The sequence below is a fragment of the Halobacillus litoralis genome, assembly GCF_020524025.1.
Lineage (GTDB): Bacteria > Bacillota > Bacilli > Bacillales > Halobacillaceae > Halobacillus > Halobacillus litoralis_D.
On the sequence record NZ_JAIVKN010000003.1, the window covers coordinates 1 to 115,343 of the forward strand.

Annotated in this window: 104 protein-coding genes and 2 riboswitches; of the genes, 21 read left to right on the forward strand and 83 right to left on the reverse strand. The window is 40.0% G+C overall.

The genetic code is table 11. The features are described from left to right. The first annotated feature begins 77 nt into the window (after positions 1 to 77). Positions 78 to 515 carry a DUF6997 domain-containing protein gene (locus LC036_RS11620; protein ID WP_226582562.1) on the forward strand — a complete coding sequence of 146 codons (438 nt, stop codon included), beginning with the start codon at positions 78 to 80 and terminating at the stop codon, positions 513 to 515. 181 nt (positions 516 to 696) lie between these two features. Here LC036_RS11620 and LC036_RS11625 read toward each other — a convergent pair whose 3' ends face one another. The 3 genes from LC036_RS11625 to LC036_RS11635 form a co-directional block, all read right to left on the reverse strand. Continuing rightward, a complete protein-coding gene (locus LC036_RS11625; RefSeq protein WP_226582565.1) occupies positions 697 to 1,143 on the reverse strand; it encodes a JAB domain-containing protein in 447 nt (148 codons plus the stop codon). Further along, on the reverse strand, positions 1,107 to 1,340 hold the full coding sequence (locus tag LC036_RS11630; protein WP_226582568.1) for a hypothetical protein: 234 nt from the start codon (positions 1,338 to 1,340) through the stop codon (positions 1,107 to 1,109). Before LC036_RS11630 ends, LC036_RS11625 begins: the two co-directional genes overlap by 37 nt. Positions 1,341 to 1,597: 257 nt before the next feature. Further along, the gene (locus LC036_RS11635; RefSeq protein ID WP_226582570.1) at positions 1,598 to 2,266 is read right to left on the reverse strand and encodes a DUF1643 domain-containing protein; all 669 of its coding nucleotides are present in this window, start codon (positions 2,264 to 2,266) and stop codon (positions 1,598 to 1,600) included. A 433-nt stretch (positions 2,267 to 2,699) separates the two neighbouring features. On the opposite strand from LC036_RS11635, the gene LC036_RS11640 reads away from it, so the two are divergent. After that, positions 2,700 to 2,888 (forward strand): hypothetical protein, encoded by a 189-nt coding sequence (locus tag LC036_RS11640; RefSeq protein ID WP_226582572.1) that lies wholly within the window; start codon positions 2,700 to 2,702, stop codon positions 2,886 to 2,888. Between the two features lie 34 nt (positions 2,889 to 2,922). Here LC036_RS11640 and LC036_RS11645 read toward each other — a convergent pair whose 3' ends face one another. The 10 genes from LC036_RS11645 to LC036_RS11690 form a co-directional block, all read right to left on the reverse strand. Next, positions 2,923 to 8,289: an FtsK/SpoIIIE domain-containing protein gene (locus LC036_RS11645; protein WP_226582574.1), complete on the reverse strand. Its 5,367-nt coding sequence runs from the start codon at positions 8,287 to 8,289 to the stop codon at positions 2,923 to 2,925. Beyond that, complete coding sequence (locus tag LC036_RS11650) at positions 8,289 to 9,836, reverse strand: hypothetical protein (RefSeq protein ID WP_226582576.1); 1,548 nt, start codon at positions 9,834 to 9,836, stop codon at positions 8,289 to 8,291. Before LC036_RS11650 ends, LC036_RS11645 begins: the two co-directional genes overlap by 1 nt. Next, positions 9,836 to 11,647 carry a hypothetical protein gene (locus tag LC036_RS11655; RefSeq protein WP_226582578.1) on the reverse strand — a complete coding sequence of 604 codons (1,812 nt, stop codon included), beginning with the start codon at positions 11,645 to 11,647 and terminating at the stop codon, positions 9,836 to 9,838. Before LC036_RS11655 ends, LC036_RS11650 begins: the two co-directional genes overlap by 1 nt. A gap of 149 nt (positions 11,648 to 11,796) precedes the next feature. Then, complete coding sequence (locus LC036_RS11660; RefSeq protein ID WP_226582581.1) at positions 11,797 to 12,612, reverse strand: phosphoadenosine phosphosulfate reductase family protein; 816 nt, start codon at positions 12,610 to 12,612, stop codon at positions 11,797 to 11,799. A 12-nt stretch (positions 12,613 to 12,624) separates the two neighbouring features. After that, entirely contained in the window at positions 12,625 to 16,023 is a 3,399-nt protein-coding gene (locus LC036_RS11665) for a hypothetical protein (protein ID WP_226582584.1), read from the reverse strand. Then, positions 16,020 to 16,889 carry a DUF4007 family protein gene (locus LC036_RS11670; protein ID WP_226582586.1) on the reverse strand — a complete coding sequence of 290 codons (870 nt, stop codon included), beginning with the start codon at positions 16,887 to 16,889 and terminating at the stop codon, positions 16,020 to 16,022. Before LC036_RS11670 ends, LC036_RS11665 begins: the two co-directional genes overlap by 4 nt. Before the next feature lie 394 nt (positions 16,890 to 17,283). Beyond that, entirely contained in the window at positions 17,284 to 17,838 is a 555-nt protein-coding gene (locus LC036_RS11675) for a recombinase family protein (protein ID WP_226582589.1), read from the reverse strand. A gap of 52 nt (positions 17,839 to 17,890) precedes the next feature. Continuing rightward, positions 17,891 to 18,373 carry a replication initiator protein A gene (locus tag LC036_RS11680; RefSeq protein ID WP_226582592.1) on the reverse strand — a complete coding sequence of 161 codons (483 nt, stop codon included), beginning with the start codon at positions 18,371 to 18,373 and terminating at the stop codon, positions 17,891 to 17,893. 157 nt (positions 18,374 to 18,530) lie between these two features. After that, positions 18,531 to 19,457 carry a tyrosine-type recombinase/integrase gene (locus LC036_RS11685; RefSeq protein WP_226582595.1) on the reverse strand — a complete coding sequence of 309 codons (927 nt, stop codon included), beginning with the start codon at positions 19,455 to 19,457 and terminating at the stop codon, positions 18,531 to 18,533. Positions 19,458 to 19,705: 248 nt separating this feature from the next. Then, positions 19,706 to 20,926 (reverse strand): hemolysin family protein, encoded by a 1,221-nt coding sequence (locus LC036_RS11690; protein WP_226582598.1) that lies wholly within the window; start codon positions 20,924 to 20,926, stop codon positions 19,706 to 19,708. A 399-nt stretch (positions 20,927 to 21,325) separates the two neighbouring features. Between LC036_RS11690 and LC036_RS11695 the strand changes: the two genes are divergently transcribed. Further along, complete coding sequence (locus LC036_RS11695) at positions 21,326 to 24,358, forward strand: efflux RND transporter permease subunit (RefSeq protein ID WP_226582601.1); 3,033 nt, start codon at positions 21,326 to 21,328, stop codon at positions 24,356 to 24,358. A 66-nt stretch (positions 24,359 to 24,424) separates the two neighbouring features. Here LC036_RS11695 and LC036_RS11700 read toward each other — a convergent pair whose 3' ends face one another. The 8 genes from LC036_RS11700 to LC036_RS11735 all read right to left on the reverse strand — a co-directional run bounded on the left by LC036_RS11700 (position 24,425) and on the right by LC036_RS11735 (position 30,763). Continuing rightward, complete coding sequence (locus LC036_RS11700) at positions 24,425 to 24,700, reverse strand: hypothetical protein (protein WP_226582604.1); 276 nt, start codon at positions 24,698 to 24,700, stop codon at positions 24,425 to 24,427. A gap of 16 nt (positions 24,701 to 24,716) precedes the next feature. Then, the gene (locus LC036_RS11705) at positions 24,717 to 25,925 is read right to left on the reverse strand and encodes a Bcr/CflA family efflux MFS transporter (RefSeq protein ID WP_226582607.1); all 1,209 of its coding nucleotides are present in this window, start codon (positions 25,923 to 25,925) and stop codon (positions 24,717 to 24,719) included. A gap of 199 nt (positions 25,926 to 26,124) precedes the next feature. Beyond that, on the reverse strand, positions 26,125 to 26,583 hold the full coding sequence (locus LC036_RS11710) for a recombinase family protein (protein WP_226582611.1): 459 nt from the start codon (positions 26,581 to 26,583) through the stop codon (positions 26,125 to 26,127). A gap of 277 nt (positions 26,584 to 26,860) precedes the next feature. After that, positions 26,861 to 27,337 carry a GNAT family N-acetyltransferase gene (locus tag LC036_RS11715; protein ID WP_226582614.1) on the reverse strand — a complete coding sequence of 159 codons (477 nt, stop codon included), beginning with the start codon at positions 27,335 to 27,337 and terminating at the stop codon, positions 26,861 to 26,863. Positions 27,338 to 27,570: 233 nt separating this feature from the next. Continuing rightward, positions 27,571 to 28,038 carry a thioesterase family protein gene (locus tag LC036_RS11720; RefSeq protein ID WP_226582616.1) on the reverse strand — a complete coding sequence of 156 codons (468 nt, stop codon included), beginning with the start codon at positions 28,036 to 28,038 and terminating at the stop codon, positions 27,571 to 27,573. A gap of 14 nt (positions 28,039 to 28,052) precedes the next feature. Continuing rightward, positions 28,053 to 29,006 carry a 3-hydroxyacyl-CoA dehydrogenase NAD-binding domain-containing protein gene (locus tag LC036_RS11725; protein WP_226582619.1) on the reverse strand — a complete coding sequence of 318 codons (954 nt, stop codon included), beginning with the start codon at positions 29,004 to 29,006 and terminating at the stop codon, positions 28,053 to 28,055. Beyond that, positions 29,003 to 29,899, reverse strand: coding sequence for a 3-keto-5-aminohexanoate cleavage protein (locus LC036_RS11730; RefSeq protein WP_226582622.1), 897 nt, complete (start codon positions 29,897 to 29,899; stop codon positions 29,003 to 29,005). Before LC036_RS11730 ends, LC036_RS11725 begins: the two co-directional genes overlap by 4 nt. Positions 29,900 to 30,223: 324 nt before the next feature. After that, positions 30,224 to 30,763, reverse strand: coding sequence for a TetR/AcrR family transcriptional regulator (locus LC036_RS11735; RefSeq protein ID WP_226582625.1), 540 nt, complete (start codon positions 30,761 to 30,763; stop codon positions 30,224 to 30,226). Between the two features lie 246 nt (positions 30,764 to 31,009). Here LC036_RS11735 and LC036_RS11740 point away from each other — a divergent pair, with 246 nt between their 5' ends. Together LC036_RS11740 and LC036_RS11745 are read left to right on the forward strand one after the other, a co-directional pair. Next, entirely contained in the window at positions 31,010 to 31,666 is a 657-nt protein-coding gene (locus tag LC036_RS11740; RefSeq protein ID WP_226582627.1) for an MtnX-like HAD-IB family phosphatase, read from the forward strand. Further along, a complete protein-coding gene (locus tag LC036_RS11745; RefSeq protein ID WP_226582630.1) occupies positions 31,659 to 32,711 on the forward strand; it encodes an iron-containing alcohol dehydrogenase family protein in 1,053 nt (350 codons plus the stop codon). The genes LC036_RS11740 and LC036_RS11745 overlap by 8 nt, the downstream gene beginning before the upstream one ends. An 88-nt stretch (positions 32,712 to 32,799) precedes the next feature. On the opposite strand, the gene LC036_RS11750 is transcribed toward LC036_RS11745, so the two are convergent. The 4 genes from LC036_RS11750 to LC036_RS11765 all read right to left on the reverse strand — a co-directional run bounded on the left by LC036_RS11750 (position 32,800) and on the right by LC036_RS11765 (position 36,439). Then, positions 32,800 to 33,828, reverse strand: a complete 1,029-nt coding sequence (locus LC036_RS11750; RefSeq protein WP_226582633.1) for a phosphotriesterase — start codon at positions 33,826 to 33,828, stop codon at positions 32,800 to 32,802. A gap of 117 nt (positions 33,829 to 33,945) precedes the next feature. Next, on the reverse strand, positions 33,946 to 34,575 hold the full coding sequence (locus tag LC036_RS11755; RefSeq protein ID WP_226582636.1) for an HAD-IA family hydrolase: 630 nt from the start codon (positions 34,573 to 34,575) through the stop codon (positions 33,946 to 33,948). Between the two features lie 60 nt (positions 34,576 to 34,635). Next, positions 34,636 to 35,580, reverse strand: coding sequence for a nucleoside hydrolase (locus tag LC036_RS11760; RefSeq protein ID WP_226582639.1), 945 nt, complete (start codon positions 35,578 to 35,580; stop codon positions 34,636 to 34,638). Between the two features lie 88 nt (positions 35,581 to 35,668). Continuing rightward, a complete protein-coding gene (locus LC036_RS11765) occupies positions 35,669 to 36,439 on the reverse strand; it encodes a putative hydro-lyase (RefSeq protein WP_226582642.1) in 771 nt (256 codons plus the stop codon). Positions 36,440 to 36,710: 271 nt separating this feature from the next. Between LC036_RS11765 and LC036_RS11770 the strand changes: the two genes are divergently transcribed. Beyond that, entirely contained in the window at positions 36,711 to 37,370 is a 660-nt protein-coding gene (locus LC036_RS11770; RefSeq protein WP_226582645.1) for a hypothetical protein, read from the forward strand. Between the two features lie 86 nt (positions 37,371 to 37,456). Here LC036_RS11770 and LC036_RS11775 read toward each other — a convergent pair whose 3' ends face one another. The 8 genes from LC036_RS11775 to LC036_RS11810 all read right to left on the reverse strand — a co-directional run bounded on the left by LC036_RS11775 (position 37,457) and on the right by LC036_RS11810 (position 45,374). Beyond that, the gene (locus LC036_RS11775) at positions 37,457 to 37,783 is read right to left on the reverse strand and encodes a four-helix bundle copper-binding protein (RefSeq protein WP_226582648.1); all 327 of its coding nucleotides are present in this window, start codon (positions 37,781 to 37,783) and stop codon (positions 37,457 to 37,459) included. Positions 37,784 to 38,060: 277 nt separating this feature from the next. Continuing rightward, positions 38,061 to 38,252, reverse strand: coding sequence for a cation transporter (locus LC036_RS11780; RefSeq protein ID WP_226582651.1), 192 nt, complete (start codon positions 38,250 to 38,252; stop codon positions 38,061 to 38,063). Then, entirely contained in the window at positions 38,253 to 39,305 is a 1,053-nt protein-coding gene (locus LC036_RS11785; RefSeq protein WP_226582653.1) for a M14 family zinc carboxypeptidase, read from the reverse strand. A gap of 454 nt (positions 39,306 to 39,759) precedes the next feature. Then, positions 39,760 to 40,977, reverse strand: a complete 1,218-nt coding sequence (locus LC036_RS11790; RefSeq protein WP_226582656.1) for a NupC/NupG family nucleoside CNT transporter — start codon at positions 40,975 to 40,977, stop codon at positions 39,760 to 39,762. A gap of 167 nt (positions 40,978 to 41,144) precedes the next feature. Beyond that, complete coding sequence (locus LC036_RS11795; RefSeq protein WP_226582658.1) at positions 41,145 to 42,086, reverse strand: nucleoside hydrolase; 942 nt, start codon at positions 42,084 to 42,086, stop codon at positions 41,145 to 41,147. 104 nt (positions 42,087 to 42,190) lie between these two features. After that, a riboswitch (purine riboswitch) is annotated at positions 42,191 to 42,292 on the reverse strand. A 264-nt stretch (positions 42,293 to 42,556) separates the two neighbouring features. Then, the gene (locus LC036_RS11800; RefSeq protein ID WP_226582661.1) at positions 42,557 to 43,339 is read right to left on the reverse strand and encodes a TerC family protein; all 783 of its coding nucleotides are present in this window, start codon (positions 43,337 to 43,339) and stop codon (positions 42,557 to 42,559) included. 215 nt (positions 43,340 to 43,554) lie between these two features. After that, complete coding sequence (locus tag LC036_RS11805) at positions 43,555 to 44,505, reverse strand: hydroxyacid dehydrogenase (protein WP_226582663.1); 951 nt, start codon at positions 44,503 to 44,505, stop codon at positions 43,555 to 43,557. A 209-nt stretch (positions 44,506 to 44,714) separates the two neighbouring features. Then, positions 44,715 to 45,374 (reverse strand): DUF429 domain-containing protein, encoded by a 660-nt coding sequence (locus LC036_RS11810; protein WP_226582666.1) that lies wholly within the window; start codon positions 45,372 to 45,374, stop codon positions 44,715 to 44,717. Between the two features lie 162 nt (positions 45,375 to 45,536). Between LC036_RS11810 and LC036_RS11815 the strand changes: the two genes are divergently transcribed. After that, on the forward strand, positions 45,537 to 46,106 hold the full coding sequence (locus LC036_RS11815; RefSeq protein WP_226582669.1) for a DJ-1/PfpI family protein: 570 nt from the start codon (positions 45,537 to 45,539) through the stop codon (positions 46,104 to 46,106). 127 nt (positions 46,107 to 46,233) lie between these two features. Here LC036_RS11815 and LC036_RS11820 read toward each other — a convergent pair whose 3' ends face one another. From LC036_RS11820 to LC036_RS11830, 3 genes are all read right to left on the reverse strand, one after another. After that, positions 46,234 to 47,166 carry an oxidoreductase gene (locus tag LC036_RS11820; protein WP_226582672.1) on the reverse strand — a complete coding sequence of 311 codons (933 nt, stop codon included), beginning with the start codon at positions 47,164 to 47,166 and terminating at the stop codon, positions 46,234 to 46,236. 159 nt (positions 47,167 to 47,325) lie between these two features. Further along, a complete protein-coding gene (locus tag LC036_RS11825) occupies positions 47,326 to 47,973 on the reverse strand; it encodes a class F sortase (RefSeq protein WP_226582675.1) in 648 nt (215 codons plus the stop codon). A 69-nt stretch (positions 47,974 to 48,042) separates the two neighbouring features. Further along, positions 48,043 to 49,404: a copper amine oxidase gene (locus LC036_RS11830; RefSeq protein WP_226582677.1), complete on the reverse strand. Its 1,362-nt coding sequence runs from the start codon at positions 49,402 to 49,404 to the stop codon at positions 48,043 to 48,045. Between the two features lie 335 nt (positions 49,405 to 49,739). On the opposite strand from LC036_RS11830, the gene LC036_RS11835 reads away from it, so the two are divergent. After that, entirely contained in the window at positions 49,740 to 50,915 is a 1,176-nt protein-coding gene (locus tag LC036_RS11835; RefSeq protein WP_226582679.1) for a glycoside hydrolase family 113, read from the forward strand. 170 nt (positions 50,916 to 51,085) lie between these two features. Here the strand turns inward: LC036_RS11835 and LC036_RS11840 are convergent, their stop codons facing one another. The 5 genes from LC036_RS11840 to LC036_RS11860 form a co-directional block, all read right to left on the reverse strand. Next, positions 51,086 to 51,880, reverse strand: coding sequence for an anti-sigma factor (locus LC036_RS11840; RefSeq protein ID WP_226582681.1), 795 nt, complete (start codon positions 51,878 to 51,880; stop codon positions 51,086 to 51,088). Continuing rightward, entirely contained in the window at positions 51,870 to 52,439 is a 570-nt protein-coding gene (locus LC036_RS11845; protein ID WP_226582683.1) for an RNA polymerase sigma factor, read from the reverse strand. The genes LC036_RS11840 and LC036_RS11845 overlap by 11 nt, the downstream gene beginning before the upstream one ends. A 267-nt stretch (positions 52,440 to 52,706) precedes the next feature. Continuing rightward, positions 52,707 to 52,970: a hypothetical protein gene (locus LC036_RS11850; RefSeq protein WP_226582685.1), complete on the reverse strand. Its 264-nt coding sequence runs from the start codon at positions 52,968 to 52,970 to the stop codon at positions 52,707 to 52,709. A gap of 230 nt (positions 52,971 to 53,200) precedes the next feature. Then, on the reverse strand, positions 53,201 to 53,692 hold the full coding sequence (locus tag LC036_RS11855; protein ID WP_226582687.1) for a glycosyl-4,4'-diaponeurosporenoate acyltransferase: 492 nt from the start codon (positions 53,690 to 53,692) through the stop codon (positions 53,201 to 53,203). After that, positions 53,689 to 54,771, reverse strand: a complete 1,083-nt coding sequence (locus LC036_RS11860; RefSeq protein ID WP_226582690.1) for a glycosyltransferase — start codon at positions 54,769 to 54,771, stop codon at positions 53,689 to 53,691. Before LC036_RS11860 ends, LC036_RS11855 begins: the two co-directional genes overlap by 4 nt. Positions 54,772 to 54,910: 139 nt before the next feature. Between LC036_RS11860 and LC036_RS11865 the strand changes: the two genes are divergently transcribed. Then, the gene (locus tag LC036_RS11865; protein WP_226582693.1) at positions 54,911 to 55,807 is read left to right on the forward strand and encodes an alpha/beta hydrolase; all 897 of its coding nucleotides are present in this window, start codon (positions 54,911 to 54,913) and stop codon (positions 55,805 to 55,807) included. A 100-nt stretch (positions 55,808 to 55,907) separates the two neighbouring features. Here LC036_RS11865 and LC036_RS11870 read toward each other — a convergent pair whose 3' ends face one another. The 10 genes from LC036_RS11870 to LC036_RS11915 form a co-directional block, all read right to left on the reverse strand. Then, a complete protein-coding gene (locus tag LC036_RS11870) occupies positions 55,908 to 56,531 on the reverse strand; it encodes a LysE family translocator (protein ID WP_226582696.1) in 624 nt (207 codons plus the stop codon). 155 nt (positions 56,532 to 56,686) lie between these two features. Then, complete coding sequence (locus LC036_RS11875) at positions 56,687 to 57,208, reverse strand: GrpB family protein (protein ID WP_226582699.1); 522 nt, start codon at positions 57,206 to 57,208, stop codon at positions 56,687 to 56,689. 336 nt (positions 57,209 to 57,544) lie between these two features. Continuing rightward, entirely contained in the window at positions 57,545 to 60,481 is a 2,937-nt protein-coding gene (locus LC036_RS11880) for a carbohydrate binding domain-containing protein (RefSeq protein ID WP_226582703.1), read from the reverse strand. A 255-nt stretch (positions 60,482 to 60,736) separates the two neighbouring features. Beyond that, positions 60,737 to 62,080 (reverse strand): GH1 family beta-glucosidase, encoded by a 1,344-nt coding sequence (locus tag LC036_RS11885; protein WP_226582706.1) that lies wholly within the window; start codon positions 62,078 to 62,080, stop codon positions 60,737 to 60,739. A 24-nt stretch (positions 62,081 to 62,104) separates the two neighbouring features. Next, positions 62,105 to 63,118 (reverse strand): LacI family DNA-binding transcriptional regulator, encoded by a 1,014-nt coding sequence (locus tag LC036_RS11890; RefSeq protein WP_226582709.1) that lies wholly within the window; start codon positions 63,116 to 63,118, stop codon positions 62,105 to 62,107. Between the two features lie 76 nt (positions 63,119 to 63,194). Continuing rightward, on the reverse strand, positions 63,195 to 64,028 hold the full coding sequence (locus LC036_RS11895; RefSeq protein WP_226582712.1) for a carbohydrate ABC transporter permease: 834 nt from the start codon (positions 64,026 to 64,028) through the stop codon (positions 63,195 to 63,197). Next, the gene (locus LC036_RS11900; protein WP_226583893.1) at positions 64,025 to 64,933 is read right to left on the reverse strand and encodes a carbohydrate ABC transporter permease; all 909 of its coding nucleotides are present in this window, start codon (positions 64,931 to 64,933) and stop codon (positions 64,025 to 64,027) included. Before LC036_RS11900 ends, LC036_RS11895 begins: the two co-directional genes overlap by 4 nt. A 114-nt stretch (positions 64,934 to 65,047) precedes the next feature. Beyond that, a complete protein-coding gene (locus tag LC036_RS11905; RefSeq protein ID WP_226582715.1) occupies positions 65,048 to 66,325 on the reverse strand; it encodes an ABC transporter substrate-binding protein in 1,278 nt (425 codons plus the stop codon). A gap of 315 nt (positions 66,326 to 66,640) precedes the next feature. Continuing rightward, positions 66,641 to 67,027, reverse strand: coding sequence for a VOC family protein (locus LC036_RS11910; protein WP_226582718.1), 387 nt, complete (start codon positions 67,025 to 67,027; stop codon positions 66,641 to 66,643). A 352-nt stretch (positions 67,028 to 67,379) separates the two neighbouring features. Continuing rightward, complete coding sequence (locus LC036_RS11915) at positions 67,380 to 68,585, reverse strand: MFS transporter (RefSeq protein ID WP_226582721.1); 1,206 nt, start codon at positions 68,583 to 68,585, stop codon at positions 67,380 to 67,382. A gap of 491 nt (positions 68,586 to 69,076) precedes the next feature. On the opposite strand from LC036_RS11915, the gene LC036_RS11920 reads away from it, so the two are divergent. After that, positions 69,077 to 69,439 (forward strand): winged helix-turn-helix transcriptional regulator, encoded by a 363-nt coding sequence (locus LC036_RS11920; RefSeq protein ID WP_226582724.1) that lies wholly within the window; start codon positions 69,077 to 69,079, stop codon positions 69,437 to 69,439. A gap of 76 nt (positions 69,440 to 69,515) precedes the next feature. On the opposite strand, the gene LC036_RS11925 is transcribed toward LC036_RS11920, so the two are convergent. The 3 genes from LC036_RS11925 to LC036_RS11935 all read right to left on the reverse strand — a co-directional run bounded on the left by LC036_RS11925 (position 69,516) and on the right by LC036_RS11935 (position 71,794). Continuing rightward, the gene (locus tag LC036_RS11925) at positions 69,516 to 70,493 is read right to left on the reverse strand and encodes a Gfo/Idh/MocA family protein (RefSeq protein ID WP_226582727.1); all 978 of its coding nucleotides are present in this window, start codon (positions 70,491 to 70,493) and stop codon (positions 69,516 to 69,518) included. A 24-nt stretch (positions 70,494 to 70,517) separates the two neighbouring features. Further along, positions 70,518 to 71,009 (reverse strand): GyrI-like domain-containing protein, encoded by a 492-nt coding sequence (locus LC036_RS11930; RefSeq protein WP_226582730.1) that lies wholly within the window; start codon positions 71,007 to 71,009, stop codon positions 70,518 to 70,520. A gap of 548 nt (positions 71,010 to 71,557) precedes the next feature. Continuing rightward, positions 71,558 to 71,794 carry a F0F1 ATP synthase subunit C gene (locus LC036_RS11935; RefSeq protein ID WP_226582733.1) on the reverse strand — a complete coding sequence of 79 codons (237 nt, stop codon included), beginning with the start codon at positions 71,792 to 71,794 and terminating at the stop codon, positions 71,558 to 71,560. 397 nt (positions 71,795 to 72,191) lie between these two features. Continuing rightward, positions 72,192 to 72,293, forward strand: a riboswitch (purine riboswitch). Positions 72,294 to 72,422: 129 nt separating this feature from the next. Between LC036_RS11935 and LC036_RS11940 the strand changes: the two genes are divergently transcribed. Together LC036_RS11940 and LC036_RS11945 are read left to right on the forward strand one after the other, a co-directional pair. Beyond that, entirely contained in the window at positions 72,423 to 73,010 is a 588-nt protein-coding gene (locus tag LC036_RS11940; protein WP_226582736.1) for a xanthine phosphoribosyltransferase, read from the forward strand. After that, on the forward strand, positions 73,007 to 74,299 hold the full coding sequence (locus LC036_RS11945; protein ID WP_226582739.1) for a nucleobase:cation symporter-2 family protein: 1,293 nt from the start codon (positions 73,007 to 73,009) through the stop codon (positions 74,297 to 74,299). Before LC036_RS11940 ends, LC036_RS11945 begins: the two co-directional genes overlap by 4 nt. Positions 74,300 to 74,570: 271 nt before the next feature. Here LC036_RS11945 and LC036_RS11950 read toward each other — a convergent pair whose 3' ends face one another. The 4 genes from LC036_RS11950 to LC036_RS11965 form a co-directional block, all read right to left on the reverse strand. Continuing rightward, positions 74,571 to 75,302 (reverse strand): P-II family nitrogen regulator, encoded by a 732-nt coding sequence (locus tag LC036_RS11950; RefSeq protein WP_226582742.1) that lies wholly within the window; start codon positions 75,300 to 75,302, stop codon positions 74,571 to 74,573. After that, positions 75,256 to 76,026, reverse strand: coding sequence for a DUF1538 domain-containing protein (locus LC036_RS11955; protein ID WP_226582745.1), 771 nt, complete (start codon positions 76,024 to 76,026; stop codon positions 75,256 to 75,258). Before LC036_RS11955 ends, LC036_RS11950 begins: the two co-directional genes overlap by 47 nt. Then, on the reverse strand, positions 76,023 to 76,715 hold the full coding sequence (locus tag LC036_RS11960) for a DUF1538 domain-containing protein (protein WP_226582746.1): 693 nt from the start codon (positions 76,713 to 76,715) through the stop codon (positions 76,023 to 76,025). The genes LC036_RS11955 and LC036_RS11960 overlap by 4 nt, the downstream gene beginning before the upstream one ends. 159 nt (positions 76,716 to 76,874) lie before the next feature. Then, positions 76,875 to 77,846: a metallophosphoesterase gene (locus LC036_RS11965; RefSeq protein WP_226582748.1), complete on the reverse strand. Its 972-nt coding sequence runs from the start codon at positions 77,844 to 77,846 to the stop codon at positions 76,875 to 76,877. 735 nt (positions 77,847 to 78,581) lie between these two features. On the opposite strand from LC036_RS11965, the gene LC036_RS11970 reads away from it, so the two are divergent. Next, entirely contained in the window at positions 78,582 to 79,553 is a 972-nt protein-coding gene (locus tag LC036_RS11970; protein WP_226583896.1) for an LLM class flavin-dependent oxidoreductase, read from the forward strand. A 541-nt stretch (positions 79,554 to 80,094) separates the two neighbouring features. Beyond that, positions 80,095 to 80,217, forward strand: coding sequence for a hypothetical protein (locus LC036_RS18505; protein WP_264188309.1), 123 nt, complete (start codon positions 80,095 to 80,097; stop codon positions 80,215 to 80,217). Positions 80,218 to 80,288: 71 nt separating this feature from the next. Here LC036_RS18505 and LC036_RS11975 read toward each other — a convergent pair whose 3' ends face one another. The 12 genes from LC036_RS11975 to LC036_RS12030 form a co-directional block, all read right to left on the reverse strand. Further along, positions 80,289 to 81,032 (reverse strand): SDR family oxidoreductase, encoded by a 744-nt coding sequence (locus LC036_RS11975; protein ID WP_226582750.1) that lies wholly within the window; start codon positions 81,030 to 81,032, stop codon positions 80,289 to 80,291. Positions 81,033 to 81,225: 193 nt separating this feature from the next. Further along, positions 81,226 to 82,218, reverse strand: coding sequence for a bile acid:sodium symporter family protein (locus LC036_RS11980; protein WP_226582752.1), 993 nt, complete (start codon positions 82,216 to 82,218; stop codon positions 81,226 to 81,228). Further along, a complete protein-coding gene (locus LC036_RS11985; RefSeq protein WP_226582754.1) occupies positions 82,205 to 83,608 on the reverse strand; it encodes an FAD-binding oxidoreductase in 1,404 nt (467 codons plus the stop codon). The genes LC036_RS11980 and LC036_RS11985 overlap by 14 nt, the downstream gene beginning before the upstream one ends. Before the next feature lie 196 nt (positions 83,609 to 83,804). Next, positions 83,805 to 84,527 carry an exonuclease domain-containing protein gene (locus LC036_RS11990; protein ID WP_226582756.1) on the reverse strand — a complete coding sequence of 241 codons (723 nt, stop codon included), beginning with the start codon at positions 84,525 to 84,527 and terminating at the stop codon, positions 83,805 to 83,807. Continuing rightward, positions 84,524 to 85,492 (reverse strand): DUF294 nucleotidyltransferase-like domain-containing protein, encoded by a 969-nt coding sequence (locus LC036_RS11995; RefSeq protein ID WP_226582758.1) that lies wholly within the window; start codon positions 85,490 to 85,492, stop codon positions 84,524 to 84,526. The genes LC036_RS11990 and LC036_RS11995 overlap by 4 nt, the downstream gene beginning before the upstream one ends. Positions 85,493 to 85,506: 14 nt before the next feature. Next, positions 85,507 to 86,778, reverse strand: coding sequence for an ammonium transporter (locus LC036_RS12000; RefSeq protein WP_226582760.1), 1,272 nt, complete (start codon positions 86,776 to 86,778; stop codon positions 85,507 to 85,509). A 167-nt stretch (positions 86,779 to 86,945) separates the two neighbouring features. After that, positions 86,946 to 87,695 carry a polysaccharide deacetylase family protein gene (locus LC036_RS12005; RefSeq protein ID WP_226582763.1) on the reverse strand — a complete coding sequence of 250 codons (750 nt, stop codon included), beginning with the start codon at positions 87,693 to 87,695 and terminating at the stop codon, positions 86,946 to 86,948. A 231-nt stretch (positions 87,696 to 87,926) separates the two neighbouring features. Further along, on the reverse strand, positions 87,927 to 88,223 hold the full coding sequence (locus LC036_RS12010; RefSeq protein ID WP_226582766.1) for a hypothetical protein: 297 nt from the start codon (positions 88,221 to 88,223) through the stop codon (positions 87,927 to 87,929). Between the two features lie 104 nt (positions 88,224 to 88,327). Continuing rightward, positions 88,328 to 88,702: a rhodanese-like domain-containing protein gene (locus LC036_RS12015; RefSeq protein WP_226582769.1), complete on the reverse strand. Its 375-nt coding sequence runs from the start codon at positions 88,700 to 88,702 to the stop codon at positions 88,328 to 88,330. A 94-nt stretch (positions 88,703 to 88,796) separates the two neighbouring features. Beyond that, positions 88,797 to 90,371, reverse strand: coding sequence for a long-chain-fatty-acid--CoA ligase (locus tag LC036_RS12020; RefSeq protein WP_226582772.1), 1,575 nt, complete (start codon positions 90,369 to 90,371; stop codon positions 88,797 to 88,799). 90 nt (positions 90,372 to 90,461) lie between these two features. Further along, a complete protein-coding gene (locus LC036_RS12025) occupies positions 90,462 to 91,097 on the reverse strand; it encodes a putative glycolipid-binding domain-containing protein (RefSeq protein WP_226582775.1) in 636 nt (211 codons plus the stop codon). Continuing rightward, positions 91,097 to 91,585, reverse strand: coding sequence for a GNAT family N-acetyltransferase (locus LC036_RS12030; RefSeq protein ID WP_226582778.1), 489 nt, complete (start codon positions 91,583 to 91,585; stop codon positions 91,097 to 91,099). Before LC036_RS12030 ends, LC036_RS12025 begins: the two co-directional genes overlap by 1 nt. Positions 91,586 to 92,290: 705 nt before the next feature. Here LC036_RS12030 and LC036_RS12035 point away from each other — a divergent pair. Further along, the gene (locus LC036_RS12035) at positions 92,291 to 93,403 is read left to right on the forward strand and encodes a DUF2515 family protein (protein ID WP_226582781.1); all 1,113 of its coding nucleotides are present in this window, start codon (positions 92,291 to 92,293) and stop codon (positions 93,401 to 93,403) included. Between the two features lie 258 nt (positions 93,404 to 93,661). On the opposite strand, the gene LC036_RS12040 is transcribed toward LC036_RS12035, so the two are convergent. The 9 genes from LC036_RS12040 to LC036_RS12080 form a co-directional block, all read right to left on the reverse strand. Beyond that, positions 93,662 to 94,423 (reverse strand): class I SAM-dependent methyltransferase, encoded by a 762-nt coding sequence (locus LC036_RS12040; RefSeq protein WP_226582784.1) that lies wholly within the window; start codon positions 94,421 to 94,423, stop codon positions 93,662 to 93,664. Between the two features lie 114 nt (positions 94,424 to 94,537). Next, entirely contained in the window at positions 94,538 to 94,987 is a 450-nt protein-coding gene (locus LC036_RS12045) for a hypothetical protein (protein WP_226582787.1), read from the reverse strand. Between the two features lie 503 nt (positions 94,988 to 95,490). Beyond that, positions 95,491 to 95,763 (reverse strand): TIGR04104 family putative zinc finger protein, encoded by a 273-nt coding sequence (locus LC036_RS12050; protein WP_264188310.1) that lies wholly within the window; start codon positions 95,761 to 95,763, stop codon positions 95,491 to 95,493. 16 nt (positions 95,764 to 95,779) lie between these two features. Further along, the gene (locus LC036_RS12055) at positions 95,780 to 95,959 is read right to left on the reverse strand and encodes a hypothetical protein (protein ID WP_226582794.1); all 180 of its coding nucleotides are present in this window, start codon (positions 95,957 to 95,959) and stop codon (positions 95,780 to 95,782) included. A gap of 208 nt (positions 95,960 to 96,167) precedes the next feature. Then, positions 96,168 to 96,392 (reverse strand): YqkE family protein, encoded by a 225-nt coding sequence (locus LC036_RS12060; RefSeq protein ID WP_226582797.1) that lies wholly within the window; start codon positions 96,390 to 96,392, stop codon positions 96,168 to 96,170. Further along, positions 96,389 to 96,721, reverse strand: a complete 333-nt coding sequence (locus LC036_RS12065) for an iron-sulfur cluster biosynthesis family protein (protein WP_226582800.1) — start codon at positions 96,719 to 96,721, stop codon at positions 96,389 to 96,391. The genes LC036_RS12060 and LC036_RS12065 overlap by 4 nt, the downstream gene beginning before the upstream one ends. Before the next feature lie 66 nt (positions 96,722 to 96,787). Beyond that, positions 96,788 to 98,047, reverse strand: coding sequence for a DNA polymerase thumb domain-containing protein (locus LC036_RS12070; RefSeq protein WP_226583899.1), 1,260 nt, complete (start codon positions 98,045 to 98,047; stop codon positions 96,788 to 96,790). Between the two features lie 246 nt (positions 98,048 to 98,293). Further along, positions 98,294 to 99,088, reverse strand: a complete 795-nt coding sequence (locus LC036_RS12075; RefSeq protein ID WP_226582803.1) for an SDR family NAD(P)-dependent oxidoreductase — start codon at positions 99,086 to 99,088, stop codon at positions 98,294 to 98,296. A gap of 4 nt (positions 99,089 to 99,092) precedes the next feature. Further along, positions 99,093 to 100,058, reverse strand: a complete 966-nt coding sequence (locus tag LC036_RS12080) for an MBL fold metallo-hydrolase (RefSeq protein ID WP_226582805.1) — start codon at positions 100,056 to 100,058, stop codon at positions 99,093 to 99,095. A 219-nt stretch (positions 100,059 to 100,277) separates the two neighbouring features. Between LC036_RS12080 and LC036_RS12085 the strand changes: the two genes are divergently transcribed. Beyond that, a complete protein-coding gene (locus LC036_RS12085; protein WP_226582808.1) occupies positions 100,278 to 101,801 on the forward strand; it encodes an AbgT family transporter in 1,524 nt (507 codons plus the stop codon). A 274-nt stretch (positions 101,802 to 102,075) separates the two neighbouring features. On the opposite strand, the gene LC036_RS12090 is transcribed toward LC036_RS12085, so the two are convergent. Together LC036_RS12090 and LC036_RS12095 are read right to left on the reverse strand one after the other, a co-directional pair. Then, positions 102,076 to 104,709, reverse strand: a complete 2,634-nt coding sequence (locus LC036_RS12090; protein ID WP_226583902.1) for a phosphoenolpyruvate synthase — start codon at positions 104,707 to 104,709, stop codon at positions 102,076 to 102,078. 273 nt (positions 104,710 to 104,982) lie between these two features. Beyond that, complete coding sequence (locus LC036_RS12095; protein ID WP_226582811.1) at positions 104,983 to 106,611, reverse strand: M20/M25/M40 family metallo-hydrolase; 1,629 nt, start codon at positions 106,609 to 106,611, stop codon at positions 104,983 to 104,985. Positions 106,612 to 106,697: 86 nt separating this feature from the next. Here LC036_RS12095 and LC036_RS12100 point away from each other — a divergent pair, with 86 nt between their 5' ends. From LC036_RS12100 to LC036_RS12120, 5 genes are all read left to right on the forward strand, one after another. Then, a complete protein-coding gene (locus LC036_RS12100) occupies positions 106,698 to 107,441 on the forward strand; it encodes a glycerophosphodiester phosphodiesterase (RefSeq protein ID WP_226583905.1) in 744 nt (247 codons plus the stop codon). A gap of 1 nt (position 107,442) precedes the next feature. Continuing rightward, positions 107,443 to 108,606, forward strand: a complete 1,164-nt coding sequence (locus LC036_RS12105; protein ID WP_226582813.1) for a glycosyltransferase — start codon at positions 107,443 to 107,445, stop codon at positions 108,604 to 108,606. Beyond that, positions 108,603 to 109,619 (forward strand): NADPH dehydrogenase NamA, encoded by a 1,017-nt coding sequence (gene namA / locus LC036_RS12110; RefSeq protein ID WP_226582816.1) that lies wholly within the window; start codon positions 108,603 to 108,605, stop codon positions 109,617 to 109,619. The genes LC036_RS12105 and namA overlap by 4 nt, the downstream gene beginning before the upstream one ends. A gap of 326 nt (positions 109,620 to 109,945) precedes the next feature. Next, positions 109,946 to 110,872, forward strand: coding sequence for a ribonuclease Z (rnz, locus tag LC036_RS12115; protein WP_226582819.1), 927 nt, complete (start codon positions 109,946 to 109,948; stop codon positions 110,870 to 110,872). A gap of 13 nt (positions 110,873 to 110,885) precedes the next feature. Next, the gene (locus LC036_RS12120) at positions 110,886 to 112,247 is read left to right on the forward strand and encodes an aldehyde dehydrogenase (RefSeq protein WP_226582822.1); all 1,362 of its coding nucleotides are present in this window, start codon (positions 110,886 to 110,888) and stop codon (positions 112,245 to 112,247) included. Between the two features lie 81 nt (positions 112,248 to 112,328). Here the strand turns inward: LC036_RS12120 and LC036_RS12125 are convergent, their stop codons facing one another. Both LC036_RS12125 and LC036_RS12130 read right to left on the reverse strand, forming a co-directional pair. Next, complete coding sequence (locus tag LC036_RS12125; protein WP_226582824.1) at positions 112,329 to 114,569, reverse strand: ABC transporter permease; 2,241 nt, start codon at positions 114,567 to 114,569, stop codon at positions 112,329 to 112,331. Then, positions 114,566 to 115,264, reverse strand: coding sequence for an ABC transporter ATP-binding protein (locus LC036_RS12130; RefSeq protein ID WP_226582826.1), 699 nt, complete (start codon positions 115,262 to 115,264; stop codon positions 114,566 to 114,568). Before LC036_RS12130 ends, LC036_RS12125 begins: the two co-directional genes overlap by 4 nt. Positions 115,265 to 115,343 lie beyond the last annotated feature (79 nt).

Sequence of the window (115,343 nt, forward strand, 5' to 3'; positions counted from 1 at the left end):
CCCCAATCTTGATCATCACTTCTACACTCCAAATCTTTATCTAGTATAGAAATGATTATCTGTTATTATTGGGGAATTTGAAACCGTTGTTATTAGGGATTTTAGCACCGTTGCTTACAGTAGGGACAGGAACACAATTCGCATTAATTAAAGCCCAAAATAACTTAGAAGATTTTTTTCTTATAGATGAGAATATATTTGAAAATGAAGGACAAGTTTTTGTACCAATTGTCGATAAAACACAGCTCCTTTCATATAAACTACTACCTCAACTTACAGAAACATCATTAGTAAACTTAGGTTTTCTTAGTGGTTTAATTAGTCATGCTCTTAATTTAGACGAAATAAAGCATTTATTCCCACCCGCAACATGTAAAGCAAATTTCACTTTTAGAATAAGACCTCATTCTAGTGATAATGAATACTTTGTACATAATCAAGGACAAGTTGAAATAGATGCAATGTTTGTTGCAAAAAGAAAAGGAGTAGATACATTATTTGTGATGGAGGCTTAAAGTGCATCTCAACATAAATCTTTAGCAAAACACAAATTAATCTATCTAATTCTATCAATATCAGAACAAGTTCCACCTAGTATTCCTATTGTCCCTGTTTATCTAAAGGTTGATGTTACCGAAAACAATTATTACTTTAATATTGTCGAGTGTGATATTCCTGATCCTCGTACTGAATAATTTATACAAAACCTTTTTCTTTCATAGAAACAAAACTCCCTCCGGATCCTATAATCACGTGATCAAGTAATTCAATTCCGACAGTTTTGCCAACTTCAGAAAGCCTCTTAGTCACTTCGATATCCTCTCTACTTGGATTAGCGTTTCCTGAAGGATGGTTATGTGCTACTACAATTGATGCAGCACTTAATCTTATGGCATCTTTAAAAGTTTCTCTAGGATGAACAATACTTGCATTTAGAGAGCCTTTAAAGATGTTCTTTCTGCTAATCACAACATTTTTTGTATTTAAAAAGATTGCATCAAAATATTCTTGTTGTAATCCTTCTAAATCATTAAAGAATTTTGCTGCATCCTCTGGACTTCTAACAATATACCCCTCATCTTTCTTATATCGTCTAATGTGACTTGCTAAACCAAATGCCGATAAAATTCTTTTAGCTGACATTTCTCCAACACCATTATTTTTTTTAATTCTTCAATACTCAAATCACTTAGTTGGTTAATACCTAAGCTAGCTAGTTGACCAGTAATAGAAGCATCAGCTTTTGGGCCAATCAATATAGCTAAGATATTTTGAAGACTTGTTTCCTCCCAGCCATAAATACCTAATTCTTCATTTGCAATATCATAGTGTCTTTTCATTTTTTTTCCTAACATAGTATCTTTATTAAAAATATAGTGAAATCAGTTTTTAAATCTCACATATTTAATTTTATACAGAACATTAGTTCGCGTACACAAAATGTAATAAAACAGTTAAAAATTTAATTAAGTAATATACGAAAAGTATTCTTTATAGTAAAAGACACAAAAAAATTAGCAACAATTATACCCAACACATTGGATACTAATTGCTACTAATTTAATTTTTGTAAACTCATTGGTAAAGTTTATGTATTTTATAAACCCTCAAGTAAATCAATCATCCTTGAATACCAAGAAATTCTTCTAGTTAGAGGGTGATGAAAATAATATTCAGACTGAGATGACGGAACTCCAAAAGTTCTTCTAGAATTAACGAGTGACAAACAAAACTCTGCATGATTTTCTATACATTCTTCTGTACCCCATGCTAGTAATATTGGAATACGATTATTAGACAGTGCATGTATCATTTCATCATATCGGCTATTTGAAAAAATACTATGTAGATTAGATTGGGTTCTTAACTCAAAATCTCTAATCAAGCCACCTAATTTTTTACTGTCTTCTTCACGTATATCCGATAAGTTTAAAACTCTTACATGATTCCACCTTTTGTTATTCATGATTTTCATAATTCTTGTTTGTGTATCATCTGGATTTGTTAAAACTAAGGACTTTGATAAGAAATCAATGTTAAATTCTTCAATGTTAATACGTTCAGGTTGGCTATTCTCTGGATAAGATTTTCCTGGATTCATCATAATAGCTATTGCATTCGGTTGAGCTAAAGATAATTCATTCGCGCTTAAACTTGAGTTCTTTCTAATTATCTCTAAAACACTTCTACACTTTGCTATTTTGCTATCTTCTTTATACATATCATAAAAATGACCATAACAATAAAAGCCATCCTTGATAGGCACTAAACCACTTCCTTTTTTTAATTAGGTATAATCATTAAATTAATAATCATGTGGTAATAATGGATTAGTATATTATATCAATTAGGATCACTATTTATTGTAAATAAAGGAAATTAATTTCTGTTTTAAAAATACGGTTATTTAGTCCATATTTTGTTGTTAAAATTAAGGTAACCTCTTATAGTAGATTATAAATGGAGGTGCAATACATGGTTTGTTCTTGTGGTGGTTTATATATAGTTAAAAAGATAGAAGAAATACCCTCCAACCTTTCCAAAGAAGAAAAACTTATATATATTCGCTTGTGTGTGATGTTGAATGTATTAAATGTGGGAAAGTGCTTTATTCTCAACCTTATGACTATGGAAGTAACTTTAACATAGCAAGGAATCTAGATAATTAAGATTATTCACGAGGAGACGGATAAAATTAAATGGAATTGGAAGAAGTCAAACAAAACTTAGAATCATTATATATCGACTATTTTGATGGCTTATACTCAGAGCATCAATTAAAAATGATGTTATTAAAACTATATAAACAAAGTAAAATGACTGGTACCGAAGATTATAATGTGAAAATTAAGCAATTAGCTGAACCGAATAAAGAAGATGGTAATTAGGAAGCTAACTTCACTACATACCATCTTCTTTTCATTAGTTGTTTTTCTTAATAATTTGACTAACTTTATATATCTCACTACTTGAAATAAAAGGTACTTGTGCAAATATTAAACTTGGTTCCCCAGATAGCCTAGCAACAAGATGTCCTCTACCTAGTAAGTTTTCAGCACCTTTTTCCCCTAATGCGATTTCAGATGTACCTGTACTTCCAACTTTTAAAATAAGTCTGTTTCCTAAGTTATCTCTTAACTGCATCGGTAATGCCTCTTTATCGGGTCTTTGTGCTGCAAAAATTAGGTGTATTCCAGCTGCTCTTGCCTTTACTCCTAGACGTTGAACAGTTGAAGATACTGTACTTTTATATTCATCAATTAGCATCCAGTCAGCAAATTCATCATGAATAAGGTAAATGAATGGCATTTTCTTATCTTCTGGAACCTTTTCATTATATTCTTTCAGATTTGGAACTTTATACTCCCTAAATCTCAAATATCTTGATTCCATCTCTTCAACTAGTTCTTCAAGAATTTCAGCTGCCCTTGACCGATCAATTACTATACCCTCAGCTAAGTGCGGAAGTTCTTCTAAGTTTTGATAATCTACTCCATACTTTGGATCGATTAAATAAATCTTTGCTGTATCTGTTGAGTTTGTTGCACAAATATCAAGTATTAAAGTCTGGATTAATACAGATTTTCCGCTTCCCGTCTCTCCTGCAATTAATGTATGGGGAGCGTGCTGTTCAAGCCCTGCAAATGGTCCACCTAGATTTAAATACAGTAACTCACCATCTACTTCTTTAACTCCAATAACAAAATTTAAATTTGTGTCTTTAATATCATTCTTTAATTTCCTTGCATTCCATACATTCGCTAGTGAAATAGTCTCTCTTTCAGGCCTTTCAACGAATACCACAATTTCTCCTGGTTGTGGAAGTACATTTATTATATTTAAAGCATGTGTCGTTAATAGCTGTGATTTTTTCTTTTCAATATCTTCTACTCTTAAACGATCGGAGCCTTTTAATCTTATGATAGCTGCATTCGGGGTAAGCCTTGTTTCTAGAACTTTACCTTGCAAATTATATGTAGCTAAAGCAGCTTTTAAAGAGTTAACGACTTTGGCTAACCATTCTTTATCGCTCTCATTCTGATTTTCTTCATTAATATTATTAATAATCCAATCACTGAGTTTATGATTATCATACTCAACTTGTACTTCTCCATTACTGAGAATACTATTTTGTTCATCTCGCCTTCCATCATCTACTGGCTCTTCTTTTGCTGTACTGCGATCAGTTTTATCTGCAAATGATAATTGTTCTGACTCTTCGTTGAAGTCGTTTTTATTATTAGAATTATTTTGATTCCCCTTATCTAATACCTCACCTGGTTTTTGATCTTGGTTTCCCTGATTAATTTCTGTTTTTTCATTAGGTAAAGAAGGAGTGAATTTCTTCCACGTGACTACAGTTGCAAATTTTGACCTAACAGTATATAAAGGTTCCTCACCTAATGTTGCCAAAATAAGTTCTCTTACAGAGTCTCTTGAATAAATTTCTTGGTAGCTATTACCTACTGCATTAATTTTAACTTGTTCACTCTCTAAAGTATCTGAACTATCAATAGCTGTTGGTACAAAAACATGTGAGTAGCCCTTTATTTCTATTTCCACTTGTCCAGTTCTTATTAGATCCCTCCACTCCTCTATGGAAGCAGAAGAGTTTTGCATATAAAGTGTTCCCTCAACTAGCAAATCGCTAATCTTTGAAAGCCACAGGCTTTGGTCTAACCTCTTTGGTTCACCAAATAATGCATTGTTTATTCTTGATACTGTATCAATTAACTGTTTCTTTGATGTCTTTTTTGAATTAGATACATTTTTTATATCCACAAATTTAGCTTCTGAAACAATTATTTTCAAGTAATACTTTCCATCCTCTTCAAAGGGGCTTAAAGCTAAAATATCAGCTATTTGTTCTTCTTTTTTCCCTAGCCAACTTGCATAATCATCAAGGAAATACCAACCTATACTAGCATCTTTGTCAACTTCTTCTTTAATAATTAACTTACTTAAAACCACTCCTATTAATTCACTGGCATATCTACCAATTTTGGCAGCTCTTAACACAATATCTCCTGATAATTGATTTGCCTCTTCAATGAAATAATCAGTTAATTTATCAATATCGTCGTCAGAAATACTTAAATTTAATGCCTTAAACTTTCGCTTTAAAATAATTTTTAAAAGTTTAAGAGAAGTAGTAGTTGAAACCACAAGGTTAGCACCATTAGTTTTATTGTGTTGGTATTTGATAATATTTACCCCTTGGCTTTTTAATAATCTCCTATCAAGAAGTTCATCGTAATTTGCCACCCATTCTCCAAGTTTATGGGATTCCTCAAAAATATTTTTGGTTTCATTACTTTGAAAATTAATTTGCCTTGAAGGTAAAAAATATACTCCTTCTTCTTCGTCAGCACTACGATGTATGCTTTTAACAAACTTTAAGTATTCCCATCCCTCAGCAGTCTGACTAGGGCAAACTAAATATGTCGTTGATTTTAATTCGTCTTTTGCCGATGGACGCCGACGTGACCACCTCGCAGGGTACAAATCCATATTATCTGGTGTATGAGTTGTACGGACCTTAATCCAATCAAAGTTTGACTGTCTCGAAATAACATCTTGTAAATATACTAAATCAAATGGTTTTCCCTCTTCTCTTTCAGAAACAGAAGATTGATGTGCCATTACACCGATTCGTAACTTTGCCATAAAATCATTAGTAACTTCGCTTGGTACAAACATATCAGGGTCTGAGTCAGCACCTTCAACCATTTTAGAATATATTTGATTAAGCTTATTAGTATCTCTATGTCTTAAAACCACTTGACACCTAATGTTGTCGTCTTTGCTATTAAGCTTTGAAACTGAGTCAACTATAGCTTGAGGTAGTCTAGTGGAGTCAGAATTGTAAAGCACTACACCAAGATTAGCCCCTTCATGAGGTTGTAATTCAAGATAACGTCCTAATAAGTCAGTGAGTTTGTCGCTTGCTTCCTTTGGATCTTCATTGGTCTCTTGATCTCCCATTTTTGCTATTGGCATTTCCATAAGACTATAGTCATATAGAGTATCGGTAATACTAAGAACCTCCGGAACATCATCTCCATTAAAACCTAAGCAAACTTCTGGATAATAAGGATGCTCTATATCTTGAACTAGTTCGTTAAAGTAAAGTTTCGCGTCACCAAAATCAAAGTCTTCTGTTAGTAATAGGTATTTTATAATTTCATTAGTTTGCTGCATTTTAACTGCCAATGCAGCCATTCTAAACGGATTCCACGGTGGGATAACCGCTAGGGGTTTAGTATCATTTATTTCAATAACACCTATCTTTATAATTGGATACCACAGCTTTATCCTGTTAACATCACCTTTAGCATATTTAGACAAATTATTTAGTAGTTCCCCAAATAATTTAGATTGATTTACATGTGTGGCCGATATTAGACCTTCATCAACCCAAAGCTTCAATGCTTTTTTATATTCTTGTGAAAATGAATTCCAAGAATTTAATATTTGTGTGTAACCATTTTCGTCAATTCTATTTTCAGCTCTAGCATTTTTGAGTTCTTGTATAAACTGTAAATTAATATCTTTTTCTTTTTCGTAAACCCCAACTAGAGACCCTCTATTTTGTCTGTATACTGCTTGAAAAGTATACACGTCATTTAATGATATCCCCTGAAGTTTCCCTTTTTTACTTATAGGATTTTTAGAAACATTTGACTTTTGGAATGGATTTTCGCTTAATCTGTTTAAGTCATTAAATAACTCAGAACCAATAGCATTAGTAGTTCCTTCCCATAACAATTGAACTTTACAGTCTTGTTCAATTCCATGTTCATCCTCATAAAATAATTCAATATAGAATTTAATTTGTCTTGAGGTTTTGGCAACTGACGTGTTCTTTTTATATGACTTTTTCCCTTTCCCCTGATGTCTTTTTCTTTCATCTTCTATAAGTTCGTCATATTTGAAAAGCCAACTTGTATCCCATTCTATTAAGGGACTAGTTATCATTTCCAATCCTTTATATCTAGTACAAAAGTATAATCCAAGATCAGTATTTAAACTCAACCATGAACTTCTTCTATCGCTTTTCTGAGTTTTAACTTTAATAATTTTTTTACCTCTTGTAGACTCTGATTGAGCAAATAATCTTTCTATTGCTTGTAAAAAGCCAACCAAGAAATCTGTACACTCAATAGGCTTACCGTATATAAATTTATCCCATTTTGCCTTTAACTTTTTATTATTTTCAATTTGATATCTATGTTTCTCATAAAAAGAAATGTCATCATCATTGGGCTCTTTAGCCTTCCTTTTTTCTAACAGTTCAAGGTAGTCTTCATCTTCTTCAGTTAAAAGATCAGAGAATTCATCTTCTAAAAATTCCCTTGTTTCTTCCGATAAACTACTTTTTTTAGATACCTTAATGCCTGAAAAAAAGGAACCAATATGATCACTTTCCCATTCATAATTAGCTAGAATATCTGATTCACTTGTCCATCCTGGCTTGGAGTTAATAAAACTTTGAATATCTGAATGGATATGCTCAGGGATATATTCCTTTACTTCATCGAATGAGTTGTTTAATTGCTCATTTTCAATAACTTCTCGAGTAGGAGTTAATTTAAATAAGTAATAACTTCTTTTTATCTTTAATTCTTTAAATGACTTTGCCCAGTTATTTTTATATGTTTGTCTATTTTCGGGAATTGCATAAAAATACCCTGAATCTCTCGGGATTTTTAGTGCAGGTAACGCCCACCCTAAAGCATCAATTAGTGTAGCACCATCATTTATTATTTTATCTCTTGTTAATACAATATATCTACTAAACATTTCTAAACTACAATCAGTAACACTTAATAGCCCAATTAATGCCTTTTCCCATATATTCATTAACCTTTCACTTCCGTTAATATATGTAAGGTCACTTGTAATAACTTTAATCCATAAATTTGTATTAGCTTTTAGATCATTGGCTCCTATTGTAAAAATATTTCTTAATGAGGGACCCTGGTCATCATTGTTATTAGCTAAAAGTAAGACAGGCTTTTCAGTTACACTATGACGTAACCTTGTCGTTCGCTCATTTGTTATTATATTTTCAGGCAAATCATTCCCAACTGCTAATTCAACAGGTATCTTTATATCAACTATCTCTTTTAAATACTCGTCTGCAAGGATTTCTTTACATATAACAGATACTTGTGAACCAGAAAGTCTATCAAGCAAAAATCTTGCTACACCCTCAGAATTATCGGAACCAATATTTCTTTTCAAAAATTCTACTGCTACTTTTCCTATTAAATTTAATTGATTCATTATACACCATCCTTAGCAAAAGGATTTTCAACATACGCGCAGGCATCTGATAATCTTCTTAATAACCCCATGCTTGCTAATCTCTGCTCTAATCGAAGAGCGTTTTCTGAAAAAGCTTCTTGATCAGCTTGACCTAAATTTATTAATTCTACTGCTTGTTTTTCCCCAATAATAAATCCATATTTTTGATAAAGTGTATCTAAGAAGTCTCTAAATTCCATTCTATCAGGCACATTTGTTAGAACAAGCGTCTTTAAAAGATTATCAGTAGGAGCGTACCTGATTCTTTGACTATTTCTACTAGACGATAACCCAATCTCTTTTCCCCAAACTCTATGAAAATTATTTACATGTTGTTTGTGCCTTGAGATTGCCCTATCTACTAATTCTTCTACAAGGGCATCTGGATTTTCTGAACTAATATCCTCATCAGTAGATGACCATAAGAAATAATCATTTAATAATTTTTGTGCTTCATAAAAAGGGTCAGGCTTATCATAAAGCTCTTTCCATCTATCTTCGTTTAATATACTTCTTACATACTTCTCTAACGCTTGTCTCGAAAGATTATTATTATCTATATATGAGTCTGATGCTAAATCCCTAATGATTGTTTTTTTAGGTGCTAGAATTTCTAAAACAAATTCTGTTTTAGGCTCGAGAGCCAATACATCCCTCGATCTGTTTAAAAAATATAAAATCATATGCAATCCAGTTATGCTAACAATATGTGGGATCGCATCATATGCAGGTATTTTACATCGGAAAATATTGACCCAATCGTTGGCCATATCAGTATATTCAGAGAGATATTCATATGGTAAATAAGAACCTTTTGAATCTTTTGTTGACTCTTCATGACCATAATTAGGCTGTAGTAACTGAGCCAATCTATTGTAAATTGAATTAGAATTCAAAATACTAGATTCTAAATATTCGAGAATTTCATTTCCCTTTTTTGAACGCGACAGCATTAAATATAATATCTCACCAGTTCTTCCAAAAAACCTTCTATCGTTTTGTACCCTATTTCCGTTAATTCTCAAATCCTCATATAAGCACTCTTTTCCATAAGGGAAGATAAATTGTGAGCTCCATCTCTTATTGTTCTCTCCTTCAATTGTATTGGTTTGAAGGAATTTAATCGTTTCATAAAAGTCACCAAAACTATTAAAATTGTCTTGTAAGTAACTTAAATTCGGATAATCTACACCAGCAAAATTTTGTTCAGCTAATTTCATCCATTCATCCCAAGCTTTTTGACCATCATTATGTGCTTCATAATCTCTATTTACTACTTCAATATACGGATTATTAAATAGTAGGTTTCTTAAATATATTCTTGAATAGGGATTATAATTTAATGTATTGAATTGCTCTTCTATAAAAGGCCGACCTTTTTCATATTGCGAATTTAATACACCTATAAACTCCATAAAACATAACCACGGTGTCTGCTCATCATATAACCTATGGCCCCAGATTGCTTCATCAATCCAAAAGTCTGATTTAATATTATTAGATGTTCTAGGAAGAGTTTTTAGCATCAGAACACCTCCAAAGTTTTAGGTTCAACTATTCCTTTATCATTTACTTTTAAAAGTTTTAAAGAGACATGAGAGTCATCCACTGGGTTCTCTGCCTTTCTTCTATCTTCAAGTTTCTTTAACAACTTACTTTTAAATGCAAGTATATCTTCATAACATTCTCTTGAAAAACTTCCTGGTAGCGCTCCCTCTGCCACTCTCGAAAGGAATTCATACCTAACTAATTGCAAGTTAAGTTTGACAGGGGACAAATTATTAGAAAAACTCACGGATAAAAATATCTTATGATTATCTTCTCCTAATTCAAGTTTTATATATTCCCCTCGATCTGGTGTTACCGAAACAAATCCTTCTAAAACTCTACTAATTTTAGCTTGAGAATGGTTACCAGAAGTTGATAATATAAGTTGGTCATTATTTTGAACTAATAAGCCAGTAGTAATCCTATTTAATCCTTTTACTACCCTTGTAACATAATGTGGCTTTACTCTTTTATTCTCCTTTAACACCCTATAAACATTATTAAGAAACTCGCCGGCGTTTTGAAAAGTAGTCAGATTCCATAACTTCAACCTATCTTCAAGAGCTTCTGGAATCACAAAAAATAACCTCTGCCTTTGGGATTTTAACATCTCTAGGAACTTTTCAGTATCTCCTATATCTCCTTCCAAATAAGCCTTTCTTTCAGAAAGGAATACCTTATCAGCACCGTAGTATTTATCAGCTAGAATTAACTCTTCATATAAATCATTGTATTCATTATCGTCTTCGCCAAAAATTAAGATATTATCAACTAAGGTATTAGTCTCTGATCCAATACCAAATTTATTTAAAGTGACAAAAATGTCTATTGTACTTCTTTTCCTTTCAGAAAGGTTTTCCCCAAATATATTTCTATAAATACTCCCTAAATACGTTGTATTATTATTTAGTTTAGCAATGTCACTACACTTTAATAATTTATCCTTCACATCAGGGTGTCCTAATAACATATTAGCTACTAATAGTAATAATTGTCTTATTGGCATATGAATCTCATTTATTTCACATAATGTTAATAAATCAACTAACCTATTAGTAATTAAACTATCATTATCTTCTAGCCTTCGCTTATTCTCCAGTATTGGACATGCATTTTCATCCGAAGTATTATGGACACATGTTTGACACTGATCCCAGCCTGGATTACTTAACACTTCCTGTATTATCTTAGGAAGAAGGTCTGCTGAATTTGTTTTACTTAGGTTATATAGTTTTAATTTATAACCATATTGTATTTTTTTACCTTCTACTAGTAAATCTTCAATACATTTCTTTGCACTTATTACATTATCTGTTTGATTAACCAACTTCCAAGTCTCTAGTAGCTGTCCATCATTTGCAGCAACTAAAAAAACTATTTTAGTGTTTATTCCCATTATTGAATCTGCCATTATCGATAATAACTGTCTTTCTTCTTCCAATAATTCACTTAAATCTTTTATAAACATAACTTTATAATCATTCACATATAATTCTTTTATCTTATTATTTTCATCCCATTCTAACTCGGAACCTCCGAGCTTTTTCCAAACTTCTCTACAATAGTATGTCTTTCCATCACCAGCTGTCCCCGTTAAAATAATAGAATCTGGACCTTCTGAAAGAAAATTTGCTACTAATTCCTCTAAGTATTCCATATCCACCTTTATTGGTTTTATTTTCTTCTTTTTAATAACCCTTTGGATGGTTTCATCATACATATTGTCGTTCCTTGGAATAGGACCATACTGTCTAAGAAAATTAATCCAATCGGATCTAACTGAACTCATCGTTATCCAACTCCCATTAAATTCAATTTCCGTTACATTTTTTTCCTAATGCTAATTATACAGAAAAATCTTAATCTATTAAACATGACAAATAAAAAAACGAGTATTATTCATTTTTTTGAATAATACTCGTTTTCAATACATTTTATTTAAGCATAATGACAAATACAAGGAACATCAGTTTCTTCATTAAGCTTCTTTGCAACTTCAGAATCAAGATCTAATTCTCTTCTATAATCAGTTAATGTAAATGGCTTACCGTTCCTTTTAAGTATACTTACATCACCTAACTGCTCTCTTAAACGATTTTCCATTTCCTCTTGCTCAATATATACTTGTGGCCATGTTTCATATAAATGCTGATAATGGTTAAATCCACCACGTACACAACGTCCACCACAATTTGCATGAGAGAATCCTAGGTGGTACATTTCCGGAAGCTCTATTCCCCAATCTTGAGTAATAATCCTTTTTATCTCTTTATCCGGTATATTACTTTCATAAAGAGGAAATACAGTTTTCACTTGCTGTTCTTCTCCATCTCGAGGTAATAAATTATGATTATATAGATTTTCTATACCTTCTCTTCTTCGCTTCTCATGTTTACCAATCCCAAAGTATAATATAGGTTCATAACCACTATCTCTTAACTCTTCAAGGTATATCACTGTTTGACGAACTTTTAGTTGAGAAGAACACTTTGCTAACCTAGAGTTCCCGAGAAATTTAGTATCTTCAAAAACTTCATCAGGAGTTCTACCATCTATTAAAGTTTTGCGTTCAATTCCAATTTCTTCTGCTACCTCTATCATAAACCTCTTGTTATCCTTATGTTCCCATAAAGTATCTGTAAAAAGTAATACTGAGTTTTCTTTTCCGTGTTTTTGAACCATTAAGTATGCAACATAAGCACTTGCTGCACCTCCACTAAACATGGCTATATATTTAGGCTTTCTTCCGTACATCAAATCACCCTTTTATTTGTTTTCATCATAATAGTCCACCAACAATTTATATAATAATGCCTTAATTTCTTCTTTTGGTAACTTCCTAGCCATTAATTCTAAATCTGTTTTAACATTTGAATAAATGACCATACCCTTTGAGGAAAGTTCAGTTTTAGGTATTGCCATCGTCCTATCTTCAGCTTTAATTTGATAGTACTCTTCTTCTAAATGTGAAGATTCTACAAGCTCAACTGAAGACTTTATAGTTTTTGAAAAAACTTCATCTGTAGCATCCGACCAGTCTAATCTGTAAACGCCAACTAATTCTCTTGCTAGATTATCTATCCAGTTATCCTTATTAGATTGAGAAACTACTTTAAAAAACTTGTTATCAACTTTAATAATTTCATTTTGTTTTTGAACATATGATAATAATTCTTCATATGAACTAGTATTTGTTAAATCAAATATAGTGTTTTCTATTAATTCCATATGTCTGTCAGAATATTGTTCACATTCCTCTTTTATATTCTGAATAAGCTCTATATCTGGGTTTAATTCAAAAATTCCTTTCAAGGCCACATCTGGTTCAAACTCACCTTTCTTAATTAATTGTTTGAACATAACTGCCTCATTGGATAATTTGTTTGTTTTTTGAGTAATTTTAGGTAACCCTCTAAACCATTTTAATAACATTCTATTTATACGAACCGAGGGATGATAAGAAGAATCATATTCATCTTTAAATATTCCAAAACAGATGTCGATAATGTCGATAATCTCTTTATATTTATTCTCAACAACCTGATAAGAAAAAGTATAATTTTCAGGCATGTCCAACATTCTGTCATATAAAATATCGCCATCTAAATCATTAATGTATGACCCATCTTTATGATAGAACATAATGTATTTCCAATCATTTTTTAGAATAGCTGTCAGCAAAACAGGGATATTTGGTTCTCTTATTCCAAATGGTTTTTCCTTGAATATATTAATAAGGTCTAAGAAATCCCCTTGACCTGTCTTGATAATTTTTTTCAAAGCTTTCCTTAACTCTTTAATTTCTACACTTTCTTCCTGTTCATTAATCTTATTATTCTTAACAATTGAAGCATATATTAATTTAGCTGCTCCTTTAAAATTCATATCTTTTTTATTAATTATAGAATCTACAACTTCTTTAGCCGCATTTAATTGTTGTTTCGAAATTTTCCTACGATTAAAGGACTCATTATTAATAACTGGTGTTTGGTTGTATATTCCACCCATAATAACCGATAAGTTTTCACTTAAAGAGATTTTACTTTTAATCTTCAAATCTTCACCATCATGTATCCAATAGGAATTTTTGAACTCAACTATTGGTTCTAGGAGTTCTCTTGTTACAAATGTGAGGTTTTCTTTAATCTTCAACAATTCTTCTTCTACAATGGAATCCTCATTTAAGAAATACTTATCTTCTAACAACTGCTCAATAGCAGCAAGCTTTGATAAATTACCATCTATATCTCCGAGACTTTTCTTAGGTAATGCATATATAAGCCTTTGATTTTCTTTACTCATATTTAGTATCTTTTCTTTAACCACTTTCACTTCTTCATCTAGGAGTATATATAAGATTGCCATATCACCATCTAAATGTTTAGAGGCATATTCTAATGATAGATTACTAGCATAAACAGGATGAATTGTTGCAAATCTTATCATGTTTCTTTCATCATTATATCTCTTAGGGTAGGCAAATTTATTTTCTAATATATCATTTAATAATTCTAACCTTCTTAACTTTTTGAAACCTACTTTAAGTTTTTCATCAATTTTTTTATTTACATCAACGCTACTACCTTCAAATATCTCCCAGTTACTATCAAACAATCTATATCTTATTAGTTTTTTACTCTCTAGGATATTTATTATTTCATTAACTGTTTGTATACTCCATCCTAAAGAAAAGGCAATAAAATCCTTCGAAAGTTTTTGTCTACTATTCAAGTTTGCGATATCCCAAAGTGTTAGTAATCTTAATAGTTGTAGTTCAAGCTTTGATGTCTCTGATCGATTAACTTTCTTGTGAACTTTTAAATATCTAAGATAAGATTTACCAATAAGCGAATCATTCGAAAACTCTCTTATAGCTGGTTCAAAATATTTAAAGAGACTGTCAATGTAGTACCATGTATTATGGTCTTCAAAATATTTCTTCAATCCACCTTCTTCATTACTTTCAAGGAAGGTAAATAATGTTCTTTCATTTTGTGCTACTGCATTAGCTAACCGTGGTAGTGCAAACAGTGTTGCAGGATGTATAGGAAAGGACTTCTCTACAAGAATAGATTTTTTCTCTCTACCATTTAGCTCTGGAAATAAATCATACTTTATTATTTCACTTTCAAATTTATATTCCTCAGTATTATTAGCTCTATACTCAGACGTAACTTCGCTAGCAAGACGAATAAATGTCGCTGGATCACTGTGAGTATTGTACATTCTAAAACGACCTTGTATTCTATTGAATTCGTTTTGTAATTCCTCTCCATAACTAAGAAAGTATTGCTTTAGATTTCTATGCGTAATTAATAATACATTAAAGTTTTCACTTTCATGATGATCAGCTATTTCAGCAATATCCTGAATATCCTGCATAGCTTCAACAGTTTCATATTTATCAATACTTTGCAAGAATCTACCAAATTCATCATATACTAAGAAAATACCGAACCCTTTTTTGTCAAGTTCACTTAAGATATAAGACAGATCATCTGTAATATCATGGTCATATGATAGTGATAATTCTGCACCCGCAGTTAACATAGGATAACTCTTTTGGAACCATTCAATAGCATTAACATCATATGCTTCTATATCTTTAATAAATCTTTTAATATTCCAATTCTCTTTTTCTAGCATGTCATTAAATTGCTTATACGTTTCAAAAAAGTTATCTTCCCATAGTTTAATTATTGAATTAATCTCCCCCACAAAAGAAGGAATAGTAAAATCAAGATTGAACTTTTTTAATGTATTGTGTATAGATGAGATAACTACTTCTCGTAATCTCCCCTGTTTACCATTAATAACTACAGGTAAATAAACCTTATTCGTTTCTTTCATTTTATTAAGAAGTTCAATTATTGTACTTTCATCTGTATTTACCTTGTCAAACTTTTCTATAAGTTGATCTAAAATATCTGTATTCACATTTTTAGAAGCAATATTAGCGATTAAAGCTCCTATCATTGATTTTCCCGAACCATAAGAACCTACTAAAATATGGGATTTATGCCCCCCTGTAAAAAAACCTTGTAAAACACCCGACAAACTCTCTAGATGTGTTGGGGTAGGGATATATCTCTCTTGTATCCATTCACTGCCTAAATCAAGTTTAATATTTACACTTGATTTGAATTTACTTTTTGAAGTGATCATCGTAGTACCCTTTCTTTTCTAATATATTCTTCTTCTAAAAACTCAATAGGCTCTACTAAAGTTATTCTCACTATATCCAATCTATTTGTTCTGTCAAAATCAAGGGGATATTTAGATACAGAGGAAAGTTCTTCAATCGCTTTTACGATTTCACTTCTTTGAAGGTTAAACACCCTCCCCCATAACCCCTTGTTATTTTCTATTTCATCTATAGAAATTTCAGACTGACCGTATTGCATTAAAACATACATAAGCGCAATCAACCCTACTTCTTCGTATTTTGGTGAGGTTTTAAAAACTCTACCTTCCTTTTCTTCTAGTAACTTTAATAAGGCAAGTGGACTCTGAATAACTTCTTCAGGATCTTCTGATTTGTTTTTGGATACATATTGTTTAGTTAAACATTCAATATCTCGCTCCAAAGTATTAGTAGAGTTCTTAGATTCATAGTTTTTGTTAATCCATGTTATAAGATCATTTAAAGCCTCTTCTTTTTCAAAGGATTTCTTATCATACTCATTGAAGAGCCAATACCATGTTGTACAAGGTTCCTCTTTGCATACTAAGTTATAATGAATAATGCTAGCTGTATCATTTAACTCAATATAAGGGTCATACTTATCAAAAATCTCTCCAAATGCTGAAATCTTATGCACTACCTTGTTATCTTCATTCCGTTTATCTGTTTCACAAATACCGGTTGCAACTACCCAATGTTTAAGTGAATTTACCATATTTGTCCCTAAGCCGATTAACTCAGAAGCATCTTTATTATAAAAAAACCTGTTATCTTTTTTGATTTGTTGTAATGCTTTTCTTAACCAATATATCCTTAAATAAAAACTTTGATGTTGTCCAAAACCCACTAATTATCTCCCCTTAATTTCTGGAGAAGCGTCTCCAGAAAAATATCTTCTGTTATTTTACCACACTAGAAACATTATTTCAGGAGAAATTCTTGAAATTTTATCCATTTACACTCGCGAAATTATTAATAATTTTAGATGAAAAGTACCCATATTAGGTATCGCCTATCTTTTTAGAAAAAAAACTTTCTATAACATTAATAAACGAGGGAGGTTCATTCACACACCATGTCCCATCAGTTGAACTACAATTAACAATTTTGTTAAATAAAGTAAAAATGACACCGTTAAGGTGCCATGGTAACTTTATTAAAAATATGAGTTTATAAAATACTATAACAATAGTAAATTCTTTCACTTTTAAATACAAAATCAAATTTAGATTTTTCTTATACTACTTAACATTTGCATATATGGTACTTCGAGGTACACCGGTCATCTTTACAATATCATTAACACTAATTCTATTTTCTTCTCGATTAGCAAAAAGTTCCAATGCTCGTTCAATATTTTTTTTCGGCTGACCCGGTCTTCCCATATGCTTACCTTGCTTTTTTGCCCTCTCTCTTCCTTCAGCTGTTCTTTCATTAATTAAGTCTCTTTCAAACTCGCCAATTGCTCCAAGCATAGTGAACATTAATTTTCCTGATGGAGTGGAGAAATCTATTTGTTCCTTTAAGAAAACAAGACCAATGCCTTTCTCCTCTACCTGACTAGCAATGTTATGCAAGTCTTTTACTGACCGAGCAAGTCGATCTATTTTGGTAACAATTAGTTTGTCACCTTCTCGTAAATAATCTAACACTTCATGAAGAGCTTTTCGATTGCCTTTTGCACCCGACACTTTTTCCTCAAATACTTTTGTACAACCATATTCCTTTAGTAATTCAATCTGGGTTTCAAGTGACTGTCCAACTGTTGAAACTCTAGCATATCCTATTAAAGCCAATTAAAGCACCTCTGTCTAAAAGTCTAATATGTTTTATACATTTAATTATATACTAACTTTTATACATCTTACACAGCCGATTTTCTAATCTTTTATTTTGAATTTTCATTTGTACAAAAGTTAAATTTTTTAACTTCCGTTCTCCCTCAAGCATTTCAGCGTCTACTTTTTTAATTTTGTATAAATCTTCATCACTGTAATCAACTTTCAAAACATAAATTAAGTTCGCTTTATTAAGCCCAACTCGTTTTTCTTCTATCAACCCTAACTTATGTAATTCTTTTTTGGAAGTTATGAAAGTTGGCTCGGATATATTTAGTAAATCACTACCATGTTCTTTACTCATCCTGACATAATATCCATTTTCGTCGATCCAATGATTTTGCATTGAGAGCTGCAACCGATCAAGCAATACGATATAAAGCTTTAAAGCATTAGGTTTCATCTTCTTATAGCGTTCTGAAAGAATAAGCACTTTAGGAACCCTATAGAAAATGATGTTTGGTGTGTCCGATTCTGTGTAATACCTGCTCATTAACCTTTCCCCTTCTTGACACAGAAGAAAAAGACTTGCTATTATGCTTATATATAGAAGTTAAGTCTTCTGTGATTTGAATTTAGAGATGGTGAGCCGCCAAACTCATATGCCATCTCTTTTATTTATTTTATTACACGAACACACATTCGTAAAATTAAAGTTTTAGTCCCTTTAGAGCACCATATTGCTTATGTTTTTGTTCAATGTCTGGTCCCCATAGATTTACATATCTCTTTGTGATTGTCATATCACTATGGCCTAAAATGGTCATCAAAGTAAAAGCATCAACACCAGCCATTATCATTCTTTTTGCCATTGTATATCTAAATGTATGTGGACTTACTCTCTTGGTGATGTTTGCTTCATTGCCATACTTATAAAACCTTGTTTGGATACTATGCGGCTTAAGTTCATTTTCATCATGATTGATAAACAGCTTATCCGTTGCCACATTGCCTCTGATTGTTATATATCTTTTTAGCTGCTCTTTTGTCGTATCTGATAAATAAACAACTCTCTCAAAAAGATTCTTTGTCCTTCTTATAATAATTTTGTTATCTCTCACATCGTCAACTTCAATTCCTACTAGTTCAGACAATCGAACACCAGTATCAAGAAAAACCAATAATATTGTTTCATCTCTAAAACCAATAAAAGTTTTCTGTTTACGAATTGTCTTTACTAACAATTCAATTTCTTTATTATCTAATGTCTCAATGGTCTTTTGTCTATCTCTAAGCAATTTAATATTCTTCATTGGATTGCTATCAATTAGATTATCTTTGTATAAATAGTTATAAAACGCACGAAGAGCACGCAGCCGAGTATTTATAGTAGTTACCTTCATTAACTTTTTACTTTGAAGGATTAGCTCTTCAATATCCTTTTGACAGCATTTAACTAGTTCCTTTGAAATAAGTTTCTTTGCACCGTGAAATTCATTTTTATAATACTCAATTGTTGCTGGCCTTAAGTTTTTCAAATAGCAGTTCCTAAAGAATTTTTCAAAAGCTTCTTCATCACTAATAGCCTTTTTAATAATTTTTAATTCTTCTTCGGTTAATTCTTTACGTCTTCCCACAATAACAACCTCCTAAGCGCGGCACACGATTCGAGGCACACGATTTTTGATTATTTTGATCGTGAAAAACGCAAATAAAAAAACCTCAACATAATCGTTGAAGTCTTGGTATTACTGAGTTTATGATACCGGTGGCCGTAGTCGAACAGGCAATCAGTGAGGAACACGATTTTGAGTCGTGTTCCTTCATTATTATGGGTCTGTAAACCTATCAAACACCTCATAAAATACATTTCCAAACAAAATGCTTATTTAACAATCTGTATCTTCCTCAACATCCGACCCTCGATCTCCAGCACCTTAAAAGTAAGATTGTTCCTTTTCAGAATATCCCCTTCTTTCGGAAAATCGTTGAATTCCTTCAACAGATACCCGGCAAGCACATCTTCCTCTTCAGGGATTTCCGTGTCAAAAATGGAGTTCAGGCGACGAAGGGTGATTTTACCATCACAGATGATTTCGGTCTCTGTAATCTTATCGATGATTGAATCTCTCTCTACATCCATTTCATCTTCGATCTCAAGCCCGATCATGGCTTCAATGATATCTTCATGCGTCAGCACCCCTTCTGTGCCTCCATATTCATCAAGGACTATGGCCATGTGGTTCTTTTCTTTTGTCATTTTGCGGAACACCCATTCAATGCTGTGAAACTCATAAACTACAAGAGGATCCTTATAAGTAAAGTCCTCAAAAGGGCGTTCAGGTTCCATCGCCCATGAAATCAGATATTTGGAATGGAACACAGCAATAATATCATCAAGATCCTCACGGTATATGGGATATCTTGTGAATGGGTGCTGAATGACCATATCCCTCACTTCTTCAAAAGTTGCTTCTTCGGATATAGCGATCATATCTACACGCGGGGTTTTTAACACGTCTTTGACATTTAAATTATAAAAATCAAGCACGCCTTTAATCCGGTGCGATTCAGCTTCATTAAAGGTGCCTTCTGAATCAGCAATGTCGACCATAGTACGGAGCTCTTCCTTTGATATGGAAACATCCTTCGTTTCCCCTTTGGACAGAGCTTTTGTAATGGAGCGGGTCATCCAGTTTAAAACGATCGTAACCGGTTTGAATAAAACAACAAAGAAACGGATCACCGGTGAAACGGTCATTGAAATTTTGTCAGGGAATGTGGCAGCCACGGATTTAGGAATGACTTCCGAAAAAATAATAACCGTCACTGTAAGGATAACTGAAGCCCACCCAACGCTGAAGCCGTATTGAATCGCGAGCGTTGTGACAAGCGTGGGCAGAAGAATATTGGCGATATTATTTCCAATCAGGATGGTTGTAATAAACTCGCTTGGACGGGAAACCAGGTTCAGCAGCTTTTCCGCTTTTTTATCATTTTTGTTTACTTTTGCCTGCAGTTTCATTTTGTTGGCAGCTGTTAAAGCTGTTTCGCTTCCTGAGAAGAAAAAGGAAACAAATAGTAAGATGATGATCGCAATGATCACTTGAAAACTCCTCCTTGATTGTGGACATGTCGTTGGTTCATAGTCAGTTGCATGTGTTATAGATACGATTCGTTCGCTACACCTGTACCCTTTAACGTTGTTTCTATAACCCTCACGGCATTCCTTCATGAACAGATCTGTTCGAACACTCTGATGAATAGATAAAGGCTCTTATTCAAAAGTACGTATAAAATCAGCGCGACTAAAAATAAGCCTCAAGACTTAGGTGAATTTCAGTCCCGCGATTAATAAAATAATTAGAGCGAATTCGTATAATGAAAGAGAACAAAGAATCACCTATATGTTAAATTCATCAAATTTCACAGTAAAAAAACCTCACTTTTTGGTGAGTTACAGATATAGTTCGTGTACTAATTTTACAAAGGAGGTATTTTACCCATGAGAGGACTACAGTTCATTTTAAAAAGAAAAATATTGATTGGACTTTTGTCTACGCTTATTGTTATTGTCGGGGTTTGTGGCATCCTTCATTTAGATGAGGAATTACTTCCGGCAGTTTCAATGGACGGTGGCTATATACAAGTCGATGCTGGAGAAATGCAGGCCTCAGAGGTGGAAAGATCCATTACAACACCCCTGGAAAGACAGCTTGAAGGTGTGGAAGGGATTAAGGAAATCAGCTCCACTTCCTATACTGGTCAAAGTTCGATTCAAATGACGTTTGACCGTGGCAAAGGTGAAGAAGCGATGAAAGAGGCAGAATCGGCCGCCAACCAAGTAACATCAACGATTAACAGCATTGAAAGAGTCGACTCCGGACAGTACGGCACAACCCAGAGTTATCAATTCTTCTTCGATATTTCCGGTGATGATAAAGAAGAAATGACCAAATTTGCAGAAGACATCCTGGAACCACGCTTAGAAGAGCTGCCTGAAGTCCGTGATGTGGACTTATCCGGTGTTTTAAAAGAAGAAATCCTTATTCAATTCGATCAAAAAGAATTGGAGAAGCAGAACCTCAACGTTAATAACATCCTTCCTATTATACAGCAATCCAGTAAGGAACAAACCCTCGGCACACTCTCAGGAGAAAAAGGCAGTCCATCCATTCGATGGACGTCTGATTCTGAAAGTATACAAGATATAGAAAACATCAACATCCCTACACAGCAAGGTGCAGTTCAATTAAAAGACCTGGCTTCTATTGAAATTCAGCCTAAGGAACAGTCTTCCCTTGTATGGAAAGGTGGAGACAATGACTTTATTTTTGCACAAGTGGGCAGTGCCGAAGACTCAACAGACATTGAAACAGCCGCAGCCGTTCGATCTGAAATTAAGGCAATGAAAAAGGAAGGTTTGGCAGAAGGGATAAATCTAAAAGAAATTGTCGCACAGGCGGATTATGTAGAAGACTCCATCAGTGGAGTAACCAGCAATATTCTCATTGGTGGCGTTATAGCTGTGGCCGTCTTACTCCTCTTCTTACGAAATATCAGGGCGACATTAATCGTTAGTATCTCTATTCCCACATCCATTTTGTTAACGATTGCGGCAATATGGATGTTTGATTACAGTTTAAATATACTCACCTTGATTGGTTTAGGACTTGGTATTGGTATGATGGTGGATTCATCTATTGTTATCCTGGAATCCATTTATCAAAAGAAAGAACAGGGACTCAAGGGCATGGATGCGGTTATGCAGGGAGTTCAGGAAGTAGCCAGCGCCGTGATCGCTTCCATGCTTACGACGATTGTCGTCTTTCTGCCAATTGGATTGCTGGGTGGTGAGATGGGACGCTTCATGATTGTCTTATCCATTGTTGTGGCGATTACTCTCATAAGCTCAGTCATCATCTCCTTTACACTCATTCCGTCTCTTTCTGAAAAGTTCCTGAAAGTAAAAGAAAGGTCTAAAATAAAAGGGGACGGTCCAATCATCCGATTCTATGAAAAGATGGTGAGCTGGACGGTACAGAAGAAGCGTCACAGCCTGGTTGTATTAAGCTTCTTTCTAATTCTGTTTATCGGTTCTCTCTTCTTAGTTACAAAAATACCAATGACCATCATGCCTGATATGTTTAACCGTTATTCAGAAGTGATGGTTGATGTGGAAGAAGGTATCTCTTCCTCTGATAAGAAGCAAATCATTGAGAAGATTCATACAAAACTTGAAAATGTTCAGGATATTGAATCAAGCTACATTCTGGATAATGGTGACTTCCTTTATACGCTCATTAATATGACAAAAGGAGAAGAGATTACGAAAGAACAGAGCGAAGTAAACGAAGACATTCTGAAATCACTTCGTTCTTTAGAAGAAACACAGCCAATAAATAATGTTGCTTCCGTTATGGAAGGTGGCGGTGGCTCTCCCGTTCAAGTGCAAATAAAAGGGGAATCCTTTGAGGAATTACAGCAACTATCTTCGGAGTTTAAGGAAAAACTTGAAGAGATCGATGGGATTGTGGCTGCACACACTTCTATGGATCATGCTTCCAAAGAACAAGTGGTTGAATTAAATCACATGGAAATCGAAAAGTTCGGACTGAACGATTCTACTATACGTCAACAGATGGAACAGGCGTTTCTTGACCAGCCGTTAGGTGAATGGAATTTAAACCAGGAATCCGTTCCCTTAAGAGCTGCCTGGCAGGAACCTACCGTATCTAAATCTGCGCTTTTTGATTGGTCGATTCCAACAGCGGATGGCAAGAAAGATCTGGCAGCGTTTATAAATTTGAAGACTGTTGATACGCCAAACGAAATCAACCATATAGATGGCGTACGCTATGCGACCGTATCGGCTGACATTGAAGGCCGTGATTTAGGTGCGGTCAATCGGGATGTCCAAAAAGCGATCGAATCCTTTGACTCACCATCCGGATATACTCTCTCATTAGCGGGTGACTTAGAACAGCAGCAGGAGTTAATCCAGGAAATGATTGTGATATTCGCCATTGCCATTTTCCTTGTTTACCTTGTGATGGCTGTCCAATTTAACCATTTATTCCACCCTTTGATTGTCATGGCCGTCATTCCAATGACCATTGTTGGTGTCATTTTAGGATTGTTTATCACCCAGCAGGAACTAAGCGTCATGTCTGCGATGGGTATCGTAATGCTGATCGGGATTGTACTGAATAACGCGATCCTTTTCATTACAAGAACCAATCAACTGCGCAATAGAGGATCAGATGTAGAGACTTCCCTGATTCAGGCAGGGAAAGACCGGATCCGTCCCATCTTTATGACCAGTCTTACAACAGCTGGAGGAATGCTTCCGCTTGCTCTTGCTACAGGATCAGCCGGTAATTATCAAGCCCCGATGGCAACTGTGATTATCTCTGGTCTGCTATTTGCAACATTCATTACGCTGCTATTAATCCCGGCTGCCTACCGGATTTTTTCTAAGAGAAAGAGAAAAGTGAACAAAGGTATGGATTCCCTCCCTGAAGAACCAGCGATATAAACAAAGGCGCAGCCTATAGGCTGCGCCTTTGTTTTATTATCCGTTTACTCTTGACCCCGGCAACCATCACCTGGAAAATACAAGACACTGCCAAGCCAGAATACCAATACCGGCAGTCATTAGAAGTAAATCGAAAACAGCCAGCTTCTTGTTCCCTTCTCTACGATTAGAAATAAAGTCAAACAAAATCTTAACAACCCAGAAGATCAACAATAACCAGGCACCAATATAATCATTGTATTGATCTTCATCAACATACGTAAATATCGTTAGGAAAAGGATAGAAGCAAGACTAACCGTGTAAATTCTTTTCAATCCTTTTTTGGAAGCTTCATTTTTCAATGGAACCCTCCTCGTTCTACGCAGCTGCATGCATACTCTTCTTCGTTAAGGTAAAGAAGAACGTGGCACCAATCGAAGAAGTGGTAAACAGGATTGCCCCCATCGGAACAGCTGTCGTTTCATCAATTCCGACTAACGGGGATACCATCGCCCCGAAAACCAATGGCAGCATCCCGAGTACGGCACTGGCACTTCCCGCACGGTGTCCCTGATGTTCCATCGCAAGGGTAAAGGTACTTGTCAAAACCATTCCCATCGCTGTCATATAAATAAAGATTGGAATGACGATTGAGAAGAGTGGTCCTTCAATAATCGTCATGACTAAAAGAAAAGCTGTAGCACTGACAGCGACAAGTACAGCTGACCGAAGCAGGCTTCGCTCATGAATGATCCCTCCCAGCCTTCCAATCAAGAAGCTTCCGGTGATAATGGCCAGGCCGTTAATTCCAAACAATACGCTGAACACCTGCGGAGATACATCATAAATTCCCTGGTAAACAAACGGTGTTCCTGATACATATGCAAAACTTCCACCGTGCACAAAACCGATTGTCAACGCGTAACCAATAAATGAGCGGTCCTTCATTACACGGCCGATGGTCAAGATCGATTCTTTAACCGAACTCGGTATTCTCTTTTCAGCCGGAAGTGTTTCAGGCAATTTTCCCGAGACGGTCAAAACGATGAGAACACCTACGATACTAAGAAAGAAGAAAATGGTTTCCCAAGTAGCAAAAGGCAGCAGCAGAATCGCTCCCCCTGTCATCGGAGCAATCATGGGCGCTGTCGCATTAATCACCATTAACAGGGCGAAAAACTTCGTCAGCTCCCTGCCTGAAAATACATCGCGGACAACTGCACGGGAAAGCACAACCCCGGCAGAAGCTGTAAAACCTTGAAGAAAGCGTGCCATTACTAAAACGATAATGTTGGGAGCGAGTGCACAAAGAAATGACGCTGCTGCAAAGAGGGAAAGGAAAATGATTAAAGGCTTCTTCCTTCCCTGGGAGTCACTGATTGGACCGACGACCATCTGCCCGACGGCAAGCCCAATTAAACAAGTGGTTAAACTAAGCTGCACGAGAGATGCATTCGTTTCCAGATCGGAGGCGATCCCCGGAAAACTAGGCAGATACATATCAATATTCAGCGGACCTAATATACCAAGCATTCCGAGTAGAAAGGCAAGGCCGATCCTTTCTTTTCCTTTTGGATTATGTAACATGTTGCAAAACACCTTTCTGTTCCTGTCTAGACTTTATATCCATGTTTTTTCTTAACCTATTTTTTAAAACTTCCAACCTATGATTCTATCTTGAATTCCTCTGGAAGTCTATTTTTACGCATAAAAAAAACCTCCCCCATTTATGGAAGGAGTGGATAGTTTATTTTAGATCAAAATGTTCGTATATAAAATGGTAGTTCTAAGCTTCCTCCTGCCTGTCAAAGGAATGTGCGGGCACTTCATCCAACGTTTCTTGCTTTATGTGCATAGGTATAGGACCTTTTACTAAGGAATGAAATCGTTCGTAATCGAGCGTCATATCCTGCTTGTAGAAATAGACTCTGCCAATGACCTTCACGATTTCAAGAAGCATCTTTTCATTCACTTTATTCTCATTTTTCACAGCCATCATACTATAGAAAATCAGGGTGCTGACCTGGCAGTCACGCTTTTCTAATGTTTTTTTCATCTCTATTAGTTCTGGACGTTGAAAATGTGACCCCAGGTATCCTAAGTCACTGAACCTTTTCACAACATGAAGGTTGTTATCTTCACAATACTTGAACAGAATTTTATCCTGATTAATAATTCTTTCAACAGGAGATGACAAGTGATCCATATTCAAGTCTTTTTTGTAATAACAAAACACGCGTTCCATAACAGCTCTCCTCTCCAATCAAAAAAAGCATAGGAATCCAAAAATTGGATTCCTATGCTAGTATTGGAGTTCAACTTAAACTCTATACAAAATGAGAATAAAAATGTGCTTATCTTTTCCACATTCTAACTCTTACATGACTACACCATTTAATTTCAGTTCTCTATAACAAAGAGTCTATTAAAGTTTTCACTATTAAAATTCAGAGAAAAAATAGGACTTCCAATGATATAGAAGTCCTATGCTGCGCGATTGTCTTATTAAATGAACTCATTATTCAGTTGAAACTGATTTCCATTTTTCTACTCTTTGTCGACATCCCCATTTTTCTATAAAATTCAATAGCAGAGGTATTCTTTTCGGCGACTCCCAATTCAACACTGTCAACTTTGAGGTGCCTTCCGATGTCAAAAGCTTTTTTCGTTAGTTTTTCTCCAATTCCCATCTTTCTATGGGTTTCAGCAACACATAAACTGTTTACAAATAATACTTTCCGCGCATGAACAAAAGAATTTTCAGCAGTCTCTTCTTCCTTCATTACTATAACCCCGACGATATCATGGCTGATAGCAGCCACCAGTATATGCTGTCTGCTATCCATCAACTGGCTTTCAAAGAACTCTCTATGGACTGGAGTTAAATTCTCTTTGTACAAATCCGGTCTTACAGAAACATGGAATTCATGAACCTGTCTAAAGAGTGGCAGCAATGACTCATAATCATTCTGCTCGGCGTGTCGAATAGATATATCCATATTTTTTCTACCCCTCAATAAATATTTTACCGGTTCTGACTCCTGCCCGGAGGTCATTTCTTACACTACTAAGACCTATAAGTTATCTATGAAATCCTATGTACACTGTAAACTTTAACAGGCTAAGCGTATCATATTTTTGGTGCTTGGAACTAAATTCTACTGTCGTATCTACCATTATCTTTACTAAAGCCAAAAAAAGGACAGGTACGAAGACCTGTCCTTTTTTCCTTTTATTTTCTTCGGATGCCGATGGTTCTTCCTGCTTGCTTCGGCAGATCCTCGGAGGCTTTTTCCTGATAAATAACTTTAATCGTCCCAGCCACTTCCTCTGGGAAAGGTGCTCCCCTTCCCTCATTCTGGTCAATGCCCATCAGCATTTCTTCCAGTGTAGCTGCAAGTTCTCCGTTATGGTACATCGAAAGAAACAGATGAACGCGTTTAGCATCATAGTCAAGAATGCGGCATTTAATTTCAAACTCTGCTCCCTCATGAATCTCCTTTAAATAACAGAGATGCGTCTCCAGTGTATAAATCGTGTACTGGTAACGACTGCGGGCGTCCTCATGAAGTCCAATGGAATCAATAAAGGCATCTGTAGCAAGGCTGAAAGCCCGGCTGTATTCCGCGTCATTCATATGTCCGTTATAGTCGACCCATTCAGATGGAACCGCCTGTTTTAATAAGATGTCCTGGTTCATCTTAAGACTCTCCTTTATACCTTTGTTTTCTTTTGCTCCTGCGGCCAGTATTCCTGGACTAGATCATACAATTTAATTAAAAACTCGTTTCGGTTTTGATCCAGTTCAGACATGGACATCCCGTTTGACTGCGCCTCACATCCTGAAACAACTTTGTCGTAGAGTTCATCTGTCAGTTCAGGAGCTTCAAGCTTGGTCCATGGTTTCTTTAACGCGGGACCAAACTGCTTCAGCATATGACGCATACCGCCTTCTCCTCCTGCAAGGTGGAAGGTAAGGAATGGTCCGTACTGGGCATAACGCATGCCCGCTCCATGGGTGAAGGCTTTGTCCACTTCTTCCGTTGTCGCAATCCCTTCATTCACAATGTGAAGAGATTCTCTCCATATAGCTTCTATAAGACGGTCGGCAATGTGTCCTTCGATTTCGTGACGAACAAGAAGCACACTCATGTTCATTCCCTCATAAAATTTCCGGGCTCTTTCTACATTCTCTGTCGACGTCTGTTTTCCTGGTACAACTTCTACAAGTGGCAGAATATAAACCGGGTGGAACGGGTGAGCTACAACAAATCGTTCTGGATGATTCATGTTTGCTTGAAGTTCTGAAGGCATAATCCCAGAAGTACTAGAGCCAATCAAAGCGTCCGGCTTCGCATGACGATCGATGTTTTGAAGTACCATCTGCTTCAGTTCTTCTACTTCCGGTACATTCTCCTGGATGAAGTCTGCTTCCTGTACAGCTTCAGCGAGATCTTTTGTAAACGTCAACCGGTCTTTTGAAGCCCCTTCAGCAAGACCAAGTGCTTCTACAAAAGGCCATGATTGATCGACGGCTTTACGCATACGTCCCTCTGCACCTTCAGCAGGATCTGTCGCTACAACGTCATACCCTTGTGCAAGCATGCGGGCAATCCAGCCGTTACCGATCACTCCTGTTCCGACGACAGCTACTTTTTCTATCTTCATCTTGATGTCCCTCCTAATGGATTTCTAAGGTTGTAGTATTCGCGCGCTTCTTGTGGAGTCATCGGCTCGAGGTCAAGACCTGACAACATCGTTACTGCTTTATCGACAAGCTGTTCATTCTTCGCGACAACACCTTTAGATAAATAAATGTTATCTTCAAGACCAACACGGATATTTCCACCAAGCAGGGCTGTCTGGGCGGCTATCGGCATCTGCATACGACCGATACCAAAAGCAGACCAGTGCGCATTTTCTGGAATACGATTCTTCATATACTGCATGGTTTCTGCATCAGCAGCAGCTCCCCAAGGAATACCAAGACAAAATTGATACATCGGGTCTCCATCAATTAATCCTTCTTGAACCAATTGGTTAGCAAAGCGAATATGTCCCGTATCAAAACATTCAAGCTCCGGTTTTACACCGCTTTCCTGTATCAATTTGGCCTGTTCTCTAAGCCAGTCTGTAGGGCTCATATAAATCATGTTTCCGAAATTCGTACTTCCGCAATCCAATGTACACATCTCCGGCAGAAGCTGTCCGACAGGTTCATGACGCTCGGCCGGTGTTTGAATATCCGTACCATCTCCTCCGGCTGCAGGTGTATTCAGGCTAGGGATAAAGTCACCGCCACCCCCGGAAGTAATATTAATAATTACATCTGTTTCAGATTCACGGATGCGATCGACAATCTCCCTGTAATGTTCAATATCGTGACTGATGCCTCCCGTTTTCGGGTCGCGGGCATGTACATGGGCAACAGTCGCCCCCGCTTTTGCTGATTCAATCGCTGAATCGGCAATTTCTTTTGGTGTTACGGGTACATTTGGGTTTTTCTTTATCGTATCTCCCGCTCCTGTTACGGCTGCAGTCAGTAATACTTTATTTTTCATTCAAAAGATCCTCCTTTGAATACACTATTGTTTTCTTTTAAGAACTACTTGTTACTATACCATCTGGACTGTATAGTTTCAAACCATTTTTCAACTAAATTTGATATATGGAGAAGAAGAAAAAAGCGATGGCGGACCTTATACCGCCCTCAAAAAAGTTCGACTGATTCTATAAAAAGCTGTAGATAGGATCGCTTCAGACTGTGAACACTCCCAGATTACTTTCATCTTCCTATTCTTTCTTAACCAAAGGGAAAAATTCGCTCAAGGGAGGATGGAAAGAATGAAAAACACCAGCCCCTTTGAATGGAGCTGGTGTTTTCCTTATCCCTTATATGTTTGTTCATTCAATCGTTCAAGGACCTTTTCCCTAAGTTCTCTTGATAATGTACCGAGACCAAAGATCTCGGATAACCACAAGCCATCGACCGCGAGTCGTAAAATAGTTGCATCGACCTCATCAAGACCATCCTGCTGTATATGAGCCTGCCAATCTGCGTATGTATTCTGAAGGGGCTGGAGCAGTTCAGGATTGATTCCCTGAGCAGCTAACATACCAGCACTAATCGTTTGGTTCTCTACACTTTTGTCATGCATTACATTTATAAATGACCGGGACCATTTTCCTTTTTCCTCTTCATCTTTCCCTACAAGTTCCTCTACGTTGCTGCGGTAAATGTCATTCATATGCTGAACGAGCCCTTCTACTAGAGCTTCCTTGGTTGAAAAGTGATACAAAAGGCCGCCTTTGCTCACTTCAGCCCTTTTTGCTGTTGCATCTAATGTTAGTGCATCGCTTCCCTGCTCTTTAACAATCAGGGCTGCGGCTTCTAAAATTTTATGCCGCTTCGATTCTCTTGGCATGCTGTGTCCCTCATTTATCGTCTATTTTCACCTAATATTATCAGTAGTCCTGCAGTTTTTCAATTTTCTGTCTGGAATGGACTGTATACCTGATGATAATAGAATCACATAGAGAAAACGTGGAATACCCACCGCTCCTTCTCCAATTATATTCATGAATCTGCCATAATGTTGATGTTCAGGTAGTAGTTAGAAATGGATTCGTTCGTTACAATAAAAGAAAATGCTTTATTTGGAGGGGATTGGATGAAGAAATGGGCCTTTGTTTCTGATTTTGACGGAACAATTTCAAAGAAAGATTTCTATTGGGTGGTCATTGAAAAGTATTACCCTGAAGGAAAAGAATTATTTAAAACGTGGAAAGCCGGTGATATCAAAGATATCGATTTTCTGAGTCATATCTTCACTCATATCGAACAACCGGAAGAACAAATCATTGAAGATATTAAAAATATTCCGATTGATGAATCCGCACCTATCTTCCTCAAGAAAATTCAGGAGAAAGGTGCCGAAGTGTACATATTAAGCGCCGGAACAGATTATTATATCCATCACATACTCAACCAATATGAAATTAATAATGTGACCGTACTCTCAAACAACGGGTACTTCGAGAATAAAAACATTCACTTGAACATGAACCCTGAGCACCGTCATTACTCTAATCGCTACGGCATTGACAAAGCAAAGGTTATCCAGGAGCTGAAGGGCAAGTATGAAACCGTCCACTTTGCAGGTGACAGCGAACCTGATTCTCACCCGGCAGTCTATGCAGATCTGACGTTTGCAAAAGATTCCCTGCAGGACCTTCTTAATGAAAGAAACATCCCTTACATCCCTGTCGATACCTTTAAAGACATTCAGAAATACTTAGAATCTAAAGGATGGATGGCTCATGACTAACCCGGTTACGACGATTCCAATCCCAGCCATTCTAGAAATTAAAAACGGTGCTGTCCTGGAACTGGAACCTACCTTGGAGAAGCATGGATTCAAAAAAGTTCTCCTATTATTTGATGATTTTACCTTTCATCAGTATAAGACAGATATAATTCATTCTTTTTCCCACATTGAACCTGACACCGCTTTTTTAAACGATCACCCCAATGTCCAGGGTTTGATCACCTATGCTTTTTCCCTGCCTATGTATGACGTGATCATAGGTGTCGGGGGCGGCGCTCTCATCGATTACGGGAAATATATCAGTTTCTCACGCAGGATCCCCTACATCAGCGCTCCGACTTCCGCCTCGAATGATGGTTTTGCCAGCAGCAACTGTTCTTTAATCATCGATGGAAAAAAGACGACCGTCCCTGCTAAGGTCCCTTATGGAATTGTTGCTGACCTTGATATTATCCAACAGGCTCCTGACAAATTTATTTTGGCTGGCATCGGAGACTTGATGTCGAATATCACGGCCCTTTATGATTGGGAATTTGAAGAAGAGCGTGGCTTTGGGGATGTAAATGCTTTTGCATCCATGCTGAGTAAAAAAGCCGTAAACAGTTTTATTCGAACGCCGATGAATGATATTAAGCATCCGACTTTTTTAAAAGAACTCATCAGCTCTTTAACCATGGGAGGTGCAGCTACCGTAATCAGTGGCAGCAGTGCTCCAATCAGTGGGTCTGAACATCTGATTTCCCATGCTCTCGATCACTATGCGGAGCACCCGCAGATGCACGGAATTCAGGTTGGTATGGCTGCCTACATTATGGCTCACGTACAGAATCACCGGGCAGAACGTATGCAAAAAGTATTCACCCGGACGGGTTTTTTCGAGTATGTAAAGACCTTGGATATAAAGAAGAGCAATGTACAGTATGCGATTGAAAAAAGTCCTCTTATGAAGCCGAACCGTCATACCTTTCTTCATGAGGATTGGTACCGTAAGAAAGCACTACTCCTGTTAGACAATGATGAAATACTTAATGATGTCTTTATTTAGTTAAAAATTCAGGTCTGCCACGGCAATACACCTTACATTTGTACAGGAAAAAGAACCAGCCTCTGAGAGGCTGGTTATTTTCACTACTTTACTTCTCTTCTGCCCCCAGTCTTTCTTCCATTTCAGCAGGGGTGGACTTTCTTCCAAACAACTGAGCTGCGTTGCTTTGAAAAATTTGATTCATCTGGGTATCCGTCATAATTCCCCGCTCCATTAAGTCTGGAAGAATGTGACGGAACAAATGGTCGGGACGCCAATGTTGAAGGAGCTCCAAAAGCGGCTCCGGCATCACAGGATCTCTCCCCCACCAAACATTTACGGTGTCATGGGAAAGAAATAATTGATCTTCATATCCAGAGCTAAGCAGAGCCGAAAGCACAGTCAGGCGCTCTTCATCTGTCGGAGCTCCTACAATCCCCTGCAATCCCCACCGGTCCATTGCAAGATAAGCCCCTTGTTTTAACACGTGTAGATGTTGAGTCAAATCCGTGGTTCCGCACATATGGCCAATCACCATTTTTTTCGGATCTGCACCTTCTTCAATCAGCATCTTCGCCTGTTCCGGCCCCATGGTTCCTTCCTGAGTATGAGTTAAGAGTACAATTCCCGTTTCCTTTTGTGCCTTCACAGCTGCACGAAAGAACATTTGTTCATAGTCTGTAATCACGCCTTTACTGGAAGCAAGCTTGATAATACCCGGTTTAATCCCACTTCCTTCAATCCCATTAGTGATTTCTTCCATGAACAGTTGATAGATTTCCTCCTCTGCTGTACCCAGCTGCTGCCGGAACTTAAAGTATGGTGTTGCCCCCTCCCCTTCATAGTAGTACCCCGTCGCACAAATAATCGTTAATCCCGTTGCTTCCGAAACAGCCTTCAGCAGTTCAACATGACGACCGCATTCGTTAGGGGTCGGGTCGACAACCGTATCAACCCCCTGTTCCTGAATCAGCTTAGCAACTTCAATTCCCCGCTGTTTCTTTTCCTCAAAATCAAACCCGCCTAGAGTCAAGTCGCCTTGAAACCCTGGGTAGCCAAAGAAGAAATGTTCATGGATCAACGTTTTTCCAAGCGAATCTGCACGCACCGGTCCCTGCACGGTTTCAACATACTCCATACATAGATCCTCCTTTTTATTTAGATACCAACCAGTCAGTATGTTTGAGTTAAAAAATAACCCATCTCTAGGATAAGGTTATTTGTCAGAATATTCAAATCATTTTTTGGTTTGGTTTTATTCAAATTTAACGCCAATAATTGAAAAAAGCTGCTTAACATCATGAACAGTAAAGTCTGCATAGCGGCTTTCTTTGTCTCTCTCTGCAAAATAACAGGAATGGATACCGGCATTCTTAGCAGATAAAAGATCCAATTCCCTGTCTCCAATCATGATGGTTTCATCCTTTTCCATATTGTGTTTTTTAACTAAATGTTGGATTGCATCAGGACTAGGTTTCCTCTCAAACCCATCCTCTTTTGTAATATAATCTGAGAAATAGCGGGACAAACCATATTTCTTCAACAAAGCAATTGCTGATTCACCTCTATGTGTATAGAGATAATTGCTCCCTCCAGAATCAGAGATCGACCGGCATATCCTTTCCATACCCTCGAAAGGTTCTGACAGTTCAATTTCTCTTGCTGTTCTCTTGTTATGATAATCTTCAATAAAAATCTCATCAATTGGATACTTTTCTTTATAATGATTTACAGCTGTGGACATTGATATTTTCATCTGCTTCAGGATTTCTTCCAACGGTTCATCTATCCCCTTTTCTTTAAGCAGGTCTTGAAAGATCTGACCCATTATGGGATAGGTATTAAAAAGCGTGCCGTCAAAATCCCACATGACATGTTTAAACATATAAATTCCTCCTCTATATAACGCGGTCGATCTATTTTCCACCACTGCGACTCAAACTTATTATGTAAAAGAGTAGGATCTAAGAGCACGGTCGAATAGCTTCCAGAATCTTCCCTCGTTCAATTGAGTAGCAAACCTGACGTTAGGCTTACCATTTGTTACACCAAGCAGATCTACACTCGTCATTCCATATGTAAATTCTCCTTTAGTCTCTACATCAACTCGTACATGCTTAAAGTCAAAGATCTCCGGCTCAATCAAGTAAGCCGCTGTACAGGCATCGTGTATAGGTCCCGCTTCAAAGCCGAATACGTCTTTATATGTTTTTGAAAAGAACTCCAGCAGTTCCACAACAAATTCAGAAACAGGGTTCCCGATTTCAGAAAGGTTGTCCATCACTTCCCTTGTCGCTAACGCTTGATGGGTTACATCCAGTCCGAACATAGTAATAGGTACGCCGCTCTCCAATACAAGTTTAGCTGCTTCTGCATCCACCCAGATGTTAAACTCCGCTACTGGTGTCCAATTTCCGAACGTGCCTCCTCCCATGAGTACAATTTCCTCAATGCTATCAAGAATGCCAGGTTCCCGAATCATGGCCATTGCAATGTTGGTGAGAGGACCGGTTGGGACCAGCGTTAGTTTCTCCTCCGCATACAGAAGCTTATCAATGATAAGGTCCACAGCGTGTTGATCTACGGCTTGTCTAGAAGGCACTTCAGGTAAGTCCGGTCCATCCAATCCTGTATCCCCATGAATTTCTCCTGCTATCGCCTGTTTTTTTAAAAGTGGCTTTGTCGCTCCCATCGCAACCGGCACATTTGTAAGGCCGATCATATCGCACACTTTGAGTGCGTTCAGGGTATTTTTTTCAACTTCCACGTTTCCAGCAACCGTTGTGATGGCTTCAATAGAAAGCCCGCTTCCTTTAGATGCTGCCAAAATAAGCGAAATAGCATCATCATGGCCCGGGTCACAATCCAAAATTACCTTCTTCTTATTCATACTTCCACCCCTTTGATTACTATGCTTAACAGTTAGAGATTTTAAATTTAAAGAATGGTTTTTTCGATAAAATAATGAAACTGCATGCTCAGCTATTGCTATAGTTGCTATCAAGCTCGTCGGTAATAAGCATGTGACCAGGGGCGTGCGTAATCATGATGGACGGTTTAGCTTGGAGAGCAGCATTCTGGGGTGTCACCCCACAAGCCCAGAAAACGGGTGTCGTTTCGGACGAATTAAAAGTTACCGGCTCTCCATAGTCAGGATTCTGCACATTAGTGATTCCGATATCTTCAGGTGACCCTATATGGACAGGGCTTCCGTGGGATAGTTCAAACCGGTGGGATATATCAAGAGCTTGTTCCACTAAATGGTTCGGTACAGGTCTCATACTTACGACCATATTCCCGCTGAACACCCCGGCTGTTTCTAAGGGTATTGTAGTATTAAACATGGGTACTACTTTTTCCTGTTGTTGATGAAGCAGCGGAATTCCTCCATCTAATAATGCCTTTTCAAACGTAAAGCTGCACCCTATAAGAAAGGTAACAAAATCATCCTGCCAGACTTCCGTTAGATTAAACACTTCTTCTGTAAATTCACCGTTACGATAAATTCGATAACGGGGCAGGTCTGTTCGAATATCAGCGTCAGCCACTTTAGGTGTCGTCTGCCCGGGTTCCATGACTTCTACTATTGGACATGGTTTTGGGTTTCTCATACAAAACAACAAAAAATCAAATGCATACGCTTTAGGCAGCGTGACAAGATTTGTTTGGATATATTTATCGCACAATCCCGACGTTGTCCCCTTTTTTTCTTCCTTACGAAAATACATTCTCTCTTTCTTTGGATTCATCCCACACACGACTCCTTTACAATGATAAGGGGAATAACTGCCCCTCCGATAGTTGATCTTACTCTTCCTTATCAAGCTTATCATAAAGGGTGTCCTGGATTATTTCTAATTTAAAAATGGGTTCTTTCTATCATCTCTCTTTTTTATTTCCTTATAAAAATTTATTGAATGGCTTCCAGCGATTATACAGTCATACTTCCAGCGCATGCCCGATATAAATCAATGAGATTTTCTAAATAAAGGGAGGAAAGGTGCTGTGAAGGGTTTCTTTATGTCCAAAAAAACGTGGAGTATTACTGGAATCATCTTCGGGGTGGTTATCGTTTCTTTAATCAGTTATTCCATTGGGATTACAAGTGCACAAACAGAAATCGATGAGGAAACCTATGATTATGAAGGTGTCGTTCTTAAAATTTCAGAGGCAGAAACCACTCTAGAGGATATTAAAAAAGAAATCTCTGATAAAGAAAGCGAGCGGACGAAAAAGGACCAAATCTTAAAAGACAAAGAAAAAGAAGTATCCAAAGCCTTTTCTATTCTTAAAAAAAGAGATGCCTTGAAGAAAGATTTAGACAAACTAAGTGGTAAAATGGATGAAGCAAAAAAAGAAAAAAGCTCACTGGATACACAGATTAAAGATAAGAAGGCGGAACTTGCTTCTTTAGAAAATGTGATTAAGGAAAAAGAAGCGGTCCCTATTACTCTTACGGCAGGTCAGTTCCTGGCAGGCCATGACTTTAAAGCAGGAAGGTATAAAGCTGTACCTGAAGGCGGTGGAGGAAATTTTGTTGTCTATACGGATCAGGGAGATTTGAGCGTCAACATTATTCTAACCACCCGTGATTACGGTGTGCCTGAATACGTTATGACACTTGGTGATGGATATATCATAGAGGCCGACACACCAGCAAAATTAATCCCGGTAGAATGAACTTTCTTACATGAGAACAAAATAAAGTATCCAAAAAAACAGACCGGGATGATCCCGGTCTGTTTTTTTCTGGGTATCTAAAAAGATCAAGCTATGTTCCTGCATGCATCGGCACATTTAAAGCAAGCATCTGCGCATGCTTGACAGTGATCATGATTATGCTGCTTACAATAGTTTCCACAAGCTTCGCAAATTTTGGCACATACATCCGCTAATTCCTTAGCAAAAGGAGTCCCTCGAACCAGAGCCTGCTCAAGATAAGCACACATATCCGCACACTCTCTGTCCAGACGGATACATTCAGCCATTGCATTGACGTCTTCCTCTTGAAGACATGCATCATAACAATGATTACAAGCTTCCATACACTCATGTAACGTTTTAATAACGGTCTGATATTTTTCATGCGACATTCTTATTCATCCTCCTTATTAAATATGAATCGGCAATCAACAATACACTTCAACAGAGTCAAGATGTTTACAACCCTCATAGAGTAACCCTGGACAGGAACCCTTAAACCAATTATGTACAAATCCACTTCCATAATGAGAACTTTAGTTTAGACATTAGAGAAAGCTGTCTGTTCATGGAGTTATCTTTTAATAGATCGCTAAAGCTTACAAAAAAAGCCTTAAGATGCGTTCGCAGCTGCATCTTAAGGCTTTCAAAAAATTCCTTGTCTAGTTGTTAAGAAACAACATCATATCCCTGCTCTTCAATCGCTTCTGCCATCGTTTCTTTTTGTACGTTTTCATCAGAAGAAACGGTTACGTTCCCTGTATCCAAGTCAACCTGTACTTCTTGAACAATATCGCTTTCATTTAAAGCGCCTTTGACAGCTTTTTCGCAATGACCACATGTCATACCTACTTCTTTCATTTACTCTCCTTCATAATTGCTTTCTGGCAACGTCTCCCAAAATGATGTATCTGCTGACTCAATAGAACCGTCTGCAAGCGCATTAAGAGTCGCTTTCATAGCTGTAACGGCTTGTTGAATTAAGTAACTATTGCTCTTCTGTCCTAGTACATAATCGTCTTTATAATGATCTGCCATTCCCCTCATTTCCAAAAGAAGTGTTGATATTCCATATTCTGCAGCCAGTCCATTCCGGCTGATCGTTTGTGCTGATCCGCCTGGATATTTCGATAGTAATCCATATCCTTTGGCTTCCACCGCATCATACACGACACTTCCCAGTTTTTTGGACTGCTCTCGTACTTCCGGATCTACTTTGTCATTGGTCGGATAAAGAATTGAACCCGAAACCTGCTCCCCGGTGTCACCAAGTGTCACCTGTGTTCCCTGATGATGGAGGTCAATCATGTAATCCGGCTTATATTTTTGTAAAACGTTCTCATGCAGAGCCTTCGTTTCCGGCTGTTTTCGATCTACATGATCCCGGTTTAAGTCGACACCGTTGGCATTATAACGGGTGTGTGTCCCCGATACGTAATCTTCCAGCGAGAAATTGACATCCCCTTCCGCTCCGTCTACATTCAGTCTCGGAGCTATTAAAACGTTGACGTTTTCAAGGATTTCTTTGACATTATGTCCATTCGAAGTTAAGTACTTGATGACTTGAAGAGCACCTTCAGTCGTTAACGTCTCATTCCCATGCTGCTGGGTCAGAAACAAAATCGTCGGATTGTCTTTATTCATCGTTCCAAACTTCGCTAAGTAAAGATCCCTTCCCTTAACGGACTCGCCATAGACCTCCAGTTCAAGAGCCTCGGATCGTTGATCCAGTTTTTGCAGAAAGTCGGTCATTTCTTCGTAACTATGAAGCCGCTCATTTTTTATTGTTTCATGCCCATTAAAATCAGGTCCGTTTGGTCCACTTTCTCCTGCCAGGGTCGTAGTGGTCGGAATAAAGGCACCAGAAGTTAACAAAACACCAGAAAATGCTACCGTCAATAATTTCTTTTTCACAAAATCCCTCCTATTAAATACTTCTTCTACAAAGTACGTTTAATAAAAGCTAAAAGCCTGCCTTTAATAGACAAAATCATCCAAACAGACTAACACTATTTTCCAAATTAAGACAAACGATCCAGCATGATTATTAATCTTCTCCTATCTAGGACCTACGTAAAAAAACTTACATATGTATGACCAAAAAACCGAGAGTAAAATTCCCTCGGCTTGCTCTCATAACTATTAACAATGTGAAAAATTTTCGATTGACCACAGCCCTTAACCAATAAGCATAGCGAGGTAGTTAAAAAAAAGTTAGCAATTCTCATTTTATTCTATATCAGCATCCTGCGAAATAAACAAGTAAGTATGCCTGCCTATCGTTCATCTATATCCAACTAACACAAGTCATTTACTGGACCTAAAAAAAAAACGGACTCCAAGTTGAAGTCCGTTTATAATCTCTTCATTATAATAAAAACATCCCTGCAATACTTGCAGAAAGTAAGTTGGCCAATGTTGCAGCCAATACCGCTTTCAGCCCTAAATTTGCGACGTCCCTGCGCCGGTCAGGTGCCAGGCCGCCGAGTGCACCAATCTGCACACCTATTCCAGACAGGCTTCCAAACCCGGTTAGTGCAAAGGTTGTTACAATTTCTGCTTTAGCACTCAACTCGCCTTTTACTGCGCCAAGGTTTGAAAAAGCGACAAATTCATTGGTGACAATCTTCTGTCCAATGAAACTCGCTGATTTCACAGCCTCTTCCCAAGGCACACCGATGACAAAAGCTAAGGGCGCAAATGCATACCCCAGCAGTTTTTGAATGGTAATGGTGACTCCAAAGGCCCCGCCGATCGCAGCTATAATCCCGTTTAAAAGAGCTAACAAGGCGATAAAGGATAGAAGAATAGCACCAATATTTAAAGCTAGTTTCAAACCCGTAATGGCTCCATTTGCAACAGCATCAAAAACATTTGCCGTATCATCCTCATCAGGACGAACATCTTCAATATATTCACTGTTGGGTTCTGTTTCAGGTACAATGATTTTAGCTAAGACAAGAGCTGCCGGGGCAGCCATAAAGGAAGCAGCTAATAGATATTCGACCTTTATTCCAAGCAGGGAATAGCCAACTAAAGTAGATCCGGCAATGGAGGTAAACCCTCCAGTCATTACTGCAAATAATTCGGATTTTGATATACGGGAAATAAATGGGCGGATCAACAGCGGAGCTTCTGTCTGACCGACAAAAATATTCCCAGCGGCATTAATGCTTTCGACTTTCGTCGTTCCTAATACTTTAGATAAGAAACCGCCGATCATCATAATTACTTTTTGCATAATTCCTAAATGATAGAGGACCGCAATGAGTGAACTGAAGAAAATAATCGTAGGAAGGACTTGAAACGCAAACATCATTCCGATGCCCTCATGATTAATCAGAGGCCCGTAAAGAAATTCAACCCCTTCTGTCGTGTAGCCGATTAATTGACTTACACCAGATGACATAGCATCTAGCAAATGTTCTCCCCAACTTGTTACAAAGACTAAGAATGCAAAACCAATTTGTATAGAAAGACCGCCAATGACGGTTCTCCAGTTGATGGCTTTTCGATTTGTTGAAAATAAAACAGCTAAAGAAAAGATGGTAAACATACCACCCAATCCCCAAAGAATGTTACTCATGATGTTCCTCTCTTCCTCTTAGATGTAAAAGATTTTTATAAGTCATTTTTATTTTAAAAAAGGAATCATACCACCCTAAGAAGTACATTTCAATGGGAATTTTCTATGTAAACCTTATCATAATAAAAAGATCCGCCCCCTTTTCACAGGTGACGGATCTTTTTGTGTTATTTATTTTGTCGGGCCAGATTTGTCATGTATTCAAAAAATGCGTCACGTTCAACTTCATAGACAAGATTGATTTCTCTTCCGTTATCATCTAGCTCTGTTCTTCCCTGACTTGCGCCGGAATCATGTACAATGCTGTTTACTTTTTTCTTCTTGACTAACCCATCATTTCCAACCGTAGTCGTCGTCAACACATCCCACAGGAAATAAGTAGAATTGGTTTGATTGTGAACAAGAGGCGGGACCATAGCGTAACATTGTCCTAAGAAGTCAATGCCCAGGTCCTCTCTTTGTGACGCCCACATCTGTCTTACATCAGGTGTTAGGGGAACCATATTGGTACTTTCTAAAGCAACTAGATCGATAGTGATGCCGCTTTCCCATACTTTCTTTGCAGCTTCAGGGTCCCAGAATGCATTCCATTCTGCGGTTCCATCGTGCTCGGGTTCTTCAACATTCCCTACTTCAAGGAACGTCCCGCCCATCCAAACTAGTTTTTCAATCTTTTCTTCTATGTCCGGAGCCTCTTCTAAGGCACGAGCGAGGTCCGTTAACGGTCCAATGAAAACTAATGTCGTTCTCTCGTTACTATTTCTTAGTACATCAATTAAATGTTTATGAGCTGGAAGCGCTGCTAGCTCTGTTTTAATTGTCGGTTCCTCATTTAGTAAAGGCAGAGCATCTACATAAAAAGCATGCATGCGCCATTCTTTTGGAAAAGGATTTTTCCCACGGGAATTTGAAGCAGCTACTTCCACTTGACTTCCGTTTCCAAAACGATCAATAATTTTCCGGCTGGCGTATTGAGCCGGCTCTAAATAACAATCAGCTGGAATGACCCCTACTCCGGTCAATTCAACATCTTCCATTTGTAACAACAAAAATAAAGAGATGAGATCGTCGACTCCCCCATCATGATTTAAATAGACTTTTTTACTCATAAACTTATCTCCCCTTTACAGATCTCCTGACAAATAATATAAGTAGACAAAAAACCTCTTCCCTAAAAAAGGAAAGAGGTTGTATGGGACTTATATAAAGCCGCCACGATCTTATCTTTCCTTATAGTCCGGCTTTTCATGGCAGCCGGGTAGAGACTTGTGGACCCTATTTCCACATTTATATAAGGATTACATATAAAATTTGATTGATTCGTATTCTAGCAGAAGGAATGGACAAGAACAAGGAAATCCCTATTGTCTAAGTATTTTAAATACTCCGCTTATTTTGGAAGGGATGAATTAGTTCTCTTTGTTTTTTACAACCTGCTTTACTCAGCTTAATTCTTTTAGAAGGGGCTTAGGCAGAAGGATGGATCGATGAAAAATAAAGTTTGAGGTCGATGCCACTTTTTCAGGATGCATCTGCAATACAAAAAGACTCAAAACAAACGTTTTGAGTCTTTCTCCCCTTATGATTCCCTGTAGGATGCCTTTTTATTGTAACTGTCTTTGGTTGAATTTCTTCCTGATAGAAACCAGCCGCCAACAGCGATAGAGAGCAGGACTGTCCAAAAAATAATCGTCCAGGCTAAGCCATGAGCGAAGTGCTCATCCAACACGCCGACTTCTTTATGGGAAAGTGTGATCACAGCCAGCTTCACTCCAACCCATGCCACAATTAAGTAGGCAGTGGTTTCTAAGCTTGGTCGTGTTTCCAATAGTTTTACAAACCATGTAGCTGCAAACTTGATTAAAATCAAACCGGCTATACCTGCTATAATAACAACGATAAATTTACCGCCGTCCATCCCGCCAAACTCCGGCAGTGGTGAGTTTGGTAACGCCAGGGCTAAGGCAACAGCAGCGAGTATGGAATCAATTGCAAAAACTAGATCTGCCGCTCCAATTTTTAGTACAGTCGGCCAGAAACCTTTTCCGGAAGTCTTTTCTCCCTGTTCATCGGATTCATCTTCTGATTTACCAAGAATATTTTTAAAGCCTAAATAAATCAGGTAAGCAGCTCCAATCGCCTGCACCTGCCATACATTGGCAATAAATGAAATGGCAAAAAGAGCTCCAAATCTAAAAATAAAGGCACCGATAATTCCATAATTAATGGCTCTTTTCTTCTCATCCTCGGGTAGATGTTTAGCAATAACCGCCAGCACTAACGCATTATCAGCAGACAGCAGTCCCTCAAGACCAATGAGGATTAATAACGTCCACCCATATTCAATCCAAATAGAATCCACAATTTTTCCCCTTCCTGAAACTAAGTAATACGCCCAATCCAAACCATAGAAAAAAGCGCAAAAAAAGACCTTCACCCCGTGGCAAAGGTCTTGCTAGCAACATCAAAGTCGCCAGTAGCACCGAGAGGTATCCCCTCTGTAATGACGACACTACTGTTAAAGCTACTCCCCTTATTAACTATATGAACTATACCAAAGTTTCTTATCGTTGACAATTAGACGACACACAAAGAAGGCTTCCCAGCTAAAACCTTCGATACTTCTTTTGCCACAAGCACCGATGTGCGGACCTGGGACTCTTCTGTAAGGCCGGCTATATGGGGAGTAAGAACAGCATTCGATAACGAAAGGAGCGGATGGTATGGATCAATAGGTTCAGATTCCAGTACATCTATAAAAGCACCTCTAATCCCCTCGTTTCTTAAAGCTTCTGCTAAAGCATGTTCATCGATAACGCCGCCTCTGGCTGTCTGAATCAAATGAGCACTTGGTTTCATTATCTGCAAGGCTTTTCGATCAATAAGACCTCTTGTTGAATCGTTTAACGGTACATGAAGAGAAACAAAGTCAGAAGCAGCCAGCAGCTCATCCAATGATGATTGAAGTACGACACCTGTTTCAGATATGATGTAATCATTTTCAGTAATAGAAGGACCATAACCTATTACATCCATTCCAAAAACCTGCGCTCGTTTTGCTACACGATGAGCAATTTCCCCGAGACCGATCAGTCCGATTGTTTTCCCGTACACTTCTTCCCCGGTATGTAATTTCCTGTTCCAATTCCCATTATGTACATCTTCGCTGGCTTTAGCGAAAGACCGGTTCGATTGGAGAACGGCACTCATGACGTATTCAGCTACAGACGTGGCGTTCGCATGTTTCGCAAAAACAACAGGAATGCCTTTCTCTTTGGCAGCAGTTATATTTATATTATCCAGCCCTACCCCCAGACGCCCTATGACCTTTAGATTCAATCCCGCTCGTAAAAGCTCTTCATCCACCTGGGTCTGATTTCGAATAATCAATCCGTCAAAATCAGCCACTTTTTTTAGTAAGCGTTGGCGGTCCTGCCCAAGATTTTCATCATATTCAACATCAAACCCCTGTTCCTCAAGCTCTGCTATTCCTTCTTCCCATATGACTTCGGTTATTAATAACTTCATTTTTCTTCCCCCTTTACGATTCCTTCTTATCCTCTATTTTGTTTAATCGGTTGGATAAGTACTAACTTATCACAATTTCCTATAAGTAAAAACAGGTGTGCCTGCAGACCTGAATTCCAGGTAAGAAGGTTTGTATGAAATCAACATTAAGGTTTAACAGAGGCATTTTATAAAAGTTCCAGGCCCCTCCCTTATGTGAAGTCATTTAATTAACAACAAAAATCATAGGGATGTAAAGGCAGAGAGGCCGGATAGATATAAGAGGGCTGATAGTCTGGTTCCTTCCAGTGCCAGGCCGCCAGAGCTGCAGCACACGCATCGATGGTATGACTTTCCTTCGAGAAAGACACTGGGATTTTATACATAAGTTGAGCTGGGAAAAAAAACCTCAGCAGTTGTTCCCGCAAATCTCTATCTTTTTTATATTCCAAAAATTCCTGGATTGGATTTTCTAATCTGGACCCTATAGCTGCTCCAGGATGTACCTCAACGATATGAATCGGATGAACGGTTTCTAATTGTTCAAGCTCTCTTGTCAATCGTATGCCTCTTAAAGTCAAGTACACCATCCGGGTCATGGTAGGCGTCATAATGGATCCAGATTTCATTCCCATTTCTTGTACAAACTTTCTAAACGCGCGGTCCTGTTCCCTGTCGCCGCCCCCGTCCTCATAAGAAAGCGGGGCATCCATACCGATGGTCACTTCGCTTTTAGACCCAAGTTCTTCGATAAATGTAAGTATATCTCTATCACTCGCAGGGGTGATATGATCCTTGTAATAGAGTTCACGGCTTACTTCTTCAAACCATACTAAAACGGTATCTGTTTTATTACTCGGCCCAGAAAGGTCGATTCCAATATAATCCACGCATACCCTCTCCAATAAATTAATTACCTTTATCAAACCAGATATGAGGAAAAGAATCTACTAATCTATTTTAAAGAGACCTGGAAAACTGGTTAGATATGGATAATAACGGGAATATACCTTATGAACTTTGGAAAAATTACTATTTTAGGAGGATAGGATATGTCTGCAAAAAAAGTATTGATTGTAACCGGTGATGCAGTCGAAGCTTTAGAAGTCTATTATCCATATTTCCGTTGTAAAGAAGAAGGATTTGAGGTGGATATTGCTGCGCCTCATCAAAAGAAACTAAATACGGTCATCCATGATTTTGAAGACTGGGAGACCTACACAGAAAAGCCGGGATATAAAATTGAATCGAACAAGACATTTGCTGATGTCGACCCAAGCGATTATGATGCATTGATTATCCCTGGCGGCCGTGCTCCTGAACATATCCGGATGAATGAGGAGCTTCCAGGAATTGTCCGTCATTTCTTTGAGGAAGTAAAGCCAATTGCTGTGATGTGTCACGGAAGTCTTGTCTTAACAACTATTCCAGATGTTGTTAAAGGACGGAAAATGAAGGCTTATCAAGCGTGTAAACCGGAAGTAGAGAGTATAGGTGCTCAATACGTCGACGAAATGGATTTTGTGGATGATAATCTTGTCTCTGGACATGCCTGGCCGGATCTACCTGCCATTATGAAGGAATTTGTAAAGCAGGTAAAAGGTACAACCGTTAATACGTAACATAAAATCATAAAAAAGCCCCTGACCACCTATATTGGAGATCAGGGACTTTTTTTACAATTATTGAGGTGGATAGATTTCCATCTTATTCCTACACTTAGATACTATATGATTACTGCAAGGACCCTTATCTTGTGACAGGAAATGAAACGCCTGTCAGACGTTCGGACTCTTCCCATAGCTTTTCTGCATCGAGAACATCGAAGGCTTCTGTTTTGGGCTTCACGATGACAGGATCCCCTTTCATTTCCATAAAGCCGGAAGGACCTAAATAACGTCCGCCTTCAATCGAAGGATCGGTAGCAGCACGAATGCCCGGCAAAGCTCCTTGCGAGGCGCTCTGTGTCATCATACGAAGAGGACGGCTGAGTATTTTAAAGAGTAGTTTGTCTTCTATATGCCTGGAAAGATTAGTTTGAGCTCCGCCGGGGTGCGCAGCCAAACTTTTGACGTCGAGTCCTTCTTTTTCGATACGTCGCTGAAGTTCATACGTGAATAGAAGATTGGCAAGCTTTGATCTGCCATAGGATTTCATAGGTGAATATCCCTTACCTTCTTCAAACATCAAGTTATCGAAGTCCATTTTCCCTGACTTGTGAGCGTTACTGCTGATGTTGACGACCCTCGAATCATCTGTTGCTTTCAAACGATCAAACAGCAGGGATGTCAAGGCAAAATGCCCGAGGTGATTAATCCCAAGTTGTAATTCGAATCCATCCTTAGTTCTGCCATATGGAGTCGTCATGACACCGGCATTGTTTAATAATATATCCAACCGATGATAGTTCCTGTTGAAAGTTTCAGCAAACTCTTTAACTGAATTCAAGTCTTCTAAATCTAAAGACATCACATCAATGGCAGCTTCCGGATACAATCGCAAAATAGAATCCCTGGCCTTTTCACCTCTCTCAAGTGACCTTGATGCCATTATGACGGTGGCCCCTTTAATAGCAAAAGCTTTAACCGCTTCATATCCAAGTCCGCCATTTCCTCCTGTTACAATAGCTATTTTGTTCTTTAAAGATGGAATGTCTTCCATTCCCCAATGATTTAAGCTCATTTTCCCAGCCCTTTCTTCTTCATACTAATATACTGTTTACTTGTAATTACATACCCTGCACAGCGGATGTTATTCATTCACCCGAAATTATCCGCATACAAAAAGCGATGTCTGCCTTATCAGACACCGCTTTTCATTAGATTTTTTCGCCATGGAGCGCTATTCGGTCACATCATCTTCATGAACCGTATACACAACAAGACGTTTATCATGAGTCCCTGCTTGTTTATTGAATTCCCCTGTGCATGTAATTAAATTGAGCTGACGCCGATAGGAAAAACCAAAGATTTTATTGAGGGGTGCTTCTTTACGGTCATAGCTCTCAGATTTCTGTACAATAAACGTCTGCTTCTGACCCTCAGCGTCTGTAACATTAATTTTATCTCCCGGATTCAAATCCTCCAGGTGATAAAACACAGCCGGACCTGTTTTACTATCTACATGACCTGCCATAACAGAACTACCCTTTTCACCTGGCAGGTATCCGTCCTGATACCAGCCTACGCCATCAATACTCTTCGGTTCTCCCATCTGCCCGTTTTCATATCTTCCCACTTCTTCAATATCTGCCTGAACGTTAATTGCAGGTATGCTGATAGAAGCAGGTACGATAGCTGTATTTTCCATCTTACCTGTATTACCTGCTGACTTAACAGAACTGGAAGACTGGTTATCTAAAGCTGCTCTTAAATCTGTTTTTGACCCAACATCTGCCTCCTGTCCGCTCTTAACGCCTGCTTCAGATTCTTGAATAGTGGAACAAGCGAATAAAAACAGGAGCAAGAACAAAGGAAGGAGTTTATACATTCAAACCACCCGCCTCTCTATCGTAAGCAACCCCTGGTAGTTTGACCAGAGGTTGGTATGTTGAATGGGTTATGCCTGGTTATTCTTACGTCGCACACCTACTACTACTGCAGCCAGTGCCGCTGCCATACTGGCAAATGCAATCATCCAAGCATTTAAGCCACCTTCTTCACTCATGCCGCCCATACCCGTTTTTGGCATTTCAGTCGGCATGTCACTCGCAAACATTTCAGGATTTTGATTCACAATCGCACCTGACAGCCCTTCACCTACCCCATACATATGAGCATAAGCTTTACGGACCTCTTCATAAGCCATGTCAAAATCACCCTCGATATAATTATCAAAAGCACCCGTCAGCTGGTTCACGTGCATTTGAAGACCTTCCGCTGTGTTCTCTGCTTCCAAACCACCTTCTGTCGCGGTATCAAGGAACTCTGAAAAATCTTTGCGATAGCCATCAAGAGCCGTCAGCGCCTGTTCTTTGGCTTGATCATCTTCATTAACAGAAGCTTGAACATAATCAACAAAGAAACCTATGTGCTCTGACCACATCTCGTTAAACTGTTCCCCTGCTTCTTCTCCATACACAGAAGCAATGGCTGCTGTAAGATCTTCTGTGTTATTATTTAACGCTCCTGCCGCTTCTTCAAAATCTTCTGCTCCGTCGCCGCCTTTCTGCATAGCAAGCACAGCTAGAGCAGCATGCTCAGAAAGCAGGTGGTTTAAGTCCGCACGAAGGTCTGCCGCTGGAGTAGCCGGGCTGGTGTTTTCAAACTTATCCGGGAATTGGTTGGTAATGGCTGTAGACAACCCTTTTCCTACCCCATACATATGATCAATGCTCATACGTAATTTTTCATAAGCTTCATCAAAGTTACCTTCTTCATAATTGTCAAAAGCTCCAATTAATTGGTTGACGTGCATTTGAAGACCTTCAGCTAAAGCAGAAGCTTCAAGACGTTCGTCCGTAGCGGTTTCCAGGAATTGAGAAAAGTCCGCTCTGTAGTTGTCTAAATTATTCAATGCTTCTTGACGTCCTTCTTCATTATCTTCAGCCGTTGCTTTTACGTAATCAACGAAATAGCCGATATGTTCCGACCACATATCATTAAATTGCTTCCCTGCTTCTTCACCATACACAGAAGCGATCGCACCCGTCAGATCTTGTGTATTCGCTTCTAATGCACCAGCCGCCTCTTCAAAGTCTTCCGCCCCTTGAACGCCCTTCTGCATAGTTACAACAGCAAGATACGCATGTTCAGATAAGTACTGATCAAGAGTTGCTCTTAAGTCAGCTGCCGGCGTCGATACAGTGACCTTGTCCATATTGGTATGATTTCCGTGATCATCTGCAAAAGCGGGGCTTGCTGTCGGGATTACTAAAGCTGCGGATAAAGGCAGAGCTACAAAAGTTTTTTTCCAATTCATTTTAATGTTCATTTCTACATCCACTCCTCTAAATTTTTTAATTCACTAAGCTAACGAGAGGAGTTTCATTTTGGATCACAAAAAACCTAAAAAAACTTAAAAAATGTATAATTATCTATACAGGACTCTATTAAACAAAGCGCTATTACTCCTATTACTTAAGCTGCCAGCCACTTAAAAGAAAGTATGAAATATTTTCGCATCTAGATCTATTGCATGAACCCAATCAGAATAGAGGAGATCGTATATTCTATAAAGATAGGACATAACGGTTTTGCAGAATATTAAACGGAGGTACCATATGAAAAGTAATAGGAAAGAAAGAAGCCGTTGCGATGACTAATGAAAGTTACGTTCCTCAAGTCAAGGACGGGAAGATTAAGTCTGGTAATTTGTGGGTCCTGGATGCTTTTGATACTGACATGATTATGAACGACGTAAAAAGAATGAACTTAAATACGGTAAATGTTCCAATCCGAGTAGATATTCCCAGCCGGACTTCACTAACGATGGTCATAAATGAACAGCAGAAAGCAAAGGCAGTCAATGTGATCAATGTATTAAATGAAAATAATATTCATGTAATATTAGAGCCTTTCCCTTTTATTCAAGGAGGGAGATATGGGGAAACAGAATGGAACCCTTCTAACAAGAAAGAATGGTTTGTCAAATGGCAGACAGGTGTAATTAACCCATTGATCGAAGACATTGCCAATGTGTACGATATTTGGGGATTTAACATTTCTTCTAATTTAGTACAATTAGAATCTATGGAAAGTGAATGGATTCAAATGATCCAAAACACGAAAAACCAATATAATGGTAAGGTCATTTTAAGAACCAACTGGTGGTACACAGCTGTTTGGAGTCAGGAAACTCAGAACAAATTTGTAGAGAAAATCAATAGGGAATACTGGAAATATGTTGACTTTATTTCTACAGATGCCTGGTTTGAAATTACAAATACAGCTGTTCCAGATGTTACTGAAATTAAAGAGCGGTTAAAGTCAACCAATGTTTATAATAGAAACCAAAATGTATTAGAAGAGATCAATAGATTTCATGAGGTGACAGGAAAAGATATATTTTTTGGGGGATTCAACATTCCCGCTCTGCAGTACGGGCTGCAATTTCCCTGGAACGAAGAAGTTTCAAATGTTAAGTCACCGGAAATACAAGCAAACGGTTGGCAGGCCTACAGGGAATCTCTGGAAGATCTTGACTATTTCTTAGGCTTCTCCGTCTGGGTTATTGGAAATAACGATCCGAACTACTCTTATAGAGTGCAGGATGGTACCGTAGATATTATTCATGACTGGTTTTACGAAGAAGGCTGTTCAAGTGAAGAAATGGAAGAGCTGAAGAAGGAAATCGAACGATTAAATGCTGAAAATCAATCTTTAAAGATTATGAGTAATCAATTAAAAATTGAAAATGTCAGTCTACAAGATCGTAATGATTTATTAGAGAACACCATCAATGAAATTAAGAATTTACTCAATGATATTTAAGTCAAATGGCCGGAATACTTTTTGTACACATCCACATGGACAAACGTTCATCAACGGCTATCCCGCATCTTTCCACAGACGGATACGAATGGTAAGATGCACACCGCTCCTGTTCCGAATAAATTAAAAAACCCCTGCACATACATGCAGGGGTTTTTCATAATTTTAACCTATAATTCTGACTGAAGAACAATATCACCTTGAGGGGTTGTATTATTCGGCTGTGGTTCTTTCGATACAGCGATCGCATCCCAAGATTTATTTCCGTCTTCCTCAAGGGTAAATGTAACGGCACCGTTTCCGGAAGCATCCGTCATAAAGGACCCGGCAGGCTCAGGGGTCTCTCCATCAATCAGCCATACTTGATACACTTCATCCCCTTCAAGTTGAGCCAGATCCTGCACTTGGATAAGAAGCTCCTGACCAATCTTCCGTTCAATCAAGGTGGCCAGTCCTTCTCCTCCACCCTCTCCTGTCGAAGCAAGTTGTGTGCGCTGTGAAGGTTTGACTGGAGAAGACTGATCTGTCTGCCTCTCTTGAAGTTCTGATAAGGCTACTTGAATGTCTGTAAGGTTTGATTCCAACTTTTCGTTTTGAGAAGCAAGCTGGTTTAATTGGATACCAGTAAATACATTCACACCAATAGAAAGCAATAACCCTGCAGCAAGCGCACCTGCCCAAGCCTTCCATTTACCCGTTCGAGCGTTCTTTTCTATTCTCAAAGGTTCATCAGACTTGGAATCCTCTTCTGAGAAAACTTCATCCAGAACACGTTCTCTCATACCTGGAGGTGGAGTCACTTCATTCATATAAGATGGGATGTCCCCCATAAGATCTTCTAATTCCTGCAGTTCCTCCTGACAATCAGGACATTCATTCAAATGTTTCTCAAACTCCTGTTTTTCTTTATCTGTGAGTTGATCGTTTATATAATCTATTATTTTACCGCAATATTTATCGTTCATGGACGATCCCACCTTCTTTCTCTAGATGTTCACGCAGCTTCTTTAAGGCTAAGCGTACTCTACCTTTGACCGTTCCTAACGGGATGTCACACTTTTCAGCGATTTCCCGCTGGGATAACCCTTGAAAATAAAACAAACAGATCATTCGCTGCTGTTCATCCGGCAGTGTATCTATGGCATTACGCAGCTGATCGCGTTCTTCTTTATCTTCAATGACTTGTTCCACCCCGGGCAGATCTTCATTTAGAGAGTCTCTTCCATCCCACTCCACTTCTTGTACCTTCTTCTTTCTTAGAAGATCAATGGATGCATTGCGGGTAATAGTCAAAAGCCAGCTTGAGAACTTCCCCCGTTCTTTAACATAATGCCCGGCACCTCTTCCACGCCACAACTTTACAAACACATCCTGCATCACTTCTTCCGCTGCCTGCTTATCATTCGTCATCCGATAAGCAAAGGAGTACAGTAGTTTTTCATAACGGCTGTAGAGAGTTTCAAGGGCTGATTTATCTTTGGTCTTTATTAGCTCATATAATTCCAAATCTGTCTGTTTCGCCATTCAAGAATCTCCTTTTAAATCCATGGTTCTCCAATTATATCTTTTTTGATCAAATCCTTCACGGTTTATTAAGCATACGTATAAAAAAAAGAAATGGATGTGCCCTTTATGTAAAAAGTTATTAAAGACTATTTTCTTTATATTTCATCACAGATCACTTCAGGATTATCAAAAAGAAACACTATACTGCAGGGCAGTATAGTGTTTAGTAAATCTACTCATTTAAAGTAGTTGAGGAGATTGCGTCATCACTTCTTTGTTTTTATACTAATAATACGTCCCGTATCCGTGATGGAATCCAAGACCAGGTGAATAACCGCTGTGTCCATGGTGATACCCGTATCCAGGTACGTAGCTGCCATGCCCGTGATGGTACCCGTATCCTGGAACATACGTACCGTGCCCATGGTGATAACCGTACCCCGGAACATACGTACCGTGCCCATGATGATAGCCGTACCCCGGTACATAGGTGCCGTGTCCATAATGATAGATTCGATCCAAGCCGATCGCTCCCTTCCTTCTCCCCATAGGTTATGTGCCCCTGTAAAAAGGTGTCTGGGCTCTAGAAAAAGGAATTAACAATCATAAGTATGAATTCGGAAGGCAGCAACGCCACTTACACGAGTTTTAGATATAGAAGGGGACGTTCCCTTCACTAAGACTCCCCCGGTTGTAATCTCCTATGAAAGCGGCCCTCAAATGACCGATCCCCAAGGGAATAAGAAGCATTACTATCTTATCATTAAAGAGCATCCTATTTACTCTGTTTGAATGAGCCGTTTTTCCAACTCCCTGCGCAAGCCCTTATTCGAATGCACTTTCCAGAGACGTGCTCGATTATAGCGTTGGATCATAATGAAAGGCAGGTTAAATAACAAAGCATAAGCCACCATAATCCATCCTGCCCATACTGGATTAAACAAAAAGAAAAGAGGGGCAGGAAGTATCTGAAGCCAATGCGATATTTCCGAACGGTTAGTCATCAGATAAAAGATTTCCGTCTGTTCAGGATCTCTAATAGACATGGCTTTTTTCCCTCGTCCCTTATTCATCCATTTTCTAGCTTCAGGTAGGCGGTTCTTCCACTTCTTAATATAAAAATGTTCATAGAACCTCCCATGTTTTTCCCATTTACACGGCGAAAATACTCGAGAAAACATTTGAATAAACGATGGTGGAGACAGAAAAACCATTACACTGATTGTCAGGTGGATGACTACCCATACAGCAATATTTATCCATACCATCATGATGACTCTCTCCTCTTCCTTACAATCTGTCGTCCTTTCCACATCGTCTCTTTAATAAAGAAGGTTTTCAGAAGAGAATAGATAAATACAAGTACAAAGAAAAAGAAATAGAGAGGAAATAAGAGACCGTCATACCACCGGAAGTTCCCGATCTGTTTCCACGTGCGGTACAACCACAAAGCCAGTAGTCCATATCCAACAAATCCCCACCATCCAGTTGATTCAATGTTTATAAGGAATGAAAGAACAAGAGTAATCCAGACAATATTGACACCTGTCATTCCAAGGGACGCGGTCTTAGCACCGGAAGCAAAACTTTTTGACCACCCATTAATGACAGCTTTTAGATCTGCTTCATACATTCGCATGTTAACGGCGTTCCTGCCACTGAAGGCAGATGTGAGCATTCCTCTGGACTGCGCGTGCTTTGTAAATGCCAGATGCTCTACGATTTCATCACTGATCGAGCGATGACCGTCCAACTTCCAATAGGTTTCTGTATGAATGGCCAGGCAGGGACCAAATCCCCCTTGAAAGCCTTCTTTTTTCCGGATCATAGCAGTAATCCCTGAGGAAGCGAAAACAACCAAATGGAAGACAGCCGACAACTTCTCCCAAAACGAATTCATATAATGATAAGGATGAACGGTAATCAGCGCACCCTTTCCTTTTTTGTACAACTCATTAATAATCGATAAATCACCACCCGGAGAAAACCACGTATCCGCATCAACAAAGAATAAAGCTTTGCCATTTGCTTGTTTTGCTCCGTTATAACAGGCCCACGATTTCCCCATCCATCCTTCAGGAAGAGGGGGATTGCTGATTACCTTTACTCCATAGGCCTCTGCCGTTTTCATTGTAAGATCTTCAGAATGATCGTCCACGACAATAATCTCCCTGCCTGGTGAATCGGCAGATAAAAGAGACGGGAGCAGCCGTTTAAGGTTATTCTCCTCGTTCCTTGCCGGAATGATAATGGAATAAGACCTTTTATAATTATCACTCTCTTTAGGGAAAGTGACCTTCTGCCAAAAAAGAATCACGGTCGATAGTACAGCCAATACAGCAAACCACACCTGTCGTCACCTCTTCTCAAACATATACATAAAATTTATAACTTGTTTTAATTTTAGCCCTCACCCTTACTGGATATTCATAAGAAGCGGATTAGTCAAGGATCTCAAGGGGTACAATGAATGAAAAAAGAGGTCTTATATGCTTTCTACATTCATTGCAAGATTACTGCGACTTTTCCCCAATCAGGCAGAAAAAACACCTATGGTTCCCATTTATGATGTAAAAAAGAGAGAAGATATCATCGTAGATACGTCTGTGGAACCCACTTTAATCACGGTTTATTACCCTTATACCAGCATAGATAAAAACCACCCTGTCTACATTAATTTTCACGGTGGTGCTTTTATTATGAATGACAAGGAAATGGACGACCCCTACTGCCGCTTTCTAACTAAACAAACAGGGTGTGTAGTCTTTAATATCAACTATTCAAAAGCACCTGAGTATCCTTTTCCCAAACCCATTGAACAGAGCTATGAAATTCTCCAATGGATTAAGAAAAATTCAGATATGTTGAATATTGACCCTCAAAAAATCATGGTCGGAGGACAAAGTTCAGGTGCAAATATTGCTGCAGCGCTCTGCCTTCACCTCAAAGAACATGAGGAGGACCAGCCTCTCCTACAAATATTGTCCTATCCGATGCTGGATTTCGTCACCCCTCACGCAGATAAACCAGAACCAGATCCATGGCGTGCTAAATACCCCCAGCCTGCCAATTTTCTAAACAAGTGTTATGTACCTGAAAAAGCACAAGCCTCGCACCCCCTTGCCTCCCCCGTGAGAGCTGAAAGAGTCGATAGATTGGCAAGTGCCCTTATCCTTATTGCTGAATATGACGCGTTCAGACCAGAAGCTGAGTATTATGCTGAGAAGCTGAAAGCAGCACAAGTAAGGGTTAAAGATGAAGTATTCCGCAATTGCTATCATGCCTTTACGCATCTAGGTCCTAAAGAAAAAGCTATGGAAGCATGGAATTTAATTGCTGATGAAATAAATGAGGTAACTGGTGGACTGCAGAAAAAAGCTCTGTGAACCATCGCAAATTTAATTCTTACAGAAATGGAAGCTTATGTATAATTAACAAAAAGAAGAGTGCTTACAGCCAGCACTCTTCTTTACGTTGAATTTAGAATCACTTTTCACTTAGAGCAATCTGCAGGCCGATTATACCCAGGACAGTTCCTTGAATGACATTTAACTTTCCTGCTACTTGTGTATTTCTTATCAGCAAGGAACGTATCTTATCTGACAGCAGACTGACCAGTACAAATACACCAAAAGCCTGAAGCAGAAAAATGCCGCCAAGCAGCGTCATCTGCAATGGAACGTAACCTGAAGAACGATTAACAAACTGGGGAAGCAGGGCTAAGAAAAAAAGAGATACCTTCGGGTTTAAAATGTTCATTAAAATCCCTTTTTTATACAAGGAATTATATGTAAGACTTTTCTGTCCTTCTGAAATTAAAGTGGACCCTTTATCACGGAAAGACTGCCACGCCAAGTAGAGTAAGTAAACCGCGCCAGCATATTTGACTACATCAAACGCTATAGCAGATTGGTAAATAACCGCTGAAACACCGAGTGCTGCAGCAGAGATATGTACAATTAACCCTGTACACAACCCAAGCGCTGTTATAATTCCCGCCTTCTTATTTTGGGAGATGCTTTGCGCGATGACAAACAAAATATCAGGACCTGGACTGAACGTAAGTAAAAGTGCGACGCCTAAAAAAGATAAAAGTACTGAAAGGTCCATATCCTTTCCCCCTTCAAGCTTATGTGTTAATTTTATGCCCTCTTCCCAGATGTTTATTATTCTATGAATCAATTTTACTATCCTATTATTATAGACTATTATTATAGACGATTAGAGCAATGTTATGTTGATTTATCCTCTACATTTAATATAAATCATGAATTCATTTTCCGTTTCCATAACAAAGCTTCCTGCTCCAAATTCTGCACATAGCGGTATTTTCCATCACTGTACCCTTCAATATCTTTAGGAAATTGACAAGCCAGACTTTCCTTCAATTCTCCATACTCTATCCGGTCCTTTTCGTGTACAACCAGATAATCCCGCACTGCAAGATGGCGCTCAAGTTCATAATAGTTGTCATATTGGAAGAAATGTAGTTGATGGGTCCTGCTTATCCCGCCCTTCCTGAAATACCTCCTTCCTTCTATACCCAGCTCTCCAAGGGGCTCATAACCTATATCCATCACCTTTTCATTAAATAGATCAACTTTCGTAATATCTTTTACTACCGGCATGATATCAATAATGGGCTTAGCCTTTAATTTTGGTACCGCTGTACTTCCGATATGATGGATTTCAACTAGTTCATCCTTAAACATATCTCTAATGATTTCTTTTTCTTTCTGAAATAATCGAGCCCAGTTTTCGTCATATTCTGTAACTGTAATGTTCAATGCCCGGTTAACCATTTTATGACTGCCTCCATTTCGTTTTCCGACTAATATAAGCTCCAAACTTTAGACCAATTGATAGAGTGCGAATTGTCATTCTGAAACTTTAGCGTATGATTAAAAACAACTCTCAAATTCTTGAGTCCATTATTTGCAAAAAAACTACTTCCTGATTGACTTCCAAAAAACATAGAACTGTTATAACGGCTGCTTTTTCTATTCATCTACCCCTATACTATTGAGCAGACGAAAAAATATCAACGGTTCATTAGTATTTGTAACTATTCAGCAACAATATAAAACCACGGCCCTTATTTGAAGGACCGTGGTAGTTATAAGTTAATTTACAGTAAGTGAGACATTGTCAATTACGATTTCATGCTTTTCTCCAAACTGCCCCATTAAAAACTTCAAGGAAGTCATATCATCTGCCGTCATATTAAACTCAAACTCATAGGTTTTCATTTCAGTACTTAAAGCAGCTTTCTTACTGAGGTATCGATGATACGCAGCATTTTCCAACGTTACCTCTATCTCTCTTGCTGATGTGGAACGTGCGTCAAAGGAAAGTGTGTAACTCACATCTTTGCTTAACGAAAGACCAGACTGTTCAGCTAATACACTCCACGTTTCGTTACCGCCATTTACGATATCGATATTAAGCGCTTCATCTTTGACAAATACATCTGCTCCAGCATCAAAGTGAATGTACGAAGACCAGGATTCCATCCCCCTTGAAAAGTCTCCATTTTTTAAAGGAGCTTTATCTACAAGACTGACATCATCAAGATAAACCTCATCGGATTGACCGCCTAATTTGAATAGCAGCTGACCTTCTTCATCAGAAACGGTCTCAGGCATTTGGAAAGTCACGGTATGATTGTTCATTGCTGTCGTTAATGAAATAGTCTCTGGATCTGTATAGCTTACAGAACCGTCACCACTTACAAGTTCCACTTGTATTGTTCTCTCCTCTGATGCCCGTGCGTTAAAGTTCAACTCATACTCCTGATTCTGTTGCAGAGGAATTCCATTTTGTTTAAAAAGGACGTCCCCCGGTTCTGCCTCTCCACTAATGGATTGAATATGCGCTTCACGAGTCTCTTCAGATACGCTTACATCTGCTGAAGCATCTTCTTGTAAAGCTAATTCCCAATAGTTTAAGCGGGTTCTATCCCCTTGATCGAATGTGCCGTTATAAATGAGGTTTCCATCCGGCAAAGCTGGTTTTGACTTATTATCTTTCACCTCGTCGGTAATGTCTTCTACCCGGACATTTCCAATCCATACAGGTGCTGAACTAACTAATCCCATATTAAATTCAAGACGCGCACTTAAGTCTGTGTCTTGATTTAACTTAAATGTGTAGCTATACGATTGAACGTTTTCATCTAAATTCATCGTCTTTTCACCAGAATAATTCGCATAGCCTCTCTCTGCTCCACCAGAGACTTTGGTCATCAATGTTCGGTTTGTATTGGATTTAGCATCAAACGACACCTCGTACGTATGACCCTCCAGGATCGGCAGTTTTTGAATCTGCTGCAGCGACCATAAGGCATTCCCAGGATTAGTGATGTCTGTTTTCGCAAATGTTTCACCATTTACGTTCGTTTTAGAAACGTGCCCTTCCCCACCAAAATCAGGCAGCGTTACAAAGTTCCAATACGTTTGATCCAGTGCTTTTCCAGGCTGATCCACAATCGTAAATTCTTTCTCATACTCTTGATCATAGATAAGGTTGCCGTTTTCTAATGGCTGTTTCGCATCTTCAGGAAGCGTTTCTTCTTCAACTACTGGCTCTACAGGCTCCCGGTAGTCTCTACCAGTCAGCTCATAGACCCTTACATAGTCTACTTCCATCTCACCGGGGAATTCTGTTGTTTCATCTGGATTACCCCCGTACCATCCACCGACAGCAAGATTCAAAATTAGATAGAATTCCTGATCAAAAGGAGCTGGATACGCATACTTATCTCCTTGATTTTTACCTTGACTAAACCATTCATTTATTGTTTGATAAAGTTTTCCATCGACGTACCAGCGAATTTCCCCCGGCTCCCACTCGACAGAATACGTGTGGTATCCAGTGAAGTCCTCACCCTCTGGGAAATGGTAATCCTTCGCTTTATAAGTATTGTCGGGATATTCTTCGCCAAAATGAATCGCTCCACCAATCGCGTCCGGGTCTTCTCCGGCAGCTTCCATAATGTCAATCTCGCCGGAAGTCGGCCATGGTCCATACACATCATCCTCAGGCATCATCCAAAAAGCAGGCCAAAACCCTTTTCCTTCCGGCAGCTTCATTTTCGCTTCAAATTTTCCGTACTTCTTACTAAAGAGTCCCTTTGTTTTCAGTTTTGCAGAAGTATAGTCATAGGAACCGTATTTGTCTGTAACCGGCTCTTTTTTGGCTTTAATGACAAGATTTCCATCTTCAATGAAAGAGTTATCGCTTGAATCTGTGTAATACTCAAGCTCATTATTTCCCCATCCCGATGAAATAGCTTCTCCATCATCACCAATGATCCAATTCCCGATATCATAATCCCACTTGGAACGATCGATATCATTGGCCAAAAATTCATCGGACCACACCAGGGACCAGTCTGATTCTTTTTCAGATGCATCATATACAACGATGCGGTTCAAATCAGAGTCAATGGTCTTCACATTGTTTTGAATATCTTCATTAATATAAACGACGCCTGAAACAGTGACTTCCTCTAAGAGAATGTCTTTGCCACTGGTAATTACTAAATTCCCATCAATATTCGAGTCAGTCAGCTTCACATCATCAGAGTTGATCCATGCGTTGCCACTGATTTCCTGTTCCTTGTAGGTTCCTTCTTTATAGTAGTAGCCTTTGATAAAACCATCGACCATCTGAAGTACGTCGATACGCTTTACGGGCTTATTACTATCCTTCAGCTGATTAAAATCATCTTCTAAATCAGGTGCTAGAAATTCAGATAGCACGGATTTTGCTTCTTCATGTTTGATCGCGGACTTTAGATTTACTTTCTTACTGTTCAACTCCTGTACTGCTTCGATAACCTCTTTTTTCTCTACTCCAACTAGATGACTGAGTACAACTGCATATTCTTCCCTCGACATGGATGCGCTTTCATTTTTCTTGTTGTTTAAACCCTCAAATAAATCCTTGTCATACCAATCCTCTGCCAGATCCCCAACTGCTGATTTATCAGCCTGTACAGGTGAAAAAGCTCCTAAAACGATAAACAGCACCATAAAGCAATAGAAAGTTTTCTTCAAAACGTCTCCTCCTTGTTATGTATTAAAATGGGAGTAGAATTCCCCATTCATAAAACTTTCATCATGAAGGTTCTAAGCTGCTGGACTACCTCTATAAAATAAAAATCCCCCGCTATAAGAACCACTATATTCTGCTTATAACGAGGGAGATAAACAAGGTGGCCCTGTTTCAAAACCATCCTGCTTATCTGTTTGATTCTAAATGAGCTGCTCGCCACGGTAAAGGAAACCGGTTTCCCTACCTGGCAAAAAAAATTATACTTCGAAACTATGGTTGTTCACAGTATCTCTGTACCAATAGTAACTGTCTTTTCTAGTACGCTCAAACGTTTCAAAATTGACATGAATGATTCCAAATCGTTTTTCGTATCCTTCTGCCCATTCAAAGTTATCAAGCAGGGACCAGACGATATAGCCTACAATCGGTACGCCGGCTTCTATTGCGCGGCTGAGTGAAGTTAAATGCTGCTTTAAATAATCGATGCGCTCCTGATCATAGACTCTGCCATCTTCCACTCCGTGGTTATAGCAGGCGCCGTTTTCAGTGATATAAATTGGAACATCGCCATACGTTTGGTGAATGTCCGTAAGAGCTTTATAGAAGCCTTCTGCATAAATCGGCCAGTCAATATCTGTACGGCGTTCATCCAAAGGAACTTCTTCCACTTGGAACAATCCACCATCTTCTTTATAGCGGCCTAGACTTCCCGTGTAATAATTGATTCCCATGAGATCAATCGGCTGGGAAATTATCTCCAGATCCCCTTCTTCTACATTCAATGAAGCCCCATGTTCAGCAAAAAGCTGGATCAGTGTTTCTGGATATGTACCTTTAAATACAGGATCCATAAACCATTCCTTCTGCCACATCATCCCACGCTTACATGCATCGATATCCTCCTGGCTCGGGCTGTAAGGTTCTAACCAACCAAGGTTAGGGGCATAACCGATTTCACCATCTGGAACAAGTTCACGGAATGATTGAACCGCTTTCCCGTGGGCAAGCATCAAATGGTGAGCAACATCCACACCTGCCTGCAGGCTGGTTTTTCCTGGTGCATGGACTCCTAAGTAGTTGGATAAAAAGGATGCACACCAAGGCTCATTAATCGTCAGCCATTTTTTAACTTGTCCGCCAAACTCTTTAAACATGGCTTCTGCATAAGCAAGGAACGCATCCGTCGTTTCACGTGCTTCCCATCCTCCTTCATCCTGTAGGATTTGAGGAAGATCCCAGTGATAGAGTGTAATCATCGGCTCAATGCCGTGATCAAGAAGTTCTTGAATTAAATTTCGATAATACGCGATTCCCTCTGGATTCAATTCCCCTCTCCCCTGTGGAATGACACGAGACCACGAAATAGAGAAGCGGTATTGGTCAACACCAAGCTCACTTAAGTGGTTCACATCTTCTTTATACTTGTGATAGCTGTTGCAGGCATTATCACCGGTATCTCCATTTTTTACGTTTCCCGGAGCATGAGAAAAGACATCCCATATGGAAGGTGTCCGTCCTCCTTCATGTGCTGCTCCTTCAATTTGATAGGAAGCTGTTGCAGCTCCCCACTTCAATGTTTCTGGTAATTGTATAGTTGTCATTGCAAGTAACCTCCATTAAAAAAACTAGAGTTCTATTGTTGAGCCCCGAGGCACCAGCTCAGGATCTACTTTGACATCACAAATGTTAAGATCATCTTTGATCAGATCCTCAAGCATATAGGCTGCTAGTTTTCCGAGTTTTTGTTTGTCTTGTTTCACAGTTGTCAGCGGTGGATTGCTGTACCTGCAGGCCTCAATATCATCACAGCCGATCAGCTGGATGTCTTCTGGAACAGATAGATTATGTTCTTTGATTGCTTTCAAAGCCCCCAGAGCCATCATATCGGAGGCAGCAAAGACAGCTTGTGGCAGCTTGTCTCCACTCAGTATTTCTTTCATTGCTTCATAGCCGCTATCTTCAAAGAAGTCTCCATAGTGAATCCAATCTTTATGAATGGGAAGGCCAAATTGATTCATAGCGTCTATAAAGCCGATATTACGGATGCTGGCAATCAATGAATCTTGTTTACCACCAATATAAGCAATGTTTCGTACTTGATTTAAATATAGATACTCAACAACCTTCGAACCAATTTTTGCGTTATCCGTCATGATGTAACTGGACCTCGGACCTTCAAGCTTCAAATCGATCCCGACAGATGGAATATTGCTTTTGGCTATTTCATGGACAGCTTCTTCAATTTCATCACCCGCAATAACCAGGCATCCATCAACATGAAAATGTTTACACCTCTCCAGGTATTTACTCTCCCCTTGATAAAATTGCTCATTAGAAAATAACAAGAGATCATATCCGAGAGATCCTACCGCTTTTTTGAATGAGTTTACGACTTCATTAAAGAAAGGGTGCTTGAAATCTACGTTGATTTTCCCGGCATAAATCAAGCCTATAAGGTTCGATTTTTTTGTTGCCAGCGATTTTGCAGAAAAAGTCGGCTGATATTTCGTATCTTCAATAACTTTATAGACTTTCTGCCTGGTCCGTTCACTTATTCCTTCATAATTGTTGATAATTTTTGAGACTGTAGCTGGAGAAACACCAGCCATCTTAGCAATATCGCGAATTGTTAAATCCATGTCTTGTTCTCTCCTTAGAAGCTGTCCGCTCGTATATTCATACCTATTGTATCAACAATTAGAAGGAATGGTATGATTATTTGATAGAACCTTCTGTAATACTGGAAATAAACCAGCGATTAAAGATTAAGAAGATAATAATCAAAGGTACGGTTGCCCAGAATACGCCTGATAACAACATACCGAAGTCGACACGGAATGCATTATTCAATGATGCCAAAGCAACCTGCAAGGTGTAGGAAGCGGGCTCACGTAAGACCGTAAACTGCCATAAGAATTCTCCCCAAACAAGGGTGAATACGATGATTCCTAATGTAGCAAAAGCAGGCTTGACGATCGGAAGCACAATGCTTCGATAGATTCTGAAATTTGAGCACCCGTCCAGTTTCGCAGCCTCCATCAATTCATCAGGTACTGATTCGCTGATATACTGGCGCATTAAAAAGATGCCTAATGGATTGAGTAGAAATAGCACACCCGCTCCAAGTAAAGTGTCCAACCAACCCAGCTGGGAAACAAGATAATATTGTGGAATCAATCCCAGTTGAGGCGGAATAACCATGGTCAATAGAATAAGGATAAAGAAAAAGTTTTTACCCGGAAATTGAAACTTTGCAAAGGCAAATCCAGCCAATGAACTGATGACCAGCACGACTGCCGTTACAGATGTACACAATAGAATGGTATTCCACATCGCTTGAAAGAAAGGAATGGTATCCAATACTTTCATGAAGTTTGCAACCAGTTGATCTCCCGGCAGAAGCGTAGGAGGAATCGAATTATAGGCAGCACTCGGTCTGGTCGCCATTACAAACATCCAATAGAATGGAAACAACGATAAAATCGAGGCAAAGATGAGTACGATATATACAGGAAGTGTCCCTTTCTTAAGCCCTTTTAACCCTCTCATTTGCTAAACGCCCTCCTTTTCTTCTTACGGCCGACACCAGATGTTAACCATGTATTAATAGCTGCTGCACCGACGATGATAATTAATAACAGGACGGCTGTAGCTGAAGCTGTTCCGAATGAACCTAAGTTAAAGGCGTCACGGTATAGATACATAACCACCGTCATCGCTTCATCACGGTTAAAGGCAGAAGATCCAAGGAATACTGCCGGCTCCGCAAACAATTGCAGGGCACCTACAGTTGACATGAATACAGTCAAAATAATAAATGGTTTCAACAAAGGAATTGTTATATGAAGGAATTGTTGAACCTTCCCGGCACCGTCGATGGTTGCTGCTTCATATAAATCTTTTGGAATACTTTGCAGACCTGCCAGGTAAATGATCGTGTTGTATCCAACCCATCTCCAGAAGACCATTAAGGAAATGGCAATTTTAGCTCCCCATTCAGATGTTTTCCAGCTTACTGGGTCAAGACCGAACAAACCAATCACATAGTTGGCAAGTGCCGTTTCACTGCTGCTGAAAAACACGCCGAACACTAAAGCGACGGCAACCATAGACGTGATATAAGGCATAAAGATTGTCACTCTAAAGAAGTTTGTAAAACGAATAACGGCCATATTAAGGAAATAAGCTAAAATGATCCCGACTATTAACTGCGGGGCTGTTCCCATCAATCCTATAATGACGGTGTTATACAAAGACTTCCAAAATAATGGGTCCTGCAAGACAATTGCAAAATTATTTAAGCCCACAAAATCCATTTCTCCAAGTCCATTCCACTTTTGAAAGGCCAGGACAATACTAAAAATAGCTGGATAAAGACCGATAATTCCAAAAATGATAAAGAATGGAGCGATATATAAATATCCCGATAGCATATCTTTTTTCTTTTCAGACATTTTTGCTGTGGACTTTGATTGGGAAACATGCTGACGTTTTTCTACACTCTCCACTTTGTTCCCTCCTTTTATGTAGGAAGGCTGGATGCTGCGTGGCACCCAGCCCTTGATCAATTAGCGCTGTAATAAGCCTTCAATACGTGTCACAGCAGCGTCCCACTCTTCTTCAGGGTCTGCACCTTCCTGGACATTTCTCAAAGCCGTAAGCACTTCATTATTAACAGTTACATATTTTGGTCCTTTGTAAACTTCAGGGATATTCTGAGCTGCCTCAGCGAAATAAGCAGCTGTATTCTGTCCACCAAAATACTCATCAGAATTGTTCACAAACTCATCCATTTCATAAGTTTCTGGAGTAGATGGGAATAGACCACTTTGGACAAAGGATTCTAGTTGATTTTCAGGAGACAGCAGCCATTTAGCAAATTCATAAGCTTCTTCACTATGCTTAGTTTCGGATGGGATCGCAACGTAGGAGCCACCCCAGTTTCCAGTGAAATCGGTAGGAAGCGTCGTTACTTTCCACTTCCCTTCTCCTTCAGGTGCGTTTTCTGTCATGTAACCTTTCAACCAGGCAGGTGCCATTTCGACTCCAAAGTCACCTTTATTTAGTGCATTTGCCCACTCAGGTGTCCACATTTCATAAGAGCCGACAACACCTTTATCATTCAATTCCACCGCGTAATCATAAGCTTCTTTTACACCATTATCTTCCTGGTTAATCAACAGCTCACCATCACGGTTAAAGTAACTGACTTGAAGCGCATCCATATTCGCACGGAAAGCCATTTCCATACTATCAACCATAGGTTTGTCAGTTTCCTTTAATACAGTTGTTGCCGCTTCAGCAAATTGATCAGGGTTTGTAATCATGTCACTGACTTCGTCTGGATCTGTAGGAAGACCAGCTTCTTCAAATACATCTGTGTTAAAGTACATTGCTTTTGGACCGATGTCTGTCGGCAGTCCGAAAAGGAAATCTCCTTCACCATTTTCCGCCATCTTCCATTTCCAATCTAAGTATTGATCTTGAACTTCTTCTGCACCTAAGTCATATAAGTTTACGAAACGATCCTGCGCTTCGCGGTAGCGGTCCAGCTGGTCGACCTCAATCATCGTCAGGTCAGGCGCGCCGGTTCCAGCAGAGATGGATGTAAATAGACTGTCGTGGTGATCGCCTAATTCAGAGTTCTTTATATTAATTTTCACTCCAGGATTTTCTTTTTCATACTCTTTTGCTAAGTCTTCATAATTCGTAGCACCAAAGACCCAAAAATCAAGAGTAACTTCTCCATCACCTGATGCGGATTCTTCTTCCCCGCCGCAGGCAAAAAGGAAAGTTGTCAAACTTAATAGTAGAATTGCTAGAAAACTTCTTTTCACATTGATCAATTCCTTTCGTTTTAAACCAAATTTTTCACCATTTTCGCAATGACGAAACCGGTTTCGTAATTGCGTAAAAAAAATCAATTGATTTATAACCCTGACTTGATTATAAATGTAGTTGTATCCGTTTTCAACACTTTTTTCAGAATTTTTAACTATAAACACCGATATTTTGTAAACCGGTTTCGTAGATGAAAATACTGGGAGAAGACTGTACATAACTTTACATATAAGTCCCTTTCTATTTACGTCTCATAGATTACATAAAAAAAAGATCCGCCTCTACAACGAATCTTTTTTGTCGGATTTCTATAATACGAGTCAGTGTTCGTATATTTCCAAAGGCAGGTCATCGGGATCCTTAAAAAAGGTGAATCTCTTCCCTGTTACAGGGTCCAGCCTGATTGGTTCGACCTCAACTCCTTTTTCTTCCAACTCTCTTTTTGTGCTTTCAATTTCTTCTACTTCAAAAGCTAAATGCCTTAAGCCTCTTGCCTCCGGATAACTCGTTCTATATGGCGATTGCGGAAAAGAGAAGAGTTCCAATTGATCCCTGCCATTAATAGACAAGTCCAACTTGTAGGAATCACGTTCCTCACGATAGGTTTCATTGATCACATGAAAACCGAGTGTATTCACGTAAAATTCCTTGGACGTATGATATTCCGAACAAATGATTGCTACATGGTGGATTTTTTTAATATTCAAGCTGCAATGTCCTCCTTTAAATCATATGTACTAAAATGCCGGCCTTTGTTAACAGCCAATAGACAATATATCATATTTTAAAATATAAATAATTTATGTATCTACACTACTAGAACTATTTTATTTATTCTCATAAACATAAAAGCATGAACTAAATAGAATAGATCTATAATCATAGACTAGACGCACGATCCGTTATTTGAGGGATATCCAATTCTGTTTTTCGATTACTTTACTAAAAAGCTGAGGAGTTTAAGTCCCTGCTCCCCAGCTTTTCCTTTGAATTTATTTATTATTGTTTTTTCTTATTCCACTGATGCCACATACACTCATAGATATATTGTAAGAACCCTTACGCTGATGTGGATTCCAATTTTCTTAACCGCCCTGTAAGGAATACGGCTCCAACTACCATCAGTGCTCCAATCCAAGGCGTGTGGATGAGGCCAATCCCATCAACGATAATGCCGCCAACAAACGAACCAATTGCAATTCCTATATTAAATGCTGCTATATTAAGAGCCGATGCAACATTTACAGCAGATGGGACGTATTTCTCAGCAAGATGTACAACCAGGACTTGTAGTCCGGGAACGCTCATAAAGGCGAATAAGCCCATCATAAAGATTGCAATTAATCCTGCGATTTTAAAAGGCACAGCAAAAGTCAATACGAAGAGAATGAAAGCCTGCAGGACAAACATCCAAAACAAAGCCTTTAATGGATTTTTATTTGATGCTCTTCCTCCCACTACATTACCGATGGCAACTGCAACCCCATAGACAAGCAGAATAATACTTACCCATTTCGAACTAAACCCTGTAACGTCCTCAAGTAAAGGGGTCAAATACGTAAAAGCTACAAATGTTCCTCCATACCCAAGCGCTGTAATAATGAAGGCAAGCATAAGTTTTCCATTCTTTAAGATTTTTACCTGTTCACTAAATTTTGCTGGTGGGGCTTCTTTCAAGTTTTTAGGTACTAATATGGCGCTGGAAATAATTCCGATTACACCAAGTAGGGCGACGCCCCAGAAGGTTGCTCTCCAATCAAAGGCCTGACCGATAAATGTACCGAGTGGAACTCCAGTTACTGTTGCTACGGTTAAACCTGTAAACATAAAAGCAATGGCACTGGCCCGTTTATGCTCAGGTACTAAATCTGCAGCAATTGTAGAACCAATAGAAAAGAAAATTCCATGAGAAAAAGCGGTGACAAATCTTGCGATCAGGAGTAAACCAAAGCTCGTGGACATAGCTGCTGTCGCATTTCCTAATATAAATAAAACCATTAAAGATAGTAAAAGTGATTTCCGACTCATTTTACTTGTCAAAGCGGTCAACACCGGCGCTCCTACAGCTACTCCCATGGCGTAGCCGGAAATGAGTAAACCTGCAAGAGTAATTGAAATCGAAAGGTCATCCGCAATCGAAGACAATAAACCAACAGGTACAAATTCTGTTGTTCCAATTCCAAAGGCACTAATTGCCAAAGCTGTCAGGGCAGGTGTTCCTCCCTTTTCCTTTTGGATATCTGCTGTATTTACATAAGAACTCATTAGACTAATTCTCCTTTTGAACATGTATTAGAGTTAATAGCATAAAGAATGTTTGGAAGACGAAGGCGCCTTTCGTTTTCCAATCCCCATCATTGTGATGGGGAAAAAATGAAAGAATAAAGATATGCACGTTAGGGTGCTGCAGACACTTTAAAGCTCTATAAGTACTAAAAAGCGACCAGATTCATTTATTTTAAAAATTGACCACCTTTGAAGTACAAGAATGATTATGCATGCCGGGAATCTAAATGAAAAGTACGTACTTTTAAGTGATGTAGGCACCTTTAAGTAACCTTTGTGCAGGAACGGGGTTTCCAATGACCGCTTCTAATCATTTCACTGGTGAATGTGTCAAAACCACAAATAAAAACCCAGCTGCATGAAAAGCATAAAGTTAGTTAAGATACTGTAAATGTGGTATTTTAAAATATACTTGCTATTTCTAAACAGACCGAAAAGATAAATCAGTCTATAAGAAAGAAGGAAATATGATGAAGAAATACAATATCCCTGTTGAAGCGGCGTTAGAAGTAATCGGGGGCAAATGGAAAGTAGTCATTTTATGTCACTTAATAAAAAGAGAGCTTCGCACAAACGAACTAAAGCGTTTGATGCCGGGTATTACTCAAAAAATGCTGACACAGCAGTTGAGAGAATTAGAGGAAGACGGTGTTTTAGATCGAATTGTTTTCAACCAGGTACCTCCAAAAGTAGTCTATAAGTTAACTGAATATGGATGGTCTCTCAAGCCAGTTCTGGATCTGCTCTGTGAATGGGGAGAACAGCATATCGAGAATACGTATCCAGATAAATCTGAGGTATTACTTGATGAAAGTGAACTTGAAAAAATCTAACCCACATGAATAAAGCCTCGTTTGTATATACAAACGAGGCTTTACATTTTCACCTTTATTCATATGTTCATTACCATCATTGATAATAATCTTTCACGAATTCTTCCATCACCCAATTTGTACGTAAAGCAGTTTCTCCTGTACTCGGAGATGTTCCTTCCCCAAGCAGCTGTTTGACGATGGATTCAATCAAGTAGTACTGAATATGCTTGGGATGGTCAATCATAAACGACTGTTCAGACGTTTCTTTTATCAGCTTAACCGGTTGATGATCGAACGTTGAGAACTGTATTTCCCCTTTCGTCCCCACAATCCGGTTCATGTCTTCATTTTTGTAAGAAGAGTAATTCCATAAACCAGTTCCAACTACTCCGCTGTCAAACTCCCACGTCCCACTTACAGTGTCTTCTGCTGGATAATCAGCAGAAAGGTTGGTCGCCTTTCCTTTCACAGATTTAACCGGCCCAAGTAAATAATCCAACAGGTCTAATGTATGGGCACCTACATCATAGAATAACCCGCCCCCGCTTACTTCTGGAAGCACCCTCCAAGGCCATTGTCCATCATCGTTTTTCTCTACTTGTTTTTGCGTCTGTTGACTAGAAGTAAACCTTACCTCTCCTATTTCTCCAGCTTCCAGAAGTTCCTTCACTTTTTGGAAACGCGGCAGGGTACGACGGTAATAAGCCGTGAATAAAGGGACGTTGTGTCTGAAACATGCTTCTACCATCTGTCTGCATTCTTCTGTATCCATAGCCATGGGCTTTTCGACATATACAGGCTTGCCCGCTTCAGCAGCCATTAAGGTGTAAGCTTTATGAGAAGATGGGGGTGTTGCGATATATACAGCATCCACTTCTTCATCATGAATGAGATCATCCGCTTTGTCATACCACTTTGGCACTCCATGCCGTTCGGCATAATCTTTGGCTTTTTCTCCATTTCGTCTCATAACCGCAGTAAGTGCACTGTTTTCAACGAGCTGAAAAGCAGGTCCGCTTTTCACTTCCGTTACATCTCCACATCCAATAATTCCCCAGCGAATCGTATTCATCACTCATTCCTCCTCAGTATCTCTTTACTTTCCTACTGATTTTCTTATTGGAATCCATATTTCTTCGACAGCATCTGGATCATCAGGACGATACTCTTCTGTTAAACGCTCAAAGTGCTCTCTTTCCTCCAATTCATAACAAGATGAAGGAAGCCATAATTCAAATATGTATTGCAGCGTTTTATGAAATGTGCGCGCAGGGCCACGATGAAGGAAGACAGCATACCATCCCCCCTGTAAATCATAACGTTCCAACTCACTTGTTGCTTTAGTATAGTCCGAGACTTCTACAGCGGCCCATTTTTGAAAAGTTGTACGGGTGTTAAAATTATCTGGACCATAGCCTCTGTCAAAGATTTTCATATTGTATAGACGATGATCAACGCGATTGCTAATATTCTTTTGAAGAGGCATAAAGCTCTGCCATAACTCAGTCGTTGTATCCACCTCTAAAGACATCTGTTTTGATTTTCCAACCAGTTTCTTTCTGTCGATCTTAATTATTTCCGGTTCCAAGACACTCTCTCCTATAACCATTTCGTAGTCCACCTCCTTCTATGACTGATCTGAAATGCGCGTGCGCTGCAGCGAAGATATTAAGGACTATATTAAAGATTTCCTTTACCGTATCTCCTGGTTTGACTTATAAGGAATCGTCTCATACTTTATGAAGGATTGCATCTAAATGATATTCTCTATCCAGACTTGTATTTGCAACCTTCTATATCCACGATAGGATAACCCTCTTTTTCTTATCTTAATAAAATAAAAGTATAATAATTTAAATTATAAACCCCTTTTTCAACAATATGTAATAATTATTGCTGCTCTTCCATTTTCCATCATCGTATTATTAGTGGGGCTGTCTTTTTTTCCGTACAGCGAATGAAGAAGTGTAGAAGCATAAATTATTCAGCAGGCCGTCGTTCAGAAATAACAAGAAAGCTTAAACAATCCCTGCAGTCAACGGATTGCGGGGATTGTTACTATCTTCCATAAGACCGGTAATTCAGAGAAACCCCGATAGAGTGTCTTTCTTCTATCTACTTCTTACGTTAACAGATTCACCTTTCCCCTTTATAAAGAATTAAAAGAGAGATACTAGTAAGAATGAACGCTAAAATAAGCTCGGGTATGACAACGTAGCGAAGCATAAAGTCTGAAATCTTGCCCGCAGCCTCAGGCTGTCTGGCAATTCCCTCAACTGCAAGACTACCAGCTGCGCCAATTCCATACCCAATTCCCCCAAAACCAATTAGAGCAAATGCTGCAGCAAAAAAACGTGTAAACAAACGTCCCATGCTTGTTCACCTCCCATGCGCTTATAAAACTACCCTATTCCAGCAACTACTATTGGTATAGACACATGATTGGTATGAAGAAGAAAATGGTACAGAAGAATTATGGATCCACCCTCTTCCCTTCTACACTCTGTATCTATAAGCGGTTGACAGGCTGAGACTTTAGTAAGTTTTCGTTTTTGTGAAATTATTATAGTTGTTATTTGACCGCTGTTCGTTTGGTCAGTTACTTACAAATGAAAAAATATAAATGCCCATTAGTATAAGACCAGAAACTTTCTGTAATAAATTCCATTCACTCCGGTTGTATCCATTCATCAGGAGAAGTTCATGGATAGATTAAAAAATGTGAAATTTTCTCATCTGTCTATTTTTACGAATAATTATATGTTATGATACCAATAACATTCGGATATTTCATATAATAGCAGGGATATGGCCTGCGAGTTTCTACCGGTTTACCGTAAATGAACCGACTATGAAAAGCACTTTAATGATCAAGAGTACCCTCGTGGTACGTCTTTTCATTCCTTTTGCTATTTTTTGCGCAAAAAGGCTGGCTTCCTCATAGTGGGGAATTGCCAATCTTTTTGCGCTTTTTTATTTATTTTGAAAGGTGGTTAGGAGTATGGAATTACTTGAAAGGAAGATCATTGAGGAGGGTCATGTATTGTCAGAGTCCGTTCTGAAAGTAGACTCTTTTCTCAATCATCAAATCGACCCTGAGTTAATGAAACAGATTGGAGACGAATTCGCCGGACGTTTCGCTGACAAAGGTATTACAAAGGTTTTAACACTGGAATCATCTGGGATTGCTCCTGCTCAGATGACCGCTTTGACTCTTCGTGTTCCTGCTGTTTTTGCAAGAAAAAGAAAATCCCTGACCTTAAATCAGCATCTTTTCACTGCAGAAGTTCATTCGTTTACGAAAGATACCACCAATGAAATATCTGTATCAAAAGACTATTTAACGGCACAGGACAGGGTCTTGATTCTGGATGACTTTCTAGCCAATGGACAGGCTGCCCAGGGCCTGATGAATCTTGTTGAACAATCGGGCGCTTCTCTTGCAGGTATTGCTATCGTCATTGAAAAAGGCTTTCAGGAAGGTGGCAGATATTTAAGAGAACAGGGGGTTCATGTAGAATCTCTCGCTACCATTGAATCATTAAAAGAGAGAAAAGTTACGTTCCAAAGAGAGGAGAAATTTCTATGAAAACCACCACTTTAGCCGTTCAACATTTACTGGCTATGTATGCAGGTGCTATTCTCGTTCCCCTAATTGTCGGGGAGGCTCTCGGTTTATCTTCAGAACAGCTCACCTATCTTGTGGCTGTCGATATTCTCATGTGCGGGGTGGCGACAATTTTACAAGTCGTCCGAAACCGTTTCTTCGGCATAGGTCTACCCGTTGTCCTCGGGTGTACGTTTACCGCTGTTGGACCGATGATTGCCATTGGAGGACAATATGGCGTAAATGCCATTTATGGTTCCATCCTCGTATCAGGTCTATTTGTGTTTGCCATCAGTCGCTATTTTGGAAAACTGGTCCGTTTTTTTCCTCCGATCGTCACAGGAACCGTTGTAACCGTTATCGGGATTACGCTGGTTCCGGTTGCGATTTATAATATGGGAGGCGGGCAGGGAGCCAGTGATTTTGGTTCCACAATAAACCTTTCCTTATCATTTGGTACACTCTTATTTATCGTTTTGATGTACCGGTTTACACAAGGGTTTATCCGCTCTATTGCTATCTTAGTCGGGATTGCTGCAGGGACACTCTCTGCTTCCTTTATGGGATTGGTAGATGTCACAGCCGTGACAGAGGCCTCATACTTTCATATGATACAACCCTTATATTTTGGCCCCCCTTCTTTCCACTGGCCGGCCATCTTAACGATGATTCTTGTGGCTATGGTTTCCCTTGTAGAGTCAACCGGGGTTTATTTTGCGCTCAGTGATATGACAGAAGAAAAATTAGAGCAAAAAGATCTTTCAAATGGCTACAGAGCTGAGGGAATTGCCATCCTTCTAGGAGGAGTTCTTAATGCTTTTCCTTACACAGCGTTTTCACAAAATGTAGGCCTTATGCACATGACAGGTGTGAAATCCAGGAAGGTCATCCTTGTCATGGGGGGGATGTTAATCACTCTAGGCTTCATTCCGAAAATTGCAGCACTTACTACGATTATTCCTACACCTGTTTTAGGGGGAGCCATGATTGCTATGTTCGGAATGGTTATATCACAGGGCATAAAAATGTTAAGCGGAGTTATTACAGAATCGGTGGAAAACTCAATGATTGCTGCCTGCTCTATAGGTATGGGACTTGGTGTAACAGTCGTTCCTGAGCTATTTGCCCGCCTGCCGCAAGGCCTTCAAATCTTAACAAGCAACGGGATTGTCGCCGGCAGTATTACTGCGATCGGCTTACATATCCTGTTCCATATGATCCCGGCACCTGCTAAAAAGAAAGCTGCCGTATTATGGCAGAAAGGAGCTTAGTTATCTCCTTTCTCATTTAATTTAATCAAAAGGTGGCAGGAATATATCCTGCCACCTTTTTAACTTCAGGTATTTAAATCAATCATTATAGTGGATGAGAATAATTTAGAATACTTACCTCCGTTGTTTTCATTGAGATTAAAAGAGAGTATAAGGGTATCCATCCGTAAGAGCAGATGGAGGCCCTTTTTGCTTAGTTACCGAAATTAAAACATTTGTATGAAGATTTATATAAAGTATCTAGAAGAATATAAAAGAATAAAAAATGGAATTATTCCTTCATATCATCACTCATATGCTTATTTAAAAGGTGGTTGATTCCTACAGTCCTTTCTACATCAAGAACAAAGGCAATCCCTTTTCCCGGTTGATTCAGCCCGGCTTTCTTTTCAATTGCACTTAACACATCATCACTTTTTTCTTTTACAATGAGCGTCAGTACGACTTCTTTTTCAGGTTCAATTAAAATATTAAACAATTTCGCCTTTTCGTGAATACCGGTCCCTCGTCCCGTAATAATGGTCCCTCCTTCAGCTCCAGCACTCTTAGAAGCATCGACCACCTTATCAGAATCTCCTTTATTTACAATGGTAACAATTAAATCGTACGTCCGTCTCACGTCTGCCATCCTGTCTACCCCATCCTCCCTATCCTTATATTCTGCATCCAAACCCAGACCAAGCATATGATTCACTCCACTAATTCGCTTTGTATCAATCACAAATCCAATTCCATGCTGCGGCTTATTTAATTGCACAGATTGAATAATAGCTTCCATCACGTTCGAATAGATCGACTCAGACACAAGGGTCAGGATCACTTCTCTTTCCCTTACAACAGGGATCCCTAGAAACCGGGATTTCTCATTGATTCGGAACCCCTTCCCGAAGAAGGTCGTCCCTCCCTGGGCACCTGCCAGGGTCGAAGCATGAACGACTTTCTTGGCCTTTTCCTTTTTAACGATCGTTACGATAAGCTTTTGTCCGTGATGCTTCTTTTTCATACTGTCCGCGCTCCTTTCTCCGGTAAATCACACCCAGTGTTAATACAGATAGAATCGGAGCCAGCGCTACAAGTGAGACCATCCCAAAACCATCAAGAAGAGGGTCCCGACCTTCCGTTACAGAAGCGATTCCCACAAACAGGGAAAGAATGAAGGTCGCCGTCATAGGACCTGTGGCTACACCTCCGGAATCAAACGCGATGGATGTGAAAGTTTTTGTCGAGTATTTGACGATCACCAGGGCAAGGATGTACCCAGGAACAATAAAATACCAGATTGGAATACCAATTAAAATGCGCACCATAGAAAGGGCGACGGAAATGCCAACTCCAACAGACAAAGTATAAAGAAGGATTTTTTGAGGGATATAGCCGCCAGACACCTTTTCAACCTGGTGGGTAAGAACGCTTACCGCAGGCTCTGCATAGATTGCAACGAATCCAAGAACAAAACCAATTGGAACGAGCACCCATGTATGATCTATTGCCCCCAGCCTTTCCCCCATCAATGCACCCATTGGGAGAAATCCAATATGAACGCCTTGAAGAAATAAAGCAAGACCGAGAAAAGTCAGTAAAAAACCTGTAAGGATATCGAATAGCTTTCTAAGAGGAAGTTTCAAAAATACAAATTGAAAGATCAGAAAAAGGAAGAAAAGCGGAATTAAAGCGATGGCCACATCTAAAATAATATGGCCGAATCCATCAAAAATCAGGAGGTTCATCCGTAAATCACTCCTAGGAAAAGAACGGATAAAACAGGACCTATGGAAGCAAGAGCAACGAGTCCGAACCCGTCACCAGAAGAAGATTTCCCACGCATGACAGTCGCAACTCCAACCCCCAAAGATAAAATAAACGGCACAGTCAGAGGCCCTGTCGTCACACCACCTGCATCAAAGGAAATCGGAACAAAATGGGAAGGGGTGAAAGCGGCTAATAAAAACACAAGTCCGTAACCGCCTGCAAGAAGATGGGTGATACTGATGCTGAAAATAATCCTAAGCAGAGCTATGGCTACAAACAAAGCAACCCCGACCGCTACTGCAAGCACGAGTACATCCCTTGGGATACGCCCTCCTGATACTTGATCCACCTGCGAAGAAAGCACACGCACATCAGGCTCTGCAATGGTCACTACTAATCCGAGAAGAAAACCAAAAAACACAATCAGCCACACTTTTTTCGTCTTCGATAAAGCAGAACCGATCATTTCACCTACGGGAAGCATCCCTATGCTGACGCCTAACAAGAACAAAATAAGCCCTGCGCCGACCATGGCTGCTCCAACCAGAAACTGAATAAATAACTCCATAGGAAGCCAGATTATGGTGAATTGTAAGAGGGTAATTAGAATGGTAATGGGAAGAATGGAAAGGATAACTTCTACAATTGTCTCTCGGATATTGTCCATCTAAAACCTCCTTCAATATTGAACGGATTGTCAGATGACAAAAGAGTAATTGGATTAAATAAGAAGGAAACTTTTGAGGGTTCATAGATGAGGATCTATTTCCATTATATCATGGAGGCTGGACAAACATGAGCAAAAACACAAAAGCGCCCTCCCCCACTATTGAGGGAGAGTTATGGCACCGTTGTACCTTCCTTTAAATTCAATTACTTTTGTAAATTCATGAAGGTTACCTTTCAGGTATTCATCCAAATAAGGAGAATATGTGGTATGAGTCAAGGTGTTATTATTTAAATCAAACTCAATAACCCGTAAAAAACCACTCCCTCCTTTTTTCTCACTTTGATAATCAACTAAATACTGATAGACATCAAGTCCATCATCATTTGTCCTGGTCCGATTGGAGGCACCACTATAGTGTCCATTAGCTGTCAGGAAGATTTGACTATTTTTAGAAACGAATTCATCATATACAAATTGCGGCGCGTTCCCCTTCGTCTTTCTTACATAAGGTTTAGATGATAAATCACCTTTTGAGTTCATTAACAAATGGGTAATAAGTATAGTCGGCTTATCTTTATGGTCATCAAGCACTCTTTGCGCCCATGCAAGGTCTTCCCCTGGTGCGTCAATGTTTAAAAATAAAACCAAGTACTCCTTGTCTTCCGCAAAAAATGTATAGTAAGAATTCAATTCGTTATCTGAGTGCCCTGCATAACCGGGATTATCCTGCGTCCTTTTTTTTCCGAAATACTTACGGTAATTTTTTGTTTTCCCGCCCATATCATGATTTCCCATCGTTATACCATAAGGCACATCAGCTTCATCCAGAATGCGCATAGCTTTATCTGCATTTTCCCATTGATGTTTTTCGTTTTTATCGACAATGTCTCCAAGATGCATGACAAAACGTATATCTTCCTCTTCGAATTTATCTGCCAGCCACTTGGTCTGAGCTTCATATATTTCCGGATATTCATCAGAATATACTTGTGTATCAGGCAGCAGGACGATTTTGAACTTTCCATCTCCATTCAAGCCTGCCTCTTCACTGCTTACAGTAACAGCTAAGGCAGTAAACAAAGTGATCAGTAAAATACCTCCCGCAAATATAAACTTGACTCTCCCCATCTTTTTACCTCCTCCTTGTATATTCAAGCTTGATGGCAGAGACAAGAAAGGTTTGTCTACGGATCTTTATTGTGCCCTTATAAAGGAGGAGGTATGTTCCGCAGTAAACGGTTTAAGTATGTTGATTCTTCCTGTAAAGATAAATAATGGTGGCAGGTATTATAGCGGAAAATAAAATAGACACAACCAATCCATATTTAACTTGTCATCCTGTCCAGTTTTCAATAGGTCAGGAATAGAAAGTACTGGTTTCGTTTCTCATCCACTTTGTTCTACAAATGTATAAGCAAACATGTACAGTTTTTTTTTTAAGGCCCTTCTTCTTCCATAACAGCGATCTCATCTTTCACGGCTGCTCCTTTTATTTTGTAATAAGGACTCCCCTTTTGATACTGAGTGAAGAATCCTCCTTTGTACTGGATCATATCTTAAGCCATCTCCCCGCTTTCTTCATCAGCCTCGTCTACAAAACGATCTCTCACATTGTCAATGTACCCTTCATAAACAATAAATGGATACTAACATGACGCAGCGTTTTTAAAGGAAGATGGTCAAAATGGGAACAGTAATAAAAAAGCACCAAGCCACTCCGCCATTATACATTGGACGTTTGAACTTTCATGTTTCATAAACAGATTATTTTGAGTCTCGAAATACAATTGATAAAATAATGATGTGATTTTCTATAGAAAGAAGGATTTGACTTTGACTACTAAAACATTTCACGATACAAAAATGTCCGCTTTAGATTTAGCACCCGTCGTTGAAGGCGGTACTCCTGCTGATTCATTTAAAAACGCCGTTGACCTTGCCCGGCATTTAGAAAAATGGGGGTTTAACAGATATTGGATGGCAGAACACCACAATATGCCGTTCATCGCAAGTTCCGCGACTTCCATTGCCATAAGCCACGTTCTTCATCACACAGATTCTATCCGTGTAGGCTCAGGTGGTGTAATGCTCCCAAACCACGCGCCGTTAATTATAGCTGAACAGTTCGGAACGCTTGAAACACTTTTCCCCGGCCGTGTAGATCTTGGTTTAGGACGTGCACCTGGAACCGATCAAATGACAGCCCGCGCCCTTAGAAGAAACTTAGACAGTGACCCTAATGAATTTCCTCAACAGTTAGATGAATTACGCTCTTATTTTGCTGGGGAAAACAGGATTCATGCTGTTCCGGGCGAGGGTTTGGATGTTCCAATCTGGCTGCTTGGTTCCAGTGGTTTCAGCGCTCAACTCGCCGGACAGCTCGGACTGCCTTTTTCATTTGCAAGTCACTTTTCACCCAATAATACACAGGGAGCTTTAAAGCTTTATCGAGAAAGTTTCCGTCCATCTGAAGTTCTTGACGAACCTTATGTGATGGTCGGAGTCAATGTAGTGGCCGCAGATACAGATGAAGAAGCCGAACGGCTGGCAACCTCTTTGCAGCAGCAATTTTTGAACCTTGTACGTAATACAAACATGCTTCTTCAGCCTCCTGTGGATAATATGGAAGAAATTTGGACACCACAGGAAAAACTTGCGCTTATGCAGCAGCTGGGCTCCTCCATTATCGGGAGTAAAGAAACAGTTAAAGAAAAACTGCAAAATTTCCAGTCCGAAACGAACGCTGACGAAATGATGATTATTTCCCAAATTTACGATCATGATGCTAGACTGAGGTCCTATGAAATCGTATCAGAAATTATGAGTGAATCATAAAAGAAGAGCATCTCTATAGGGATGCTCTTCTTTTTTGAATATGGAAAGGATAAAAAGAGAAGTTAAAAAACGAGGACAGCCAAGAAACAGCTCTGAGGTCTTGGCTAAATAAATTCGTTCTTATTATTAGTGAACCACTTAAGTTACATCCAGGATAAAGCGGATAAGTCTGCCCACCCCCTTTATTATTAGGGCTGCAAGTCGTATTGGAAGGATTAAAAGTTCTGGAACCCAAAATAAAATATCTAATACAAAACTAAACCAACCGGAATGAGTCTTCCCTGCTGCTCCTCTTCTGCCTCAACCATTTTTTTTTCTTCTGATACCGTTTCTTCATCCCATCACTTCTCCCTTATTACTTACTTTACGATCAAAAGAAGTTCTGGTTTCATTTCCCCTTATGATTTCCATGAGTACTTTACAGGTCAGCAGATAGGGCTGATGTTTTTCACCATACATAATTTCCCTTGGGTAACAGCTCATACGCTATGCAGACTAAGGTAAAAGGAGAGTGAATCCATTGGGAAAAAGAACTTCACAAATGAATGCAGCAAAAAACAATAACAAAACACCTAAAGAGAGTCTGCCAATTGAGGAAGAAATCGGCCACCGCACAAATAGAAATCGACCAAAGGCCGGGCCAGGTGCGGGAGCAGAAAAATAAGTATGAAAACAGAAAAATCCTGAGAGACGGATTACGCCGTCTTCTCAGGATTTCTTCTTCTATCTAATCCATTACATTGATTGATTTGTAGGTCTTACAACAATCTCATTAATGGCTACTTCCCCTGGCTCTTCCAAGGCATAGCGGATGGTTCTCGCAATACTATCTGGTTTAATAGCTTCTTCATAAAGGTCCTCAACTCCACCTTTAACATCTTCATCTGTGATTGTCGATGTTAATTCCGTTGATACAGCACCAGGAGAGATAATGGTTGCTCTTATTTTACTTTCTGCAGATTCTTCCATTCTAAGACCATCTGTAATCGCTCTTACAGCAAACTTCGTTCCACTGTATACGGCACTTCCTGGGAAAACCACATGACCAGCAACAGATGAAACATTAATAATATGGCCCTGTTTTCTTTCGCGCATATGAGGAAGCACGGCTGATATACCATAAAGAACCCCTTTAATATTTACATCAATCATTTGATCCCATTCTTTTACTTTCTGTTTATTTAAGTAGGAAAGAGGCATTAAGCCGGCATTATTAACAATGGCATCGATTTGACCGAATTCTTCTATTGCGAACTCAGCAAGATGCTCCATTTCTTCATATGAAGTGACATCTGTCGTTTTATAAACAGCCTGTCCACCACCTTGGTTTACTTGATCCGCCAGATCTTTAAGGCGTTCTTCCCGACGTGCGGCTAATACAAGTTTCGCGCCTTTTGAAGATAGTTCTTTTGCTGTTTCTTCCCCTATTCCACTTGATGCCCCTGTAATAATAACGACTTGATCTTGTAAGTTAGACATTTGTAATCCTCCTAATTATCATGCTCATTCGTATTTACCACAGGAGCATCAGCCCAAAACTAATCGATGTTCTTTGAATGTTCCCTTAACCTGTTTCTTGATGGACTTTTGAAATGAGATCATCCACTGGTTTTGTTCAAAATAAAAACCGACAGGGGTAAAAACGCCTGCCGGTTTTTCAACACTTATTTAGTCAATTTCCCGTATTTCTTAAAGGGCTGTCAAAGTTACGAGTGCCGCCATATGCCACTTTATCCTTCTCTACCGGGGTCTTCGACCATATTGTAGCAAGAATCGGTCCTGAGATGTTATGCCAGACAGCTGCAATCACATTCGGCAAAGCTGCTAATGGACCGAAATGAGCCGTCGCTAACGCTACACCAAGTCCTGAGTTCTGCATTCCAACCTCAATTGAGATCGCACGTCGTTTACTTTCATCTAAGCGCATCAATTTAGCCGCACCATAACCCAGGGCTAATCCAATTAGATTGTGAAGCATGACCGCTGAAAATACGAGAACACCTGAAGTCATAATACTCTCTACATTTGCAGCTACAACAGCACAAACAATAACAATAATGGCCAATACAGAAACCAAAGGTACAACAGTTGCACTCTTATCAACCATATTTGGTAATAACTTCCTGATTATAATCCCTAATGCAATCGGTACAACAATAACCTGAACGATCGAGATAAACATAGACACCGGGTCTACCGGCAGCCATTGTCCAGCTAATGCAAGAAGTATTAAGGGTGTTAGAACAGGAGCAAGCATAGTGGATAAAGACGTCATTGCTACGGAAAGCGCCAGGTTTCCCTTGGCTAAATACACCATGACATTAGATGATGTACCCCCGGGAACAGATCCTAAAAGCACAAGTCCTGCTGCCAGTTCAGCGGGTAAATTCAGTACATAAGCAATTAAAAAAGCGGCCAGAGGCATAAATACAAATTGAGAAGCTGTACCAATGATTACCGGTACAGGTCTCTTCAGCACCAGCTTAAAGTCAACCGGCTTCAAAGTCAGTCCCATGCCAAACATGACGACTCCAAGTAATATCGTAATATAAGCTCCTAACCCTAAAAAAGAAGAAGGAAAGAAAAAAGCAATTAAAGCTGCTGCAACCACCCATAACGCAAAATATTTCCCTGCTAATTGACTAACTGATTCAAGTATTCTCATTTTCCTGCCTCCTCTTGTGAACTAATTTATCCGGGTTCATAATTCCTTTAGGATCAAGGGAATCTTTAATAGACTCCATAACATGAAGAGCATCCCCATGTTCTTTTTCCATGTATTTCATTTTACCTAGACCTACACCATGTTCCCCTGTACAAGTTCCTCCACGACTCAGAGCATCTTCAACAATCGCTTCATTGAAACGTTCAGCTCTTTTCATTTCTTCCGAATCGTTCGCATCGACCATCAGCAGAGCATGATAGTTCCCATCGCCTACATGACCAAGAATTCCCGCTTCAAAACCAAGTGTCTCAATGTTTTCTCTTCCATATTTAATTGCTCCAGCAAGCTCTGACAACGGGACACAGACATCGGTAACCATCAAACTCCTGCCAGGATTACCGTGGATATAGGCGTACGCTAAATTGTGGCGGGCTTCCCACAGTTTATTCCGGCCTGCGGAATCCCCTTCAAACTGAATTCCTTCACAATCATGATCAGCTACAATGTCTTTCGCAAAGTCGACATCCTGGTTTAGTCCAGCTTCGTTCCCATGAAACTCTAAAAATAAAGTAGGTTTTTCCTTGTAATCCGTTCCATTAAAGCTATTGACCTGCCTGATTGACGATTCATCCACCAACTCCACACGTGCAATCGGAATTCCCGCCTGCAGAATAGAGACGACAGCTTCTACCGCATGGTCTACACTTGGAAAAGAAGCTCTTCCGGCTACGATCTGTTCTGGTATCCCATAAACCCGCAGAGTAAGCTCCGTTATACACCCCAATGTCCCTTCTGATCCAACATATAGGCTATTTAAATGAAGGCCGGAAGACGATTTTCTTGCTAAATTTCCGGTATGTATAACTTTTCCATCAGGTGAAACAACTTCAAGACTTTGTACTTGATCTCGCATGACTCCATATTTCACAGAAGTGGTTCCACTTGCATTCGTGGCCGCCATCCCTCCAAGAGTCGCATCAGCACCTGGATCTACAGAAAAGAAAAGTCCATGTTTTTTCAATTTTTCATTCAACTGCGAACGAGTTACTCCAGGCTGAACTCGAACGAGAAAATCTTTTTCCCGTACTTCTAATACTTGATTCATAGAAGAAAAATCTATCGTGAGTCCTTGATTATAAGGAATCGCATGCCCTTCCAAACTTGATCCAAGACCAAACGGCGTAACCGCCGTATGGTGGGCGTCGGCTATTTTAATGATCGCTTGCACTTCTTCCGTACTTTCAGGAAATACAACGACATCAGGGCGGCTCGCCTTGTGATAAGATTCATCCTTACTATGATGGTCTAGAATTGTCTCATTCGTTGAGACTTGATCCTCTCTTAAAAGGTTTCTCAGTTCATAAAGAAACGAATTGCTGCTTGTTTTCATTTGTAAACCTCCCCCGTCATACTTTTGAACTGTTTCATCACATTATACTTAATCGTCAGAAAATAACAATAACTTTTACTTTTTATCATTTTTTTCTATGGTTCAGCAGCAAAAAGAGACTCATTTCTATATCCTGACCACCTGAATTCCCCATCCACACAAAAAACACCGCCCTCCCAACAGGAGAGCGGCAGACTTACTTTAACGTCGCTAAATGTGTGTAAACATCTTTTAAATTATGATAATTTTTCTCTTGGATCTCTCGAATACTTTCCACCCACAACTTTGCCGTAGCCACAGCATCATGCAGAGCATGGTGCCGCTGATCAATTTGTATTCCATATTGCTCACAACACTCATCAAGAGATATTAAACGGTCATCAGGATAGTTAATTGTAGTTAAGAAAGAAGTATCCACAATCCTATGCTGGAACTTCTGTTTTAACGCAAGCCACGTTGCATGGTTCATAAACTGCTTTTCATGACTGGCATGGTGGGCAACAAGCACATCTGCTTTAATGAACGCAAAGAAGTCTTTTAATGCATCACGAAGAGAAGGAGCATCTGCCAGCATTTCCTCTGTAATACCTGTTAAATTAACAATCTCCTCAGAAAGCGGGGTTTCATTTTTTACGAGAGAATAAAAAGTCTCCGCCTCCTTAATCTCCGTCCCTGCAACCTTAACAGCACCAATGGATATAATCTCATCCCCTTTATAGGGGTAAAATCCGGTCGTCTCCAAATCAAAAATCACTACTTGTAAAGCATCAAAGGGAATATCTAATACATTTTGATCCTTCATTTGCCGCTCCAAGTCCCTCACATAAGCTACATTGGAGGGATTATTCTGATTTAAAGAAGAAAAACCATTTCCAATTCTCCCAGATAAGTCCTTTACAAATTGTACGAATGGATTCATATCAGTCCCTCTTCTTTAAATATAGACTTGGCTTTTGAAAATAACTTATGTCCCTGTTTAATCAAGTATTTCAATTCCTGCTTTTCTTCTTTTGTTAATTGATCGACAGTTATTAAATGAACTTGATCATAGCTGACAGCATGCTTTCTTAAAGAAAGACGCATCTCCAATAGACGAAGGAAATCTTGTTGGTAAGGTTTCAAAGATGGATAATGCACCAGCAGCTTTTCAAACCTTCTATTTGTCGAAGGTTCTTGAATCTGCTTTTTTAACGCCAGCATTCGAACAGCATTGATATAAGGGAAATACACGGTCTGTTTTAAGTTGAGACTTCCCCTTTTATCTCCTTTATACTCAGGTAGGAGTTGACCAAAAACTCCAATCCCTTTTTTAATAAAGTTCACATTCTCGATCATCCTGCTATACAGCTCCGGATGATTATCAAGATTCGAAAACACATGTTTCTTAATGCTTGATAAGTCAAAGGCATCTCCTATTAACACCCTTGAATCAAAGAAAATTGTAAAGTTGCGAAGTGCCTGCCAGCTTGCTGTGTTCAACCATTCCAGTATCTGTGTCTGGAAGGTTTCTACAGGCTGACACCATAAAGGATTGGAAGCCATCACATTCCCCTCACACTTTTGGTAGCCTACAACGTCAAGTCCGTCACGAATTTCTTCTCCAAGTCTCAAAAAATAGTCCTGGTCATTCAGCGGGCCGTCGAAGAGGATTCCATGATCCTGATCACTCCAGACAGATTGTTCAAAACGACCGGCACTTCCCATTAGAAAAAAAGCAAAAGGAGCAGGCGGCGGCCCTAGCTCACGTTCTACTTTTTCTTCTGCCAACCTAACCGTTTGATAAATCAACTGATCATGAAATGAATTTAATTGGAAGTGATCATCAGCAACGGAATCGATCGTTTCCTCCCGCCAATTTTTCAACTCTTCATAGGCTTTAAACATAAATCCCTGTTTCCTTACCCATGTTTACGTCCTGAAGCAGCATCCGGAGGTGTTAAGTTTTCAGGATAGCCATATCCTCCATGTTCACTCAAATCAAGACCCATAATTTCCTCTTCTTCTGTTACGCGCAGACCGCCCATGACCTTATCCATTACTTTCAGGATGAGGTAAGATACAATGAATGCATAAAGGCCGCAGCTGACAACACCAAGAATTTGAACACCCAGCTGCTCAAATCCACCGCCGTACAATAAACCCGGACGACCGACTGTAGCTAGTTCAGGTGTGGCAAAAATACCATTAGATAACGTACCCCAGACCCCGACGGTTCCGTGTACGGATAACGCAAAGATTGGGTCATCAATTCTCTTTTTATCAAAGAATCTCATACTAAAGAACACAAAGGCTCCACCCACTAATCCAATAACAACCGCTGCCCATGGCTCAACAAAGGCACATGAAGCTGTTATTGCTACAAGCCCGGCCAGCGCCCCGTTCAAAGTTGTTGGTACATCCGCTTTTCCTGTAACTGCCCATACCATCAACATAGCACCAACAGCACCGGCTCCTGCTGCCAATTGTGTATTTAACGCAACGTAACCAAAGAAAGCATCTGCTACACCAAATGTACTACCGGCATTAAAACCAAACCAGCCAACCCATAATAGTAAGACTCCCAGAGCTGTAAACACTTGGTTATGTCCTGCAATCTCATTTGAAGATCCATCTTTATTGTACTTTCCGATTCGAGGCTTCAATATCATAGTAGCAGCAAGAGCAGCCATGGCTCCTGTCAGGTGAACGACTGTAGATCCGGCAAAGTCCTGCTTTCCATGTTCAGCCAGCCAGCCGCCTCCCCAAATCCAGTGAGCAATAACCGGGTAAATTAGAACAGAAAATAAAATAGCAAAGACAACATAAGCCACCAGCTTCGCTCGTTCAGCAAAACCACCAAAAGCAATAGTCATCGCAATGGCAGCGAATGCAAGTTGAAAGAGAAAGTCCACCGATCCAGCCAAACCTTCTCCCATTGTAGTTGCATCACCATAGAAGAAGTTGGACAAGCCAATTATTGCGTTTCCTTCTCCATAAATCAGACCGTATCCAACAGCCCAGAATACGAGAGATACAATACCCACAGTAAAGACGGTTTTACCAGCGATGTGGCCCGCGTTCTTCATTCTCGTCGATCCAGCTTCTAAGAGAATAAATCCCCCCTGCATCAGTAAAACCAGGATCGTACAGACAATGATCCATAAGTTATTCATTAAAAAAGTCGCTTCCATTTTCAATTCCCCTCCATGTTAGATTATATAACATAATATGTTATATAATACTGTACCAAAGTCTGAATGTTAACACAATCAATATGTCAGGATTCTTTACACTTCTATTTATTTTAAAGATCACCATGCAAAAAACCCCTTTATAAAAGGGGCGGCATAAAATAAATTCATTCTCCAAATCCATTCAGAATTCTATAATTGACGTGCTTTTGAATGAGCTCTGAAACTGTCACGAACTGATAGCCTTCTTCAATTAATTCAGGCAGAATCTGCTTTAAAGCTTTCACTGTCTGGGAACGGTTTCCCCCAAAGTCATGAAATAGGATGATATCTCCGTTTTTCGCATTACTCAGGACGGTATTTACAATTTTAGGTACTCCCGGACTCTGCCAGTCTTTTGTATCTTGGTGCCATGACCACATCACTACCATATATCCTTCCTCGTTTGCTGTATCAACAATAATATCGTTGTAAACACCTCCTGGAGGTCGAAAAAGCTTCGGAGGAACTCCTGTAATATCTTCAATCACTTCTGAGGTAAAATCGATCTCTTTAATGATCTCCTCTTTCGTAATTCCAGTAAAGTTTGGATGGTGAAACGTATGATTGGCGAGCTCATGTCCAGATTCAACCATGGCCCGGATAAGTTCAGGATTCTGTTGGACACGTGTACCTACTACAAAAAAGGTGGCCCTCGCATCATATTCTTCTAATATCTTAAGGATCTCCGGGGTATACTTTATACTCGGACCATCATCAAAAGTAATGGCCATGTATTTCGAATGAGTAGGGACATCCCAAATCGCCTTCCCTTTTTCCTCATAAAAATGCCTGGGGTGGTTCATTGCATGCGTACAGGACGGGAATAACAGAAACAGGATAAGGACAAAAACCGAATAAGAACAGACTCTCCTCAAAAAGAAGCACCCTCTCACGTTTTCCTTTAGTTTGCAGAGTGTATACGCGTCTTATACGTTTTCTACGCTCTCTCTTTTATCCATTGACCCTTTCATATCTCTTCACATATCTTTCTAATCCTGCACACCTGGTTTCGACACTTTGTAAGAGAGGGCTGCCTGTAAAGAACTATAACCGTGTAACAGATTTTAACCATTAAAAAAGCCAGGCACTGAAACCAAGCCTGACTTTCATAATTTTTTTATTGGTTTTAAGATGGTACGCTGGAGTGGAACTCCCCCCATGGGTACATTTCGTTCAATAAATACATAAAGCCTCCCATCAATTAGAAACTTATAATCTCCCTGATAGCTGACTTCATGCCCTTCTTCAATAAGCTTCTTCTTAACTGCCTGTATATATTCACTGTGATTCATATAACGTTCATCCAAGTCAATCTGCATATGGCCTTTCCGATAGCCCATCAGCCAGTTAAATAAGAAAAATAATCCGGCAGCCATACCAACAATACCTAAAAATGTCCACATACGGACCTCTCCTTTCCAGCTTCTCTTATACCTATACGAAACAGAAAAGCGTAAGTTTCAACAAAAGAGAATAAAGAAAAAGCCGGTTCTTAAAGAACCGGCTTTTATTTATCTGCTATACACGGGACACAAGGGCACTCTTCACTGCCTTCAGTGAGTGTATAGCCAACCACTTCGTATCCTTTTCTTCTTAGAAACCTGGCTGCTAAATTTCTTTCTGTTGAGTCTGAACAAATTAGAACGATCGGCTGATCCGGAATTTCATAAACATATCGCTTCAAGTATGAAAGAGGAAGACAGTAAGCACGATCATAACCATCCTGGCAAGATAATTGATAATCCCGGGTGTCTACTACAGCCATGTGCTGCTGTACCTCTCCATTGGTTAGATCCATGCATTTTACGTGTGGAACAGGAAAAGAACGATAGAAGAAAAACAGAACAATAAAACCAGCCAACGTTACGCCTAAAATCCACATACATGAACCTCCTCGTTATAATCTCTCTTCATTTTATACCCCTCGAGGTATTGTGTCAACAGCCTCTGTCCAGACAAATGAAGACAACAAGAAATTAATTTATCATACGGCTGTGATTTTTCCAAAACTCTTTACGTATTAACACTTTCTGTATCTTACCTGATGCTGTCTTTGGCAGCTCTTTCATAAAAGAGACACTCTTAGGGGCTTTAAAGTGAGCGAGTTTTTCCCTGCAGAACAGTATGACTTCTTCTGCAGATAACGTTTCTCCATCCCTCGGCACTACTACCGCATGGGGTACTTCCCCCCATTTCTCATGAGGAACAGCGACAACAGCCGCTTCAAGGATAGAAGGATGTTCATATAGTGTCCCTTCCACTTCAATGGAAGAGATATTTTCTCCCCCACTGATAATCACATCTTTTTTCCTGTCTACAATTTCGATATTTCCTTCCTCATCCACAACCGCCATATCACCTGTATAAAGCCAGCCATCACGAACAGCTTCACTTGTCGCCTTTTCATTCTTGTAGTACCCTTCCATAACGTTGTTTGAGCGTGTAACAATTTCTCCTATAGACGCCCCGTCATATGGAACAGGATCACCAAATTCATCAATAACTTTCACGCGGCTTCCAATCATACTGTATCCCGCTTTGGCTTTCAAACGATAGCGTTCTTCAGCAGGGCGGTCGATGTCCATGGAACGCAGTTCTGACGTTGTAATTAAAGGAGAGATTTCAGTCATTCCATACACTTGAACAAACTTCCATTTCAGCACTTCTTCCACTTTCCTGACAAATGCGGGCGGAGGAGCTGAACCAGCGATGACGACACGTACATCGTGTCCAATCACCGGCGCATTCACTTCAAAAGCTTCAATCACCATATTCAATACCGTCGGGGCCATATGTAATACAGATACCTTGTGTTTCTGCACTTTGTCGAGAATTAAATCGGGATCCGTTTCTCTCAGCATGACTTGAGTGGCTCCGTTTGCCGTATAATAAAATGGTGATCCCCACCCATTAACATGAAACATAGGCAGAACGTGAAGAAGTGTGTCCTGATCGGATACTTTAAGATGGTGCATGGACGACAGCGCATGTAGATAGTTGGAACGATGGGACAACAATACCCCCTTCGGATCCCCTGTTGTGCCGCTTGTATACAAAAGGGATGCGATATCCGTTTCTTCTACTTTTGAACGTTCGAATGGAAGAGAAGAAAAGTTGTTTAACCACGCTTCATACCCTCCTTCCGATGGGTCCCCGTGGACAATGATATGATCAAGAGAAGGAACATCCCTCACAATATCTTCCACCTGTGGGTAAAGGGTGTAATCAACAAACAGCACCTTACTCTCACTATGCTCCAGTATAAAGTGATAATCAGAAGGCTTAAGTCTTGTGTTCAGCGGTGTCATAACAGCCCCGATCTGAAATACACCATAAAAACCTTCGAGCATCTCTGTCGTATTTGGAGCTAGATAAGCAACTTTATCCCCTTTTTTCACACCCAATGATTCAAGGCCGCGGGATAACTGGTTGACTCTGTCATTTAGTTCACGATACGTCAACGTATGATGGTCATCAATGACAGCTGTTTTCCCCCCATATAACTCGACAGCTCGATCCAGGAATTCTGTTAACACTAAAGGGACATGCATTAACAACTCTCTCCTTTCTTTTTAAGAACACTAAAAAAACGGAGCAGATCATGCCTCTTTCCTTTAATTCACATCACCCGCTCCAAATATTTAGTAAATCGCACTACTTACTTTCGGTTTCATGGTAATCAGCGGTGGCTGCTTTTCAACTACTACGTCTGACTCTGATTTGTGCTCAGCTATACGATAAAAAGCCCCGGGATATTCAACAACCCAGCCTTCTTCATCGACAACAAGAGCGGTCTCATAGTCTCTGCACTTGTACTGAAAAATTCGCTGACCGTCTGTATCTCCAAGGTACGTGTAAACTTGCAAAAGAGGGAGAACCTCTTTGCGAAGAGGGTTCACATAAACCATTTTAAATGTGCGGCGCTGGCCGATCGTCCATGATACGCGGTTGATTGGCAGCGTATTGGTAAAAGGAGTAATGGTTAAATCGATATTGGTCGCGCCATCCAGATTTTCATCGTATTCTCCATCCACCCACCACTTATCCTGCTCTTCAGCCTGCACAACAAAGGGCCTTGTTTCTCCATCCTCATAGATTTTCACCTTCTTTGTTTTCCAATCCAATCCAAGCTTCAGATCATAGATAATATGACGGGGTACATCATCGTTGACCAATAAAACCGTCCCCCGGACTTCCATATGGGTGGCAAACTTTTTTAACGTTACGTGTTCTGCGCCTGACGACTCTATATGGTTCCAAATCACTCGCTGCTCCATTATTTGTTTCCTCCTTTTTTATGCGGGCTATAGCCTCGCATTCTAATGACTTTCCCATGAAGCTCAGGACCAATTTCAGTCATGCCGTTTTTCTCATAGAAACGCAGCGCCCTCCCATTTCCAGGGGCTACCCGTAAATGATATTCATTGATTTGATGTGCATGGAAAAATTGCATAGCATACGATTGTAATGCTTTACTGTATCCCTTTCCCCTCGACTTAGGTGTAAGGTAGAAAAGGTGAACATAACCAATCCTTCGATTTTTAAACATTTGCACTGACAATTCAAGCTGACCGATAACCTCGCGACCCTCCTCAGCTAAAACGAACCCTTCAGGAAACTTTCGGATCTTTTCCTTGACGTATGTCTCGTACTTCCTTTCATGAAAACCAACCAAATTACCAAAACTAACCATAAAGGCATCCTTACGAAACTCTATCAAATTTTTTCGATCCTTTTCCAAGTCAATTGTCCGAAATGTAATCATACCGATCCCCCATTCCCAGAACACCAATACTGTATTTCCAGCAGTAAGAACAGGGATAATTGCTTTCCAAGGTGATGAACCATATATTACACAATTTAAACTTCCCCTGAACTTTTGGTGTCCCTGAAACGTTCACCACCTCCACCTTCTTTGGTAAACAAGAATGAAACGAAAGCTTGCAGAATCACATTTCAGCCATTCGCCCAAGAAAGAATATGTCCCACAAAAAGGCAGCGTTTTCATTTATTCGCTGTGCTCTTTTAGATATTTAATATGTCTACAGACAGATCCAGGCTCCATAAATGATGAATGCAGGAACTCAATTCTTTCTTAAATAACCCACCTTATTCTTTATATTGTTAAAATTCGCTACATAAATTGAAATTCCTTCCTTTTTTTACAGGCAGATTTCTTCCTAAATATTCCTCAAGCGATTGTTCACCTATTTATTGTGATTCTTCTATTTAACGGAAATATCTACTTGAGGATGGTTCACTATCCCTGTTTATTTTAGGACCCTTCAACCACAAGGTTAAACAAAAAAATGGAATAAGCCTGACCCGCCGGAGTTTAAGAGAGGAACTATTCACGAAAAATGACATAAGAGAAGGAAGCTTTTTACATAAGAGGAAGGAAGACGATTATACTAATACAATCATGAAAAACATGGATTCTAAATAAATTTATAAAGGGAGGTGCAGGATCATGTTCTCATCCAAATGGAAGCCCTTGAAGAAGGAATTAAAAGCAGCCTTGAAATCATCTTCAGACCAGGATTCCTTATCCCAGGATGAACGAAAATTAATTGAGGGTATTCGTGAGGTCACTAATCAGGCCAACAAAAATAATGTAACTCGTACGATGGCCTACCTCCAGTTCTTTCAGAAGTATCCGGAGATCCATTGGGCTTTACTTGCCCACCTCGTTTCAAGGAACGCTGGGTGGAATATGACTGACTTAAAAGGAGAATATCTGCCTAAGCTTCTGACTGGCAAAGAAGTTGTTGATTTTTTTGTCTTTCTTGAGAGAGGGAACTGGCTCATTTTTCAAGACGCCTATCCGCAGCTCCTCCTTTATGAAGCGAGTAAAAAACATGGACGCCCGCTTTTTCACTTGCTAAAGCCTCTGAATATCTCTGCCTTCATGTCCCCATTTTGGAATCGGTTTTGGATAAATAAAAAAAGTGAGGAACTTACGAAAGCGTTGATCATCAATGAACAGCATTATATCGAAAGCCGGGTTGTTCGTAATCATCAATATATGGAAACGGTCATGGATAAAGTCATGTTTAAACTTCAGGATATCCTTGCCATGAACCATATTCTGTTTCCCTATGTCACGCCTATTCAGCAGAAAACAAAACTAACAGGGGGAACCGTTCACCACTTTTCTGCCGTTAATGAACGTGTTTATCTTGGAAGAGCGTTATATGAATTGCTTTATTCTGTAAGAAGCAGACTGGATCAAATTATTCAATGGGCGTCGACCCATCCGCATACCGGATCAAGAAAAGACTATTGGCCGCAACTATTTAATACGATCTATGAAACAGCTCCGGGGCATGTTCATGAAATGGCGGTAAGCCCGTGCAGACGTGACCAGAAAGGACCGAAAATCTACAGTCCTGAACTGGAGACATGCTGGGAAGACTGGATCCACCCATCCCCAGAGTCCGGGGATTGGTTTAAGCATGTTAACGTGATGGAGTTATTAAAAGAAGACGTCAAAGAGTTCAATAACGATATTGAGACTGTGTACTGCCGCACATTGGAAGAAATTGAACTTGCCAGTCAAGCGAAGCACACCTTCTTCCGGTAGCCGACAAATTTAATAACTCCGTTCCGCTGATCTCTATATTTTACAGGTACTATCTATAAAGTAGTCTCTTCAGTCCGCAGACAACAAGATGTTCTGCCCGCTGCTTATAGGGCAGTGCCTAATAGCGCTGCCCTATTTCCCCTTCCTTTTCTTTTTTTAAGAACATTATGTAAGCTTTCCTTATGACAATTCCCACAACGAAAAAATAGACAATAACGGAACCAGTGATATAGACATGGCTCTCCCGGAGATCCCTTCTTACAAACGTATTTTCACGGCCTTTGTTGCCATCATGGTTTTTATATGTTGATCAACAGTCCTTCCTCCTCCGAAGTCATCTTCATATACCCCGGCAATTACAAAGCCTGCGTCGATCTGTCCTTGCAGCTGATTTTCTAAAGTATGGCCAAACTCAAGTGTCTCTCCTTCGATGATCTCTTCTTCTCTAAGAGCAGAATAAGGAATGCTGTGAGCCACTTCAAGCTCTCCCTCCTGCTCTTTTTGGTCATCAAATAAAAAAAGAACAGGATTCATAAAACCGGAGATCAAGATTCCGTTTTCTTTTAAGGTGCGTGCGGCTTCCTTCCAAACGGGACGAACATCCTCAATAAAGACGTTCGCTACAGGATGGACAATTAAATCAAAGGTTTGATCTTCAAATGCAGATAGATCCGTCATATCTCCCTGCACGGTTCTGATCGAGAGTTTTTCTTTTTCTGCAATCTTTTCATCCTGCTGCAGCTGTTTCTCCGACAAATCAAAAACGGTCACATCTGCACCAGCTGCTGCAAGGATTGGTCCTTGCTGTCCTCCGCCCGAGGCGAGGCATAAAACCTTTACTCCTTCTAAATTAGACGGGAACCACTCGCGCGGCACCTGCCTGTCTGCCGTCACTCCGATGGACCAGTCTCCTTTTTTCGCCATTTCGATGACCTCATGACTGACCGCCATCGTATACCTCACACCTTCTTCTACTTTTTTATCCCACGCTTTACTGTTATGATCTGTTGTTCGGTTCATCTTTAACTCCCTTTCAAAAGGTATTAAGTACGTCAGAAAAAAATTTATAAAGACATTGTCATTAGACATTCCCTTAATAAGTATGGATTAGCTGAGTCTGTTCTATATTAAAGATCAATGAACACTTTCTTTATTATGCATGCGGTCACCGTACCGTCTGCGAAATTCAGATAATAACCTGTCAGCATCTTCGGTCGTCACATTTTCTAAATAAATATCTTCTTCCTCTTGTTTCACAGTCCGAATCGTAAGGACATCCTCTACCAGCTGGACACGTTTGACATCCTCATCGGATATTCGCAGCCGCGGGTCAGCTATTCCCCTGCGGACACTCATTCCATTTTCTTCGAAACGGATATAATCACGCTCCGGCATCTTCAAATAATGCAGCGTCCTCCAAAGGCCAAGCAAAAACAGAAACCCTGTTGTATAGACAAGAACCCCCTGTACGCGTCCGTTAACAAGTAAAGCGATGAGAACCACACTGACACTAACGACTGTATCAAGTCCGGATTTTATTGCTTTCTTTTTCCAAATGGTTTGATTACTGTACTGAATGTGCATATATGTCTTCCTTTCCTGCATTGTGTTTACTTTGTGCGTCCGGCCTTCTATAACGTTTACAAAGAAGGAAGCTTTCATATTTTTTGATCATCACCTGGATAAGAGGCAACCAAAATTTGTCCGGGTACTTATGCTTCAGAAATGAACGATCCCTGCCGCAGATCGCTTTAAAACTCAGCTCTATTAAAGTTCAGTGTCTTACTGTCTATTAGGTTTGTTCAAGACTTAAGTTTGAGAGAAAATTTCCGCTAGTTGAGTAAAAGGCGGGACTGGAAACCACTCGTTTTCCTATGGGGAGCTGGTGAGCCTTCTAACCCGGCGGTATGCGATACTCCAGAAGCTGGCTATTCCCTGCCACGCTGAATTAGCGGGGCCGTTAGCAAACATTACTCCCCCCATCCATGTGGACATATTTCGGGTTCTAGTTTTCCCTATAAGGTGCTAAAATCAACAACATGCTTTAACACAGAGCCTAAAACTTATAAAATCCAGACACCCCCCGTCTACCACATGGATTCCTCCTCGTTAGATAACTGAATGAATAAAGGGTTAATGACTGCTGTAACGAAGAGGATAAACCCAGCAAATATTAACGAATACACCAAGCGGACTTCAAAAGCTTCCACAATGAATAGGAAAAACAGAAAGGCTGTAAGGGAAAGCATTATTGAACGCTGCTGTGACTTTCTTGTAGGATATTGCCTGGCACCACAGTTCGGACACACTTTTGTACTGTGCAAAAGGAAGGTATGCATAACTGCTTGCCCGAATTTCAAGCTGCATCTACAATTTTCACACGTCATCACCATCTTTATCTCCTTTTTTCATCCTCTTTATTTCTGCTTCCAGTTTAAGAATTTTCTCCATTTGATCCATCTGCCCAATCTTTCTAAAAATGACAAAGCCACATCCGGCCAAAGCAACAAAGATGCCTAATCCACCTAATCCGAACAGAATATAAAAATCCAGCATATGATCACTCCTACGTTCCTATACGTCTTTGCTGAACAGAATGTTTCAATTTTCACAAAAAAGAACTTTCATTGATTAATCGGTTATTGAAGATGAGTTTTAACTCCATAAAAAAATAAGCACCCCGGCAAGGAGCACTTATTTCTTACGTTTCTATCTATTTTCACCTAAGAAAGCTTGTATTGAAGAACAGCGGTACGAGAAGTCTCTATTTCTTAAAAGACTTCCAGTCCATGTCACTCTCATTTAACAGTTCTTCAAAGCTTTTATTTGCTTCCCGGCGCTTACGTTCCTCAATGCGCCGCTGTTTTTCCTGTGCTTCACGCTCTTCGGCTTGCTGCTTGAGCTCTGTTTTCTTCGATTTCAGTTTAGATAGCACGTCGGCATTCAGTTGATCGCCAAGAGAGCCGGTTTCCTGCTTTTTCTTACTCATACCGTCGCTCCTTCTTTTACATCTTTGATGGGAATGATTGGATTCAAAATACCATCCGGACTTGACAGACGGAACGTCCCACGCACGAAATCAAGTTTCATATCTTCCTTGAAAAAAATAGCCTGCTGATCATCAATAATGACGGGGTAAGCTTCACTTTCCACGCGAAAATCTGTTTTCCGCTCTTCATGTTCTAAGCGAATTGTCGGAAGTCCATTTACACCGCACCCGCATCCTTCGGTGTCATAAAAAAGCCGGATTATTGGACGTTCAGAATCCTGAATGTGTTCGAGCTGTTGTTTGGCTTCATCGGTGATTCGTAATTTCATTATCCATCCCCTCCTGTTGACTCTATTGTAAAAAAACCTCACGCTAAGGACAATAGTTTTGTTTCTTTATTCAGCATAGTGCCCCCCAACAAGCCGGCTGCGATGCCTGGCGGTACCAGCCTCTGTCCAGGAGACAGCGCGCAGAAGCATATCTTGGCCGTATCGATCACGGATCTCATCCATCACATAACCAAGGTCTCTTTTTTTATCTTTTCCATCGTCAAAAAGGTCCAGCTGAACGTTCGCATCCTCAGTGATTTTGCTGAGGGAAATAGACACTTTTCGTACAACGCCTCCATTATAAAAGCGGTGAAACAAGGTAAGACAGGCATGGTAGATGTCCATCGTGATACTTGTCGGCTGATCGATGGAAACTGAACGGTGAAACCCTCCACCACCTTCACTTTTGCTATATCCGATTCCAAGCGAGATTGTTCTGCCGGCATGTCCTTTTCTCCGGGCCCGGCGGGCGACTTCCTCACACATTTCAAGAATGACATACTTTACATCTTCCGGCTTATGATAATCACGGAGCAGAATCTGGCTTTTCCCGTAACTCACCTGTCCGTGAATGATTGGAGCCCCCGGATCTGATAAATCAATACCATTTGCATGGTAGTACAGCTGATTTCCCATCACCCCAAATGTCTTTTCAAGACGCTCGAGCGGGTATTTAGCAAGCTGGCCGACGGACCAGATCCCCATTCGGTTTAAACGATGCTCCAACCTCGGGCCGATCCCCCACATTTCCGACAGTGGGGCTACAGGCCACAGTTTTTCCTGAAAGTTGTCAAATGTCCAGCGGGCAACTCCTGTCTTTTTCGCTTCCAGATCAAGACACAACTTTGAGAGCAGCATATTCGGGCCAATCCCAATCGCAGCGTCCAAATGAAACGTTTCTTTCAACTCATCAATGATCATTTGGGCGGTTTCCTCAGGAACACCGAATTTCCCACTGTTTTCGCCGACTTCAAGAAAACTTTCATCCACACTGTACGTATGGATTCTTTCTTTAGGTACAAATTTATGAAAAAGGTTCGTGATTTGAGTCGACACTTCTAAGTACTTCCTCATCTGCGCAGAGACAATGACAATTTCCGGTGACGAAGGGATCTCAAATAAACGGCTCCCTGTACGAATCCCATACTTCTTTTTCATTGCAGGTGTTGCAGCAAGGACCACACTCCCTCTACGATTCAAATCAGCGACTACAGCAAGCGGACACGTGAGCGGATCAAGACCACGATCCACTGCAGCACAGCTCGCGTAAAAACTCTTCATATCAACACAAAGAATCCCTCTATCTGGATAGCTGCTGTAATCCATGCGTGGATGATTCACGTCCCCACCTCCTTTTTTTAGTATATTCTTATTATGCGAATATATGTTCGTATCTGCAAGTGCCAATTCCTTCTATTCTTTCCTTCTAATCATCTGAAGCCGCATGAGCTGCTGCACCACCTAAGATCTGCACACAACTTTGAAGTGCAGATTCCTAATAAGATTAAGCAAAGCCGTGATTCTTCACAAAAAAATCCTCTCCCTATAAACAGGAAGAGGGTTTTTCGCCCTTTATTTTTTATTAAACTGTTTCTGCATCAGTTTTTCCATAGCTGCAGGCGCCAGTGAATAGACTTTACTTCCGGAGTCCATCCAGGAAGGAAGGTTGATCTCTCTCTGCTTCGTAAACAAATGTTCCACTACGGTCCGGGCAACCTGGTTAGGGTCCAGCATAATCTTATCGACAGACTTCTCATACTTCCCACTTGGGTCTGCCTGTTGAAAGAAGTTGGTCCTCACGGGGCCGAGGTTCACACTGGTTACATAAACGCCGAGGGGCTCCACTTCCATACGCAAAGCATTGGTAAAACCGAGGACGGCATGCTTTGTTGCCGAATACACGGCTGATTTTGGTGTAGCGATTTTACCTGCCTGCGAAGCGATATTTACAATGTGACCTTCTCCATTCTGTAATAAGTGCGGAAGAAGTTGATGTGTCGTACGGAAGAGCGATTTCACATTGACAGAGAGCATTCGATCGATATCCTGCCAATTGGAATCCGACACATTAGCAAATACTGCGATACCTGCATTGTTAATCAGTCCATCGATGGATCCGTGGTCATAACAAATTCGATCAATGGTATCTTTCCACTCCGCATCATTCGAGAGGTCTGCTTTATACCAGGGACAGGTAACCGCAAATGCCTCCTCAATCTTTTCAGCGATGAGATTAAGTTTCTTATCCGACCTGGCTGCGAGAATGGGAATACCACCTTCCCGCGCCACGTGAATAGCCAGATACTCTCCTATTCCGCTTGAAGCGCCTGTAATTAAAACTTTTTTCCCCTTCACACGTTCGTTCATCCTATCACCTATTCATCTTATAGAATTTTTCCCCTTGTTTAAAATTCGTTACTATTCTTCCGGTATTTTCTAAGTAATCAAGCTGACCGATCGTTTCAGACATGGTTAAACCAAATTGAGATTCTATATGTTTTGGAAATAAACGCTCACATACGTCATATGCACGTAATGGGCCATCGCTAAACATGTGATAAACTTTGTCTGCGCGCTGCTCCTGCTTTTTTAAACGTTCTTTGATAAGCTCAGGGGCATGGTTGAATATCTTGCCGTGACCAGGATAGACCGTACCCAAGTCTTTATCCAAAAGCTTTTCCATTGACTCCCGGTATTGCAAAAGGGGGCGTGGGCGCTCTTCGCCTTTCCTAAAGGGGGGCTCCAAAAGGGGGTTCGATGAAATATGGGCAAGCAGATGATCCCCACCAATAAAAGCTCCGTCTTCTTCACGATAAAAGGAAATATGACTTTGAGCATGACCCGGAGTTTCAATGGTTATCCACTCCTCATGCCCGGGAAGGCGGTCACCTTCGGTCAACTCCTGCGTTAGAGATCCTTGTGACGTCCATTTTAAAGGTTTACGCAAGTGGTTTAACAAGAAATAAAACCGTTCAGGTACACCTGATTCAAGATACATTTCCTTAAAAAACTGCTCGTACTGATGGAAGAAAGCTTTCTCTCTCTCCAGCCACGGCCTTAATTTGGGATGACCCGCAACATGTTCTGCATTTGGGAATCGTTCTACCAATCCCATATGATCCGGATGATGGTGGGTAAGAATAACTTGCTCAATATCCTCAGGGCGGTATCCTGTCTCTTTAAGCTGGTCCAGTAATGCAGTCCATGCCTCTTCTGTTTTCACCCCGGCATCAATCATTGTAAGCCGGCTTCCCTTTAATAGATATACATGGACATCTCCCACAGCATAGGGGGTGGGGAGTGTCATTTGAATAACTGTATCCTTCAATGTTTTCATACCTTCCCTCCAAACTGAATGATCGTTCATTATTTATATTGTAGCATGCTTTTCTACCATTTTCCTCCCTATTTGAAAATTGACTCTCCTCTTATAATTTACAAATATCTTACTAGTTGCACTTTTTCCAAAAGACTTCAAATGGCGCTTTTATTTATTTATACTTTAACGCGTCATTGTAAAATATTTAACCTAGAAACAAACACAAGGAGGAAGTTCATGGAACAACAAGAGAAGAAAGGGATGGCTATACGTCTGCTCGACTGGATTGAGCGAGTCGGAAATAAACTGCCTCACCCTGTTACGTTGTTTGCATTATTTGCGCTGTTCGTCATTATCGCTTCCTGGATTTTTTCTACACTAGGGGTGGAAGTGGAAGATCCCGCTTCAGGCGATACGCTTCAAGTCGTTAACTTACTATCTAGTGACGGCATTAAATATATCTTTGAAAGTATGGTTGATAACTTTGTAGGCTTCGCACCATTAGGTACGGTTCTTGTAACGATGCTTGGTATTGGAATTGCGGAGCGTTCAGGATTAATCAGTGCAATGCTGCGAGGTCTTGTCACATCCGTTCCTCGTTCCCTTATGACAGCTTCTTTAGTCTTTGGGGGTATTATGTCCAGCATGGCCGCTGATGCCGGTTATGTTGTACTGACGCCACTTGGTGCGGTGCTTTTCGCAGGGCTCGGGCGACATCCGCTTGCAGGTCTTGCAGCTGCCTTCGCTGGTGTATCTGCAGGATTCAGCGCTAATTTGTTATTGACATCTCTCGACCCGCTTCTTGGTGATTTAACAATTCAGGCAGCAGCAACGATTGATCCGGCTTATGCAGATACCATTCTGTATACGATGAACTATTACTTTATGATAGCATCTGTATTCGTTTTAACGATCGTCGGTACGCTTGTAACGGACAAAATTGTTGAGCCACGCCTTGGTACGTACAAAGGCGGCGTCAAAGAAGAAGTGGATTACATTTCTCCACTTGAGAAAAAGGGAATGATCGGAGCACTGACTGCCTTTATTGTAACCATCGGCCTTCTATCACTCTTGGTCGTCCCAACATGGGGACCCTTACGTAACCCAGATGATTTCTTAGCGTCTCCGTTTTTCCATAGTCTTGTCCCTGTTATTTTGATTATGTTCTTTATTCCGGGATACGTTTATGGAAAAATCACGGAAGAAATTAAGAACGATAAAGATGTGGCCAACCAAATGTCTGAAACAATGGCATCCATGGGGATTTACATTGTGCTGGCTTTTACAGCCGGGCAGTTTGTTGCCTATTTCAACCATACAAACCTTGGAAAAGTCATCGCTGTGAGCGGTGCCGAATTCCTTGACTCCATTGGCTTTACTGGTATTGGTCTGCTGATTGCCTTTATTTTCGTTGCTGGATTCATTAACTTGTTTATAGGAAGTTCGTCCGCTAAATGGGCGATTATGGCTCCAGTATTCGTACCAATGATGATGCAGCTTGGGTACTCACCGGAACTTACAACCCTGGCATACCGGATTGCAGACTCAACAACCAACATCATTTCGCCGTTGATGCCATACTTTGCGATTGTCATTGCATTCGCTCAGAAGTATGACAAAAAAGTGGGCATCGGGACATTGATCTCAACGATGCTTCCTTATTCAATCGCTTTTTCCGTCATTTGGATAGTTATGCTGTTGATTTGGATGCTGACAGGACTTCCGATTGGCCCAGGCGCAGAGTTCTTTTACAACGGATAATAAACACGGAGAAGGTCCAGACAGTACTGTCTGGACCTTCTTTACATAGTTATAAGCTCTGTTAAAGTCTGTTGTTGATTTTTCATTGTTTCATATAAGCCCCTTATATGGAAAACTAGAAGCTGAGACATAATCATTTGGATGCGCCGTTACGTTTGGTAAACGGAGGGATGACTGGTGAAAAACCCGCTTTCACTCAACTTGAACAAACCTAATATAAAATAACACCACTAAGTTTTAACAAAGCCTGATAGTAAGTCATACAGCTGTTCAGTTATTGATCTTCGTCTACTAAAACTTCAACATATCCTTTATCTCCATCGACGCGGACCTTCTGTCCATCTTCAATCAACGTCATAGCATCTTCAACGCCCACTACCGCAGGAAGACCATACTCTCTAGCTACTACGGACCCATGTGTCATGACCCCGCCTACTTCAGTAACTACAGCTCCTGCCGATTGAAATAATGGGGTCCATCCAGGATCCGTATGTGAGGCAACTAAGATTTCACCTTCGTTTAAATTGGCTTTTTCCGGTGAGGAAATGACTCTCGCTGTCCCTTCAACTACTCCTGAAGATACAGGACTTCCAATCAGGGCACCACTCGGGAAGTCGCCTTCTCTTGGTGCACCTTTGATAATCTCCCCTTCTGTTGTCATGACTCCAGGTGGTTTGAATGATTTATGCCATTCAAACTGTTTTTTTCGTTCCCTTACTTTTTCTTGAACATTTTCCGCGAAACCGTCCTCTGACAATTCGATTAATTCATCAAGAGACAGATAATAGACATCTTTTTCATCAGTAATTTTATTTTCCTTAAGCAGTTTTTCAGCCTCTTCCAATATTGCCTGCTTACATAAATCTAAAATTATAGTCAGCAAATGCTTGTGATGTTCTCTAAGGCCCCCCATATAACGGTAAACGTCAATCAAGCGTTTCATACGCTTATATTTCCATCCGCGATCGCCTGTTTTTTCGAAAATTCGCTTTTTCGCTTCCTCTACTTCTTTCTGCCCTCTCAGGAAATTGGTTTTGGATTCGCCTTCTTTTAAATTTCTAACATCTCCCAGTATGCTGGGCACAATTAAGGTTGGGGATTCTCTCCACCTTGGACGTGTGATATCAATTTCACCCGGTCCCCTCATACCATATTTATCTAAGAAGTCCTGGAATACGGTTAAGAATTCATCACTACCAGACAAGCCTCTCAAGCCCTGATAAAACGTGTCATCTTCCGCTGTTTTCAGATAACCTTCCACTTCTGGATAGTTCCTTACAATGTCAGCCAGTTCTCCAAGTTTTAACCCCATCTGACTCATAATGTTTCCAGGTAATGACTTTGTTAACGCATAGATTTCCTGATCGTTTCCCATTACACGCTCTAATGATTTCTTTAGTAATTGGGAGGAAACAATAAACGCTGCTGGATAAGGCATAATCTGCAGAAAGACTTTCCTTACATGCTGCAAATGCTTCTGAACAGCTTTTAATCTTTTTGTGCCATTAAGAGTGCTTAAATCTTGTTGAACGGTTAATTTAAATTCTTTCATTACTTCTTCTACATGCTGTTCAGCCATAGAAGGATCATTTTTGAAAGCAATGAATAACAACTTTTTAACAACAGGAATAAAAGTTTTCACTATAGGTCCGACAGACATTTTATCTTGTTTGGTATTCACAAATTCTGGTCGTTCTACAAACTCACTGATTGCACGACTAATGGATTCTTCCATATTCCGTGACGATTGAATAACCAATTTTCTTCCTATTTTATATTGAAGTAAACTAGTAAAATCCAGAAATAACCTTCCCCCTGCAGTTCTAAAAAATCCTGTTGGCAGTAAATTTTGAAATACAGAAATACCAAGTGGTTTAAAGGCCTCTGTCATGACCTGCACATGACCGACAGAAATTAATACACGGACAGGTTCTAAGGGTAAATCTGATAATGGAAACAGAGAAGTAATAGGACGGCTTTGGACGATAAATAATTCCCCATTTTCAAAACAGAACTCTATGTCTTGAGGACCTTGGTAATGGTTTTCTATTTCGCCTCCCACTCTGGCAAGTTCTAAAATTTCAGCATCTGTCAAGGCTTGTTTCTTTTGCTGCTTTTCTGGAAGATCTCTTTTTGTTGTGCCTCCTTCAGGCAATGAGAAGACCGCCACCTTTTTTTCTGAGATCGTCTTTTCAATGATTTTATTTTCCCTCACCTTGTATAAATCAGCAGAGACTATGCCTGACACTAAAGCTTCACCCAAGCCAAAACTTGCATCAATGGAGACAACTTTCCGGTTCCCTGTTACAGGATCCGATGTAAACATAATCCCGGAACGGTCAGGCTGGACCATACGTTGTACCACAACCGATAAATGAACTTTTCTATGGTCGAAATTATTCTTGACCCGATAAGATATCGCACGATCTGTAAATAACGATGCCCAACAAGATTGGATATGTTTTAATAGATCACTTTCTCCTTTTATATTTAGAAACGTATCCTGCTGGCCGGCAAAAGAAGCTGTTGGCAGATCTTCTGCTGTTGCGCTTGACCGAACAGCATAGAAATGCTCTTGACCAACTTTCCTCCATCCATGAAGAATACTTTTCATTAAATCTTCAGGCATTGTCATTTCCTGAAAGTGGTCGCGAATACGCTTCCCTAAAACTCTCAGTTGTTCTAGGTTATCGGATCCTAACTGATCAAGCTCGTCTAGTAGTGAGTCCATTCTTGTACTATTTGAAATAAAATCTTGATAGGCTTGAGTAGTTACGCAAAACCCTCCAGGCACCGGAAATCCCGCTTTGCTTAATTCTCCTAAATTCGCCCCTTTCCCGCCTACTAAAGCAAGACTTGAACGGTCAACTTGATCAATATATAAGACAGGTTCCGTCAAATGAAACACCTCCAGACATACATCATTCATTAATGAAAGAATCCTACCAAATTATTCATTTGACACAAAACTTTCTAAATGGTGGTGAAATAAAGAGCTCCTATTGAATGGAGAACCAATAGAAGCTTTTCTTAGTGTTATTCACTTATTAAAATTTACTATTGATACACCTTCTACTAGAAAATCACACTTATTGAGGAATTCAGAATAAAATTTGGATGAACAGAATTCTATTACAAGTTCAACTTATCAGCCTTCCTCCCCCTTGAAAACCAACAAAAATCAGGATTCACCCTGCCATTTAAAAAATTCATGGATCGTATGTGTCAGGATTTTAGGAAGTTTCTCAAAACTGTACGTAAGCTCCAAACGCTCTGTCCATTGATGAGCGTCTCTGCCAACAGGACCGATATTAATGACAGGCATTGTGATAGATTCCATCACCTCTGACGGCCATTCAAAACCATTGCCGTGAATCGGCATCTGTTTCGTCAAATCTGAAAGAGAGGATGAACTGGAAGTTGGACCTATAAAACTCAAATCGGATAAACCAGGAAAATATTCCACTTCTTCAAGTTCTTCTCCATATTCACGTTCTGCATAATCCATTGCAACTTTAGCGCAATGTTGAATCATAGGATCATGATGGGATGATACAGACGGATAAAAAGGCGGACTGTAGAAAAGAACGATCATAGGACTGATATCTTTACATAATGAAGCAAGACTCTGCACAAGGGTTGTTGAAAAATCACGATCCCCTTCATCACGCAGCTTCATAAGACGGTGCTGCCGCCGGTCTACTTCCATTTTTCCAAAGCGCTCAACAGCTTCCTTATACAGCTGGTCATAAGTCAAAATTGTAATTTCCGGATGAAAGGAAGATGTCTGCGTTCCTTCTAAATAAAAGGATGCCTGATGATGATAATGGTTGATGATTTTTGCTTTTGCCCTCTGGGCCGCCTGCAGAAGTTTATCGTTTAATTCTTTAATGGTCTGCTTCATATAGAGAACATTAAACATGGCTACTGCTGCCTGCGGAGTCTGAACGGAATATTCATACTTCGTATCTTTCTGCATCAGGCTTATGGGTGGCGGCGTACGCTCCGCCCCTACTTTTTCAATAAATGCTTCATTCAGTTCCATTTCCTGCGTAAGATAACTGACCATTAAGTTTGCGTTCAATCCCCCAAACGGCTCGCCTGCATGGGTTTCCTTTCCATAGCACAAAAAGCCAGGCAGCGCTTTTCCGATCGATCCTGTGTAAAGGTAGTAGGCAGGATCACCTGGATACTTACTGAACATCGGCTCGCCGTTGAGAGCAGCTTTGAATGTCAGTCCTTCTTCCTCTTTTATCTTTTGAAGGGCCGGCAGGGCCGCCAGCATCCCTTCTGAGTTTACCTCTTCATCAGGAACTGCGACTAATAAGAGGTTCCCATCAAATTCTCCGCCCATGGCTTTTTCCAGAAGGGATAAATGAACCGTCAAACCGGCTTTCATATCCATCGTTCCACGTCCAAACAACCAGTTGCCGGCTTCTAGGTCTTTGGCAGCCTCCTTAGGTAAATCATCGGTGTTTTTATGCAGCTCCTGAGTGAGATCCCTTGGGTAAAACGCCAGGTTTTGAAAGGATCCATAATCCTCCACCCCGACAACATCAACATGAGCAATTAACACAAGGGTGTCTTTTGACTCCCCTTTTCTCACTAATGCAGTCATCAACTGACGGCCATCATCTAAGGCATGTAACTTTAAGTGACCCGGGCGTTTTTTATAATAATCACGATCCTCTAAAATATAATATAAGTATTCAATGATGGCGATTTCCTCGTCGCTGTTTGTAATACTGGGATACTCGACGAGGGAACATAGTAAGTCTGTCAGCTGATCTTTCGTTTGCCACATACTCATGAGGTCACACTCCTTATTGACTTTTCCTGGATTATCAAACACAATCAAACTCAAAGAGCCTACCCGGAAGAGGTGAAGATCCTTTGGTGAAAACTTTGATCTATGCTCACAGAGGAGCGAGCAAACTGGCTCCTGAAAATACTATGCCCGCCTTTAAACTGGCCCGCAACGCTGGTGCTGATGGCATTGAAACAGATGTCCAGCTTACAAAAGACCACATCCCTGTTCTCATCCATGATGAAAACCTGAGACGAACAACAAACGGAAAAGGATTCGTACAAGACTATACATATGCCCAGCTGCGTCTCCTTGATGCAGGGAGCTGGTTTTCTTCTAAATTTTCTGATACCTGCATTGTATCATTGAACGAGTTTTTACGCTGGTTTCGTGACAAGCCTATGTTTCTCAACGTGGAACTGAAGACCAACGTCATTGAATACAAAAATATTGAGCAGATTGTCTATGATTCTCTCAAAAAGCACAATGTCTTAGATCGAACAGTTATTTCCAGCTTTAATTCTGATTCTCTTCTTCGTATGAAAGAAATAAACCCTTCTGTTGAGACCGCTTTTCTTACCTCTACAAAGATGAGACGCCTGCCTCAGTATGCAAAGTCGATAGGAGCAGATGCTCTGCATGTTAAACATAGACTTCTTGATAAAAGACTTGTTAAACGCTGCCGCAAAGAGAAATTGGCTCTTAGAATCTATACCGTCAACAGGCCTGCCATGATGAAAAAATGCTACGACCTCGGTATAGATGCTCTATTCACTGATGTCCCCCACCAAGCGATCGAATATCGTACGCTGTGGGAAAAGGGGCAAAGATAAAATGATCTTCTGGTTATACTCCATTCTCGCCCTTTTCTGGGGGATACTATTGGTGGATTTTTGGAGAGGGATGAAACGGATTCCTGACCTTGAATCTGTCACCCCTGTCCCTTATGATGATCAGATTTCCATTATCATTGCTGCTAAAGATGAAGAAACATCCATTCAAGATACGTTAAAATCACTCGTTGACCAAAAGGACGTTAAGGTAGAGATCGTGGCTGTGAATGACCGTTCTAAAGATCAAACAGGCCATATCATTGAAAAGATGGCTGAAAAGCATGCGAATATTCACGCTGTACACATAGATAACCTTCCATCCGGGTGGTTAGGGAAAAATTACGCCCTTAACCGGGGGGCTGAGCAGGCCTCTGGCGGCTATCTTCTATTTACAGATGCCGATATACACTTTGAGCCCCGGGCCGCAGCCCGGGCTTTTACACTTATGAAGAATGAGGAGCTGAATCACCTTACTGCTGCCCCGGATTTAAAAGCCCGGTCGATGTTTTTACGCGGTTTACTATCGTATTTTCTTTTTGGATTCGGTTATTTGAAGCGTCCATGGACGGCTAACCAGGATAATAGAAAAGGCGGGATGGGGGTCGGTGCTTTTCAGCTTATTACTAAAGAGTGCTATGAAGCCATTGGAAAACATGAATCTCTGCGTTTACGTCCGGATGATGATTTAGCCCTTGGCCAAAAAGTAAAGGCAGCAGGATACAAACAGCGTCTTGTTACGGCATTAAGAGACTTGTCTGTCGAATGGTACACTGATGTACCGGCTGCTTTACGAGGGTTTGAGAAGAATGCATTTGCAGGTCTTAACTACTCTATTCCACTAGCTCTCTTTGCTTTTTTCGGCGTACTTGTATCCCAATTCCTGCCCTTTATTTTTGTATTTCTGCCTGATGTTAAAATTCAAATGATTAGCTTAATAAATATCCTTTTGTTATTTTGTTTATATGTGTTAACTACACGTTCCTTTACGAATTACTCCAAGTGGCTGATTGCCGGACTGCCGGTTTTCGCACTGCTCTTTGTCTATATGTTAGCAAGAGCATTACTCCTGACGTGGATTCGTGGAGGAATTGAGTGGCGGGGCACTACATATTCAATTAAGGAATTAAAGCACTTTTTCCAAGACTCCGAGGAGGACAAATCATGAAACAACGGCTGTTTGAGCCTTATACAGTAAAAAACGTAACACTGAAAAATAAAATCGTCATGTCACCGATGTGCATGTACTCAGCGGACGACCAGGACGGTCATGCCCAGCTTTTTCACCTGGCCCATTACGAAAGCCGTGCAGCTGGACAAGTTGGATTGATCATTACAGAAGCTACTGCTGTCTTACCTGAAGGTAGAATTTCGCACGAGGATCTCGGTATTTGGAATGATGCTCATATTGAAGGGTTAAAAGATATCAATGATGCGATTCACCGCCACGGGGCAAAAGCAGGCATTCAGCTGGCCCATGCAGGACGAAAAGCCAATTTACGAGGCGAAATTTTCGCCCCAAGCGCTGAAGCTTTCAGCAGTTCGATGAACGTTCCAACTGAAATGACGGAAGACGATATTCACAGAACAATTGAAGCTTTCCGAAAAAGCGCCGCACGTTCTAAAAAAGCAGAGTTTGATATTGTCGAACTGCATGGAGCACATGGCTACTTAATCAATCAGTTTCTATCTCCGCTTACCAATCACCGGACGGATAAGTACGGAGGATCCCGTGAAAAACGCTACCGTTTCCTAAAAGAAACCATTACCGCTGTGAAGGAGGAATGGGATGGGCCATTATTTGTCCGTATTTCAGGTGAAGAATACCATGAGGACGGTAATACAATGGATGACTTTATTTTCTTCGCCAAAGAAATGAAAGCCCAGGGTGTGGATCTTATCGATGTCAGCTCAGGCGGTGTCGTACCTGCAGCCATCGAACCTTATCCAGGATACCAAGTGAAATTTGCTGAACAAATTAAAGCAGGCGCCCAGATTGACACCGGAGCTGTTGGTCTTATTACAAACGGGACTCAAGCAGAGGAAATATTGCAAAACGAACGAGCTGATCTAATCTTTCTAGCCCGCGCCCTGCTTAGAAACCCATACTGGCCTAAACAGGCCGCCGACGAACTCGGCTACCCACTCGAAGGACCAAGACAATACACAAGAGCCTGGTAAATAGAAAAGCGTAAGAGCCCTGATAGACACGACAAGCATAAGACTAGCGATGCAGTGAAGTGCTCTTCTTTACGTAATCGATTGACTTATGACCTCGAGTGGCTGGGCTCTGGAGCTGGACATGAGAAAAGCGTAAGAGCCCTGATAGACACGACAAGCATGAGACTAGCGATGCAGTGAAGTGCTCTTCTTTACGTAATCGACTGGCTTCTGATCTTAATAAGGAAGAGACCTGCTGGATAAGCTCCAGCAGGTTTTTTCATACCATTTCAAGTGTGTTCTCAGTCGTCTGGTGGTATGATATTAGAAGTAGGAGAGTGTTTGCTATGGAGTTATTTTTTTTAGGAACGGGATCAGGAGTCCCATCAAAAGAAAGAAATGTTTCATCCCTTGTCCTTCGTATGCTTGAAGAACGAGGAACGACATGGGTTTTTGACTGTGGAGAAGGAACGCAGCAACAAATCTTAAATACGAATATCCGTCCCCGGCGGATCGAAGCTATCTTCATCACCCACTTACACGGTGATCATATTTATGGTTTACCTGGACTATTAAGCAGCCGGTCTTTCCAAGGCGGCGAAACTCCCGTAACCGTATACGGCCCCAGGGGTTTAAGGGAATACATTGATATTAGCCTCCGCATCAGCGGGACTCACTTAAGGTATCCTCTATATGTCGAAGAGGTTGAAGAAGGACAGCTGTTTGAAGATGAACAATTTATTGTAGAAGCAATTAAATTAAAGCATGGCCTCGAAAGCTATGGATATATTTTACAGGAAAAAGATAAATTGGGAGAACTACAGCCAGATAAACTAAAAGAACTTGGAATTAAACCCGGTCCTGTCTATCAGCAAATTAAAAACCAGAAGGAAACAAAGCTTGAAGATGGTCGGACAATACAGCGAAAAGATGTTCTTGGTCCTTCGAAAAAAGGCCGTAAAGTGGCTATTCTTGGAGATACACGCTACATACCTGAACTGGCAGATGCTCTTAAGAATGCCGACGTATTAGTACATGAAGGAACGTTTGCTGGCGAAGAGGAAGAAATGGCCTACGATTACTTTCATTCAACCGTAAAGCAGGCAGCTACATTAGCCAAGGACGCCGGCGCAGGAGAACTAATTCTTAATCACCTTTCTTCCCGCTATCAAGGTGAAGCCGTTGAACAGCTGTTGAAAGAGGCGCAAACCATTTTTCCGAACACCACCATTGCTCATGACTTTTATCAGCACCGCATTTTGCGAAATCACTAAGGAGGCTTCACGTATGAATACCATTGTGGAAAAGCAAAAATCCTGGTTTAAAGAAGGACACACGAGAAGCTACACATTTCGAAAAGAGCAGCTGTTGAAAATGAAAAAGATGATGACAACTTTCGAAAAACCGATCATGAACGCCCTGAAATTTGATTTGAACAAATCAGAATATGAAGCGTATGCATCAGAAATCGCCTTTCTTAGAAGTGAAATCGATCATCACATAAAGCAGTTAAAATCCTGGATGCAGCCGACAAAAGTTAAAACCCCTCTTACCCACACAGGCTCAAAGAATTTCATTCAAAAAGAACCTTATGGGACTGTTCTTGTTATCGCACCCTGGAATTATCCAATTCAGCTGTCCCTGGCTCCAGTGGTTGGCGCCATTGCCGCTGGAAATACGGTCATTCTCAAGCCATCCGAACTGACCCCCACCGTATCCTGGGTGTTGAAAAAGATGATTGAGCAATATTTCCCTCCTCACCTTATCGCCGTTGTCGAAGGTGATAAAGAAGTGACACAGGAACTTTTAGATCAACCACTTGATTATATTTTCTTTACTGGAAGTGTACCTGTCGGGAAGATCATAATGGAAAAAGCAGGCAGACAATTAATCCCTGTCACTCTTGAGCTTGGTGGAAAGAGTCCAACCATCGTTCATAAGGATGCGTCCATCGATCTTGCTGCCAAACGAATTGTCTGGGGGAAATTCACAAATGCCGGACAAACCTGTATAGCACCGGATTATTTGTATGTGCACCATGAAGTGAAAGCAGAACTTATCCGGTCTATGAAAAAGTATATTCATGAATTTTACGGGGAAAATCCACTGGAAAACCCAGACTATACCAAAATCGTCAATGAATCTCACTTTAACAGAATATCCTCTTACTTGGAATCTGGAATCACTGTAGAAGGTGGAACCACTGACGAACAACAGCATAAAATTTCCCCCACTATTCTAGATCAAATCACCTGGTCAGATACCGTTATGCAGGATGAGATTTTCGGCCCGGTCCTTCCAGTTTTAACATACGACAATCTTGATGAAGTAATAGAACAGGTCAATAACCGTCCAAAACCGCTGGCTCTTTATTACTTTGGAGAGAACGAAAACGACCAACAGCACGTGTTACAAAACATTTCTTTCGGAGGGGGATGCATCAATGATACTCTTTATCACATTATCAATCCCCACCTTCCTTTTGGAGGCGTTGGCGAAAGTGGAATAGGAAACTATCATGGCTATGCAAGCTTTGAGACATTCACACATGAAAAGAGCATTACTAAGCAGACCACTAAATTCGATCAAAGCTTTCGTTATCCCAGTTCCTCATTCGGACTAGCCATGATGAAGCGCTTTTTCGGATAAACAGACATTTGCTGTTTTTCCCAACCCAGACGCCTCATATATACCAAAAAGACGTTTACGGCATGGCCGTAAACGTCTTTTTTAGTCCTGTTGTTTCTTTAGTGCATCTTGTAATGAGACTTGTTTGAGCTTTCGTTTTGATAAAGTTAAAGAAAGCCAATACGTAAGCATAATCACAACAAAGCCAAGGAGTACCATCCACCAGGAAACATCTGTCGGCAGGATAAAGCCGGTTTCTTCAACAACCGAGTTCATCGTCTGCTCCAAACTTAAACCAGCGATAGGAATGGATACAAAATAGGAAAGGAATACGATAGGTGTATAGACATTTAAAACCAGTTTGGAAACCTCGCTATCATAATATCCCATGACTTTAAAAAGTGAAATCGATGGAGAATTTTCCTCCACTATTAAATTAGTTAGTAAGGTCAGAACAATTAGTCCGATAATTACAGCAAACACCGACATTCCAAGGACAGAGGCTCTTGTTGCCCCTGATGTCGATTCAAAGCTTTCCATTGCCTTTTGCTTATCTTCTATTCGATAAATGTCATCGGATTCTACCGGCTCCTCAGTCTGCCACACACCCGTATATGCATCCTGTGGGTAATTCAAAAAGTCATTCAGTTGACTCCTTGGGAGGTAAATGGTATTCCCAATATAAAGGTCAGAAACGCCTGCAACCTTCACCGTAATTGTGTCGTCATTCCCAATTTCAAGGGTGAGCTCTTCCCCGCCTTCAACGCCTAATACCGCCGCTAAAGGAGCACTAAGTACAGCGCCTTCCGATAACTTGGTATTCAACGGTTTTCCATCAGAAAGCAGCTGGATATATGGCGTATCCTTTTCCATTCCGTACGCAGTGATTTTTGTATCCTCGCCTTTTACTTTTATTTCATTCATTATAAATGGACTCGCTTCACCTGCGACCTTTTCTGTTTTTAGCGATTTGTAATACACGCCATACTCATAGGTCAGTATATCCTCATAAGTCTTTTCCACTACTTGATCCATACTATTAAAAGTAATAAACCCAAAAAGGAGAAGAATTGTTGAAAACATAACCCCTAAAAAGATGTATAAACTCCGCGTCTTGCTTCTTACCAATAAGCGCAGGCGGTAGCGGTGGATGAATCCGCCTCGGTTCATAAGTGGAAGGTTTTCCAGCCAGGATTTCTTACCGCCTGCCATTTCTTTCGGTCGAAGTAAAGTAAGAGGCTCTGCTTTTAGTGATTGATTAATCACTAAAGCTGTTAATAAGATCAAAAGAGAAAGAGGAATGACCAGTCCGATAACAAGAACGAAAGGCTCAAATTCAAACATTGAAAGTGCAGGTAAATTAAAATAGTTTGCATAAATGTTGGATAAAGGAATTGATAACCCTGCACCAGCGAGGATACCCACGATCGTGCCAGTTAATCCAATAATCCAGGCATAACCTAGATAGTGCCGCAGCAATTCACCCTTTCTATAACCAAGCGCCATAAGCGTTCCGATTTCCTTTCGCTGCATATCCAACCGGCGCTTCATCAGCATAAGCACCATAGTGATGGAGAGGGCAAGAATGAAAAGAGGAAGCGTAGTGGTCATAGTCTTCGCTCCATCAATCTCTGACTCAACAAATTGAATCCGTGGATTGTCCCCTGCTTCAACGTACTGAAGAAGTGTTGTTTCTGATTCAACAACCTCACGTAAACCTTTTGGTAAAACATCGTTTTTTGACCAACCTAAAATTTGGGACTGACCGCTTGTTTTTAACTGTTGAAGCGTTTCTTCTGAAGCGATCCCTATCCCGAATTTTTCAGCATCGCTCAGCAAGTCCGTCAGCTGACTCACCATATAAATATAGTCCGGAAGATAAACGAAGCCTGTTACTTCCGCCTTTAGGGACCCGATATCGATCTTATCGCCTACATGATAGCCATTTCTTTCAGCATAAACACGGGAGATAGCTATCTCCCCTTCCTCCTCTGGCACTGTACCTTCAGCTACGTAAGGAATATTCACCTGTTCTGTTTTTGAGAAAAGCCTTAATGTAGTTTCATCTAACGAAAGATCCTTGTATGTTCTTTGTTCTAATGTAATATCAAACTTATCTTCCCACGCAGACAACTGGTCATAACTTAATTTTTTTCCTGTTATGAAATGGAAGGATTCCTGCTTATAATCAGAAGCAAAATGTTTATTCCTCTCTTCCAGCGTCGTTATCGCCATTGATAAAGAAATATAAAGCATAACCGCAAGTACGAGCAAAACGATTACTCCAGCATATTGGAATTTATTTTCCTTTAGCGTGCGAAAAATAGATTTCTTGAGAGTCATGACCATGTCACCTTCTCAGGGTCCAAGGGGGTTTCATTATGAGATGATTCCACAATCTCTCCACTGCTCATACGGATCGCCATGTGTGCCATATCTCCGATTCCCTGATTGTGGGTTACAATCAATATCGTTGTCCCGTAGTGATCATTCACAAACTTAAGCAGCTTCAGAATGTTCTTCCCAGTCTCTTCATCCAATGCCCCCGTAGGTTCATCACATAATAAAAGCCGTGGATTTTTAATAAGGGCACGCGCAATAGCCACACGCTGCTGTTCTCCTCCGCTAAGCTGGTAGGGAAATTTATCTTTTTTATCCCACATTCCGACTTTTTGAAGGATATCCTCCATTTCTAGAGGGTTCTCACTTAACTCCTGCCCCACTTCCACATTCTCTTTGACTGTTAATGTGGGTATGAGATTGTATTGTTGGAATATAAAACCAACGTTGTTTCTTCTGTATTCTGTCAGCTGTCGATCTTTCAAGTTTTCGAGGGTTCCATTATTCACTTGAATGGAACCTGAGTCATATCGGTCAATCCCGCCGATCACATTTAAGAGTGTTGACTTTCCCGAACCAGAAGGTCCAAGGATGGCAACAATCTTACTCACAGGAATCTCTATCGATGCTTGTTTTAACGCATAAATCGTTACTTCTCCACTTTGATAGGTTTTTGTTACTTTGTCCGTGAAGATCATCATCCCATCATCCTCATCAAAAGTTTTGTAATTTTACCGAAAGTATATTTCATTTTCAGTGTACAATAACGCTTATAAA

Coding starts and splice junctions, on each gene's coding strand:
- LC036_RS11625 (WP_226582565.1), bottom strand. CDS start 1,143: ATGTCAGCTAAAAGAATTTTATCGGCATTTGGTTTAGCAAGTCACATT.
- LC036_RS11630 (WP_226582568.1), bottom strand. CDS start 1,340: ATGAAAAGACACTATGATATTGCAAATGAAGAATTAGGTATTTATGGC.
- LC036_RS11640 (WP_226582572.1), top strand. CDS start 2,700: ATGGAATTGGAAGAAGTCAAACAAAACTTAGAATCATTATATATCGAC.
- LC036_RS11645 (WP_226582574.1), bottom strand. CDS start 8,289: ATGAATCAATTAAATTTAATAGGAAAAGTAGCAGTAGAATTTTTGAAA.
- LC036_RS11650 (WP_226582576.1), bottom strand. CDS start 9,836: ATGCTAAAAACTCTTCCTAGAACATCTAATAATATTAAATCAGACTTT.
- LC036_RS11655 (WP_226582578.1), bottom strand. CDS start 11,647: ATGAGTTCAGTTAGATCCGATTGGATTAATTTTCTTAGACAGTATGGT.
- LC036_RS11660 (WP_226582581.1), bottom strand. CDS start 12,612: ATGTACGGAAGAAAGCCTAAATATATAGCCATGTTTAGTGGAGGTGCA.
- LC036_RS11665 (WP_226582584.1), bottom strand. CDS start 16,023: ATGATCACTTCAAAAAGTAAATTCAAATCAAGTGTAAATATTAAACTT.
- LC036_RS11680 (WP_226582592.1), bottom strand. CDS start 18,373: ATGAGCAGGTATTACACAGAATCGGACACACCAAACATCATTTTCTAT.
- LC036_RS11695 (WP_226582601.1), top strand. CDS start 21,326: ATGAGAGGACTACAGTTCATTTTAAAAAGAAAAATATTGATTGGACTT.
- LC036_RS11705 (WP_226582607.1), bottom strand. CDS start 25,925: ATGTTACATAATCCAAAAGGAAAAGAAAGGATCGGCCTTGCCTTTCTA.
- LC036_RS11710 (WP_226582611.1), bottom strand. CDS start 26,583: ATGGAACGCGTGTTTTGTTATTACAAAAAAGACTTGAATATGGATCAC.
- LC036_RS11715 (WP_226582614.1), bottom strand. CDS start 27,337: ATGGATATATCTATTCGACACGCCGAGCAGAATGATTATGAGTCATTG.
- LC036_RS11720 (WP_226582616.1), bottom strand. CDS start 28,038: ATGAACCAGGACATCTTATTAAAACAGGCGGTTCCATCTGAATGGGTC.
- LC036_RS11725 (WP_226582619.1), bottom strand. CDS start 29,006: ATGAAGATAGAAAAAGTAGCTGTCGTCGGAACAGGAGTGATCGGTAAC.
- LC036_RS11730 (WP_226582622.1), bottom strand. CDS start 29,899: ATGAAAAATAAAGTATTACTGACTGCAGCCGTAACAGGAGCGGGAGAT.
- LC036_RS11735 (WP_226582625.1), bottom strand. CDS start 30,763: ATGCCAAGAGAATCGAAGCGGCATAAAATTTTAGAAGCCGCAGCCCTG.
- LC036_RS11740 (WP_226582627.1), top strand. CDS start 31,010: ATGAAGAAATGGGCCTTTGTTTCTGATTTTGACGGAACAATTTCAAAG.
- LC036_RS11745 (WP_226582630.1), top strand. CDS start 31,659: ATGACTAACCCGGTTACGACGATTCCAATCCCAGCCATTCTAGAAATT.
- LC036_RS11750 (WP_226582633.1), bottom strand. CDS start 33,828: ATGGAGTATGTTGAAACCGTGCAGGGACCGGTGCGTGCAGATTCGCTT.
- LC036_RS11755 (WP_226582636.1), bottom strand. CDS start 34,575: ATGTTTAAACATGTCATGTGGGATTTTGACGGCACGCTTTTTAATACC.
- LC036_RS11760 (WP_226582639.1), bottom strand. CDS start 35,580: ATGAATAAGAAGAAGGTAATTTTGGATTGTGACCCGGGCCATGATGAT.
- LC036_RS11765 (WP_226582642.1), bottom strand. CDS start 36,439: ATGAATCCAAAGAAAGAGAGAATGTATTTTCGTAAGGAAGAAAAAAAG.
- LC036_RS11770 (WP_226582645.1), top strand. CDS start 36,711: ATGTCCAAAAAAACGTGGAGTATTACTGGAATCATCTTCGGGGTGGTT.
- LC036_RS11775 (WP_226582648.1), bottom strand. CDS start 37,783: ATGTCGCATGAAAAATATCAGACCGTTATTAAAACGTTACATGAGTGT.
- LC036_RS11780 (WP_226582651.1), bottom strand. CDS start 38,252: ATGAAAGAAGTAGGTATGACATGTGGTCATTGCGAAAAAGCTGTCAAA.
- LC036_RS11790 (WP_226582656.1), bottom strand. CDS start 40,977: ATGAGTAACATTCTTTGGGGATTGGGTGGTATGTTTACCATCTTTTCT.
- LC036_RS11795 (WP_226582658.1), bottom strand. CDS start 42,086: ATGAGTAAAAAAGTCTATTTAAATCATGATGGGGGAGTCGACGATCTC.
- LC036_RS11805 (WP_226582663.1), bottom strand. CDS start 44,505: ATGAAGTTATTAATAACCGAAGTCATATGGGAAGAAGGAATAGCAGAG.
- LC036_RS11815 (WP_226582669.1), top strand. CDS start 45,537: ATGTCTGCAAAAAAAGTATTGATTGTAACCGGTGATGCAGTCGAAGCT.
- LC036_RS11820 (WP_226582672.1), bottom strand. CDS start 47,166: ATGAGCTTAAATCATTGGGGAATGGAAGACATTCCATCTTTAAAGAAC.
- LC036_RS11825 (WP_226582675.1), bottom strand. CDS start 47,973: ATGTATAAACTCCTTCCTTTGTTCTTGCTCCTGTTTTTATTCGCTTGT.
- LC036_RS11830 (WP_226582677.1), bottom strand. CDS start 49,404: ATGAATTGGAAAAAAACTTTTGTAGCTCTGCCTTTATCCGCAGCTTTA.
- LC036_RS11835 (WP_226582679.1), top strand. CDS start 49,740: ATGACTAATGAAAGTTACGTTCCTCAAGTCAAGGACGGGAAGATTAAG.
- LC036_RS11840 (WP_226582681.1), bottom strand. CDS start 51,880: ATGAACGATAAATATTGCGGTAAAATAATAGATTATATAAACGATCAA.
- LC036_RS11845 (WP_226582683.1), bottom strand. CDS start 52,439: ATGGCGAAACAGACAGATTTGGAATTATATGAGCTAATAAAGACCAAA.
- LC036_RS11850 (WP_226582685.1), bottom strand. CDS start 52,970: ATGGGGAGAAGGAAGGGAGCGATCGGCTTGGATCGAATCTATCATTAT.
- LC036_RS11855 (WP_226582687.1), bottom strand. CDS start 53,692: ATGATGGTATGGATAAATATTGCTGTATGGGTAGTCATCCACCTGACA.
- LC036_RS11865 (WP_226582693.1), top strand. CDS start 54,911: ATGCTTTCTACATTCATTGCAAGATTACTGCGACTTTTCCCCAATCAG.
- LC036_RS11870 (WP_226582696.1), bottom strand. CDS start 56,531: ATGGACCTTTCAGTACTTTTATCTTTTTTAGGCGTCGCACTTTTACTT.
- LC036_RS11885 (WP_226582706.1), bottom strand. CDS start 62,080: ATGACAACTATACAATTACCAGAAACATTGAAGTGGGGAGCTGCAACA.
- LC036_RS11890 (WP_226582709.1), bottom strand. CDS start 63,118: ATGGATTTAACAATTCGCGATATTGCTAAGATGGCTGGTGTTTCTCCA.
- LC036_RS11895 (WP_226582712.1), bottom strand. CDS start 64,028: ATGAGAGGGTTAAAAGGGCTTAAGAAAGGGACACTTCCTGTATATATC.
- LC036_RS11900 (WP_226583893.1), bottom strand. CDS start 64,933: ATGTCTGAAAAGAAAAAAGATATGCTATCGGGATATTTATATATCGCT.
- LC036_RS11915 (WP_226582721.1), bottom strand. CDS start 68,585: ATGAGTTCTTATGTAAATACAGCAGATATCCAAAAGGAAAAGGGAGGA.
- LC036_RS11920 (WP_226582724.1), top strand. CDS start 69,077: ATGAAGAAATACAATATCCCTGTTGAAGCGGCGTTAGAAGTAATCGGG.
- LC036_RS11925 (WP_226582727.1), bottom strand. CDS start 70,493: ATGAATACGATTCGCTGGGGAATTATTGGATGTGGAGATGTAACGGAA.
- LC036_RS11935 (WP_226582733.1), bottom strand. CDS start 71,794: ATGGGACGTTTGTTTACACGTTTTTTTGCTGCAGCATTTGCTCTAATT.
- LC036_RS11940 (WP_226582736.1), top strand. CDS start 72,423: ATGGAATTACTTGAAAGGAAGATCATTGAGGAGGGTCATGTATTGTCA.
- LC036_RS11945 (WP_226582739.1), top strand. CDS start 73,007: ATGAAAACCACCACTTTAGCCGTTCAACATTTACTGGCTATGTATGCA.
- LC036_RS11950 (WP_226582742.1), bottom strand. CDS start 75,302: ATGAAAAAGAAGCATCACGGACAAAAGCTTATCGTAACGATCGTTAAA.
- LC036_RS11955 (WP_226582745.1), bottom strand. CDS start 76,026: ATGAACCTCCTGATTTTTGATGGATTCGGCCATATTATTTTAGATGTG.
- LC036_RS11960 (WP_226582746.1), bottom strand. CDS start 76,715: ATGGACAATATCCGAGAGACAATTGTAGAAGTTATCCTTTCCATTCTT.
- LC036_RS11965 (WP_226582748.1), bottom strand. CDS start 77,846: ATGGGGAGAGTCAAGTTTATATTTGCGGGAGGTATTTTACTGATCACT.
- LC036_RS11970 (WP_226583896.1), top strand. CDS start 78,582: ATGTCCGCTTTAGATTTAGCACCCGTCGTTGAAGGCGGTACTCCTGCT.
- LC036_RS18505 (WP_264188309.1), top strand. CDS start 80,095: ATGAATGCAGCAAAAAACAATAACAAAACACCTAAAGAGAGTCTGCCA.
- LC036_RS11975 (WP_226582750.1), bottom strand. CDS start 81,032: ATGTCTAACTTACAAGATCAAGTCGTTATTATTACAGGGGCATCAAGT.
- LC036_RS11980 (WP_226582752.1), bottom strand. CDS start 82,218: ATGAGAATACTTGAATCAGTTAGTCAATTAGCAGGGAAATATTTTGCG.
- LC036_RS11985 (WP_226582754.1), bottom strand. CDS start 83,608: ATGAAAACAAGCAGCAATTCGTTTCTTTATGAACTGAGAAACCTTTTA.
- LC036_RS11990 (WP_226582756.1), bottom strand. CDS start 84,527: ATGAATCCATTCGTACAATTTGTAAAGGACTTATCTGGGAGAATTGGA.
- LC036_RS11995 (WP_226582758.1), bottom strand. CDS start 85,492: ATGTTTAAAGCCTATGAAGAGTTGAAAAATTGGCGGGAGGAAACGATC.
- LC036_RS12000 (WP_226582760.1), bottom strand. CDS start 86,778: ATGGAAGCGACTTTTTTAATGAATAACTTATGGATCATTGTCTGTACG.
- LC036_RS12010 (WP_226582766.1), bottom strand. CDS start 88,223: ATGTGGACATTTTTAGGTATTGTTGGTATGGCTGCCGGATTATTTTTC.
- LC036_RS12015 (WP_226582769.1), bottom strand. CDS start 88,702: ATGTGGATTTTAGGCGTAACGTTGGCTGGTTTTATTGTTCTGTTTTTC.
- LC036_RS12020 (WP_226582772.1), bottom strand. CDS start 90,371: ATGCATGTCCCTTTAGTGTTAACAGAATTCCTGGATCGAGCTGTCGAG.
- LC036_RS12025 (WP_226582775.1), bottom strand. CDS start 91,097: ATGGAGCAGCGAGTGATTTGGAACCATATAGAGTCGTCAGGCGCAGAA.
- LC036_RS12030 (WP_226582778.1), bottom strand. CDS start 91,585: ATGATTACATTTCGGACAATTGACTTGGAAAAGGATCGAAAAAATTTG.
- LC036_RS12035 (WP_226582781.1), top strand. CDS start 92,291: ATGTTCTCATCCAAATGGAAGCCCTTGAAGAAGGAATTAAAAGCAGCC.
- LC036_RS12040 (WP_226582784.1), bottom strand. CDS start 94,423: ATGAACCGAACAACAGATCATAACAGTAAAGCGTGGGATAAAAAAGTA.
- LC036_RS12045 (WP_226582787.1), bottom strand. CDS start 94,987: ATGCACATTCAGTACAGTAATCAAACCATTTGGAAAAAGAAAGCAATA.
- LC036_RS12055 (WP_226582794.1), bottom strand. CDS start 95,959: ATGCTGGATTTTTATATTCTGTTCGGATTAGGTGGATTAGGCATCTTT.
- LC036_RS12060 (WP_226582797.1), bottom strand. CDS start 96,392: ATGAGTAAGAAAAAGCAGGAAACCGGCTCTCTTGGCGATCAACTGAAT.
- LC036_RS12065 (WP_226582800.1), bottom strand. CDS start 96,721: ATGAAATTACGAATCACCGATGAAGCCAAACAACAGCTCGAACACATT.
- LC036_RS12070 (WP_226583899.1), bottom strand. CDS start 98,047: ATGGATTACAGCAGCTATCCAGATAGAGGGATTCTTTGTGTTGATATG.
- LC036_RS12075 (WP_226582803.1), bottom strand. CDS start 99,088: ATGAACGAACGTGTGAAGGGGAAAAAAGTTTTAATTACAGGCGCTTCA.
- LC036_RS12080 (WP_226582805.1), bottom strand. CDS start 100,058: ATGAAAACATTGAAGGATACAGTTATTCAAATGACACTCCCCACCCCC.
- LC036_RS12085 (WP_226582808.1), top strand. CDS start 100,278: ATGGAACAACAAGAGAAGAAAGGGATGGCTATACGTCTGCTCGACTGG.
- LC036_RS12095 (WP_226582811.1), bottom strand. CDS start 106,611: ATGAGTATGTGGCAAACGAAAGATCAGCTGACAGACTTACTATGTTCC.
- LC036_RS12105 (WP_226582813.1), top strand. CDS start 107,443: ATGATCTTCTGGTTATACTCCATTCTCGCCCTTTTCTGGGGGATACTA.
- namA (WP_226582816.1), top strand. CDS start 108,603: ATGAAACAACGGCTGTTTGAGCCTTATACAGTAAAAAACGTAACACTG.
- rnz (WP_226582819.1), top strand. CDS start 109,946: ATGGAGTTATTTTTTTTAGGAACGGGATCAGGAGTCCCATCAAAAGAA.
- LC036_RS12120 (WP_226582822.1), top strand. CDS start 110,886: ATGAATACCATTGTGGAAAAGCAAAAATCCTGGTTTAAAGAAGGACAC.
- LC036_RS12125 (WP_226582824.1), bottom strand. CDS start 114,569: ATGACTCTCAAGAAATCTATTTTTCGCACGCTAAAGGAAAATAAATTC.
- LC036_RS12130 (WP_226582826.1), bottom strand. CDS start 115,264: ATGATCTTCACGGACAAAGTAACAAAAACCTATCAAAGTGGAGAAGTA.